The following is a 115,343-nucleotide window of genomic DNA, read 5'->3' as shown; positions in this document are numbered from 1 at the left end:
CAGCCTTTTTTAATGCGTTGTTCAGAAGGTTGACCTAGTTCTATCCACAGCTCTATTTCGTCGCTAAAGTTTTTCTGCCAAAGGTCAGGCACATCATCGTCAGATAAACCTTTAGTAAACTGCAAACGCTCATGGGCGTTTACAATAAAAGCAATAATGCGCAGCATCATGCGCGCATCGTTTTCAGACGGGTGGCGCGCAATCGTCAGGTTGTGGTCGCTGTAATAGTTGCGGTCCATATCGGTTATCGATATGTCTGCTTTGAAAATGGTTGCTTTGAGAGCCATGATGTTCCTGCTTCGTTTTGATAAGGCCTGTTGTTAGCCTTGAGTTGCTATGGCAACAGTGGCATAGCAATACTTTGCGGTATAGTACCAGTAAAAAACGATTTTCGCTGTAGGTGAGTGCGGTGCTTTTTGACAGGTATGTTGATTGCGCATACGGCAATCTTCTATTTTATGTGCTTTTCCCTGTGCTTCGGTTTAACTTGTTCGTCGCCTTTACAAACTTTCACAATGCTAAATAACGGTGATAAAAACTCAAAGCCCTTTTTTGTTGGAACAGAAAAATACAAGGGGCTTTTAACTGGGAAAGACATTAAGCTTTTTCGCACAGCAGGTGCAAATAAATGTCACTAAGAAAACCACCGATGCCGTCAACACAATTTCAGTGTATCCATCTAGTTTGAAAACAGACGAAAGCGTATTTTGAATACATACAATGGCTACGATAATAGTAAGCATATAAGCAAGATACTTCGCTATCTGTATAAATGCATTTTGCATTGTATAATTCCTTTTATTGGGTTACCCGACATTGGGTAATATAAAGGTATACAAATCAAGAATGATGGGTAACTGAATATAGGTATAGTTTTATACTAGTTACAAATAGCACACTCGTTCTAAGCCTTTAAAACCTATGAGTTGATAGCGTCAATGTTTTACGTCATCGGGGGTATGGTCGGCTACGAAGGCATTTCTTTCACCCATAGGTTTGTCTTCACCTTTAGTACTGTCTGCCGTAGTTTGAAGCTCTATTGCCGAGTTAACCTCGGCACCAATAAGAATAATGTAGGCACTGAGGTAAAGCCACATTAGCAAAATAATAATTCCACCTACAGAACCATAGGTTTTGTTATAGCTTCCAAACTCGTTTAGGTATATCGAAAAACCATAGGATGCGACCACCCATAGTACAGTGGCAAAAATGGAACCGGGCGTTACCCATCGCCATTGCGCTTCGCGGCGATGTGGCGCATATCGATAAAGTGCCGACAAGGCTATGTTAAATAAGCCTAGCATAACAGGCCAAGTAACCCACATAGCCTCTTTCGCGCTAACGGTATTTCCCGACAGCCACTGAATAGACTCGGGTAAAATTGTAATGCAAGCTAGGGCGACGATAACGGTCAAAATCATGAAAACAGTGCAGGTAACGCGAGCCAGTATGTCTTTAAAAAAGCCCCTGCCTTCCGATTCACTATAGGTAATGTTACACGCTTTAATAAGCGCATTGGCCCCTTTACTGCTACTCCATAGAGATAGCACAAGGGTGAATAAAAAGCCCCAGCCCAAGGTGGAGTTAGACTTCTCGATCAAGTTGGTCAATTGCTCTTCAATAATATATCGGCTGTCAGTGGGCACTACATTTACAAGGAACGTCATATGACTTTGCAATTCTTGTGGCGATACCATCAGCCCATAAAGGGCTATCGTGGCACCTAACAAGGGAAAGATAGCTAATAGGCAATAAAACGCGACACCAGCAGCAATAAGGGGAATGTTGTCCTTTTGAACGCTACTAAAAATGCGCTTTAAAATGCTCCACCAACTTTTCAGCGAAATCTCAAATGCTGATTTTGCGTGGTTAAATCTTTCCTTGCTCATAAATCCTCTAATCGTTCTTTTACGCTTCGTAGCCTTTGTAGTTCTTCATACATAAAATCGTAGTAGTCGGCTTACTTCGCCCTGTAAATCATTCATGTTTATCTGCAAATGTGAGTGCTTAATAGGGTTAGATGATAACGCGGATTCTTGAAATAATTAATTTAATCATGGGGTTATGTTGTTTATTGCGCGCTGGTTTGTAATTTGCAACTTAGTTTTGCAACTTAGTTGTGACGCAGGATTAGTAGCTACGTAGGATTAGTTAACACGTAGAAACGACGAGGTACAAAGTGGTATACCACTATAAAGCCTTTGGTTAAATAGCGTGGTTTACCTGTGTAATTCAATGCTTTAAAAAAGGAGTGATATAGATGAGCAATACGCAAAATCTACAGGGTAAGAAGATAGCCATTTTAGCAACAAACGGTTTTGAGCAAAGTGAGCTTGTTGAACCTAAAACCTTGTTCACCGAGCAAGGCGCTAAGGTAGACATTCTTTCCATTGAGGACCAAACGACGATTAAAGCCTGGGATGAAGACAATTGGGGTAAAGAGGTAGATGTCGATTTACAAGTATCGTCAGCTAACCTTGAAGACTACGATGCCCTTGTACTACCAGGCGGGCAGATTAACCCTGATGTGCTTCGAACTAACGACGATGCGGTAGCCTTTATCAGCAAAGCCAATGGCACCGACAGTATTAAAGCTATTGGCGCAATTTGTCACGGCCCATGGCTATTGGTTGAGTCGGGACTAGCCGACGGCGCCACGCTTACATCGTTTCCAAGTATTAAAGCCGATTTACAGAATGCCGGGGCGACCTGGGTAGATGAAGAAGTGGTAAATCACGAGAAACTGGTGACAAGCCGTAACCCCAACGATATCCCCGCATTTGTTGCCAAAATTAGCGAGTTAGTTGCCTAACAGGGTAAACGCTAGCCCGTTTCAATTTTAATGGGCTGGTAGAAACGTATCTGTCTTAGGTAGGTATAAACGAATTTATTGCCTCTTGTTTTGACGTTACACGTCATCAAGGGGCAATCAACTAAATAGCAACGACTTACGAGTAAAGGAGAAGGTATGACGAGTTCAACGTCAGGTCAGAAAGTTATCGTGATCACAGGGGCATCTAGCGGAATAGGCAAGGCAACGGCAAAACAGCTCGTTGATGAAGGTTTCAAGGTTGCGCTAATGGCTAGAAGTGAAGATAAATTAGCGACGCTTGTGGACGAGTTAGGCAAAGACAATGCCTATGCCGTTAAAACAGACGTAAGCGTTTTTAGTGAATTAGAAGACGCCTTTAAAAAGGTAAACAGTCACTACGGCCAAGTTGACGGTATCTTCGCCAACGCAGGGCGCGGCGCCAAAGCAGCCGGTATTGAAAAAGGCGAGGTAGATGATTGGGATGGAATGTTAGGCGCGAATGTTAATGGCTTACTCTACACCGCCAAGGCAGGTTTACCCTATCTTCGCAACAGCAAAGGCCATTTCATCATTACCAGTTCAGTAGCTGGCCGTATCGCGCTTAAAGGCTCGGTTTACGGCGCTAGCAAGTGGTTCGCTTACGGATTTGGTCAAAACTTGGCAGAAGAAATGCGGGAGTGGGGCGGTAGGTGTACGACAATTTGCCCGGGCATGGTAAATACCCCATTCTTCGACGAGCCTAAGGAAGACAAGCTGCAGCCTGAAGATATTGCCAATACTGTGCTATTTGCTTTAAACGCTAATAGCTCGGCGTGTGTACGAGAAATGTATGTTATGCCAGCGAACTAACATGCCGGTTCGCCCGTTGTTTTAACTTTTACTGTAACCAACAAAGACAGTTTTTACATACGTTAGATTATTAAAGGGGCTTACACTTGCCCCTTGCCCCTTGCCCCTTGCCCCTTGCAGCCCCCCTCACTATGCCCGCCATCAATTTCGTGAAGTCATAGAAATTAGCTAAATAAAGTATATTCCCCGTTTGAACCCTCCTAATCTGTTTATTACAAATAGTCCGCTTTTTTCACTGTGCGGGATGCGACGAATAGTCGTGTGTCGCGCAAGGTATGCCTTTAGAACACAGAACGGTGAACACTGCGGCACAACAATAACAGGAGAATAACATGTCGAACGAGTTCAATGGTAAAACGGCAATTATATCGGGCGCGGCTGGCGGCATCGGTTTGGCTTTGGCAGAGGCGTTAGCCGAACAGGGCATGAATATAGTGATGGGGGATATCGACAACGCTGCGCTAACGCAGTCGGGAAGTGCCCTGCGTGAAAAAGGCTATAATATTCTTACCTGCGCGTTGGACGTGACAGACTACTCCCAGTGGGAAGACATTGTTGCTAATGCGAAAGATAAGTTCGGCAAAGTTCACATGGTCATCAATAATGCAGGTGTGGGCGGCACCCCGGGGAAAGTCGAAGACTCAGAGCACGAAACGTGGCGCTGGGTAATGGATGTTAACGTAATGGGGGTGCTTTACGGTGCGCAGGCTAGCGTTCCAGCCATTAAAGAGCATGGTGAAGGCGGTTGGGTGTTAAATGTGGCTTCAATGGCTGGAATGATGGGAATGCCCTACGCAGGGGCGTATTGCGCGTCTAAAGCCGCTGTGGTTTCAATGACAGAAAGCTGGATTGCTGAGCTTAAACCTTTCAATATTCACACCTCTGTACTGTGCCCAGCCTTTGTGAAAACGCGAATCCATGAGTCTTATCGAAATCGTCAACAAAAGTACGCCGTCGCTCAAGAAAATCGCATTGATAAAGAAAAGCTTAAAGCGGGGGCGCAAGCGGCTACCATGGCGGTTGAGTCTGGGATCCCGGCAGCTATGCTAGCCGAACGCGTAATCGAAGCCCTTAAATCAAAGCAAACCTATATTTTTACGCACCCAAATTACCGCAAAGTAACAACAGAGCGCTTCAACGCTATTGATAACGGGTTTATCGATGCTGAAAATAGCGCTGTTGTCGGGCACCTTATTGATGACGACATGGTAACGTTTTAAAGCCGCCAGGTTATTTAAAAATAGCCAACTCTTTTAGTGTCCAGAATAAACGGCGCGCTCAAGCACAGTGATTTGATTGCGCCCTTTGGATTTTACGCATCAATAATACGCTAATACCATCTGGAAGATTTTTTAACCTTCATAATCGTAGTTTGGTCGTGGAGTGCATTGAATTATCCAGTGTTTATAAGTAATGCTATAAAGTTGTTAACAACAAACTTGTAAGGGCGTGATGCCCTTTAAACACACTGGATAATAATAATGAAAAAGCTTCTTAAAGCGGCAGTTGCTGTATCAATAGCACTGTCGTGCTCGCCCACCTACGCAGATAAAAACGACAAAGACGAAATATTTAGCAGCTCAACGTTTAAAGCAATGGAGCTCAGAAACATTGGGCCTGCGTATATGTCGGGGCGTATTGCTGATATTGCAATCGATCAGAATAACCCATCCACATGGTATACCGCCGTTGGTTCGGGCGGCGTATGGAAAACGACTAACGCAGGTACAACCTGGACGCCTATTTTTGACGACCAGCCGGTCTATTCCATTGGTGACGTTACTATTGCGCCAAGCAATTCAAATATCATTTGGGTTGGTACCGGCGAAAATAACGGTGGCCGGCATATCAGCTTCGGTGACGGCGTTTACAAGTCAGTAGACGGCGGTCAAACCTGGAAAAATATGGGGCTGTCTAAATCCGAGCACGTTTCAGACATTATTATTCATCCTACCAATCCCGATATCGTTTGGGTATCAGCCCAAGGCCCTCTATGGAGTGGTGGTGGCGAGCGCGGCCTATACAAAACTACCGACGGTGGCGAAACATGGAAGCAGGTCCTTACCCCTGCTGATAAGTGGACAGGCGTAACCTCACTGCTTATCGACCCTCGCAACCCTGATAAGCTTTACGCAGCAACCTGGGCGCGTCAGCGCTCTATTGGTGCTTATGTGGGGACAAACGAAGGGGCAGGTATTCATACATCAAACGATGGTGGCGAAACCTGGACCGAACTTAAAACCGGCTTGCCAGAAGGCAATATGGGAAAAATCGGAATGGCAATATCGCCTATGAACCCCGATGTTATCTATGCCACTATTGAAACCGACAACCGCGGTGGAGGTTTTTATCGCTCTGCCGACCAAGGTGCCAGCTGGACCAAGATGTCGGATGAAGTAGGTGGGGGAACCGGTCCGCACTACTACCAAGAGATTTTCGCAGACCAACACCAGTTTGATCGGGTGTATATAGCGAGTAACTACAGCAAAGTGTCAGACGACGGCGGTAAAACTTGGACACCCATTAACACCAAGCGCAAGCACGTTGACGATCATGCCATGGCATTTCACCCCACCGACCCAGACTTCGTGTTAATGGGTTCTGATGGGGGAATTTATATGTCGCACGACAGAATGGCGAACTGGCGCTTTATGGCTAACTTACCGTTAACGCAGTTCTATAAAGTGGCGCCCGATGATTCTACGCCTTTTTATAAAATTTATGCCGGTGCGCAAGATAACTCTACCCAAGGTGGCCCTTCGCGAACAATGCGAGAAGAGGGGATTAAGAACAAAGATTGGTTCCTTACGCTTGGTGGTGACGGTCACGGACCGGCAACAGAACCAGGCAACCCGGATATTGTGTACTCGCAGTGGCAACAAGGTAACTTGACCCGTGTAGACATGAAAACCCGCGAAGGGGTTTACATTAAACCGCAGCCGCTACCTGGCGATCCCGCAGAGCGTTATAACTGGGACGCGCCTATTAATGTTTCGGCCCACGACCCTGCGCGTATTTACTTTGCGTCTCAGCGAGTATGGCGAAGCGATGATCGCGGAGACAGCTGGACGGCGGTATCAGGCGATTTAACGAAAAACGGCAATCGCATGCATTCGCCATTAATGGGACGTACGTGGTCAGTGGAAGCTGGCTGGGACCTGTACGCAATGACGGAATTTCATACCATCGCTAACTTCGCAGAAAGCCCGGTAGATGAAAATATATTGTGGGCAGGGACTGACGACGGCATTATTCAAGTGACCACTAACGGCGGTAAATCTTGGAAAAAGATTGAGTTAGACGATATTCGAGGGATTCCTGCGAACTCGTACGTCAATGATATCCGCGCCGATTTATACGACCCTAATACGGTTTACGTCGCATTAGATAATCATAAATATGGTGACTACAAGCCGTACCTGATTAAGTCGACAAACCTTGGTAAAAGTTGGACATCGCTTGCTGAAGACTTGCCTGAAAAGCATTTGGTTTGGCGCATTGTGCAAGACCACGTAAACAAAGATCTGTTATTTATTGGCACCGAATTTGGCGTGTTCTTCTCGGTGAATGGCGGCAAGAAATGGGTTGAGCTTGATGGCGGTATGCCAACAATTTCAACACGAGACGTAAAAATTCAGCGTCGTGAAAATGACCTGGTTGCTGGTACCTTCGGTCGCGGGATCTACATTCTTGATGACTACGCACCGCTTCGTTCATTAACCGAAAAGTCGATGCAGCAAGACGCGATTTTGTTCGGGCCAAGCCGCCCAGTAAAATGGTTCCAGCTAGATGATAATCACACCGACTCTGACGGCGACGATCGCTTTGTAGCGAAGAACCCAGAGCATGGTGCAACCTTCACCTATTACCTTAAAGACAGTTTGCTAACAGCCAAAGAAAAGCGCCAAGAAGCAGATAAAAAAGCAGTAGAAGATAAAAAGTACCCTAAATACCCGAGTTGGGAAGCGGTTGAAGCGGAAAATCAAGAAGCGGAACCTGCGGTTTATATTGAAGTGCGTGATAGCGAAGGCGACATTATTAAACGCGTTGATGGCAAGACCAAAAAAGGGCTACATCGCCTAACGTGGGATATGAAGTATGCATCTACTAACCCGTTAACGGAAAAAGACAGTAAAAATAATGGTCTGATGGCACTGCCAGGCAGCTATACCGCTACCTTGTTTAAACGCGTGGGTACTGAGGTAACGCCGCTTTCTGAGCCGGTTTCATTCGAATTGGCTGCTATTGTTGAAGGTGCACTTGAAGGTGCAACACCACAAGAAATGGAAGTCTATGGAAGTGCGGTTAGTGATGCACAAAAACGTGCGATTTCAGCCACAACAGTGCTAAAACATCTGAAAGATACAATGGCGTTGCTGCGCACAGCCATTGATCGTACCCCAAGCGATATTGCAAAGCTTGAGGCGCAGTTTGCTGCAATTCAAGAAGAGATACATGCCGTAAACAGACAATTCTACGGCCTTAAGTCTCGCGATAGAATGGGTATAAAGCCCGCTAATATCATGAGCCGTTTACGATATGCTCGTTCGGCACTAGGCTCTTCCTACGGTCCTACAGCGCAGCATAAAGATCAGCTGGGTTACGCAAACGATAGCTTAGACAGTGCGGTTGCGCGTATTGGCACATTGCAAAGCACTGCCGTGCCTGCACTCCAACAAGCCGTAGTTGAAGCTGGCGGTCCGTGGACTTCTGGTCTACCTGTTATTAATAAATAGCGAAACGGGCAAAGCGCATGGGGTTACCTCATGCGCAATGTCATCTTACCTTTTTATAAGCCAGCGAAAGGCGCGGCGGTAATGAAATTGTCGTGCCCTGGCTTTTACATTTTAATTTTAAGTCTTAGTTTTATCCCTAACTTGTCAGTTTAATGAGTGTGCTTTTGTCTTCTTATTCCTCGCCTTTTTTTCTTTTTCTGTGTTTCTACTTTATCTCTACACGAGGTAAAAACGCTAAAAACACCGTGACGTTTTCAGGGCTATGTGCGGGTTTATTCTTTTCTTTTGTTTCGCCTTTAAGCTTCGCGCAACATGCAGATATCAGTCAGTTAGAGCGTTACACCGTAACCGCAACGCGGCCTTATTACGATGAATCCCTATCCCGTATATTTCCTCAGTATCAATTTGATAAAAAGTCACCTGGTGACGCCGCTACACACCAACGAACTTTTGTTGCAAGCGCCTTCCGTATCCCTCAACGGGCAGGGCGGTCAGATACAAAGTATTAGTATTAGGGGGTACTCTCGTTGGCGTATTCAAACGCTGCTTGATGGTGTGCCTATTGTCAGCGATAGGCGAGCAGGTTCTAGCATTGGCTTTGTTCCACCTGAATTTATAACGTCGGTTTCTGTATTGCCTGGCGCAGCTTCTACGTATTTGGGGTCAGGTGCACTAGGAGGCGCGGTTAATTTGCAGCTAGATGCCACCGAGAACCCTTATCTTAATGTGGGGTACAGTAGCAACCAGCAAATGAAAACCCTTAGCTACAAAGACAGTGTCGGCAATACAGATTGGAATATAGCCTATCGCAGTGCTAATAAGGGAGAAGATGCTAACGGCGCTCTGTTATTTGATCAATTTGAACAGGCCGGGCTTTTCTTGCGACATCGCCCTGAAAGCGGGTTTATAAAAGAAGCGTGGACCCTCTATTCTGACAACAATAATATTGGTAAATCGAGCAGCGATTACCCTTTAAATCGAATTTCTACTTATCCAGATAACACGCACTGGCTAGGCAAGTTGACGGTTGGAGCGGATAACTACACAGGAAGCATTTGGTGGCATCAGTCTTATTTAGAGACGTCGGTGTTGCGCCCGCAAAGCCGTATTAACGATAGCGAAAACAAGGCGCTTGATTATGGCTTTGATATTAAGACCAAGGGCAATTGGCAAGATTGGTGGTTTAACTGGCAGTTACAGGTGTCAGGGCGCGAAGGCGTAGAAGCAGACGAAAAAGAATTTAGCTTAACCGCTATCTCGGTTGAACAGGGCCATGGGCCTGATTCTATTGCCCTTTTAGAGGAAAGGGCGCCTGCACTTGCTTATGAAGTAAGTACACTGAATGCAAATGAAATAAATGCTGCCGGTATTGTAGATGCCTCACGTCAATGGAATAGCACCTCATTGGCGCTAGGTGCGCGGGTGGATTGGCAGCGACAATCTGATAATACCGGTACCAATGAAAACGTCACCGCCACAAATTTAAGCGGTTATATCGGAGTAAACTATCAATTAGCAAAGCGTTGGGCAACAAGTTTGTATGTATCTAGCGCATTTAGAAACCCGTCATTAACCGAGCGCTTTTTCGCGGGGGAAACGCCCCGTGGCACAGTAATAGGCAGTACAAAGCTGCAAACCGAGAGCGCCCTAAACTCACAAGCTACTTTTGCTTACAACAGCGAACAGCTGCAGGGCGCTATCGACGTATTTTATCAGCAAATTGATAATTACATAGAAAGGCAAGCGATAGCTGACGACGTTTTACAATATGCGAATTTGGATAGTGCCACCATTAAAGGGCTAAGCTATCAGCTTAGTTGGCAGTCGAAAGTTAACAACATTGATGCGACATTAAGTGGCGCATGGGTAAATGGGCGCGATGAGTTAGGTAATGCTATTGCTGATATACCTGCCGATAATCATCGGTTTAATGTTGGTATGACATTGGGCAGTGCGCGCTTTTTTACCACGGTGGTTTATCGCGCTAGTAAATCAGATGTCGCAGAGGGAGAGCGACCCCTTGATGACGTTATTACGTTGAATGTGGGCGGTAGCTGGCGTATGAACGAGCGTATTGTGTTACAGGCCAGTTGGGAAAATTTAACCGATCAGCTGTACTATACCAGTACCGATGATAAAGCCCCTTTTGCCCAAGGTAAAAGCATACAGCTTGCATTAACCTATTTGCTTTAACGACTAACGTCGTTGGCGATTTTTTTGCTGATATTTTTGCTTTCGGTATTTGCTTTTCAACGTTGTTATCAGCATAACCAACCCGGTTACCCAGAGTACAAACAGTAAAATGGCCGCGGGTAGAAAAACCCAAAGCTTAGCGCCTTCTTCAAAAAACCAGCTGCCGTCGTGAATAGCTTCTATGGTATCTGTCCGGCGATAGGCCACTTGAAGCACTTCCCCCGTTTGCGCGTTTAACTGCACTTCCCAGTGGTTCTTTCCTCTTACCTTGATAATGCCTTTGCCGGGGCGTACGTCTAAACGGTCAATATCCTCCCATGTCTTCAAGTTTGTTTGGGGGACTTGTTTAACTGTTGCTAATACGTCATCGAATGCTAGGGTTGGCGCGCTATTTTGAGCCTTTTGTGTGGGTGGTTGGAGCCAGTCGAACTCTTTTTTTACTTGCAGCAATAGGCCGCTGGCGATAACGATGATCACCGGAATAAAAATAACAAGCGACAGCCATAAATGAATACTTCGACTGTATTTACGAAGGGTAACCGACATTAAACAACACTTAAAACGAATAGGTAAAAACACTCGATACTATACGGTATTCGGCGGGTGCAGTAAAAACACCCTAACGCGCCGTTTACGAGATTGGTCGGTTTGGTAATGATGAGCGAAGAGACGGCCTTTAGAAAGCCGCCTCTATTTATCATTACTGTTGAGGGTCGCTGATGCCCAGCATCACCTTATCCATGGTTATAGGGAAGTCCCTAACTCGCACTTTGCAGGCATCATAGATTGCATTGGCAATGGCGGCGCCTGCACCGGTTATGCCAAGCTCTCCGATACCTTTAGCCCCAACGGGGGACGCGGCATAGTCAGGCTCTTCAAGAAAGTCTAAGTTGACTTCTGCAATGTCGCGGTTCACGGCAATATGGTATTCGCCAAAGTCTGGATTAACGAAACTTGCCGAATCGGTGTGGTGGTGAATACCTTCAGTCAGTGCATAGCCTGCGCCCCACACCATTCCTCCTTTAATTTGAGAAGACGCGGTTTTAAGATTCAAGATTTGTCCCGCGCTGAACATGCCGTACTGTCTAAGCAAGCGCACTTCACCGGTAAGTGTGTCTACTTCTATCTCTGCGAAATGTGCGCCGCATGAGTACTGCTCTTGGTCGCTTGTGTCGTCTTGCGAAACGCTTCCTGTTGCAGAGAGAGGGAAGGCGCTTTTATCAACAACATCCAACAGCAAGGCCGATTTAGCTGAAGAAGCTGTACTATTATCTGGCGCATTAGTAACAATAAATTCGCCTTGTTCCATGCGCAGCCGCGCGTTTTTATATTCGCCCGGTAAAGTCGCCATAATTTTTTGCGTTAGCGCTTCGCAGGCTTTTTTCACCGCAGAGCCTGTGCTGGCCGCGCCAAATGAACCGCCCGAGCCACAAGATGCAGGAAAGCGGCTGTCTCCTAACTTTACAATAACGTTTTCCACCGGTGTAGAGAGCATTTCTGCAGCGATTTGAGCCAAAATGGTGTAGGTGCCGGTACCAATGTCAGTCATGTCTGAGCGAACGATCACTTGCCCTTCGGCGTTAATTTCAACGTCGGCAGAGCTTTCTACTAGCACGTTCATTCGCATAGCACTTGCTACGCCGTGCCCAATGACTTTGCCTTCAGACGGTGAGGGTTTATGCTGCCAACCAAATTTTTCCGCGCCTTGGCGTAGGCATTCCCCTAAATTATGTGTAGTAAAGGGGCTGCCTTTCATTGGGTGCACAACGGGTAAGTTCTTTATACGAAGAGTGAGGGGGTCAATATTTGCTTTATGGGCTAACTCATCGATAGCGGATTCAAACGCAAGCGAGCCTATGGCATCGCCAGGAGAGCGGGTTGAATCGATAAGCGGTAAATCAACATCCTTCACTCTATGTGTGCTTTCGATGTATTGTGATTTGTAAGTCACCCGCGCGCCTGCACCTGTTGCTTCAGCGAATTCATACCCTTTCGCTTTCGGCATAGCGCTTTTGTGAGTGATATTGGTAAGCTCGCGGTTTGCGTTTGAAGACAGCGAAATATGCTGGATGCTATGGCCTCGATGAGGGGTATTGTAAAATACCTGGCGTCTACTCAACGCAACTTTAACAGGCTGTTTCACGTGTCGAGCACCAATACACGCCAGTATGGCATCGTAATGTAAACCTAGTTTTGAGCCAAAGCCGCCCCCCACATAAGGGCTTTGCACCACGATATCCTCCGGCGCCATTTCTAGAGTAATGGCTAACGCTTCTACGGCTGACGCGATAATTTGCACACTGCAATAAACTTCTAATTTCCCATCTTTAAAATCGGCGACCGTGGCATGAGGCTCCATGGCTGCGGAGATTTGCGAGGGCGTGGTGTAAACACTCTCTATCTCACTGCGAATATCATCATCGTGGGGCTTGTCACCGCTGGTAACATCGGGCTCAAAACCGCCATCAAGAGACGCTGGCTTTTGTTGTGCATCATCAAATGATGTCAGTAAATCGGGGGCATTCCCTTTAACGGTAAATTTCACTAAGCTTGCTGCATAGCGCGCTTGTTCAAGCGTATTGGCAATAACCAGTGCCACAGGAGCACCAAAATGTCGGATGTGTGGCTCGTGTAGCACCGCTCGACTTTGCGTAAACCGGCTTTCGTCGGCGGGCTTACTGAAAGGCTTAAGCGGCCCAGCATTTTTATAGGTAATTACCGCACTCACACCGTCTGCACGTTCGGCTTCAGTGGTATCGATATTCGTTATTTCCCCTACCGCGGTATCACTTGACACAGGCCAGCCTATCAACGGATTACGCTCACTCATGTGCTCAGCCGCATAACGAGCTCTGCCGGTGACTTTCAAAGGGCCATCTACGCGATTAACAGCTTTACCGATAACAGATTGATTATGCGTGGTCATATAACGCTCCTTCGTGTTCTGGGTGTTTCTCCTGATGAGCTGCTATTGAAGTCAGTACGCGTACTAAGGTATTGCGTAGTAACGTGGTTTTAAAGTTATTGCTGCCGTAAACTTTCGCATGAGACAGCTCTGCTTCTGCGGCTTGCGCAATAACTTCTTGAGAAAGCTCTGCGCCTTCGAGTACCCGAATGGCGCTTTGTGGGTACCATGGCTTAGTACCTACGCCGCCAAAGGCAAGAGAAAGTGTGTCAACACGCCCTTCTTTCAAGGTTAAGCCCGCAGCCACTGACACCAGCGCAAATGCATAGGAAGAGCGGTCGCGCACCTTATGATAATACTGGGTGCCGTGGCGAGACTTTGGAATAGAGATATGAGTAATTAACTCATCGTTCGCTAACACGGTTTCTATCTGCGGGGTGTCGCCAGGCTCTCGGTAAAACTCACGTAACGCTATTTGACGGGTATCATTATTTGCATTTTTTACGTTCACTTTGGCATCAAGGGCTATCATCGCAACCGCCATATCTGAAGGGTGTGTTGCGATGCAGTGCTCGCTTGTACCAAAAATAGCGTGAATACGGTTCATACTATTAAGTGCGCTGCACCCAGACCCCGGCTCTCTTTTGTTACACGCTTTAGTGGTGTCGTAGAAGTAATAACAGCGCGTACGTTGCAGCAAGTTGCCTGCGGTGGTGGCACGGTTTCGAAGTTGAACGGTTGCGCCACTTAAAAGCGCTTGGGCTAGCAAAGACAATGAAGGCTCGTCGTGGGAAAATTTTGCCAGTGCAGAATTACTTACCATAGCACCAATATGATAGTGCGCTTCATCTTGCGTAATGGCGTTTGCTTCTTTCCATTTCGCTAGGCTAATTAGCGTGTTGGGTGTCTCAACCTGAAGCTTCATTAAGTCGATGAGATTGGTCCCACCGGCTAAAAAACGCGTCGTGTCAGTAAGTGGAAGCGAGTTAAGTGGCGTAGAGTGGTCATAATGGTGTAGGTCAAAAGGCTGCATTATTGACGCTCCAAAGCAATCACATCAGTGATTGCATCTACGATATTTGGGTAGGCGCCACAGCGGCATAAGTTACCGCTCATGCGCTCACTAATGTCTTCTTTGAGTGAGGCGCGGTTGCTGTAGGTGACCGCGCTAGGGTCACCACTTTTTAGCTCATTAAGTAATGATACGCCCGAACAAAGCTGCCCAGATGTACAGTAGCCGCATTGAAAAGCGTCGCGTTCAATAAATGCTTGTTGAAGAGGATGAAGCGCGTCGTCATTTGCAATGCCTTCAATGGTGGTTACCTCGCAATCTTCAAGCTGGAAAGCGAAGACTAAGCAGGCGTTTACCCGCTCGCCGTCAACGATAACTGTGCAGGCTCCACACTGGCCGTGATCGCAGCCTTTCTTGGTGCCAAAAAGTGATAGGTGTTGATGAAGAAAATCAAGAAGCGTAGTTCTGGGGTCTTCGGGAAGAGAAACGTCTTTCCCGTTAAGTCTGAGTGTAGCCATGGATATGTCCTTCTACCATTGTGCTCAATTTCGGTACTCCTTTGAAATGAGCTTAACAAGAGATTTATCATCACTACGGGGGGAAAGTGGTTTCGGTTTAGGCTGTGAAAATTAAGTCTTCTGAAACCCGCTTGCGCGCTAATAGATGCCAGCGTGTAAGTGGTGTAAAATAGTGAAATTGAGTATTTTGCTCTACGCTTTTAAGCGCCACTTCATATTTCAGGCCTACTTACATGATTCACAACGATGTTTTACGTCGCCTTCGTTATGCACTTGCCATCAACGATACCGCCGCTATCAGTATTTTCAAATTAGCTAACTACGACATGGAAATAGATTATTTGCATGCCGTTATGAAGCGAGAAGGTGAAGAAGGCTACTTGCCGTGTCGCGACAAAATTATTGGGCTGTTTTTAGACGGATTAATTATTAAGAATCGCGGTCGCCAAGAAGGGCAGGAGCCGAAAGTCTTGGGGCCAAAAGAACGGTTAAGCAACAACGAAGTCATGCGTAAAATTCGTATTGCGATGAGCTACAAAGACGAAGATATGATTCACGCACTACAACTCGCTGACTTTAGAATAAGCAAAAGTGAGTTGTCTGCATTTTTTAGAAAGCCTGACCATCGTAACTTTAAACCTGCTGGCGATCAGGTTGTAAGAAACCTCCTTCAAGGCATGGTGAAGAAACATCGCCCAGATTCAACCGTCTCGCACCGAAACGCAAAGCCAGATGATAGAAAGCCATCTAGCGGTAAACCGAATGAGATAAAACCTGCTAAGAAGAAGGGAACAACCCATTCGCTAAAAACTGAGAAAGGCGAGTTGAATAGCCGTCATACCAACGCAGTACGAGAAAGCAGCAAACAAGCAAATACCTCTGTATGGGGAACGCTGCCCTCTAAAAAGCGGTGAACGAAGTGCTGTGTTAGGCGGTCTTCATTTAGTAAAGGGGAAACGGCATAGTAAACCCATTTTTGACACCGATGAGTACGTGACAAAAGTGGTGGACTTTGTGAAAAACATCAAGCGTAAAAGTGAGTAAATTGAAATTAAGTAAAGGAGAGAATATGAGTCGCCATTTTGAACAAGCGGATGGTTTGTGTGAAGAGATAGACACCGCTACCCAAGGGTTCGTGTTTAATCAAACTATGCTGCGTATAGCTGACCCTAAACGCTCGCTAGACTTTTACACACGAGTTATGGGCATGACGCTTATCAAGCGCCTAGATTTTGAGGAAATGAAGTTCAGCTTGTATTTTCTTGCGGCAGGTGATGACTTTTCTGATATTTCTGATGACGTTGAAAAGCGCACGCAACAAACATTTGGCCGCCCGGCAATGCTGGAATTAACCCATAACTGGGGCGATACGCCAGAAACGGTCAGCTACCATAACGGCAATTCTGAGCCAAAAGGCTTTGGGCATATTGGTTTTCACGTACCTGATGCCGACGCAGCGTGCGCCCGCTTCGAAGCGCTCGACGTGCCTTTTCAAAAAGGGCTCAACGAGGGGTCTATGAAAGGTATTGCCTTTATTAAAGATCCCGACGGCTACTGGATTGAAATATTTGATGCATCAAAAGTGGCACAAACGTGTGCGCCGCATTTGAAGAAATAAAAGCCGGACAGATAAATACAGAAACGTTTAGCGCGCATTCAGGGCTGGCTAAACTTCTGTTAAAAAACTATCAAACACAACGAAAACAGGCAGCATAGTAATATGCTGCCTGTTTTGTTTTATCGATGGTAATGGTTTACACCTTACACGAAGGTGGTAATGACGCGATGGCTACTTTGCCTCTAAGGATAACTCCACACCGCTAAATTCAGTATGTAAGTCGTGCTGAGTATTAAGCAAGAACAAGCGATTCGCTTCAATTTCAGCGTCGTTGGCCAAGTAACTTTTTACCGCTTTACTGCGCGCATCGGCCAGCAGAATAAGTTCACTTTCTGGGATATCGATGCTATTGCGTAGTTTGTTGTAACGCGCGATGCTTAACGCGCGTTTTACGTCATCTCCTTTGATTACACTTTGATTATCTTTAGTGCTTACCTGACTTGGCTCTTGGCTTTCGCTTGCCAATTCTGGGTATAGTTGTACCACCATGTTGGTGTACTCTTGGTTAAGGTCTGGCGTAAAAACGTCGACATAATAAGCTAATAGCGCGTCGGCTAATGGGCCATCCAGCGGAATGCTGCTGCCGGTTATGGGGCCAGCCTGCGAACTATTAACAGCACCGTTCGCGGGCATATCTGCAGTGCTCGAAGTGCTGGATGGATCAACGAGCCCGCTTCTTATCAACAGTGTATTGTTTAACTGGCGTTGTGCCAGCGCGCTTGCATCAGATACGGCATTGACCGTACCTTCAATGTTTACGCGCAGGCCAGGGCGCTTGTTAAGCGCTTTAGCAAGGGTATCAAGTTTTTCTTTCACTGCTGGAGAAAGGGTTGAGGCGCCAAACGCAAACTCCGCACTGTCTAATTCATCATCGCTACCCACAAGGTTAGCAAGTAGTGAGAAGGGGGCGGTTACCGCTTTAGTAATAATATTGCCAATTGCGTTTAGTATGATAGAACCAAAGCTAAAGTCTGGGCTGTCTACATCCCCTGAAACATCCAAACCTAAATCGATAACGCCGTTTCTGTCTTCTAACAGCGCGATAGCAAGGCCTAATGGCAGACTTAATGCTTGATCTGAATTAGACTTTTTCCCCAATGTAAGCTGGTCGATAATCACATGATTTTGGCCATCTAGCTGGTCACCGTTGAGCTTGTATTGCACTGCTAACGATAATAGCCCCTTGTCAATGTAGTAGCCCATGTAGGTACCAGAGTAGGGGTTAACCGATGTGAGTTCAGCCCCTTTTACTGAAAAATTCAGGTCAAGGTCCAAATCCTGCTTCAACGGGTGAATTGTGCCAGCAAGTTTCACTGGCGCATAGTTGTCTATTTTACCGGTAATATCAACGCTGGCGGGGTCGTTCGAGCGAGAATCTATGCCCGATATTTTACCGTTTAGGCTTTCTATTGCCGACGCAAATTTAGGGGTTAATGAGTGATCGGCAAAATACGCCCTACCGTTTTCGATAGAAACACCGCCAACTGCAATAGCTAATTCAGAGGAAGCGGCTTCGCTTGTCGACGATGTCGCACTTTTACTTTTTGCTTCACCATTACCGTTGCCATCACCATTACTATTTGCAGCGTCTTGAGCCGCTAAATTATCGTTTCCTTCCCTATTAGTGCTTTCATTCTTAACAACGTCCTGTTCACTTGCAGCAAAAAGTTTGCTTATGTTGGCCTGCTTCGCTTCATCAATGATTAATCTAGCAAAAGGGGCTGTAAGATGAACCGTCTCTACGCGCAATTGATTGGCGTTACGGTCAAACTTTATATCTTCTACGCTCAGTGCTTCCCATTGCAATAAGGGCGTTTGAGCGGTGTCGAGTATGCTTAAACCTTCCACCCGTGTGCTCGCATTTACATTAAGGTCGCCAGCGGCAGAGCCTTCAAACGTTACGTCGAGATTAACAGCGCCACTTTCTAGCGTGACTTTGGCGTACGGCGAGACGTATTGCTGAAACTGACTAAGTACTAGCGCGTCAAGGGCTGCGCTGCCCTTTATAGCTTGCTTGGCGATCGTTACACTGCCAGCGCTTGAAAACGCGCCCTGTGGGACTGAGCTGAAACGCTCGGGATCAGCAGAAACCTGAAAATTCGTGCTATAGGAAATGGGCGCCGTAAAGTCTGTCGTAATGCTTCCGGTTTCAATATTGATATTACTGACTCTAAGAAACGTACCGGCACTTACACCGCGTTCTTCAATATCCAGGGTGCCACCGTTAAATACAAACTGCTGTAGTACTACCTGCCACTCATTTCGCTCGCTTGTATTTTGAGCCGTGCTTTCAGCATCTACTTCAGCGCTGGGTGCGCTTTTTGCCGCTTGCGCTAATGGCTCATCGGCTGTTTGAACACCACTGTCTTCCTTTGCCGATAGGCTTGCGGGCTGGCTAGCGGTAAGCGATGAATTATCTGCTGCGGTATTCGTGTTGGCGTTTACACCTGGTACGTTTTCCGGTGTAAATAACCGTTGTAAATCAATGCCTGACTTATCGTATACCGCTGAAATATGCGGTGCATCAAGCGACACGCGTTCAATATTTACCTGTTGCTGCAGCGCATCTACATTGATGTTATGAACGGCAAAAGAAGGTATGGAAAGAATGTCTTTGCCACCTTTGCTGTTACTAATAGGGGAGCGCTTAAACAGCAGGTTATTAATTTCGAATTCGCCATGTTGCAGTAGAAACTGGAAAGCGTCTTTTTCTTCAAAAATTTCAGCATGTAGGCTAACGCTCACCGTTCCATCGGCTAAATTAGCAGCTATTAGGTGTTTACCGAGGGACCAGAGCGGTACAAGGGCAATATCATCGATATCCACTGAGGTGGTCAATTTTAAGGGAGATAACTGAAATTCGCCATCAATGGATATTTTACCTTTTTCGGCCGTTACCAATGTAAATTGATACTGATTAAAAGCAGATGTCGACCCTTTCGAGGCTGCATCATTCGCGCTTTGCAAAGACGTAGATTGAGCTGTGTCTTTAAGTACCGCATGGGTGTCTAAATCTTGCAATGCAACTTCAAGTTCTGGGTAATTAAGTAGGGTGTCCGTTACCCTATCTTCGATAATCACGTGGCCATGAGTCAGTGAAAATTCACCTAATGTGATATGCGGAATTTGGCCATTTTCGCTTTCGGATGGCGCGCCGTCGGTTTCAGGTGTCTGTTGTGCTACGTGCTCGAGGATATCGGAAAAGTTGAATGTTTGGGTATTATTGGTGTTATTGAGGCGAGCAACAGTAACAAATGGCGCATCAATGGAGAGCTTCTCAACTGCTGGCGTTAGCGTAAATACTGAATGCCAAAAACCTACGTCTAATGACATATGCCCCACGCTGAAAAAACCGGTTATCGGGCAGTGTATTGGTAGTTTCTTTCTCAATCTGGCTTTCAGAGAGAGCCCCACTGTGAGCTGAGGCGTAAATAGTGAAGTTGCGAACGTCTACTTTTAGTAAAAACGGGTTAATAGCAATATCTGCTACGCTGGCTTTTCTCCCTGTTTGTTCCTCAACTATTTGGGGAAGTTTGGTTTTCAATATAGCAGGGGCTAGAACGCCTAACAGCAGCGCGTAAGTGAAGTAAACAAGCACAAGGTAAGTAGACACTCGAAACCATTTAGGCTTAGCAGCAAACCAAGATATTGCATTTTGCATAGGCGTTTATATTGCTTTATTGGGTTAATAAGAGAGGCAAAGGCTAGTCTCAACAACGGAGAAAAGCCTCATCTGCAAAACAAGAATGGTTAGATTACAGAGCCGTTAGCAAATTATCTAGGCCAGACTTAAATAAGGCTTGGGTTTCACTATCGGCGTTTACATTTAGGTAAGTACTTATTTGTGAAACAAAGCTCGCAATCATATCAGTTGATAAACCAAGGGCTTCAAACTGCTGTTTTAAGTCATTGACTGACTTAACGGTAGAGCTATACTCCGAGGCTTTGTTTAGTAACCCAGACAGCGAAGAGCTTGAGTTTGGCGCCGAACTGTCAGACAGCGCGGGTACGTCATCAAGCAAGCCGTCTAAGCCAGGGATGTTTTTCGCTAGCTGCGAGTATTCACCGTTAGATAAGTTGCTTTGTACGTAGTTCATTACCGACGCAATGCCGCCCTGCGATTGCTCGTTAGATACATTCAGATTACCAGAAACAGCGCTGACTAAGCTGGCTAAGTCGATGTTAGATGCCGCACTTGTTGCCATTTGTGTAAGGCTGCTGGTGGTAAAAGTTGTATCAGCTTTTTTATCGCCTAGAAGGCCCTTTAGCTCACTGATATTGGCGTGGGCTGAATGAGTAAAGCAAGTCAATGTAATAAGCAGAGCAGGGGCTAAAATAAAGCGTTTCATATTGAATATCCTTTTTGAGGCTGCGGGAATAGCGAAATGTAAATTCACCTCGAAAAAATTTGAATCAAGGCTATTCAGGCATTCCATTAATTAATAGCTAGAGCGTATGTAAATACTTACATTCTAACGCAGTAGTACCGCAAATACTGTAGAGAAAATGTAAAGGTGCTTTACATTTTCGCGAAAAGAAATGATGCGGGCCGAGTGGATAAGTCAATTAGACAAAACACTAAAAGGAGCGATTGCTCCTTTTAGTATTCTACTTTGTAACACGGCATAAAAGTGGCTGTTTTAGCTAACGTTACCTATTGCTACTCACCTCTTTTGTACCTTTTATATCCTAGGGCGTATCGCTAAGTTTGTAGTCTAGCTGAACAAGCAGCCCGGTTTGTCTTACGCCTTTGCCGCCCTGAATGCGGGGTTTGTATACCCATTGGTCAAGGGCGACTTGAGCACTCTTATCAAATACACCTGTGGGGGCTGATTTCACCACTTTGATATTATCTGTGGCGCCCGTCTCGGTAATATCGAAAGATAAAACCACAAAGCCTTCAACGTTATTCTTTGCCGCTTTGGTCGGGTAGGTTGGTGAGACGTGCTTAACCGGAGCAGCTTCGTTAATTTTCGTCTCAGCCTTTGCGGGCGGAGGCGGCACCTTGGCAAGGGCTGTGTTAATTGTGACTAAAGCAGCAATCGACAGTATTCCTGCTGCAAATACTTTACTGTTGCGCGTAGGTTGTTTTATGGCATTTAATCGTTTGATCATGGTCCTTTTTTCTCCAAAGGTTGGATAAAGCGTGATTGCGTTAGAACAATGCTCAGCACACTGCACAAGTGCTTTTGCATAAGTGAGTTTTTCGTTTTCGGTTTTGTTTTTCAGCACCGCGTTATCGCAGGCTAGTTCCTGATTTATTCTGAACGACTTAAGGGCAAACCAGACAAGCGGGTTAAACCAAAATAAAATTGCGACTGTTAGCGCTATCGTGTTCCACAGGTGGTCGTAGTGTTTGCGATGCACATTTTCGTGCTCTAACACGAGTGCTTGCTGCGCACTTGAAAATGTACTTTTAAATGAAAAGGGAAGGAGTATTTTGGGCGCGATAAAGCCGAAAAGCATAGGCGTGGTGGCTTTACTAGAATAATACGCGTTAGTGTGTACAGCACGACGCTTGCCAATAGACGCCCATGTCGTTAGGTGGTGCACCAAAATATAAGCCGTAATAACGCATACCCCTATCCCCCAGGTTATGAACAAAGGCGCGGCGTCGCGAGTGGTCAATGTAGGAGTGATCCCTACCACATATCGGCTGAAGTCATTCGATGGAATTGCTATTATCGACATAGGGATGTTGTTAAGCAGCAAGCAAACGGGGATCAATATCCATAATTTATACGTAAGTGATGCGCCGAGCTTCTGTGTTAAAAAATGCTCTGTAAATATAAGCAGTGCAAGTGTTACCGAAAGCATGCCCTGTTGAGCAATAATCCAATCAATCATTGTTCTGTTCCCACTTTTTTATTAGGGCCTTGAGCTCGTCCACATCTTGCTGTGAAAGTGAGTTTTGGTTGGCGAAGCCCGCTACCATTGGGGCTATTTTTCCTTTGAAAAGTCGACTAACGAAGCTTGTGGTTTCTTTCTTCGTGTAATCTTCTCGCGCTATTAAGGGGTGGTATAGATATTGGCGGTGTTGCTTTTCAAACCCCAGTACTTCTTTTTTAACCAGCCTTCCTAACAGTGTTTTTACGGTTTTTTCATGCCAGTTTTTTTTATTGTTAAGGCGTGCGATAACTTCATTCGATGTGGCAGGATGGTCTTCCCATAACACGTCGAGTACTTCAAATTCCGCATTAGAAATTTCAGGTTTGTCCGTCGATTTATTCATAATAATAATGTCTAATTAATGGATTACATTTGTAGTCTATGACTTTAGATTACACTTGTAATTCTAAAGTGCAAGTTTTATTGCGTATTTTTTAGACGGGATATACAGAAAGTGGGAGAGGGCTAGTATAAAACGGTGAAGTTAAGTTCATGGGCCTCTAAAAATTCACCTAAAATACGAGCCTGTTGATTACCTCTTGGCACCATAACGTAGCAAGGTGGGGCTGGCGAGACTTCTTGCAAGTCGTACCATAGTGTATCAAGTACTTCACTGCCGCTTTTTAGAAATGTTTCGCCCCAAGACGTGCTGTAGATAACAGATACGTCCTCTACTGTGGCTTTTTGCCGTAGTGTAGGAAAGTTTACAATTGCAAAGCAGGCGGTGATCCGTTCTGGAGCAAGCAGGTTATTTCGCGGAAGTGCTGAAACCTTTACCGGTGGAAAATACTTGCATAAGTGCTTAAGTAAGTCGTTTAAATCAAGTTCGCTGACTTCGCCGTAGTTGTAGTCGAGGTAAACTTTACTGTGTGTATCGATGATTTTGCTTGATACACACCACACCATGAGTGCAATAGCGCTTGATGCCTGCGTAATTTTTTGCGACTCGTCGATGATACCCGACTTACTCAATAAATCTCCTGCATAGGCCGACCATACTTCCTCACCGTTTTTGAGCTGGCGCATGGCAATAGTGACCTTTTCACAATAAAGGCTTTCGTCAAACGCACGGCGAAGGAATTCAATTTTATCGGCTTTTTTCGCATAGTACGTGCTTAAACGTCTGCCCAATACCGTCATGTCTTTTTCATCCATGACTTGCTGGTGGTGACTAAGCTCTTTGGAAATACGACGGTAGCATTTCAATAAGAAACGATGAATGCGACGACTTAATTGCACTCGCTCGCTGAAATTCCATTCTTGCTGATTATCAAAATGACTAAGCTGCTTTCGATTCCATCCCCATTGTCTGGCATAAGACGCCATAATTCTGCGTTTGAAGTTGGGTTTCTCATCTTCCATCAGCGGTTGACTAAGGGCACAGCCGCATTTCAAATACAAACACTCTCTTAGTACGGCAATGTCTTCGGCTTGCCCATGCTCACTGTAGTGGGTAATTAGCTCATCAAACATAAGCGAGTAGGGGTCGATGTCTGCCACATGCCCCGGTGCTTCAGCGCCTCGGTGTACATGCTTTTTAAGCAGGTTGCACAGTGGTTGTCCCTCGGCGATATTAGCAAGGTAAACCTCTAACTTTGCCATTTTTAGCACCGACTTAAACGGCGAGTCCATCGCTTTTCCTAACTGCCAGATAGCTGCCCCAAAAAGCTCGCTGGCATCTAACTTTTCTAAATGGCCTAAATCCATAAACCAATCTAGATCTGGTGAACCACCTTTTTCAAGGCTGTTGTATATGGCTTGATACTGTTTTTCTGATGTTTTTTCTGGGGTTAGCCACCAAAAGGGGGCTTTACCTGCCACCACGATATTGGTGTTATAAAACTCGGCTTTGAGAAATAACGCTTGGGCGGAACCCGCACTTTCTCCTTCGGCAACGCCAAAGTCGTTTTGTTTTACTTTGTCTATTTCAGACAAAAAGAAATGCACTTCTATACCAAAGGTTTGGTCGGCCCACTTTTCTATAGCGGTAAGCTTTTGTTGCAATAGCGAAAGTGCGGTGGAAGTGAATTGTTTTCCGTCTATGCATACCCAGAAATCAAAATCGGAATCATCGGTTTGAGCGATAGTGCCTACACTGCCCATAAGCACCAAAGCATCGACGGCGCGTTGTCGCGGCCATACCTGTTTTATGTCTGCAAACAAATGGCTTTCTGAAGGGAAGCATCGTAACAGGGCTTTTTCTATATCAGTCCTAAAGGAATAATTACTGATCCCAAAAGGTACACTTTCGCCCGTTGAGAGGGGCGCGACAAAGCCGGGAAGCGACTCGTGATTGACGTGCACCAGAAAAGGAAGCACGTGAAAAAGAGGTCTGTGCTTTTCAGGCATGAGTGTAAGGGCACGCTCAATACGCGCTTTGTTGTATCTCAGTACCCGCAACAAGCGAATAGTGAGGTTTTGCTGAACGGAAAGCGGCTGTTGCGCTGCCATTATTTAAATCTGCACTTCATCATTACGTCAAGCATAGCGTTATTTTACGTCGACTTCCTTACATTTCGTCTTCACAGAGTGAAAGTTTATCGGCTTTTAGCCGTTTTTTTACCATGCCTAGGTAGCGACACCTCTACGCACAAACCGCCTTCACTAGGGCTTTGCATAGTTAGGCTACCGCCATGTTTTTTAATCGCTTTTAACGCAATGCTAAGTCCCAAACCAAAGCCTTCAGTATGCATTTGGTTTCCTGCCCGGTAAAAAGGTTGCATCAACTTCTCGATTTCCTTTTCATCAACGCCGGGGCCTTTATCCGTAACCTTAATGAGCATAGCTGCGCTAGTCGACTCAATAGCCACACTCACAGGCTGCCTTTTATCTGAGTACTTACAGGCGTTGCCAATAATATTATCCAGCGCTTGATGGATAGCTTCGGGGTAACAGCGAATCAATCGTTGTTTTTGCGTGCCTTTCGGCGGTGTCAAAACCGTTGGAATGCCAGGATAGTTTATTGCCATGTCATCCAAAATCCGCTCACACAAGGCTGCTATATCGCAAACTTGTTCCTCGGGTTGGGCGTTTTCCAATGTTGAAAAATTTAATATCTGTTGGATGAGCTGGTCTATACGATGGCAGTCATTATGAATTTGCTTTACATGGCGATTGTCAGGTTGATTTTGTTCTATCAGTGCTGCAGAAGCCTGTAAACGAGCCAGCGGGGCGCGCAATTCGTGAGAGACATCGTGAAGAAGCCTTTGCTGGGCGCTCGCCGCTTCATGGGTTTTACCCACCATAAAGTTTATATCTGTCGCTAAGTCACCAAGCTCGTCACCGCGAGCAAGCAAAGGGGTAGGTAACGGCGCGATGGTTTGGTCATTGGCGTAGCGGCGACTAAATGCCCCTAAATACGTTATTGGTTTAACGATAGTCCAACTGAGTAGGGCACTGACAAGGGCACATGCCACAAAAATTAAAACAAATTGTATGGATTGAAAACGGTACAGCACTTGTTTATACATACGAGGTGCCTGCGGTTGGCGAACCAATACCGTATAGCGAGTATTTGAAGGCCCATAAACATGCTGTTCAATACGCTGCTCAAAGGGCACCTTATTCATTCTATAATGATAAATAGATTCACCTTTAGCATTGTAAACTAGCATGGGAATAAGCTGGCCACCGCGGTTTTCTCGCTGCCGTATCCACTCTTTTATCTTTCTTTTGGCCTTGCCGTCAACAAGCACTTCATGCTCGTAACGCCACACAATTCTTTCAGCTTGGGCGGTAACGTCGTTAAAAAAGCGTTGATTGTATTCGGTGGAGGTATATTCGTTTATTAATACGTAGCCTGTAGTGGCCATTACCGCGAGGCTAGCAATCCAGAAGGTAAGGAAAATACGCCAAAATAAGCGCTTGAATCCGAGCCCTTTTTTTATGTTTTTCCACGTAGTGCCTGCAGCCATATCACGTACCTTATTATTTTTGTGACTGAGGTGAGGTCAACATCTGATAGCCTACTTTGCGAATAGACTTAATCACACTATTCACACCCACAGCAGATAGCTTTTGTCGAATTCTACTGATGTGTACATCCATGGCTCTGTCATAGGCTTCCAGCGGACGGCTTAGCACCTCTTGCGTCATTTCCTGTTTCGAAATGGTTTGCCCTGCACGCTCCATCAACAAGCAAAGTGCGTTAAATTCTGCGCCAGTCAAAGTAATAGGCCTTCCCTTTACCGAGGCTGTTCGCGCGCCAATATCTAGTGAGATGCCATGTAGTTCGGTTATCACAGTCGCGGGCGCTTTAAGCTGTTGTGTTCTGCGTATTATTGCGCGAATGCGCGCGCCAAGTTCTCTTGGGTTACACGGCTTAGGTAAGTAATCGTCTGCACCCATTTCTAAGCCGACAATGCGATCAATATCATCACCCCGCCCGGTTAACATAAGAATGGGCGTTTGCTTTTCAGCTCTAACGGCTCTAAGCACATCAAGCCCCGACATACCTGGCATCATAATGTCTAGCACTACGGTGTCGTACTGATTACTGTTTAGCAGCGTGTTGACGGCCTCTTCGCCGCTGTGAATAGCATGCACACTAAAACCATCGCCTTCTAAGAATTCGCTTAGCAGCGCACAAAGGTCGACATCGTCGTCGACAAGTAATACGTTAATTTTTTCATTTTCCATGATTTAAGCTTACCCTTTTACGCTGGGTGTTTTTTTCAACTTTACCGAACTTTACACTAGCTTAACCCTACTTATCGATTGATTCACGCATACTTCATTTCGTTGATGAGACAACATTATTTTTAACGTCATGCATTATCATGACAAAACAAGTAGGAAGATTAAGATGAAAAAATTAATTACCGGTGTTTTATTAAGTGCATGTATCGCAACGACTGCCTATGCAGGCGGTAAGCATTCTGATGAGCGCAGAGGCGGGAGCGTTTTTCCGCTGCATAAAATGGAAAAAGTACTTGCCCTTACCGACGAGCAAATAGCACAATTTCAAACGTTAAAGGAAGAGCTTAAAGCGGAACGCCGAGCTAAAAAATCGGAAATGCGTGAAGAGGGCATGCGTAAAAATAGAAACCTTTTGGCTGGCCTAAATCCAGATGATGCAGACTATCAGGATAAAGTGAATGCCATTGCCGAGGAAAAAGCGCAGCAAGTAAAAGCGCGCTTTCTAAAACGCGCGGAGATTCGTGCAAAAGTTGCTGATATCCTTACCGATGAACAGCTAGAAAAATTTGATGAAATGAAAGGGAAGCGTGGAAAAAAGCAGCGTAAGCACAGCTAATTAGCCGCCGCTTCTCGATAACATTGTAGGTAAAATGCTTAAAATAAATGCCCCCTTCATTGACAAAACTCAACGAAGGGGGTGTTTTAATTCCCACGCATTTTTGATTTTAAAAGTCTTAAAAAAAGGCTCAAAATAGCGAAAGGGCCGGCTCAACCTATTGGGTATTTAGCGTTGTATTTGGGTAAGGGTTGAGTAACTCACTAACAAGTTCGTTCAGACTATTTTGTATACTGATACTGTCTTTCCCATCTAGTTCAGTGCTTCCAGCCGCGCTATAAATAAACTTTCCGTCTTTTACCATATCAATTTGCAGCCCTTGCTGAAGCGACGTTTGCTCTCCCACGGGAATGCTGAAAATGCTGCCTAGTGAAATACCGCCAGAGCGGCCATAGCTACCAGTACCTAACCCTAAATTTAGCGTAGTGCCGTCTTCTTTCGTGCTTGTGGAAGGCACGTATCCCACAGCGATATCGGCGTCTTCTTCAGACGCCGGTTTAAGACCCTTTGCGATGAGGTTCTCAGTGATAGCCGTTGATAGATGGTTGGCAAGCGTTGCGTTAATGGGGTTCAGCGGAGGCTGAATGTAAAACGTTTTGATGTCAGCAAAGTTTTGGTTTTCATCAACATTTATCTGAGGCTTATTACTACTGCAGGCGCTTACGATAGCGACGCACATTAACGCTAATAGGGTTGTTTTAATTTTGCTCAGTTGATGCGTTATTCTGCTCATCACATTTTTCGAAGTGCTGCTATACATAATATACCCACTGTAAAATACTGCTTTATTGAAGACATGCTTAACAAAGCAAAGTTCGACTCGTTGTATCTTTAACGTGTTTTTCCCAGGTTTTGGATCGCATAGGCCTTACTATCGAAATAAGATTTGGAAATGTTGATAGCATTTCTGCAACGAAATACTGCTAAGTGCTTTGATGGAGCAAGGCGTTGAAGTGATAGTGTGTGGGCAGTCTGCCGCAGCCCATGGCGTTGAAAAAAGTGCATTGATTGATGGGGTGAAAATGGATTTATCTGCCATGACAGCACATGCGCGTTTGGCGCAAAAAGGGTATTCGGTTAACCCGTTTTAAAAGGCCGTTTTCTTTTGTGATAAACATTTGTGCATTGCAGATATCCAATGCACTTCATCAGCGCACTAATCCACGAATGCGGAGCTGCTTATTACTCTCATTGCTTGTTACATTCTTTATAAAGTACGTGGCGTGATTAGTAACATCAAGCGACCTTAATTTCATTCGCGGGCGAGAGCATTTTAGTTTTAGGGTTGAAGTTCATATCGTAGTGACGCGATTGCTTCATGTCTTCAATGAACTTTGGCGAGAATAGTGCAATACACTCTGCATTGGCACTTCGTACCGATCGATATCTTACACCGACCGTATCTTTTTTTGTCAGTCCTTTAATCACCTTGTCGCGTGTAGCCGCCCACATTATTGCGCCATACGCCTGCGGAGCGCTGTAGTCATCAGGCAGGTGATATTCTTGCACACCCGTCACATCCTCTAACGGGGCAGCGTAATTAAACACATATTCCCTTAGCTGAATGTTTTCAAAAGCAAAGCCATTCACTTGAGACAGGTGCTTCACAATATGGTGGCGCACTTCATCTAACCCAGCATGGACAGTACTTGCACCGTAAAGCACACCGAATCCGCCTGTACTAAATCGAGAAGGCGTTACAGGTATATGCACGAACGGCGCAATGGCTGAGTGCACTTGCTGAGCGCCTATGGGTATCTCGCTGGTACTGATCGCACCTTCCCCTGTATTGAGTAGCCGTAAGCGTGGGTTCACCTTCGCTTGCATGGCGTAAATCGCGTCAAAGGCTTCTGGCGAAGCAATATCGTCGAAAATATCAATCGTAGGGTATTTGCTGTTAATCAATCGGTGCCAACGCACTACCACATTCCTCCACGCATGCCATCGAGGGTGTCATGTACACGAACTAAGCCCATAAAATCGCGACAGGCAATTTCAATTGGTTTTTGACCGTTAAAAGGGGGATTGTTATTGACCATCGACAGATATCCATACACGTTGTCAGGGTTGCTAAACAGCGTCCTCAAGGCTTGATGAATATTTAGTAGCAAACCTATCCGCGTTTCCAAATCAGGGCGCACAGATACCTTTTCTGGCTCGTTCTCAAATCTGTGCAGCATGGATGTTGATGTAAAGCCAAGTAGCTGCATACGCTGCTTTTGGTTTAACTGCCACTTTTCGAACAAGTTGTGAATTGCATTAGCAACATGGGCAAACTGCCCTTTGTCTGTTGTTGAAGATTGCGCTTGCATAGAACACCTAACGCGTGACCGACCATATCCTCATTGTAGTTAATTCTATATAGAGCGCAAATTGAAAAATAATTCTATATGAAATGGCTGGGCAGGTGACGTTATCAATGACGGTTAAATATGTCTAAAAGCTTCAGTTCAAACCCGTTAAATTTAGCGCGCTGATAATCGAGCTGAACGAAATAATTCAATCATTACACATATAATCTCAAAGCTATTTCAAGATAGGGTTTAGCTAGAAGAAACCTGCCCCAGCGCGATAAGTTTTTTCAAACGGTGTCGTATCGGGGAGTGTACCTAAAGCGAAACCGCACGCATTGCCGAGCCGTGATTCACAGAATGTGTGAGCAATGTCGTTATGGACGTTTTCTTTAGCAAGAAAGGTGCATGTAGCAAGTAACGTGCATGCTTGGAGCGCTAGCGCCATTTGCTCTGTTAAATAACGGCTGCGCGTTTCCATATTCTGCGTATTTGATAACTCGTCTAATAGTTTACTAAGGTGAATATCGTAATGTTTATTTTTGCCGGTTTGCGTTTTAAGTTCGTTAAACAACGCTTCTTTTACATTGGGCTCTTTAGCGAGTGCGCGAAGTACGTCTAAGCATTGCACGTTTCCACTGCCTTCCCAAATTGAGTTAAGCGGTGCCTGACGGTAGTATCGGGGCATGGGGTTTTCTTCAACGTAACCAATACCGCCTAAACACTCCTGAGCTTCGTTCACAAACATAGGCGTGCGTTTACAAATCCAGTATTTTCCAATCGCCGTGGCCAGCCTTGCTAATGCTGCTTCATAGCTATTACGTGATGCGTTGTCGACTGCTTTTGCAACGCGCATAGTGAGCGCAGTAGCGGCAGCGCACTCGATGGTAAGGTCTGTTAGAACGTTTTGCATTAAGGGCTGGTTGACTAAGGTTTTGCCGAACGCGTCGCGATGACTTACGTGGTGTAATGCGTGTACCAGTGATTGCCGCATTAGCGCTGATGAACCAATCATGCAGTCTAAACGGGTTAACGACACCATATCGATGATCACCGTTACGCCACGGCCTTCTTCACCAATTAAGTATGCCGTGGCTTCTTGAAACTCTACTTCAGAGGATGCATTGCTCCAGTCGCCTAGCTTGTCTTTCAAACGCTGAATTCGCACGTTATTCAGTTCACCATTTTCGAGTATTCTGGGCAGCAGGAAGCAGCTAAGCCCGCCTTCGGCTTGGGCAAGAATGAGGTGGGCATCACACATGGGGGCAGAGAAGAAGAACTTATGACCTACGATACTATAGCTGCCATCGCGCTGCTTTGTCGCAGTAGTGGTGTTGCGCCTTACGTCTGAACCGCCTTGTTTTTCGGTCATTCCCATACCGATAGTAACCCCGTTTTTTTGACTTGCGGGCAGGGAGCGAGGGTCATAAACACCGTTAATGAGTTTATCTAACCAGTAAGAGGGAAGCGACTTACCATAGCGCATTGCCGGCACAGCAGCATGTGTCATGGTAAGGGGGCAAGACGTACCAGATTCGGCTTGATAGTGCATGTACATTAACACCGCGCGAAGGGTATGTGCGCCATCTTGTTGTTCATTTTGCCATGAATAGTTGTGTACGTTGTGTTTCATCGCACTTTGCATTAGCGCGTGATAGCTTGGATGAAAGTCAACGTGATCAATACGCCTGCCGTAGCGATCAAAGGTACGAAGCTCGGGTTTATTTTTATTAGCGAGCTCGCCATGCTCCATGAGTTCATTGCCTGCAAGCGCGCCAAAGCATCCTAAGAGTTCTGCATTCCAATGCTGCTTCTCGGGTAATTGCTGAGTAACGTATGTCTTTAGTAGTTTGTCATCGCGCCACAAGTTGTATGAATTTAGAATAGACGGCTGGTTGTCTACAGTATGTGTATCAAAGCGGTTAAGTGAGGTCATAATGTGGTGCCAAAAATAACAATATTAAGATCATTACACTGAATGTTTTAATTAGTCAAATTATGTAATGTTTGTGCTCGACAACCCTTTGTATAATGATGGTTTTTAACGTTGACAGAAACACAGACACGTAATTAAGCCACATGAAGAAGTAGTTATACGGTGCAACAAGCAATAGTGAAAAAGCCAGTGGCGAGAAAGCTACTGTTGAAACTTCTCGGTTCGCGAGAAAATATACAAATGAATGCTGCTTCTGCAGTGAGGGTAGGCGCGTTATTTGGCATTTCTGAAAATAACATTCGCGTTACGCTAACGCGTTTACAGTCTATGCAGCTGATCACCTTAGTTGAGCGTGGTTATTACGCGCTTGGGGAAAATGGTAAGCAGTTTGCTAAAGAAATTAGTCAATGGCGCAGCGCCGAAGACAGCCTTATGTCGTGGGGTAACGATTGGGTGGTAGCGCAGACCAATACGCTACCAAAAAGTGATAAGAAGCAGCAAAGAACTAACGAACGTGCGCTAAAGCTAGTGGGAATGAGAAAGCTAGTAAGCGACATGTATATTAGACCGAATAACATTCTTGATGGTGCAAAAGGGGTAAGAGGAAAACTTCAGACACTGGGGTTGTCCAAGAAAGTCATGGTTTTTAGTGCCACTGACTTTGAAGACAAAATGCATAACAAGGCAATGGAGTTGTGGCGTCAGGATGATCTTGAAGAGCTTTATCGCAACGGATGCGAGGAAATTGAACAGTCGCTGAAGCATCTGCATCGCTTACCTCTTGAAGAAGCCACCAAAGAGTCATATGTCGTAGGTGATAGCGCGTTATATCGACTGGTATTCGACCCTTTATTACCATCGCCACTGGTGGATGTCGCTTTGCGTAAGCGCTATCGAGATTTGGTAAAACACTATGACGATGTAGGCGCAGAAATATGGCATCGCTTTTTATCAAAGAATTAGGTCAATAGACCCCTGAATTAAAATAGAAGTAGCCGAACTGGAAGTAAATATGACCGCATCAAGACCGTTATTTAAACATATTCGCAATCACACCGCGCTTTTTAGTGAACTATCGCAATATAGAAATGCAGCGGTAAAAACAATGGGGTTTAACGGTTATGAGTTTCACAAAACGCCAAAGTTTATTACTGAAGATGGCAGCAGGTTAACCATAGAGCCAGAGCGCAGTATCGTTCTACCAAAAGTGAATACATTGTCGGGTTTGAAAAGAAAACTGACGCAAGCTATTCCCACTTTACATATGGTTGAGCACAGCGAAATTGGTTATCGGTATCCGACAGCCGCACTTGCGGGTTTAGATGCCCCATTTATTAAGCGTATGCGCTCTGAATATTTTCACAAAGTAGATGAAGATCGCAGTATCTGTAGACCCGTAAATTTATCTTATGGCATAAAAAGCCGAGGAAAGGCCGATAACCGTCAAGAATACGAAGTATGGATGCCAGATGAAGCACCGGATCAAAACCCGTTGCCTTTACTCATCGATCTTTACGGTGAAGACCTGCCAGATGACGTACGTCACTTTGTAGAGCAGCCCTCTAAAGTTCACGGTTGGATGGGCGTTAAGCGGGCTGCGTTTGAAGCCCTGTATACCAACCCTCAATATTGCGGTGATCTCATTGTTTGTGTTGCTATGAGTGTTGATGCATACAATATTGGGGCTAAGCCGGATTTAGCCTATTCGCCCGAAGCAGAAAGCTCTATTGCAGTAAGTAACGCGGAATTTGAGTGGGAAATAGAAGGTTACTACGCACCGCGTGGATGGGCGTTTGATCACGACGATGTGTGGTCTGCAATCAATCATACGTTAGAAGCGGTTAATGCGCCATTAGACGAGCTGTACGGTAACCAGATTATTCCCATCGCAGAGAGTAAGACTGAGCGTATCCTCTCTACCCTGAAGTCCCTTGGCGTAGAACAGCAAGAGGTTGATGATTTAAATTTACAGCCTTGGGAATTTATGCGTACTGAAAGTGCACACAGAATGAAAGCGCACGATCCAAGTCGATCGGTAAATTTACTGGGTAGGTTAAATAGACTGTTTTACCAACCTGAGCAGCAACTACCTTCCATCAATTGGATGCATGATTTAATTTCATAGTTCTGTGAACAAGACTCTGCATTATTGCTCAAAGAGTCTTCCAATAGATTTTTAGTTTCAGACGCGCTGAGCTCTGTTGCCAGCGCGTTTTTGTATCTACCGCTCAACCGCATCTGCCAGCATTATACCCAACTTATAAATAGCCAAAGCTGTAACGAAAAAGACTTATATGTAAATGTTTATACAAAACTTGCTATTTTTTGTAAATAACTTTCAGTTTCGGCGTGATCTGTCTGTTTATTTTGTGTTTTCTGTAATTTAATTACGAAAATAGCTTTATTTTTTGAAAGTATTGTTCATAATGTACACATCACTTAGGTGATGTCTAATTTAGTTACAAAATAGGAATTCAAAAAATGAAACTGTCTACTTTCGCTATTGCTTTAACGCTATCTGTTGCTGCAACTCAGTCTTTCGCAAAAGACATCGCACTTAAGCCAATTAACGATAATATTGAAACACAAGCGTGTTTGACTGCAGCTAAAGATGGTTTTGGTCCTGCATTGCGCCTTATTCGCTCAAAAGGTTTTAATGCGGAAGAGTTTAGTGCATCAGTTCGCTGTAACGGCGAGTCACTTCGCACGTTCGCTTACATGTACAAAAACAACAAAGCCTCTGACAACGCTAAAACTGTTGCTCTTGTTGCTAAAAACAAAGATGTAGCTTCGCAAGCATGTTTAGAAGCGCTGTCTGTAGGTAAAGAAGCGGCACTAGCAAAGTTTGATTTAGAAGGTGAAAACATTATCTGCAACCACAAAGCAATTTCTGACTTTGTTCGTGAATACAAAACGGAAAACGTGGTTGTTCGCACTGCTGCTGAATAAGCCTGCGAAAAGGGTAGCAACCTACTGCTAATTCTATGTACAGTTTCATGGCCTTTCGCTTAAAAGACGAAAGGCCTGACACTTTACAAATTTTATCTCTCAGTCTCTTTTCCCTTACTGGCTATTCTTGCCACACGTTAGCGCTTATATTTCAAAATAAACTCAACGCCTCACGTATAGTTATTGCGCTTCTCCCGAATGAATTAAGTGAAACTCAGTCTGTCTATTATCTAAATACGTCACTGACTTACCGTCAAAAAACGCATCTTCTTCCAGCATAATTCTTATCTCTTTGTTCCACTTCTCAATAAAACTCGCTGCATTAAGTTCTATAGAGTACGCCGTTTGTGCAAACATTGGGTAATCACCTTTAATAGGCACTCCTTCTTGTGCATCCCACATTCCTATAGTTGGGCCAGCTGCATGCCCATGAAAACCAAGCGGGTGAGTGTAAATAGCAGGCGTGATACCCTGCTCTATAGCCTGTTGTCGCGACATATTTAAAATAGTGTTACCTGTTCTTCCTACTTTAAAATTACTGGTTAGTATGTCTTGCAACTGGTTACCGGCTTTGAGCGCATTTTTGAGTGACGCTGGTGCGTCTTTTTCTCCGGGCTTTAGCACGTAAGCATGCTGTTGTTGATCAGTGTTAAGCCGAAGGTAAGTAATGCCAAAATCAACGTGAATTAAATCACCAGGTCGAATAATATTTTCGCCAGGGCGCTTACTAAACGCACTGATTTGATCAAAAACTTCGCTGTCTTTACGTTGGATAGAAACAGTAGGGTGGAACCAGTTGGTTAAGCCTAGTGCGCGAGTTTGATCGCGAAGCCACCAAACCACGTCATCGGTTGTAGTGACATTAGGGGTAATGACTTCATTAGAAAATGCCGTGGCGATAAGCGAATGGCCAATTTGCGCAAGAGCAGGGTAGTGCTTCATCTCTAACTCACTACGCGTCTCTAGCCAACCAATAGCAAGCATTTCACCGCTTACCACTCGACGTTTGAATTCATCAGATAGTGTGGCCATAAACCTATTGTATTCGGTTGATGTCATACCGTCTGCAAGGGCAAAAGCATCGGAAGTATTGATGGCAATTTTCGTTGGGTTTCGCGACTCTATAATATGTTTCAACGCTTGCCATTGATCGGGTTGGGCTTCTTTGTCCCACGCCTTTTTAAATAGTGAACCTACTGCGTATCGCGCTACTGCTAACTTTTCAAGGGGGCGACCATCCCCAGGATTATAAATGACTAACATGGTATGGCGCCTAGCAGCTAGCCATGTAGAGGGCAGCATGGTCTTTAAAACAGGATCTTCATTGTACTCTCGTGACATCAGCACCCACATGTCGATGCCTTCACGCTCCATAATTCCAGGGAGTACATCACTGAAACGTTGCTCAAGAATAGTGTCAATTAATGCGCTACGTTCTTTCATTGAGAGAACTGAGTTAGCTAGTGCACTGAAACTGAAGAGGGTGAGTAGAATAAATATAACTTTGTTCATATGCATTCCGTTGATTTTTTTCATAACTTTTCTATTTTCTGTCTATTATTTATATCGTTAACACGTAAATTATGCTTTGTATATATAAATCAATTGAGTGGCTATCTTGATGAAACTACCTTAATCTCTTGAAGCAAAAATAGCGGCGCTGACTAGTTTGAAAACGTCGTTAGAGGGGTGTATTGGCTGTGGGTGTTTGTCATTAGAACGCTGCAGGCTATACAATAACGACGATAAAGTGGCAGCCCGGGGCTGTGGCGCCCAGTTGCTCGATGATAACGTGCAGTCTCAATTTCTAATTTCCAATAAAAAGTAGCGCTTCATGCACCCAAGAAATCTTCACAAGAACGGCTATCCCATGGATGCGCTGTGCCAGTCGTATCCCGCACTTAAACCTTTCTTAGTGCGCGCAAAAAGTGGCAAAACGAGTATCGATTTTACCAATCCCAACGCGGTAAAAGCGCTCAACGCTGCGCTGCTTTTCCACTACTATAAGCTTGAATATTGGGACATGCCGGAAGGATATTTGTGTCCGCCTGTTCCAGGTAGAGCCGACTATATTCACGGCATTGCCGATTTATTATATCAATCTGATGAAAAGCGAGACGCTGTTCGCGGTCTAGACGTGGGCGTGGGTGCCAATGCAATTTACCCCATTATTGGAGTGGCCTCGTATGACTGGGAATTTGTGGGCAGTGATGTAGACGGCCAAGCGGTTAAAAGTGCTACGCGAATAGCGAGCAAAAATAAAAGGCTAACCAATAAATTTAGCGTGCGAAAACAAGCCGATAGTGCACATATTTTTGAGGGTATTATTAAGGATAACGAGCATTTCACTTTTACTATGTGTAACCCACCTTTTCATAAGTCTGCAGAAGATGCGTTACTCGGCACTCATCGAAAAACATCAAATTTAGCCCGTAATAAGCACAAGCGTGGTGGCAAACTACCGGCAAAATCACCAAAGGGGTTCGCTCATAGCGCGAAATCAAAAGGGCATAACAAGGTTACAGAAAATGTCGCGAAACAGGCCAACCTAAACTTTGCGGGTCAAGCGAACGAACTGTGGTGTGAAGGCGGCGAGCTTGCGTTTATTCAACGCATGATTAAAGAAAGTGTTAACGTAAAAGACAATGTTGAATGGTTTACCTGCTTGGTATCGAAAAGCGCGCATTTAAAGCCACTTAAAACGAGCATTAATTACTACGGCGCACGTGAATGTGAAGTCATTGATATGGGGCAGGGGAGTAAGGTAAGTCGCTTTATCGCGTGGTCGTTTTAACGACTATTTAGCGGCAAAATTCAACAAGAAAAGCCATAAAAAGCGTGCGCATTAATAACGGCATGCGCACGCGTTAACTTTATGCTTAGCCCTTGTTTTCTATATTAGAAAATAGTGCTTAAAAGCAGGCTTTAAAAGCTAAACGTTTTAGATACACCAAATACAATACGCTCATCAGCAGTATCGTAATCTAAGTTAGTATTTTCAGCCGCGATTTCGAAATCAAACCCTTCGTAACTCGTTTGATAAGCTAAGCGGTAATGATAAAACGAGGTTTCATCGTCTTGCCAAATCCACTTGTCGCTGTCTAGCGAGTTCGACACGTCGAAACTTGCGCGTAAATAGTGGTTCGGGGCGAGTTCGAAGGTATGGGCAACCATTGCGATAGCGTGTTTAGCGCCAGTGCCAAAGTAGTCCCATGTGTACCAAAAGTTAAGCTCTGAACTTCCGTAATCGTTAGCGTAACCAAATTTAGTATAAACTTCCGGGTAGTTACCGTCGCTTGAATTGTCACCACCGTGATATGAGTAGTAGGCAATACCGTAGTCGATGCTAACGGTGTCGGTAACCATTTGATAGCTACCTACGTAAAAGTCCCATTCAAGGTTGGTGTCGCCATCAAAATCTACGTTAGATGCCCACGTGCCAGCGTAGCTTCCGTTTTCGAATGCTTTATCAACGCCGCCCTGTAGCGCTGGATCATTTTGGGTCTGGCTGACTCCGTTAAAGGTATAGTCAGAAACCGCTGAGATGTTCGCGCTCCAATCTGCGAAAGATGCTGATGAATAAAGTGTTGCCGCAATAGCAGCAGTGAATACACAAGAAGATGTTAAAGACGCATACGATTTTTTCATTGTTAAACACCTGTTTTTATCATTGTTTGTATTCGCTTCTCAATTAACACCCTTTAGATGTCTTGCGATAGTCAAGACTTGCCCCGTTGGCTCATTACTGAGCCAATGGGAACAAAAAGTGGGAAGCGATAAATTGCGTTAATTAGTTAAGATTTTCTATTTTCGTAAAGTCGATTTTGTTTTCTTTCGGCGAGGTTTTAATCGCCGTTACCGATTTAAACTTCTGACTTAGAATGAAAGCAAAGCAGCTAAAGAATATGGCAATAACTAGCGCGCCAACCCACTGGATTTGCAAGAAATCTAATTTGAATAATAACGTTAGCAGCGACAGTGCAACGATATTCAAGGCGATGTAATTGGTCTTGCCTATACGTTCAACCGATATGTTGAGGTTATCTGTGTAAAGCCTTATTAATGAATCAAGAGAGTTGATTACAAACACAACGCCGACAAAAACCATCGCTAAATTAGTGATACCTTCCGTTGGGATCCCTGCGCTGTGATAATGGTAAAGCACAGAGAACCAAGCTGCGATAGGAATAGACGGAATGACCATCATTGCCAGTAACACTTGATAGGTTCTAAGGCCGCCTACAAATCGAGATGTAAATTGGCCGATCATGATGCTCCAACTAAACCACCAGAACAGATAAAATTCATGATATTCATTGATAGGCAATACAAAGTTATCAATGTTAGCAAAGTAGCCACCAATAAGACCTAGATTGGTGAAATACGCCATCATTTTGCTTTCGCCAAATATGAATGCGCCGGCCCACATGCCAACAATTAAGGCAATAAACACCCACGTTGTGGTTAGGCTTAAAATACGTACATACTTAATGCTTGTACTTGAGTAAACCGCAAACGCAATGGCCGCGAAAACAATCAGGTAAAAGGCGGGTACGATAGATTCACCGTCACCGACAGAGGGCAGATACCAAGGTAGGTTCGAGAGCAATAAAAATGCCGTGAAAGCACAGGTGCCAATGATCACAACGTTGTTAACTAGCTTAACAACAGGGTTTTCAAAGAATTTAACCTTGGGTTCGATTACGCAGAAATAAAAGCAAGTAAGAAAGTAGAACCCCCAAATTAAGAAACCCCAAAAGCCGAACTCGATAGCGAGTGGGTTGGTGAATGCATATTCAGGACTTGCGCTTATGTCAGCATAACCTGCAAATTCGGTTAGCGGGAACATGATAAGGCCCACGTCTAAACCTGAGGTGAAAAGAATAGCAATAAAGGTAAAGGTTCTAACTGGCGTTACGCCAACCACTTTCATGTTGCCCCATTTAAACAAAATGTACGCGACAGAAAGTAGGGTAAAAATAATGCCTGCACTAAGCCATACTGTCATTATCACCCTCCCAGTATTGATAAAAATGTAACATGTTTTTTCCTTTTTTAGTTATTAAACAGCCCACCCAGCTATGCGTCAGCCATATAAAGGCGACATATAGGCACTGTGGATGATGCGCTTGAAGTAACTACAAGCGCATTGGTGCAAAATAGAATGAAATAATTAGCGCTGTTCGGTTTGCCAATTTGGGTGAATAGACACAGGTACGTCCTGTGATGGCAGCGCCGGCTTACCCAAAATCATATCCGCAGCTTTTTCTGCCACCATAATGGTTGGCGCATTCAAGTTACCGTTTGGAATAGTTGGGAAGATAGATGAATCGACCACCCGCAGGCCTTTAATGCCGTGAACTTTTGTTTGTGAGTTCACGACCGCCATGTCGTCTTCGCCCATTTTGCAAGAACACGATGGGTGGTAGGCGCTTTCAACAGCTTCACGTACAAAGGCGTCTATTTCTTCATCCGTCTGAATGTGTTCGCCAGGCTGTATTTCGCCGTCTCTGAAGTCGTCGAATGCTGACTGAGCGATAATTTCTCTTGTAAGTCTTACGCATGCTCTAAACCCTTCAATATCATCTTGGTGCTGTAGGTAGTTGAACAAAATCTTAGGCGGCACCGTTGGGTCGGCTGACTGAATAGTGACGCTGCCTCGACTTTTAGGCTTGTTATGCCCTACGTGAACTTGGAAGCCATCGCCGTCAAACGCTGACTTTCCGTCATAGCGAATGGCCGCAGGCAAGAAGTGGTATTGAATGTCAGGCCATTCCACATCGGCCTTAGAGCGGATAAAAGCGCACGATTCGAAATGATTTGTTGCTCCTAAACCAGAGCGGTTTAGCAACCAACGGGCACCAATAAGGCCCTTTGAAATAAGACCTAGTTTGCGGTTTAGCGTAATCGGTTGTTTGCATTTATATTGGAAGTAAAACTCCAAGTGATCTTGCAAATTCTGACCCACGCCCGGCAGGTGATGCTTTACGTCAATTCCCGCTTTGGCTAAGGCTTCGCTATCACCAATACCTGACAGTTGAAGGATATGTGGTGAGCCAATTGAGCCCGCGCTTAAAATAACTTCGTTAGACGTACGTGCCGTTTCGGTTTTACCGTTAACCACATACTCAACGCCTTTGGCCACTTTGTCTTCTAGCACAACTTTAGTTACCAGTGCGCCAGTTATGATGGTTAAATTCTTACGGTGTTTAACAGGGTCTAGGTATTCGCGACTCGCAGAACTGCGCACGCCATCTTTTACGGTCATGTGCATAGGGCCAAAGCCCTCTTGTTGCTTGGCGTTGTAGTCGCTTGTAATGTCATAGCCCGCTTGTTCGCCGGCTTTAATGAAGGCCGTGTAAAGCGGGTTCTTCATTTCATTACCGTTATTGACGCCAAGTTCGCCATTGCCGCCACGGTAAGCATCATTGCCTTTGTACCAGGTTTCAGCTTTTTGAAAATACGGGAGACAGGCTTGGTAATTCCAGCCTTCTGCGCCGTGGGCTTCCCATTCATCAAAGTCTTTTGCATGTCCGCGCACATACACCATGCCATTGATAGAAGAAGAGCCACCTAACACCTTTCCGCGAGGACAATGCATTTCGCGATTGTTTAGATAAGGTTCTTTCTCGGTATTAAACTGCCACGCGTACTTGTCGGTATTCATAGGAATAGACAGCGCTGTTGGCATTTTGATAAAAATGCTTTTATCAGAGCCACCGGTTTCAAGCAGCAGCACCTTGTGTTTAGGGTTTTCCGACAGGCGGTTCGCTAACACACAGCCGGCAGAACCTGCACCTACAATAATGTAATCAAACGTTTGCATATTCACTCCTTAGGACGCGCCTTAAAACGGGCTCTCTATTTCGCTCATGCCAACGTAAACCGACTTGGTTTGCGTGTAGCTATTAAGCGTTTCAACCCCGTTCTCGCGGCCAATACCTGACTGCTTATAACCGCCTACAGGCATTTCCGCGGGTGAGTTTCCATAAGCATTAATCCAGCAGATACCAGCTTCAAGCTGGTGAATAACGCGGTGCGCGCGCTGAATGTCTTTACTGAATACACCAGCCGCTAGTCCTAACTCAGTGTCGTTAGCTCGGGCAATAACTTCATCTTCGTCATCAAAAACTAGCACGCTCATTACCGGGCCAAAGATTTCTTCTTTCACGATAGTCATATCGTCGGTGCAGTCTGTGAAAATAGTGGGTTCAACAAAGAAACCGTTCGGAGCTGACGCAGGAGAGGCTGCGTTGCCACCCGTTAGAAGGGTAGCGCCTTCTTCCTTACCTTTAGCAATGTAGCCAAGTACAAGCTCTTGGTGCTTTTTAGAAATAAGAGCGCCAAGGTTTACGTTAGGGTCGAGCGGATCGCCCATTACAATGTTATTTTCCGTGCGGGTTTTCAGCTCGTCGGTAAAGGCTTGATAGACAGAACGCTGTACAAAAACGCGTGTACAGTTGGTGCAGATTTCACCTTGGGTATAGAAATTACCAAGCATTGCCGCGCTTACTGCTTGGCTAATATCCGCATCTTCAAATACGACGAGCGGTGATTTACCGCCAAGTTCCATAGTGACATCTTTAAGGTTAGACGCAGCTGCGCTTTGCATTACCTTTTTGCCCGTACCCACTTCACCGGTAAATGACACCTTCTCAATGTCAGGGCTACTTGTAAGCCATCGGCCCACTTCAGCGGCACCTTGAACCACATTAAATACACCAGCAGGTACGCCGGCTTCGATAAAGATTTCGGCAAGTTTAAGTGCGCCCATCGGCGTTTCTTCAGAAGGTTTGAAGATAAACGCGTTACCGGCTGCAAGTGCAGGGCCTGATTTCCAGCATGCGATCTGAATAGGGTAATTCCACGCGCCAATACCTGCACAAACGCCAAGTGCCTCTTTACGGGTATAGAAAAAGTCACCGCCAACAGGCTGTTGCGTACCCAGTTGAGTAGGGGCAAGACCTGCGTAATATTCAATAACATCAGCACCGGTTTCAATATCTACGCAGTCAGCTTCTTGAATCGGCTTGCCCGTATCAAGCACTTCAAATTTTGCTAGTTCGTCATTACGTTCTCGAAGCAGCGCCACCGCTTTATTTAAAATGCGGGTTCTTTCAATTGGCATCATTGCAGACCAAACCGCAAAGCCTTCTTTTGCGCTTTTTATTGCTTTTTGTTGAATGAACTCATCAGCCACTTCTACGTGGTAAATTACTTCACCGGTTGCGGGGTTGGTTACTGCAAAGGTTTCTTTGCTTTTGTTTGCCATCGGCTTGCCGTGAATAAAATTCTGATAAGTCGGTAATGACATGCATAAACTCCTACGTTAAAAAGGTGCTGAAGATTCTCGCCAAATAGTTGAAGCTAAAAATGTGCAAATAAATACATAACTATAGTTTCAATACGATGAATAGTGTTGAAACTATTTTTCTCGTCCTTAAGAGATAGCGTTTGTATCAAGTGCTTCACGCTTCATTAAAATCACCGTTACTTTCCAAGCCTGCTGTGCCTCGAACCGTCTATTTTAAGCGCTGAAACGCTTCGTTCTTAACAGTGATTTTATTTTAATTGGTCGTTCAATAAAAATAAATTGTATAGTGCTCTAATTATTATTTCAACTTTGTCTTAGTGAAGGAGAGGGAAAACACATTCATTTTAAGTGAGTGTTAATCAACTAAATAACTGCTACATAAGTAAAAAATCGAAAACATTAAAAAGTGTCTAGTGTCGGCATTTTTTATCACTGAGCGGGTATTTAGGCTCATGACCTAAAGGAAAATGTTTAGCTGAAACTAATTATGTTAGGCGAGCGCTGTGATAGTTAGGGTATATGCTTGAAGGAACACGGAATAAAACAGCTTCAAGTCATAACGCAAAAAAAAAGCGTTGTTCAAGTTCGCAGGGAGGGAGAAGGCGAGTAAGAATGGGTACGCTCACTCGCCTTAGGGCAAATTGCCGATTACGTAGCGTGTACGTCTACTTAATTAGGCTGCAGTAATAGTTACCTGAATTGACCGAGAGTGTCGCTTCATCGCCTTTATTCCAAAAAACGACGTTTTTGTTATTCGTATATTTCGCGCCAGATGCCGCGCGCGAAAGCTGCACAATATGATGTGTATTGTTAAGTGTTAATGCCAAAGTGTCTGGACCTAAGCTGTTAACTTTCAGTGAGGTAGTATTCGCGCTGGGGGTTTCGCAGTCATAAACCTTTGCACTGGGCTGTGGCGTGTTAACTCGATCCTGTTTTTCACTTACGGGGCGTTGCTGGAGGTTGGTCGCTTGCGGTCCATTAGGTGTCGGCTGCATAGAGGACAGTGACCCCGAGGTGTTAATGGCTTTGACCGTTTCTACTTTATTGCTGTCAAATAGGGTAAGTAATGTATTTTTATCGATAGCGTAAAAAGCGGTCTCTGTAAGTGCATCAATAAATTGCTGCTCTTGTTTCATTAATGCTGGGGCGCACATCTTTCTGCTTAGTGCGATATTGTCAGTGGTTAAAGTAAATCGCTCGTCGCTTTCACTTTCTACATTGATGGTACCCGTGTATCGGTTACATCCTGTGCTACCGCTTATACGGTTGTTACTGATGTTCATAGTAATATTGCTGTAATCAATAATACCGCCTTGTTTAATACTTTCCACTTGCCAGTGACTATCGGTAAAGGTCGTTAGCTCACTCGGGGTTGATTGCGCACCTAAATCTGATGAAGGTGAACCATCAATATCGGGTGACGTGCTGCAGGCTGCTAAAGAGAAAAGTGCGGCGCCAGTTAACGCCCCAAGATACGTCCTGTAGGTCATAAATACTCCCAATCATCTTTTGTTAATAGCACTATGAGTGAAATAGTATGACTAAGTTCACCTTTGCGTTACTACTGTCGTGAAGACGACAGTTCGTTCGTTAACGTACAGAGTAAACTGGTATTTCGAGATAACTTGTCGTAGATACAGTATGAAAAATTTAGAACAACATTTAAGTGAATACGCAAAGTACCACAGAGACCAACGAAATATATATACCCATTATATTGGTATACCGCTTATTGTTTATTCAGTGTTTTGCTTACTGAGCAAGCCAGCCTTTGCGGTACACCTTCCGCTAATTGGTACGATTAACGCGAGCCCGGCACTGTTTGTTTGGCTTATCAGTAGTGCGTTTTACATTAAATTAGATGTAAAGCTTGGCCTTATAATGGCGCTTATCACTGGCGCCATGGTTTATTTTGCTCAGCCTATTGCACAGTATGGCGTAGGTACATGGCTGGCTATCTCATTGGGCATATTTGTAGGGGGCTGGATCTTGCAGTTTATCGGTCATCATTTCGAAGGCAAAAAGCCTGCTTTTGTCGATGACATAATGGGGTTAGCCATTGGGCCATTGTTTGTATTAGCGGAGCTGAGCTTTGAACTAGGCTTCAGGAATGCACTAAAAGAAGAAATTGAGCGCCGTTCAGGCCCTATTAGATAGCACGAGATAAGATAGTCAGATGCGCGTTAACGTTATCAACATTAACGCGCATTTCGAATGCTGGGCCCTTTGCTCACCTTGCTATTTAAAGGTTTTTTGTTCAACCGGTGGTATCTTCTTACGTTAGCCTTTCATTTTTTCTAAGGTTTCTTTTCGCAGCTGAAGTTTAGATGCTGCGAATGCTTGGGAAGGCAGCATTTTAAGTTGTTCCGCGTATCCCATAGCCGTTGCTAACACTTTTTCTTGTGGCACAGCTACATCTAAAAAGCCCGCTTTCACCGCTTCGTTACCTTGATAAATACGAGAGAAAAGTAGCGCTTCGGTTTGGCTCGTGTTAGCAAGCCTTGCTTTGGCGAGTTCCATACCAAAAGGCGGTAGTACCATACCGATAGCCGTCTCGTTAAGGCCGTATTTCGTATCCGCATCTTTACCTATGCGTAAGTCTGACGCCATAAGCATAATAGCGCCCATTGCGATACTGTGGCCTTCTGCAGCAACAATAACCGGTATTGGAAAGCTATAGAGGCGTACAATTAAATCAGCCCCTTTCGATACAAGCTCGTGTTGTTTTTCTTTGTCCCCAGACTTCATAACTGATAAGTCGAACCCGCCGCAGAACTTGCCTTCACCGCCATGCAGTACAACGGCTTTCGCGTTTTTTTCTGCTTCATCAAGGGCATTGTTGAATTGCTCAATAAGGGTAAAGCCAACTGCATTAACTTTTCCGTCATCAAACGTAATGACTGCAATATCGTTATTAATCGCTAAATTAAACGCCATGGTATGTCCTGTTACTTTCTAAGTAGGGGAAGTCAAAACTTCAATGTACGTCACACTGCATTCGGTGCAACTTTCTAGCAGTGATTGTAGGTAATTGATATTTATTATGATAGTGCTTTGTTGCTCATTATGGGGATAACTAATTTTAACCAGAGCAAGCGAAGTAATTATTTTTTTCCTATGACTAGCCAAAAGCCTGTCCCTTTTTACGCTATTAAAACGACTTGCTGCTTTGCGTTTTTCGCTGCATACCTTACACTTGCGCCGAAAGTTAAGAAAAGGGTTGTGATAATGAAACTAAGTGATGTGAAGAAGCTTCATCAGAAGAAATATAGAAACCAGTTTGGCTTCTATTTGGTGGAGGGGGAGCACTTAGTTTTGGAGTTGCTTAAAGTGAGTGATGACGACCACGGCTTTTTTAACGACATTACGCTTTACGCGACGACTGAATATGAGTCTTGGATAAGCCAAAATAGCGATATTTCCCGTGCTAATATTAAGGTACAGATCGTATCTTCTCAGCAAATGCAGCAACTCAGCGACACAACATCGCCTCAAGGAATCATTGCTCGGGTACCGTTGCCTAAAACCACAACAAGCACTTCAGATTTTAAAACTGCTATCAGCGAACAAGCGAAGTCTTCACAGAGCAAGTATATTTATCTTTATGAAGTGCAAGACCCAGGTAACTTAGGCACTATTTTAAGAACCCTAGCTTGGTTTGATAACTTCACGTTATTGCTTAGTCCCAATAGCGTAGATCCCTTTAATTCTAAAGTGGTGCGGTCCAGCATGGGCGCTATCTTTCATGTAAATATGGAGCTTAACGTTCCGTTAGATACGCTAAGCGAACGCTTTGAGCGCTTTGCTTTTTTAGACATGAATGGGGCTAATATCAAAACCAAAGGTTTTAAAGACTTTCAGTGCTACCTGTTTGGCAATGAAGCGCGAGGTGTACCTAGTGAATCATTAAGGCAATTAAACGCAACAGCCTTTACCATTTCTGGAAGTGGTAACATTGACTCATTAAACTTAGCCAGCGCCGTTAATATTTGCGCTTACGAGCTAAGGCGCTAAGTTCAGCGCCTACTACACGTTTACGATAGGAATTAACCATGGCATTACAATGGTTCCCTGGGCACATGCACAAAGCCCTTAAAGAAATAAAAGAGTCACTTAATCAAGTTGATATTCTTATTGAAGTATTGGATGCGCGAATTCCTTATTCGAGCGAAAACCCCGAGATTGCCAAAATTCGGGGCGACAAGCCGTGTATCAAAATTCTTAATAAATACGACTTGGCAGACCCAGAATTAACCGCCCTATGGCAAGAAAGCCTCGAAAAAGAACGGGGGGTTAAAACCATAACCACATCGAGTGACAACCCGGGTAATAGCAAGCAACTCATGCAGTTGATTCGCAGTATTTGTTCCTATAAAGAAGGCCAGCCAAAAGCGATAAAAGCAATGATCACGGGTATTCCAAACGTAGGAAAGTCCACACTGATTAATATCCTTGCAGATCGAATAATTGCGAAAACAGGTAATGAACCCGCCGTAACGAAAAGTCAGCAACGCATCAATTTAGGCAGCGGCATTATTTTATTCGATACCCCAGGGGTACTGTGGCCTAAACTAGAAAACCCGAACTCTATATATCGATTAGCTTCATCTGGCGCGGTAAAAAATACTGCTATGGAATATGACGATGTTGGCTTTTTTGCTGCCGACTATCTAATTAAAGCCTACCCAGAAGTAATGAAAGAGCGTTTCAAGCTAGACGAGCTTCCTTCAACTGAAATTGAGTTTTTAGAAGCAGCGGCAAAAACGCGTGGTGCTATCGCTTCGGGGGGACGGGTTAATTTACATAAAATCTGTGAGATCCTTCTTAAGGAGTTGCAGTCTGGTAAGCTTGGTCGGGTCACCTTAGAAACGCCAGAAATGCTAATTTGTGAAAAAGAAGAAATGGCTAAGGCTGCCGCTAAAAAAGCCGAGGCAAAAGCAAAAAGAAAAGAGAAGTTCAAAACTGGCTCTCTAACGCCTGACAAAAAAGATAGAAAAGAAAAGCGCGAGGAAAAGCGCCAAGAACAAAGCCGCAGAATGCGTAAAAAATAAGAAATTAAAAAAACTTTTAATTTTTGCATCTAAGCATCTTTCTTATACGTTTGGTTAACGTGCTGTTAACATTTTTTAGGGCGCCGCCCTTAAGTTAGCAGTGCGTACACTCAACAAGAATAGGATGCCATCATGCAAAAACGTCCGTTATTTTTACCTACACTCACCTTACTCTCTTTAAGTATCGCCTCACAATTTGCCATTGCCGATCGCAACAAGGGCAAAGTACCCATTGTGACGCCCGAATGCTCAAACATTGAAGTCTGCAAACAAAAAGGGGTTTTTACGGACCCGTTTGAAGAGCCACTCGTATCGGGCGAATTTCCCGACCAAAACAACACCAATATAACCAACCCGATAAACAATTACCCTGACAATGGGAAATGTGAGGAGAACGAGGATGGTGTACTGAAGTGTAAACCTGCCGCAGGGAGTCTTGCGCTTTTAAACGATGGTCGTGTGCTCTATTTCAATGCGTTAGAAGGTACCGAAAATGTTGAATACAACGCACTGCTAGAAATTGGTTCAGCAATAATCAACGACCAAACTCGCGTTCTTACCATGAAAAATGACAATGCGAGTTGGATTGCTCCCTCGCCGGTAGATGCAGGCGCAAACCCAGATGGTAATGATTCAGAAACCATTATTGGGGATATTACCGGCCTGTTAGGTACGAGTTTGCCAGTAGACTTGAATACCGACGATGACCGAACTAATAACGATGGTGCGTTATTTTGCGCAGACCTAGTAGGCTTACCTAACGGTGAACTTATGGCAGTGGGCGGTACAGATTACTACCATGAACCTGGGGTTAATACCAGCTTACTAGGAGAGCCAATTAATTTTGGTTTATCTGAATTAGAAGGCCTTAAAAACAGCCGCATTTTTAATCCAGAAGATAACAGCTGGCGCAAAACTGGGGACATGAACTTTGGACGTTGGTATCCCAGCGCCTTGTCTCTGGCTAACGGCAATGTATTGGTAGCCAGTGGTGTAACTAAACTCGTGAAGCCCGTTTATTTAACGCGGCCTGAGACTTCAGGTAGAAACGTAACGGTGACTGAAACCTACGATACCTCGTGCGGAGAATGGACTGACAACGGGCCGCTAGCAGAGCGTTCACTACCGCTATACCCAAGGCTTCATCTATTGCCAAACGGGCACGTGTTTTACAATGGTGGCGGGCAAGCGTTTAATCCTTTTGGGCAAAGTTATGACCAAGCCTTATGGAATATTGTTGCGGCATATGATCCCTCTTCAAAGACGTGGGCAGATTTAGGCTTCGCTGGACTACCTCTCCACCTTAATGAAGCGGGTATAAGCGACTTGGCAAGTTTCCTAAACGTTACCAATACGCAATCAGACACCTCACTTAATGGCTTACTTACGGGGCTCACTGAAGAGTTTATTGCTAACCCGTTTGATGCATTGGCACCTGTTATCGACGACCCCTATCGATTGGCCGATGTACAATCGCTATTGGGCGCTGGCTTTAGAGGTTCTACGTTCTCAATGATGCTGCCGCTAACGCCAGACAGCGAAGGAAAGTACAGTAAAGCCGAGTTTCTTACCGCGGGGGGAGTGTTGACCGGTGTGGCTGCTACTAGCCCAGGGTTATATGTAGGCACTAACTTGGCGCGTATAGACTCGGTCACGATTGACGGCGAAAAAATGCTTTATGATTCACGTTCTACAGGCAGCCTTACGCAAGGACGTTGGTACGGTACGGGCGTATTGTTGCCGACTGGAGAGGTGCTCGTTGTATCCGGTGCTGATAGAGATGAGGTTGTGTTACCTGGTTCAGGTAAGCCCATACTAAAAGCTGAGATATTTGACCCAGAAACGGAAACCTTTAAGCAGGTCGCAGAACAAAATAGGCCGCGTACGTACCACAACTCTGCAGCGCTTCTTCCCGACGGAAGCGTGTTAATTGGGGGGCATGCTCCGATTAACACCGCGTATGCGTATAGTGTTACCTTGCCAGGCTTCTCACCGAACGACGGCAGAGATCCTTCCTTTGAAATTTACAAACCTGCTTATATGTTTGGCGAGCGCCCTGCAATTGGTAAAAAGAACAAAACAGTTTCGGTGGGCGAACACTTCCGTATTGGGTTAAAAAACGTTGACGAAGTATCGGCGGCAATGAACGCCAAGATAGAGTCGGCGGTGTTAATAAGAAGAACTAACATTACCCACCTTATCGACGGTGACCAGCGCAGCGTTATATTGCCTATCGTGCGCCACAACACCAACAGCATAGTGCTTGAAATGCCTTCACAACAAGCGGTAGTGCCGCCGGGTGATTATATGTTGTTTGTTAATGCACGCGACGAGGAGGGGAACTTGGTACCGTCAGCTTCTAAAGCCATCACAGTAATGGGTGAACTTTCGGCAATGTGCCAATAGGGGAGGTTAATATGTATACACGTATTATTGCTTTTATCGCGTTAACAAGCGTTGCTAGCGTTTTATCGGCTAATGCTTTTGCCCATGGCGCTTCTGCTGTTGCCGGAGAGTGGCTTCCGGTAATTGATAAGGAAATAACAAACGACACATCCATTTTATCCCAAGTTCAAAGCTCGCCTTTAGGCAACGAAATACTCGTGCAGTTTACGGGTGAAGGAAAGGTAGAAGTGCTCGGGGATGATAATGAACCCTTTATTCGTATCACCAAGGCTGGCGTATATGCTAATTGGGATCACCCCATGTGGTTTAAGGTGCAAACCGCAGGTCCGAGACCTTTGCCTGAATGGGTAACAGACGGAAAGCTAGAGTCTAAGTGGACATTAGTGAGCGATAAAAACTATTACGGCTGGTATGACAAACGCTTAGAAAAGACTGACGAACACTCGGATCATTGGAAGATTGCGTTAGCGGTAAACGGTGAACGTAGTGATATTGTTGGATACTTCAAATCGTTGGCGCCACCTAATGAACGGGTTTTGGTTACGGTTGACCGCGACTCTGCACCGATAGCAGACCTATCAGCTATGGTTATTCCAGGCGCTGAAAGCGCTATTAGAGTGAGTTACAGTGGCGATCATCATATGGTGGTACTTGATGAGTACGACGTGCCAATGATTCGTTTCAGCCCGAACGGAGTAGAAGTGAATACACAGAGTAAAGGTTGGCAACAGCTTGGCCGAGCGCCTTTAAATGGCAGTTCTAAGTGGGTGAAACTGTCTTCGCAAGCCGCCTATACGTGGCCAGACAGCCGTCTTAACAAAAGTGAGCAAGCGGGCTGGAAAATTCCTGTCTTTTGCCACCAAGATAAGAAGGTGAAGTTCATTCAAGGAGGATGGGTCGAAATAGCTAGCCTCTAAGCTTGTAACTTTGCTATTGCAACAGTAACTTAAGCGATAGGTTTTTATAGAAGGCTGGGAAGCTAAGCTCGCAGCCCGCCTATCGCTTATTACAAGTTTTCGGGAGGAAATGTTGGCCAATAATGAAGACGTTACTTCAAAGCAAAGCGCTGTTGAACGAATGGGGATAAAGCGGTTTGATAAAACGCTGTTTGAAAACCTAAAAGCCCAGGCTGACAGAAGTTCCCGTCGTCGCGCTCATTTAAATGTACACAATAACTATCAAGATCCCGTTCAGCGACTCTTTATCGCGATGATGCCCGATTCATATGTAAGGCCACACCGACATACTCAGCCGCATAAGTGGGAATTTTTTATGGTACTCGATGGTGAACTCGACCTTATTTTTTTCGACGAACAGGGGCGTTGCGAGCAAAGAATTAGCTTATGTGCGAATGGTGAAACCAGCGGCGTGGAAATTCCGCCAAACGTGTGGCATGCAACCACCTGCCATAGCCCTGTTGTCTTTATGGAAGTTAAGCAGGGACCCTATGAGGTTACCGATGATAAGGGCTTCGCCCCATGGTCACCCGAGGAGGGGAGTGCATTAGTCCCAGATTTTCTCGCGCGAGTAAAACAGGTAAGGGAAGACGAGTATCTTGATGATAAGTAAAGGATTTAGCTCTTATGCTAAAGGTTCAATAACACAAGCATATAGGCACTTTCCTTTTTGGAAAGTCATTGCTATTGCTTATGGACATGCTATGGTTAAGGATAAATGTACGCGGTAAATAGGCAAGTTCAGCGCCGATATATCGTATAGACATCCTAAAACGCTTAGTCACGGCATAGGGCCGGACCGACAAGCGCATCGTGAAAAGAGAATTATTATGCAAAACGTTACAACGGTTTATTTTTATAATTTTAATTACTGATTGCACCTGACCATCGGTGTTCAGGGGCAGTATTGGCTTCTGGGCACAGCAGGTAGAACGTTTTGCAAAAGCCCAGAAGGTATCACCATCTGGGCTTTTTTAATGCCCGTAATTCTCGGTAAGAAACAATGAAAGAAATCACATTAGGTGACATTAGAAAGCAGCATAGAGTTAAACAAGAAGTCGTAGCGATGGCGTTGTCGGTAACCGCATCGGGCGTAAGCAAGTTAGAATCAAAGCGTATTCAAGACGTCTCTCTTCAGCGCGCGGCCGCCTATTTGGCTGCTGTGGGCGGTAATATGAAGATTGAGGTAACCATGCCTGATGGCGCTACCCTACAAGTAGGGTAGCGGTAGTGAGCGTGAGGTATTTCATTGAATAAACATATTTTCACGACTAATCGCTTTAACTAAAATATACCTTGGGTAAAATATAGCTAAATCGATTAAAAGGAGTCTCACATGGCCGTTCACGAAATAACTCACCCGCTCATTGCGCATAAACTCGGGCTTATGCGACATGGTAATATTAGTAGTAAGGACTTTCGCGAACTCGCATCTGAAGTAGGAAACCTTCTTACCTATGAAGCAACGCGAACACTACCTACCGAACGGGCAACCATTAAAAGCTGGTCTGGCGACGATGTGGAAGTGCGGCAGATCAAAGGTAAAAAAATTACGGTTGTGCCCATTCTTCGTGCCGGCCTAGGTATGCTTGAAGGTGTACTTGAGCTTATCCCCAATGCAAAAATCAGCGTTGTTGGGCTTTATCGCGATGAAGAAACGCTTCAGCCGGTGGCTTACTTCGACAAGGTGGTGAAAAACATTGATGAACGTACGGCGCTTATTGTTGACCCTATGCTTGCTACAGGTGGCACCTTAATTGCGACCATAGACTTACTTAAGAAAAAAGGGTGTACCAAAATAATGGGGCTTTTTCTTGTAGCCGCTCCCGAAGGAATTAAAGCGGTTGTTGATGCTCACCCTGATGTTGATATTTTCACGGCAGCCGTAGACGAACGCTTGAACGAAAAAGGCTACATTTTGCCGGGGTTAGGTGATGCTGGTGATAAGATTTTTGGAACGCGCTAATGGCGATTTTTTCTAAATATTAAGCTGTACAGTATTTCTTAACACAACCTACTAATAGGACGTTAAAAATTATAAGTTAAACGTTTAAGATAGTGTTATAGTGAAGGGTAGTCGCAGCGTATGCTTTCTACCCTTTTTTTATAAGTAAGGGTATTAAGTTCGTTAAGAGAGCTAATAATAATGAATAAAACAAAACTGACCCTTAAAGATGTTGCCGAGCAGCTGGGCGTCTCGACAGCAACAATCTCAAATGCTTTTAATCGCCCCGATCAATTATCGAAAGCGAAGCGCGAAGAAATATTAGCGCGGTGTCAAAAAATAGGATACAGCGGGCCGAATAAAGCGGCGCAAATCCTTAGAAAAGGCACGTCAAACATAGTGGCTTTGGTGCTCGCTGACAGTATTTCTTATATGGTAAGTGACCCCGTAGCGAGTACGTTTATCAAAGGCGTATCTTCTGCGCTACAAGAGAACAATAAACACTTACTCTTATATGCCGGAGACTCAGACAGCATCCTTGATGTTGTAGACTTTGTTGATGGCTTTATCTGCTATGGTCAGCCACGCAATTCCAATTTGGTAAAAGAGTTAGCCGCGTTAACAAAGCCTGTCGTCACAGTGGATTTTGATTTAGAGAAAAAGCCATCAATTAATATCGACAATGAAGAGGCTGCATATCGCGTCGCGCACCACGCGCTAAACGAAGGCGATAGTATTGCCATTCTTGGTCTGCGCCTCATTGATTCACCTTCGACTTGCCGTATTTACGATAACCCGCTTATTGATGTTGAAAGCTCAATTGCACACCGCCGTCTAGATGGTTACTTAAAGGCCGCAGAAGAAAAGAACGTCAACGTGAGCAATGATCGTATCTGGCATCTGCCGGAAAGTGATCGTCACTTTGCTAGACAAGCAGCCAAAGAGGTGTTGATGAGTTCACCACGTCCTAATGTAGTGCTGTGCATGAGTGACATCATTGCCTTAGAGCTCCTGCATATGGCGCTTGAAATGGGCATAAAAGTGCCACAAGAACTTAAGATTACTGGCTTCGATGGTATAGAGGAAGCTGAGCGCGCTCGACCAAGCCTTACTACTGTGTGCCAATCAAGCTCTGAAAAAGGCGTTCAAGCAACAAAAGCGCTGCTTGAAAACCTTGAGGCCAAAACTACATTGCCGTTTGAACTAAGAACTGGTGAAACGGTATAAGTCTCTAGCGTCGTTTATGTTGCAGCCTGCTTTTTAGTTCACAGCGATTAAAGAAGGTAGCGAGGTTGTCTCTTCAAAGCGCTCCTCTCGTGCTTTTAATGGGGTAGGTTGATTAGGTGCTGGTGGCGTCAGTATAGACGCTTCAAAATAGAAAAATTGAGAATCACTGTCTCAATAGTTGTGGGCCGCTACTAAGTCTTGGCATAGTAACGGCACCACGTATTTCTGTAACTCCTAATAAAATGCGTAGTTTAAATTGAGCATATAAGAAGGGCCAAACTCTCGGCGCAACGTAACGATTCCATTACCATCAATGGTTTCTTCTTTTTCGTCGGTAAGATTCACCCCTTGTAGTGAGACTCTTAAGCCTGCTAAGTATTCCATGCCGCTGTCAGCAAAGTCATAACTGATTTGCGCATCTACCTGCGTTACGGCGTCACGGGTAGCCGCTTCAATTTTATTAGAGCCGCCACGCTGATACGTTAAAAATTCAGAACGATCGGTTGCTGCAACCCTGAATTCAAAACCATTCATTTCGTAATACGCGGTAATACTGTAAGTATTGTCAGATTGACCTGGAATAGCGGTGCCGTCTTCAAGTTCTGCGTCTAAAATCGTGGCAGATGCTGCAATGCCAAATCCATCTAATGCGTCGGCGAGCATTCGCAAAGGAATATTGGCAGTTAGCTCAATCCCTTTCATTTCACCTTCAAGGCCATCTTCGAAGAAAGAGTAAAAGCCTTGATCAGGAGGCGTAACTAAGTCTCCTACCTCGTATGGCGTATCCTCAGGGCCGTAGTTGCCCGCTACGTCAATAATCCTATCGTGAAAGCCTGGAATGAAATAGTTTGCGCCATCATTCGTTGCATCATTAGTAAAATCAATAAGTTGGTTGCCGTCGCGGGTCCAATTAACTAAATCTTTATAGAAGAGCGCAACGGACACATAGCCTTCGCCGTCAAAATAGTTTTCAAACGATATATCGAAATTATTTGCCTCTAATGGGCGAAGGGTTGGGTTTCCTGAGAATTTAGACCAAGGCGATCCATACGCTTCTACCGCAGCTTCAGTATTAGGTGTGGCAATAAGTTCTATATTTTGGTCGAATTTCACAAAGCCCGACGCTTTCATCTGGTCGATACGGGCGCGGCTAATGGTTTTTGAAGCACCGAATCGCAAGTAGCGATTTTCGTTAAGCTCGACGCTAACGTTAAGGCTTGGTAAAAAGTGAGAGTAGTCGTCTCCGTCAGTAATGATGCAGCCTGCATCAACAACTTGGTTACCATCGTCGTCACACACCGCAAAGTTGTCACCAACGATACCGATGAAGCCGGTTGAACTTTGGTCTGTTTGAACATATTGAGCACCCACATTACCTTTGACATTGAAGCCCTGGACCTCTGTTTCGAAATCGAGCTGGGCGTAAAGCGTGGTCACTTCTTCGTCAATGGTGTAGCTATCACCTAATCGGTCTGGCTCTAGAAGGCCCGCATCATTTAAGGTGTATTCGCCGTCGTTATAAGGGGCAAAGCCGTCGTAAGCGACAACGTACCCCATACCTGCCCATGTAAGGTCGGTTAAACCGTTGTATAGATATTGAGATGGAATAGCCTCGGAGAATGGGTAAGACGACGCGGTTGCAAAAAAGCCTTTATTATCTTTTGCTTTGCTTCGGTCGCTGTAGTTAACGCCCGCGGTAAGTGTATTGAAGATACCCCAGTCAACATAGCCTACAGCTTCAAAGCGTGCCGTAGTTAACTCTTCTTCAAAGTCAGCAAAATTTAAGAAGCCATCTTGTGCGTTGAAGTAACTGTAAGGCTGACCGTTTGCCTGTAAAACATCAGAGGCAAACTGGTCGGCAATATTTGCCATTCCGCCACCCCATACTTGCGGCCCCGCTAACTGCAATAGTGCGGGATCTGAAAATGCATCAAGGCCACTGCTATCAGTAAAATAAATGCCATCGGCACTCATTTGAAATTGGCGCGAACCCAGTTCGTCGTTGGTAAGCGCGCCAGAGCGTGCTAAACCTGCATAAGATTCCCCGCGCAAATCTCGTTTGCTTGATTCACTATCGGCTACATCAAGCGAAACTGACCAGTCGTCGTTAACATCATATCTAATATTCAAGCCAAAAGTTTGAAGTTCACCGTCTTTTTGCGCAGGGTCAGTACGCAAAACCGGGTTGGCGTTAATTTGTGTGCCTGTGCTATTAACGCCACTACCACTTACGTTCGCCGCTGCAAAGGGTTCGATAAACCCGCGGATAACACCTGAGTCTGAATAATCGATATCGAGTGCATCAAACACGATATCTAATCTATCTGTCGGTCGCCATTGGAGTATGGCTGAAATGGTATCTCGTTCAAGCACGCGGCTTATGGCCTGGGTGTCGAGCCCAAAGGGAAGTATTTGACCGTCATCGTTTTCACCGTAACCCCATACGCCGTATTTTCTTTCATTTCTGGGTGACTCTGTCGACGCTATGGCGAGGGCTAGGCCAACGGTGTCATCGGCAAATTTTTCAACAAAAGACAGAGCGAAGCGGTTGCCACTGTTATCAAATTCAGGGTTATCTGAATCATTACCACCAAGTTCGTATACGCCGGTAACGGTAAGGGTTTCTTGTGCAGCTAACGGACGCACGGTTTGCAAATCTACAGTACCACCAATACCTTGGACGATAAGCGATGCATCTGACGTTTTATAGATGGTTGCGCCGGTCATGATTTCGGCAGGATAAAGGTCATATTCAACGCCGCGATTATCACCTATACCGATTAGCTCTCGCCCATTAAGAGAGGTACCCGTAAAATCTTCTTTGAATCCGCGAACCGAAATACCTGACGTTCTGCCGCCCACACGTTCACCGGATAAGCCTGGCAAGCGAGCAAGTGATTCTGCAATCGATGAGTCGGGTAATTTACCGATATCTTCCGCTGATATGGCCTCTACTATCGAGTCATTATCCATTTTTACAGCCTGCGCTCGCATCAACGAGCCTCGAATACCGGAAACTTGAATAACTTCCACCTCTGCATCTTCGGATGTCTCTTGTGCGCTTACGGCGCCGCTATGCAAAGCTGCTGTGATGGAAAGCGCAATTAACGCTGGTTTAAATGTATCAGAGTGCGTCATGTGTGTGTCCTTGCTGAGCATGTTAACCAAAAGTTTATTATTTACAGCAGTTTAACAGTAGTCGGTGTTTGCACTTGGCGCAAGTATTTCTTAATGCTTTAAGTCAGGTCTGTGTCGCGCGCTTTTATAAGAAAACTAGATGGGGTGTTGTGAAAGGCTTGTTAAAGCGTTAGCTCTATTACGTCGCTTTTGGGACTATCAACAATTGGTCTAAGTTGAAAAAAATTTAGATGACGTAGGCTAAAAGGTTATTAGCCTACGAAAGAAGATTTAAAATAAGTATACTTACTTAAAAGTATGTTTACTCATCCCAAACTAGCGCTTTAAAATGTTTTCTGCACATAGACTCGTACGTGTCATTACCGCCAATTTGAACTTGGTCGCCATTTTTAACTGCATTACCATTTTCATCTAACCTGACTACAAAGTTAGCTTTTCGGCCGCAATGACAAACGGTTTTCAATTCGAACAGTTTATCAGCCCAAGCAAGCAGGTAATGGCTGCCTTCAAAGGTTTCCCCTAAAAAGTCAGTTCTCAGGCCGTAAGCAAGTACTGGAACGTCCAATTCATCGACTGCTTCTACAAGCTGCCTGACTTGCGCCTTTGTTAAAAACTGTGCTTCATCTATAAACACACAATCCGGTTTACGCTTTTCACAGTCTAGTCGAATTGACGTGAACAGGTCGTCGTCTTTCGAATACAGCTTGGCGTCGGCCTGTAGCCCAATTCGAGAGGTGACTTTCCCCACACCGTAACGGTCGTCTAGCGCTGCAGTGTATATGATAGAGTGCATACCGCGTTCGCGATAGTTGTATGCTGATTGAAGAAGTGATGTCGATTTCCCCGCGTTCATCGCAGAGTAGTAAAAATAAAGTTGCGCCATGGTGGTTAGTAGTTTTCGTTATACCAAGAAATAAAATCGTGAGCATTCATAGGTTTGGCGAAGTAAAAACCTTGCAAATAGTCGGTACCGAGGCGGGCGAGGTGCTGCCTTTGCTCGTCGGTCTCTATACCCTCTGCTATGGTTTTACAGCCAAACTCTTTTGCCATTAAAAGTGTAGCCCGTATTATGGTATCACTCTCTTCAGAGCTATTCTGTACAAAAGAGCGATCTATTTTTATAAAGTCAAATGGTATCGACTGAAGTCGGCTTAACGAAGAATACCCAGTACCAAAATCGTCAATAGATATCTTTACATTGCGCTTAACAAGGTCGCTTACTCTTCTGCTCACGACATTCTTATCGATGGCAAATACACTTTCAGTTACCTCTAAATGCAGTCGCTCTGGTGATACTTTCGTAGATAAGAGGGCATTGTCTAGTGATTTGAAAAAACTGTCGTCGAGCAGCTGTGCGACCGATACATTAACCGATATTGCTAACTCTTGATTAAGCTGCCAGTGAGATAAGTCGATAAGTGCTCTGTTCAATACCCACGCACCAATCTCTGGCATCAAGCCGCTTCGTTCAGCAAGTGGTATAAAAACGGTGGGAGGAATCTTCTCGTTGTCACATGTCCACCGTAACAGTGCCTCAACCGACGATAGCGCGTTAGTGCTAACGTCAATAATAGGCTGATAATGAACCGCAAGCTCTCCTTTATCTATCGCAGAGCGAAGGCGCTCGCATAAACGCTGCTCTATTTTTATCTCTTTGTGCAAGGCTTCACTAAACACGCCTATTGACCCACGGTGCTTTCGCTTTTGGTCATACATAGTGAGATCGGCTTGCTGTATTAAAGCTAAGGCGGTATCTCCATGGTCGGGGAACATGGCAATACCAATGGTCGCATCTAGCGTTATTTGATTGTCGTTTGCAACAATAGGAACGGTAACGCCGCTTCGCATGGCATGTGCAACGGCTTTTGCCGTGTCTACGTTGGCGTAGGGAATGACAGCAACAAATTCGTCACCGCCCCAACGTCCTAAGTGATTGTCTTCGGTATAGTTACGCAGCCGTTTGGCAATCTCTGCTAGCACGATATCACCTATTTTGTGACCTAGGCTGTCATTTACCTGTTTAAAACCGTCTAAATCAATAAAAAGAACGGCTAGCGAGTTTTCCAGTGCGCGAGTGGTATCGATAAGTTTATTTAAGTGCTTTAAAAAACCATTTCTGTTAAGTAAGTCAGTGAGGGGATCTCTGTTTGAAAGTCGGTAAAGCTCCGCCGTTCTGCGCTCCACCTCTGCTTCAAGGTTTATATTTGAGGCATCGAGTTTTTGATTAGAGGCAATAAGTAACTGATTAACTTTTTCGGTTTCACTACGTTCAACTTTCATTTGCTCCACTAAACTATTGTTTTTAGCTTTGAGGTGCAACGTGTTAATAAAAAACTTGTGGTAGCGAAATGCGCTGGTAAAGATGCCAAACCAAAAGACCAGCCCAAGAACCCCTAAAATAAAAAACTTCTCGCTTTCATCGAGAAGAGCGCATAAAGACATAGGCACGAGTAGGGCGGTAGAATAAAAGCCTACCAAGTTTTTATTAGGTGAAAGAACGGTCCCGGCGCCACCCGCCATAGCAGCCAGTACCACCATGGTTGCCGCCAGTTCAATGGTAGACATGGCGTCGTAAACGCTAACAGAGTAAATCGCCCACAAGCTGCCGGTGACATATAAGCCAGCAGCAAATCGTATTAACGCTGGACGTGGGCGGTAAGCTCTGCCTGCTAGGTTTATTCGCCAATAAATCGAATCTATTAACCGCGCAAGGCAAACGCCTACCATAATTACCCATAGCTGGAACTTTTGGTGAAACGCAGCGGGGGATTCACTTTCAAAGAAAAAGACAAGGCCAGAAAAGGCAAATATAGTCATCAAAAAAACCGACGAAACTGTTGCCTATTAACATGTCTGTGGTGTCGCGTTCTATTTCAACCTTAGGGATTGATTCGTGATTAGTGTTCAATCAGTGTAACCTTCGGACATTTTGATGCCGTTCCATTTTATTTACTTCAGAACTCTCGCTAGGGCAAACACGTGACCTTTGAGTGCCTACCTGTTACTTAGCATAGGCTAAATATAGTACGTTTTCTGTGTTTGAATGTGTATGGGACCATAGTTCAAATTGGTTTATCGAAATTAGCATGCGTTTATTTGCCATCATTAATTCTTCTTAATCGATAATGAAGAAGCCGCTAGCATCGTATTACTCTTTACTAAACAAGCATTTTACTTTTATTTTTGTTACCGCAGAGTTGCGCTAAATCAATTAATACAATAAAAGTTTTTCACAGGATGTTTACAATGTTGTTTTTTTGTTATAGATTCTTAATCGATTAAGTATGTTTGTGTTGCCACCAACCCTAGTAGTTAGGAGAAGCGGCTACTTAGGATTTAACAACTCCAACACATTGCCGGAGAAAATATGAAAAAACATCACACACTCAACGCACTGACACTTGCCGTTTGTACTGCGCTTTCTGGGTCAGTTATCGCTCAAGACGCTGCGACAGCAGATTCTGAAGCCAAATCTAAAGAAAAATTTGAGCAAATCGTGGTAACTGCAGCGCCAGGCGGTGCGACTATGCAGGAAGCTAGTGTATCGGTTAGCGCATTTGACGAAGAAGATATTTTAAAGCTTGCTCCTCGCTCTACTGCTGAAGTATTTCGTGCGCTTCCTGGTATCCGCGCAGAGTCATCTGGTGGTGGCGGTAATGCAAACATCACCATCCGTGGTATTCCGCTAGCTACAGGTGGTTCTAAATTCTTGCAAATTCACGAAGATGGCTTGCCTGTTTTAGAGTACGGTGACATCAACTTCGGTAATGCTGACAACTTTTTACGTTACGACTGGTCGGTAGCTAACGTAGAAGCAGTGCGCGGTGGTTCTGCATCTACGTTTGCGAGTAACTCACCAGGTGGTGTTATCAACTTAATCAGTAATACTGGTGAAGTTGGCGGCGGTGCTATCGGTACTTCGTTCGGTGTTGATTACGAAGAGTTCCGCTTAGACTTCCGCTACGGCGGTGAAATCAACGACGATCTTTACTACCACATCGCTGGTTTTGCCCGCGGCGGCGAAGGCCCTCGTGAGACGGGATATAACGGTGATCAAGGTGGCCAAGTTAAATTCAACATCACTAAGATGTTAGATAACGGTCATATCCGTTTCTTCTATAAAAATCTTGATGACAAAGTTTCAACATACTTACCTTCACCTGTACTAGTAAAAGGTGACGGCGAGTACGGCCCTGTGCCAGGGTATGATGCAAGCTCACAAGCACTAAACTCTGCATACAACACAAATATTTCTACTTTTGACAGCTATGGCAACCCTGAGAACCGTGATGTTCGTGACGGCATCGAGTCAAAAGTAAACGCATTTGGCGTAGAGGTTGATTTAGAAGTTGCTGAAAACCTGTTCTTGTTAAACAAGTTCCGTATTTCAGATATCTCGGGTGGCTTTATCGCGCCATTCACCGACGGTTTCCCAGCAGGCCCAGGTGACGTATCAAACTTCGCTTCAGCGCTTTGTAGTGGTGCAACAGATGGCGATGGAAACGCGCTTAACTGTGATAGCACCAGCGTTGTACTTGCTAACGGCCCAGGCGCAGGTGAGACTTACACCGGTCAGGCGTTCACAAACTTGCAGTTTGATACGCGCATTAATGACTTAGGTAACATGATTAACGACTTTAGCTTGCGTAAAGAGTTTGATAACGGTATCGACCTAACTGTGGGTTACTACTACTCAAACCAAGATATCGCGACAAGCTGGTCTAGCTGGCAGACATTTATCCAAACCCTTGATGGTAACAATTCACAGTTGCTAACTATCACTGACGCAGATGGCGTTGAGCTTGTGTCAGATGGTTTACTGTCTGCAAGTTTCCTTTCTTGGGAATGGGATTTAAATTACGTAACGAAAGCCCCTTACATGAACGTTGGTTTCGAGCTGTCTGATAACATCTTGATTGATGCGTCGGTACGTCACGATACAACAGAAGCCTCGGGTGAGCTAATTAGTTCATGCTGTGGTGGTAATGCGGACTTTGACTTAAACGGTAACGGGGTTATTGAGCAAATTGAAGATGCATCGGCAACGAACAGTGGCTTTATCAGTGGCGGCGTGATTAACCTTAACCGCGCTGGCGCAGCATCACAAATCGTAGATTACAGTGCTAACAATACGTCTTACTCTATTGGTGGCTCTTACTTGCTAAGCGATAGCCAAACCTTCTTTGCTCGTTACTCAAAAGGTGGCCGTGCTATTGCTGACCGTCTACTGCAAATTGGCGGTACGTTGAATGCTGACGGTAGCCTAACCAGTACAACGTCGGGTTACGATACAACCAAACAGTTTGAAATTGGCTACAAGTACGGTACGTCAGACCTAATGATTAACGCAACGTTATTCGATACGGTTACAGAAGATACCCAAGCAGAAGTAACCAGCGGCCTTACGTTCATGCGCGAGTACGAAGCGACTGGTCTTGAATTTGAAGGTCGTTGGAATGCAACGGATAACTTCGTAATGTCAGGTAACCTTACGTGGACCGATGCTGAAATTAGCGACGATGTGAATAATCCAGCGCTAGTAGGGAACACGCCTCGCCGTCAAGCCGACTGGATTTGGACAATCACACCTGAGTACGTAACTGACACATGGTCTGTTGGTGCATCACTACAAGGCTCTACAGAGTACTATGTACAGGATAACAACGACCTTAAACAAGAAGGCTATACCCTTGTTAACCTGTTTGCTACTTATTGGGTTAATGATCAGTTCTCGGTTTCACTTAACATGAACAATGCAACTGATGAATTTATCATCACTGAGTCAGAAGAAGGTTCAGCGGAAGTAGGTAGTTATGTTCGTGCTCGCCCTCTAAACGGCCGTACAACAGTACTATCACTTAAGTACATGTTCGACTAATATCGAGTGATTCAGCGTAAAGACGCGCTGATACGCAGAGATTAAAAATGCCCACATTCTATGTGGGCAATTTTTTTTATTTTATTCAGTTTCTTCAGTGTCTAATAATGCAAGCTGCTTGGCTATAGACGCCGACAAATCATCGACCAAATGGGCGTGCTTTTTGTTGATTACGTGTACTAATTCGTGCTTAACAAGCGGAATATACTCAATGCCTGACTGTTCAAAAATCGCTTTTTCAGAGAAGTCACTGGGCATAATGGCATAATCAAAGCGACCACTGAGTAATAAACCAATAACATGATTAAAGTCATCAAACTCAAAGATATTCGCATTCAACTCGCCCGGTTTGGCGCGCATATTAATAAAAAAGCGGGTGGTTGCAGCAATGGCCTTATCAGGGTTTTGAATGATGTCTTTATTACATTCTGCCCCGCGAATACATAAAAGAAACGATGCTCCGTGAGAGAGTGCCGGCGGTACAATCACAATATTGTTATCCGCTTGACTCACAACATCATAGCGAATGACATCCGCATCTGTCATGCCTTCGTTTAGTAGACGGAGACCTCTTTCACCCCCTACAGTTTCAAACACTATTTCAATACCAATATCGCGATAAGCTCTTTCGATAAGCGGCTTATAAAAACTATTAACCCGGGGATGATTGAGATGTCCTACAACGTATTTTTCCTTATGACTTACTTCATGGCTTAGCGTGCCGGGCTCAGCAATGACTTCTGCATGTGATAGGGGAGAGAGTGGTAAAAGAAAAATTAAGTGTAGAACACCTTTTTTGAGAGTTGTGAGTGTTGTCTCCACTACCTAAACCTTTGAATAAGAATATTTCGATAGCCTAATGGTAGAGCAGAAACTATACAATATAAAGAGGGGGGACTTCTTGTAAATAAAAAAGCCCCATCGAAGGATGGGGCTTTACAGGTATATAACGCTAGGTCTTAACTCGGCGTTTATGCCGCGCTTTGACCGCCGTCAATCGCTTTAAGCGTTTGTGATGCAGGAACAAGTTCCATATCAAACGTGTATTCGTCAACGCGAACCGCTAACTTACGCTTTTCATTATAGTCGTGAAGCTTAGCCGCCTCATCAGCGGTAACCACGCCTTTTTCTTGAAGCTTATTAAGCGCATGTTCAAATGAGATGAACGGCACAACAGGCTCTTTGCGCAGTGCTTTTTGCACTTTACCAAGAAGGTGCGCAACCGCGTGCTTCGCTTTAAACGCTTGCTCATTAATATCGTTACCGTCTCCAGGGCATACGCGAACAAGGTGCGTAAGCTGGTCTTTCACGCTGTTATCTTGCATAGATGCAATTGAAAGCTCACGTACTAGGTCGTCGCTAATACCTGCAACACTATTGGTGTAAGTGTTGGTAAGTAGGCGCATTAGACCACGTGTTGCTGTGTTCGGGAAATTGTTGATGAAGTTAACAATTGCCTGATCAGCTTGTTGTAAAGACCATTGCATAGCGTACTCGAAGTACGGTAGTGCAAGTTTTCTATCTTCAATACGCTGCTCGTAGAAACGAATCGCAGCCATTGCACCGTATAGGTAGCTCATTACGTCACCTAGACGTGCAGATAAAAGCTCGGCTTTCTTAAGGTCACCGCCTAGTACCGCTAGCGACAAGTCAGCCAGTGGTGCTAGCTTCGCTGAGATGCTGTTTACACGCTTTTCGTACTTGCGTACTTCAGGTAGTGCAGACTCACTCTCGCGTAGGAAAGGAAGATAGCCTTTACCTAGGCTGCGGAACGCATTTTTAACACTAAAGCCAACTGTTTTACGAAGTACCTTGTTGAACTCAGCATCCGCAGAACTCTCGTTGCTGTGGATTAGGTCAACCATATCTTTCAGGTAAGGGTGACAACGCATTGCACCTTGACCGAAGATCATAAGGTTACGGGTTAGAATGTTTGCACCTTCTACCGTAATCGCAATTGGAAGTGCAGAGTAACCGCCGGCCAACGTATTTTGAGGTCCGCGCTGAATCGCTTTACCTGCTTGGATATCCATTGCCGAGTTCATCACGTCACGACCAAGTTCAGTCATGTGGTATTTGGCAATAGCCGTAACAACAGATGGCTTGACGCCTAGGCCTAAGCCTTCAGTTGTTAGTACACGCATTGCTTCGAGTAAGAATGTCTTACCTGCAATGTCAGCCATTTTCTCTTGAATACCTTCGAAGCGACCAATGGGAAGGCCAAACTGCTCACGTACGAATGAATACTCAACCGTGCCTTTAAACGCAGCCTGTGCGGTAGCTACACCCATTGCTGGAAGTGAAATACCACGACCTGCACCTAGGCAGCTAACCAGCATCTGCCAGCCACGACCGATGTTCTTCTGACCACCAATGATAAAGTCCATTGGAATGAACACGTCTTGACCACGAGTAGTACCGTTGTAGAAACGCACACCCATTGGGTCGTGGCGGTTACCTAGCTCAACACCTGGGTGAGACTTAGGTAGAAGGGCACAAGTAATGCCTAGCTCTAGCTTGTCGCCAAGAAGTTGGTCTGGATCGAATACTTTAAATGCAAGGCCAAGTACGGTTGCAATCGGAGCAAGCGTGATATAGCGCTTGTCCCAGCTTACGCGAAGACCAAGTACTTCTTCACCGTTAAACTCGCCTTTAGTCACGATTGCCGCGTCAGGGATAGCACCTGCGTCTGAACCTGCCTCTGGGCTTGTTAGTGCAAAGCACGGAATATCGCGGCCATCAGCAAGACGTGGTAACCAGTAGTCTTGTTGCTCTGACGTACCGTAATGCATTAGAAGCTCGCCCGGACCTAATGAATTAGGCACCATAACCGTTACAGCGATTGCGCCGCTTTTCGCTGCGATTGTTGCAACGATTGTCGAATTTGCATACGGGCTGAACTCAAGACCACCAAATTTCTTTGGAATGATCATAGAGAAGAAACGGTTCTTACCTAGAAAATCTAACACTTCCTGAGGAATGTGCTTGCCGTTACCTAGTTCGAAGTCATCGATCATGTTCAGTAGCTCAGCTACTGGACCATCCATGAATGCTTGTTCATCTGCGCTCAGTTTTGCCTGAGGGATATCGCGTAACGCCTGCATGTCAGGCTTACCCTGATAAATAGAAGATTCAATCCACACGTCACCCGCGTCTAGGGCTTCTTGTTCTGTGACTGAAATTGGGGGTAATACTTTTTTTAAGCTAGTTCTGATACTCATAATAACTCATCCGCTCATCTGACCAGTTGTGTTAGTAGATACTACAACAATTTCACAAAAGATCAAAAGTAATTGATTCAATTAAGATTAATAACTGTTAATGTTCTTTTATATCAATAGGATATATTTTTTTTAAAAGCTAAGAGCCTTAGAGCGTGCAGGTCTTACTAAATTATCTTGGTAATTAAATGAATGAGTCAGTTATGTTAATTCCTTTTTTAAATGTAGAATTTACTTATACAAAACGAAGGACATTGTGATGACTCACAACTCTAATCGCCCGCCATTTGCTATTAAATCTCCTGTTTTTACAGTTATTTTGGTTCTGTTGCTAACTGTTACTTCTCTCATCGGCGCAAAGAATCTATATTTCCGGGGGGATTACAAGGTTTTTTTTGAACCAGATGACCCGCAAAGAATGGCATTCGAAGAAATGCAAAATATTTTCAATAAAAGCGAAAATGTTGCTTTTATGGTTGTTCCTGATGACGGTGAGGTATTAAAGTCTTCTACACTTAATTTGGTGGTAGAACTTACTGAAGAAGCATGGCAGCTTCCGCTATCGACAAGAGTTGAATCGATATCAAATTATCAGTACACCTATGATGACGGTGGCGACCTCATCGTCGAGGATTTAATTTCTATCGAGAGCCTTGCCGATGTAGATCTTTCGAATATTGGCCAAGTTCTTTCTGATAGCCCAGAAGTTTATGGCCGATTAATTTCCAAGGACAGAGATGTTACGGTAATTGATACTACAATTCAGTTACCTGACGGAGACCAAACCAAAGAAGTTATCGAAATTGCTGCTGTAGCGAAAGAGATGAAACGGCAATTTGAAGAAAAATACCCTCAGCACAAAATTTATCTCAATGGCATGGTAGTAATGAACGACGCGTTTGCTGTCGCTGCTCAAGAAGATGCAGAGACATTGATACCATTGATGTTTCTTCTTATTTTCATTGCGATTATGTTAATTGTTAAATCGCTTTGGGCTGCAGTATTTACACTCATAATTGTTATGGTCTCAGTCGCAATTACCATTGGGGTAACTGGCTGGTTCAGCGTTTATTTAAGCACGGCAACGGTAAATGTGCCGACAATGATTACAACGCTTGCGGTTGCAGATTGCATCCATATTATCGTTGGAGTTAAGTATTTTCTTGGGCAAGGATTTGCTAATAAAGAGGCGATTCAAAAAAGTATTGAAGTAAACAAAAAGCCGATATTTATTACGAGCATAACAACAGCAATCGGTTTCATAATGCTTAACTTTTCAGCTGTGCCTGTTCTCTCTCACCTGGGAAATATGACAGCCTTTGGTGTAATGCTGGCCTGTGTCTTTTCGCTAACTCTACTACCGTCATTGCTGACGTTTCGCCCGCTGAAATCTGCGACTGCGGTAAACAACTCATTATTTACCCGTTGGGCGGCTGTAATCAATCGCCAATATCGTTTGTTACTGCCTTTGTCGCTTTTTGTTATTGTCGCTATAAGCTTATTTGCAATGAATAATGTGTTAAACGATGTAGCGGTGAAATACTTTGATGAGCGCAGTACCTTTAGGCAAGCGGTTGAAGTAAACGAAGAAAAACTTGGCGGTATGTCGAATATAGATTTCGTAATATACACGGATAAGTCATACGGTATTACTGAGCCCCAGTTTCTAAATGAAATTGAAGCATTTACGGACTGGCTGCGGGCAAGAGATGAGGTTAACCATGTGCTAACATTTACCGATACGCTGAAAAGGCTTAATCGGAACATGAATGGAGATAACGCAGAGTTCGCAGTAATTCCTTCTGACGGTGATCTCGCGTCTCAGTATTTGTTGTTGTATGAAATGTCTTTGCCGTTTGGATTGGACTTAGGTAACCAAATTGACATTGATAAGTCGGCGCTTCGCGTCATTGCTGTCACAGATAATTTGGGAAGTCGCGATATCACGGCACTAGAAAGAGATGCTAAAACCTTTTTTCACAGTCGCTCTACTGATTATCGTATCGAGGCAGCGAGCCCGCCATTGATGTTCGCTCATATTGGTGAACGCAATATGAAGAATATGGTATGGGGAAGTGTATTTGCGCTGGTACTCATTTCAATACTCATATTATTCGCATTGAAGTCGATAAAGTTAGGCGGGATAAGCCTAGTAACAAATTTATTGCCTGCGGCCATTGGGTTCGGTGTTTGGGGCATGATTTCAGGTGAAATAAATATGGCTCTGTCAGTGGTTATAAGTATGACAATGGGTATTATTGTAGATGACACTGTCCACTTCTTAACCAAGTATCAGGTGGCTAAGTCAAATAGCCTATCGGCAAAAGAAAGTGTCGTTTATGCTTTCGAGACTGTGGGGATGGCGCTTACGACAACAACAGTGGTGCTTATCATCGGATTTGCTGTGTTAGCATCTTCGAGCTTTGTTCTCAATGCCCATATGGGGCTTTTAACAATCATTATTATCTTGGCTGCGCTGCTCGTCGATTTTATTTTTTTACCTGCGTTACTGGCGTGGGTTGGAGACTCGAAGACAGTCCAAAAGGAATCTTAATATGAAGAACTTTTCGCATATTCTTTTACTCATTGTGGTTTGCTTATTTGCAAATCAAGCGTTAGCAGCAGAAATAAAAGGTGATGAAAAAGCGATTGCTATAGCTAAAGAGCGCAAAACTAGGGATATTGGCTGGGGGACAAATGAAGCTAAAGTCCTAATGGTGCTTAAAAACTCGCAAGGACGAGAGGCAAAAAGAAAGCTCAAAGTGAAGTCTTTAGAAGTTGTGGATGATGGAGATAAGGCGCTGACTATTTTTGAATCGCCTCGCGATGTGAAAGGTACCGCCTTTCTTAGCTTCTCGCACGCGTTGGAGGCTGATGAACAATGGATATTCCTCCCCGCATTGAAACGGGTAAAGCGCATTTCATCAAAAAGTAAAAGTGGCCCTTTTGTCGGGAGTGAATTTGCATTTGAAGACATGACATCCTATGAGGTGGAAAAGTTTTCTTATTCTTTTTTGGGTGAAGAAACGATAAATGGGGAAGATTGCTTTGTCCTTAAGCAAGTTCCTCAGTACGACTATTCTGGTTATTCTTATCAAAAGGTGTGGATAGATAAATCCCATTATCGAGTACAGAAAGTTGAGTATTACGATAGAAAAGAGGCGTTGCTAAAAGCACTTTTATTATCTGATTATCAGCTATATAAAAATAAATACTGGCGTCCTATGAAGAGTTTAATGCGAAATGTTCAAACTAAAAAGTCCACATCTCTCTTCACTGAAGAAATGTCATTCGACACTGCTCTAAAAGAAAGTGACTTTGATAAAAATAGTTTGAAGAGAGTTAGATGAATAAGAAAGTAGCTACGTTTACGCTTTCTCTAGGGTTATTACATTCGGTAAGTGCCATAGAGGTAACTGGTTCTGCTGGTATAGATTTGCGCTATTACCTTCAAGACGCATTGTACGTGCAGCAGGAACGCACCTACGGCTCGCTTTTTATTTCTCCCGAAATATATGGTGAGTTTAACGATGGGCAAGACGCTCTGCTTTTTAAGCCCTTCTATCGAGTTGACGAACATGATGACGAACGTTCTCATGGCGATATTAGAGAGCTGCAGTGGGCACATTACCAAGAAAATTGGGAAACAAAAGTAGGTATAGGTAAAGTGTTTTGGGGACAAACTGAATCTCTTCACCTTGTCGACATCATTAACCAAACTGACTGGGTCGAGTCAGTAGACGGAGAAGCTAAGTTGGGTCAGCCAATGGCAAATTTTTCCTATTTTTCCGGCTATGGTAATTTTTCGGTATTCGTTATGCCTTATTTCCGTGAACGCACCTTCCAAAGTTCAGAAGGACGGCTTCGCCCACCTGTAGCAATAACTGATGCTAATTACGAATCCGCAAACGAACAAAATAACGTGGACTATGCATTGCGATGGCAGTCATCAATTGGCGATTGGGAAGTTGGACTGTCGTATTTTTCAGGTACAACAAGAGAGCCTGAGTTAGTAACAAATTTCTCAGATAAGGGTGATTTATCAATTAATCCTTTTTACGCTCAAATAGACCAAGTTGGACTAGATTTACTCAAAGTAAGTGGTGCATGGCTACTTAAATTAGAAAGTATCTATCGTAAAGGGCAGTCTGAAGACTTTGCGGCAGTTGTCGCAGGCTTTGAGTACAATCAAGAGCGGGTGTTTGGGAGCAGGTATGGTCTGGGCTATCTAGCCGAGTATCAGTACGATGAGCGAGAAGATAATTTCTTTGCCACGGGGCAAAACGACATTATGCTTGGCTTACGGGTTACAGCTAATGATATTGCTGGCACTGAAATATTAATGGGGTTTGTACAAGACTTAGATGACACGTCTACTTACTCAGCGTACCTTGAGGCGAGTAGCAGGCTATCGGCGAATTGGCGATGGAAGCTTGATGGGTATTTCTTTTCGTCTAACAACCAAGATGATCCTTTTTTCTTTTTGAGGAGAGACGATCATATTGAATTTTCATTAGAGTATTATTTTTGAGGTAAAGAAATAAATGAAGCAGTTTTTATGGATTTTAGGTGTATTAATTTGTGGGCTGCCTCAGGCATATGCTGCACCTAAAACTTATGGATTAGGTACGTTAGGCTATAACAACTTCGATGTTTCGAGTGCAAGCGACAAAAAGGTTACATACAGTTTAGCTTTCGGTAAACAGGTGCATAGGCAGTGGAACGTAGAGCTTGGCTATTTGAGTTTATTTGATTATTCAAGCAATGAAATTGAAGCCAAGGGGGATGCACTTTATCTAGCGATGTTAGGGAAGGCAAGTGGTGGTACCGGTGAGTTATTTTATAAACTCGGTATCGCTAGAGTCGATTTGGATGTCTCAACTCAATGCGTAAGTGAAGATGCTACTACTCAATGTAGCCAAGCAGATAGCATTGCCGCAGGGATAATTGGGCTTGGTTATGACTATTACGTTGGTCTCAAATCAATGGTTCGCATTGAATATGTCCATATGGCAGGTGAGGATAGTTTCTCGACTAATATGGTCAACATCGGTTTTAGGTATAACTTTAATTGATTCTCTCTATCTGTGAATCCAAAACCTACTATTCCATGTAAAAAGGTAAATTCATAACAACGGATTTACAATGAAAAACGAATTAGACAGCAAGTTCCTACTTCAGGTTTTCGACAAGATTCGCCAGCATGGCGCGAAAGAAAACGAGCAGTATAAACTTAATGGAATTACCGCGTTTACTGACCATGACGGCTATACGCTATTTATTGAAGACGTAAATGTGAAACTGCAGTTTGGCTTTCATAATCAATATCACTTTGATTATGACTCGAAAGATAAATATGAGGCTTTCGAGAAAAAGTTAAAAGAGATAGATAAAGAATATTAAACGCCACAATGACAGTGTTTGACTGACGAGAGTGGGGAGCGTCAATGCCACTTGCGTTAATACACCGCTTTTAGTTTGCGCCTGAGTTTATCGCAAGCGTATTGGCGCTTGTCTGGCGTTATTAGCCCCCGAAAAAAGCTTCTGCTACAATGCCGCCCAATTCAGTTCAAAGGATATAGACATTGGCAGCGGCAATCAAAGCTCCTAAGTTTAAACTGTCATTTCTGGGCCCTAAGTTTTGGCCCGTATGGCTAGGTGTATTCATACTTTATATGATTACATGGTTACCTCTACCTGTGATCCGCGCTATTGGTGGAGGCACAGGAAAGCTTATTGCGCTTATTGTGCCTAAACGAGCAAAAGTCGCGAAGCGAAATCTTGCCCTTTGGAATCCGTCGCTTAACGAAAGCGATATAGACGCTTTGTATAAAGAAAACATACGCCGTACCGGTATGGCATTATTTGAAACTGCCATGGGCTGGTGGTGGCCTAGCTGGCGAGTAAAGCGTGCCATTGAGATTGAAGGCACCGAGCACGTGGAAGCGGCATTGGCTGGTGGGAAGGGGGTTTTCGGTATGGCGCTGCATAATATGAATTTGGAGTTCGCCTGCAGAGGCATTGGTTTTTATCATCCAAGTATCGCTTTTTACAGGAAGCACAATAACCCGTTGGTTGATTACCTTCAGTATCACGGTCGTAACCGTTCTAACAAATACATGATAGATAAGCGCAACGCCAAGGCGCTGCTTGCTGCGTTAGATGATAAAGAGCTGTGTTTGTATTTACCCGACCAGGATTACGGCCCTAAACAAAGCATATTTGTACCTTTTGGCGGTGTAAAAGACACCGCCACAACAACGGCAACGTTAATGTTCATTAGGCGTAGCCATTCAGAGCCAATGATTATTACCTCACAGTACACAAAACGCGGGTACAAAATAAAAATCTATCCACCGCTCTCTGAGCTAGGTGAAATGGGAGATACTGAAGCATTAACGCTGCTCAATAAGCATGTTGATGCCGCAGTGAAAGAGCAACCTGAGAGCTACTTATGGATGCACAAGCGTTTTAAAACTAGGCCAGCAGATAATCCTGAGTCCCTTTATAAATAATGGTTGTACGTACAAAGGCTGAAAGACAGCACTATGCAATTGCCGCAAAATTAGATAAATAGAATAATGGGCTTATCGGGTATAGGTAGACTAGAATAACAAGAACAACATAAAGACGTGGTTATCACTTTTTTTTACTGTGTTTCTGTTTTTGATGCGGCATTTTGGTAGGTTATGGGACAGACAAGTTATTCAAGTTCGTCATTTTGGGCGAAACAAATTGGTATTGCGGTTGTGCTTGTCATTGCTGCTGGTGTGCTTATTTACATGATACAAAACCAAGAGCAAGCCCCTGCTCCTGAATCGCAAAAAGAGGAAAAGTCGGTATCTAAAGGGCTCAGCGAGTTCTATCGCGACTTTAGAATGTCGGCCACCGATCCTCAAGAAGACGAGCAAGGTGATTTTGTCATTGATGTTGCAGGCGTCGACCCAAATTTAGATAGCAAATTGGCGAACATGTCGAGCCAAACACGCCCTGTTGAAAAAAACTGGACGGGTGAACATAAATACCGCACGTTCAAAGAGGGCAATACACTTCGCGAGGCAATCTCACAGTATGCCCAGGCAGAAGGGATGCAGGTGATATGGAATTTAGAGCAAGACTTTGTTATCAAGCATCAGTTTCAACTAGATAATACGGTGTCAGGGTCGCTAGCGAAAATTGCCAGCGCCATTGATAGCAGCTTTGAAGGCGAAGTAAAAGCTTACTTATGTGCGGGGCAACGCTCACTTGTTGTCACCGCAGAAGAAACCGAGTTCCTCTCTACTAAGTGTCGTTTGGTTACTGGCTAAGGCTTTATTACACTAGCCGGTTTGATTTTGGTACTGAATTCACACCGCTATCGCTTAAGGCGATAGCGGCTTGTTTTCCTTCATTATTGTTCCCTTACACTCTTGCTTCCTTCCTCGCCCCAAAACCGGCTTTCATACGACTAATAGCTTTATTCGCTGCATGTGCCAAAGAGAGTGTCCCAATGCTGTCTAACCTGCTCACGTATAGCGTCTAACTCTTCGCTTTGGTCGGCGTATTTAGTGTCTGCAAGGGTTAAATGATGATATTGCTCTCGCAGTTTTAAATACGCGTTTTGCAGCTTACTCGCCGTAGATGGGTCGATAATACGGGCTTTAACCGCAGTATCAAAAATGCGAAGGTTGTCCGGGTAGGTCGTCATGCTATCTGCCGACTGCGCGTTGGCCAACACTAAATACTGCGCCATAAATTCAATGTCGGTAATACCGCCTACACATTGCTTTAAGTCGACTTTGTCATTGTTTTTAGAAAGCAGGTGTTCGCGCATTTTTAAGCGCATTTTGCATACGTCTGTCGCCAGTGATTTTGAGTCTCTTACTTGGCTCAATATTGTATGTCGAACTCGAGTAAAATCTTTTAGCAACCCGACGTCGCCGCATATTGCTCTTGCTCTAACTAGTGCCTGGTGCTCCCACGTCCACGCTTCTTCGGTTTGGTACTTCTCAAAGCCCTCTATATGGCAACAAAGCAAACCGGCGTTGCCGGAGGGGCGCAGGCGCAAATCGGTTTCATAAAGTTGGCCAAACAGGGTTTTCGTGTTGAGTAAATGCATGATGCGCTGCGCTAATTTGATATAAAACTGCTGCGCTTCAAGTGACTTATTACCGTCGGTGCTAATACCCCGAGGGGCGTTGTGTAAAAAGACCAGATCTAAGTCCGAGCCATACCCGAGTTCATAACCACCAAGCTTGCCATACCCTATGACCGCAAATCCTTTGTCGTTACCTTCAAGGTGTGACGGCACACCGTAGCGTTGGCGCATTTGCATCCACGCCGCATTTACTACGTGTTCAAGTATCACTTCAGCCAGAACGGTAAGCTTATCGCTAACATTATTTACCGGGAGCGACTCGCTTATATCACTGGCTGCAATACGCAGTTGCTGGCAGAGCTTGAACTGGCGCAGCCCGTCCATAAGCATTTCAACGTCATCTTGCTCTATGCGCAGCATGGTTTCGCGCAGTTCAAGCTGGTATTCCTTTTTGCTGGTATGAATATCGGTATTTTGTTGACCTAAATACAAAGGCGTCAACAATTCATCAAGCAGCAATGGGAAGCGTTTGATTTCTTGCGCAATCCAGTCACTTCGCTCGCAAAGCTTAACCAGCTGCTTAAGTACATCTGGGTTTTCGAGTAAAAGGTCGAGGTAAGTGGTACGCCCAGTGATGGCTTCAATCACGCCCAGTAAACGCTTTAAGACCTGCGAGATGTGATTGGGATGCTGATTTACCAGCACGTACAAAATCTCGGGAAGCAGTTTGTTTAACGTATCTTCTCCTTTTTGACCGATTCGATAGTTACGCTGTTTGTCTTTAAACGCGACAAGAATTGGATAAACGCCTGTAATGTCCTTGCTAGATAAATGCTCGCTAAAGGTCTCTGCAAATTCTTCCTCTTGCAAAGAAAGCCGCCAAGCATCTTGGCATGCAATAAAAAGCTGATCTTCGTCGGAATGGCTGTCTTGTGATTCCTCCACAAGTTCATTGAAGTGATCGTGAATGCGCGCCATGGTTGCATCTAGCTGGTTTAAAAAAGTGCTATAGGAATCAAAACCCATTACCTCAATCAAGGCGGCCTGCTGCCATGCGCTATCTGGCAAGGTTTGAGTTTGCCGGTCTTGGCACTGCTGAAGGGTGTGCTCTACTTTTCTAAGGAAAAGGTAGTCGTGTTTCAGCTGTTCTGTTACATCCTTTTCCACAATATCTAGCTCAGTCAGCGCGTCTAACGTGCGCAGTAAAGACTTACTTTGTAGAGCTGGCTCTCTACCGCCATGAATCAGTTGGAAACTTTGGGCAAAAAACTCCACTTCACGAATACCGCCAGCACCCAGCTTGATATTATTGTTAAGACGGCGTCGGCGAATCTCGGTCGCTATCAACTTTTTCATATTGCGAAGGGCATCAAGGGTGGTGAAGTCGAGGTAACGCCTGAAGGTGAAGGGGTGTAAAATACTATTTAGCCATTTTACATCTTCAGAGTTGTCGTCGTTGATCACCCGGGCCTTTACCATAGCAAAGCGTTCCCAGTGGCGCCCTTGGTCCTGGTAGTAGTCTTCAAGTGCAGCGAAATGCATTACCAGTGGGCCTGAATCTCCAAACGGGCGAAGGCGCATATCAACCCGGTAAACCTGTCCATCGTTAGTAATTTTGTTCAGCGCTTGAATAAGCTTTTGCGCTAGTTTAGTGAAAAACTGTTGGTGCTCTATGCTCTTTCGACCGCCTTGGGTTTCACCGTTTTTCAGGGTAGCTAAAAATTAAGTCGATGTCTGACGAGAAATTCAGTTCCTTTCCGCCTAGTTTGCCCATGCCTAAAATATACATGTGCATATCTTCGCCGTTGTTTTGTGGCGTGCCATAGCGAATGGCCAAATGTTGATAAATCCAGTAGTATGCGCCCGTAAGTAACACATCTGCCAACGCTGAAACCCGTTCTAATGATGTGCCGATATCCTGTTTGTTTAACACATCAAGAAAGGTAACGCGGGCCATTTCTTGATTTCTGTATTCACGTAATGCTTTTAAAAGGTCATCTTCAGTTTTTACGGTTTCAAGCGTTATATCGAGCGCAGAGCGATACATCGCCACCCAGGGAGAGGGCGCTTCGCTGTCGACATTTTTTTGCAACTGAGCATCGCTATTTTGATCGGTTGTTTGCTCAACTGTTTGCTCAACAGTACGGGAAACAAACGAAGGCTTTTGTATAATTGTTTCAGCTAGGAAAGAAGAACGGGCAAACGCGGTTAACAGCTCGTCATGATGTTGCTTTGCTATGGCTTTGTCGTCGTCGGTAAGTGCAGGTGCTGTTAAGAACTGCTGCCAGTACTTTTCTGCTTGTTCTACGTTTGTCATGCTATTTTCGTTGTCTGTTGGCATAATACTCGCGTCTTTTGATGATACTCTCGTTTTTAAGATAAACCCGCGTTGAATTGGTTTATATACCCATTTTAAAACGCAAGAGTTCAAGGTTTGATAGCGTTGAGGTTTTTCAACCACAAGCGCAATGTTATCAGGCCCTTATTAAAATAAATCTGAACAAGTTCGTTGTCATCTTTGTACAAGTTTGTAATAGATGGAAGCTGTTTATTTGAATGCCGCTGTTTTTGCAGCATTAACGCAATACAAATAATCAGCATGGAGCTTTGTGTGTTCAAGGAGCAAAGATAACGTGGAAGCCTTAGTAAAACTAGTACCGCTAACCCGAGAGCTATTGATCTACCTTGCCATGGATGTGGCAATAGCGCTACTGCTGCTAATGATTATGAAGTGGCTTACTGGTGCATTTAGGCAGTTTTCAGTAACAGAAGAGTTGGGTGTTAAGGACAACTTTGCCTTTGGTATTAGTGTTGCAGGAGGCATGCTTTCACTGTGCATTGTACTAAGTTCGGTAGTGGGGCGGCATATTGGGCAAGGCTATAAAGAAGCCGCTATCGGCATGGTGACATTCGGGGTCGTGGGAATTTTGCTGGTGAAATTTGGCCGTTTCGCCCACGATAAACTTGTATTAAACAAAGTTGATACTCACGCAATGATAGCTGAACGCAGCGTAAGCGTTGCGCTTGTCGATGCTGCCAGTTTAGTCGCCAGTGCCATTGTTTTACGTAACATCATGGTATGGGTAGACGGTAGCGATATGAATGCACTTATTGCGATTGTTACCGGTTTTACCGTGGTGCTTACCATGCTGCTTGTGATGACCCGTATTTTAGAATTCAGATATGCAAGAGATAACCAAAATGACTCTTTCCAAGGGGCGCTTGAAAAAGGGCAGTTAGCGCTTGCTATCGAACATACGGGCAACTTGCTTGGTACCGCAATGATCGTGTCGGCGGCTAAAAATCTACTCGTTTATAACCCATCTGGGTATGTGAGCAATGTAACTGGTTGGCTGATTGTTAGCGTTGGACTCGCAATCGCACTTCATATACTGGTGTTAGCCAGCAAAAAAATTATTTTGTTTGGTATGAACTTCCGCCAAGAAGTTGATCAGCAGCACAATGTAGGGGTGGCAGCTCTAGGGTTTACGCTTAGCATTGGTAATGCCATGATCATAAATGGCGTATTGGGCGGGTAGAGGCTCACACGTCAAATTGCGATTTTATACACGGCAATTCATTGAGCTGGCCTTTATTGATAATGTTGTCTTTTTGAAGGCGGCTCATTTTCTTCACAGCGTATTCAAGTTTTGACGCTTCAGACTTGTTTGCGACCTCAAATACCGCCCTAAACACCAAGGGCGATTTACCTTTAAGCGCTTTCGCACCGCCTTTTAATTCACCTCTGTGCTGCGCTATACGGCGTTTTGGTTCTGTAGTTATTCCTGTATAAAGTTGCCCAAGTTTGTTCTCTATTAAATAGAGGTACCATTGGGTATTTATGCTTCCTTGGTGTGTACTGCCTGCGTTGGCTGTTATACTCTGTGCCAATGTTTTCAATATCTAAAAAGTTATTCTCAGCATGATATTACCAGATTTTACTAAAGCGAAGGTGCTTATTGTTGGCGACCTGATGTTAGACCGTTATTGGAGCGGTGGCGCTGGGCGAATCTCACCAGAAGCGCCAGTACCTGTGGTAAACGTTAGTGGTTCTGAAGATAGGGCTGGAGGAGCGGCGAACGTTGCGGTGAATGCAGCAACATTGGGCGCAAACGTAACCTTGCTGGGGATGTGTGGCGATGACGAGAATGCAAAAATTCTCAAAGAGCGTTTGCAAACTCACGATATTGATTGTCAGTTTTTTACAGTAGATGGCTTCGATACCATCACCAAACTTCGTGTCATGAGCAGGAATCAGCAGCTACTGCGTTTAGATTTTGAAAAAAGCTTTGCTCACACTGATAAATCAGAACTGGAGCACGCATACGAGTTAGCTTTAGATGATGCGGATGTCGTTATTCTAAGTGACTATGCAAAAGGTTGTTTGAGCAACCCTGAAGTACTCATTGAAAAAGCGCGAAGCAAAAATAAGCGCGTGGTGGTAGACCCCAAAGGCAGCGACTTTGGTAAGTACGCAGGCGCCACATTAGTTACTCCTAATTTGGATGAACTTCGCGGTATTGTGGGTGAAATCGACAGCGAGCAGGTATTAGTAGAAAAAGCACTGTCGTTAAAAGAAACGTTAGATTTAAGCGCGCTGTTGGTTACTCGTTCAGAAGATGGCATGACCTTATTTGACGGCGATAACACCGAGTTTCACCTGCCAGCAAAGGCGAAAGAGGTTTACGATGTTACAGGCGCTGGCGATACAGTGGTATCGACATTGGCAGTGGCAATTGCATGTAACTTGCCCCTTCAGGCGGCTTGCGTGCTTGCTAACTTAGCGGCAAGTGTAGTGGTTGGAAAGCTGGGCACATCTGCCGTCACTAATACTGAACTGGCTTTGGCGTTAGGTGAGCGGTCTGTGCATCTTGATGGCGGTGTAATGACAGAAGACCAGCTAGAAATTGCCCTTAAGGCAGCGAAAGCGCGAGGTGAGCGTGTGGTGATGACCAACGGGTGTTTTGATATTTTGCACTCTGGACACGTTGCCTATCTAGAAGAAGCGGCGCAACTTGGTGACCGACTAATTGTTGCGGTAAATACCGATGAGTCGGTAACGAAGTTAAAAGGTCCGGGGCGACCGGTAAATAATGTAAACCGCCGCATGGCAGTGCTTGCAGGTTTAAGCGCCGTAGACTGGGTGGTTCCGTTTGAGGAAGATACCCCCCAGCGTGTTATAGCTCGTTTACTGCCAGACGTGTTAGTGAAAGGCGGCGATTATACAATTGAAGAGATAGCGGGAGGCACTGAAGTCATGGAAAATGGTGGCCAAGTCAAAGTACTCACGTTTGAAGACGGCGTGTCTACAACAGGTATTATTGAGCGAATTACTCAAAATAAACTGCGCTAGCGCTTCGTTTAATCATTAGCGGAGATAATACTTCGAGAACGGCGCGTTGTTGGTTACCATGTGTGTATTCAACACAGGTCGAAAACAGCGCGCTGTTACAAACCAATATTACGTTTGTTTTTTTGAACGCACATTCTTTAATGGAATAACGGTAAATTGCATGTACGAAAGTTATTATGGACTAAACTCGAAACCGTTTCAGTTAACCCCAGACCCTGAATTTTTCTTTGCCAGTAAATGGCACAAGCGCGCCATGTCCTACTTGCAGTATGGCCTTTCTCAGGCAGAGGGATTTATTGTTATTACTGGTGGAATTGGCACGGGAAAAACCACCGTAGCCAACAGTTTACTTGAAGAAATTGAAGACGACATTGCTGCTGCGCAAATCGTAACGCCAAAGCTCTCGCCCGATGAGCTGGTGAAAATGGTGGCGTCTAAATTTGATATTCCTACGGAAGGGCGTTCTAAAGCCGATATTTTAAAAGCGCTTGAGCTATTTTTATACGACCTCAACAAAGCAGGACGCCGCGCTTTACTGCTTGTCGATGAGGCACAAAACCTTCCCCTAGAAACAATTGAAGAGCTTAGAATGTTGAGCAACTTTCAGCTTAACGGTAAGCCGCTTATTCAAAGTTTCTTGCTAGGGCAGGAAGAGCTTCAGCCTATATTACGTGCGCCAAATATGGAACAGTTTAGGCAGCGTATCGTGGCGTCTTGTCATTTGGCACCGCTTTCATTAGAAGAGTGTAAAGAATATATCGAGTACCGCTTACATCATGCAGGGTGGAATGGAACTGCCCTATTTAGCGATGAAGCGTTGGAGCGCATTCATATGTTTTCTCGTGGCATACCTCGTAAAATTAATACCCTTATGGATAGGGTGATGCTTTATGGTTTTCTTGAAGAGCTTGAGAGCTTCGATGCCGATGCGGTAAACGAAGTTATCGAAGAAGTGAAAGCCGAAATGTTCGAGCCTGATAAAACCGGCGCAGAAGTTACCGAGCATATGGGCTTTGCCGATCATCCTGAAAGCCAAACTATCATGACGCCGAAAGGGAATGTTATTCGCGATACCAAATACTACTTGGATATGCTAGCTGAGCTCGTAGACGCGCTAGACGACGCTATTTCACAGAAAGTGAAAATGACGCAGTACGTTGATAAACTTATGAAGAAAAAGTTTAAAACGTATGTACGGCTTAAGGGTGATGATAAGAAAGATCAGTAACTTTTTAGCAAGTTGGCCAAGTTTAGTTGCTAAAAGTGTTTTGTTGAATGTTTGGGTTTCTATCATTAGGCGAGTAGTAAAGCATTATCAAAAAACGTCTTTCTTGATAATCCTCAAACTGACTCAATGAATCTAAGTTGCGGTACTGGCTTTGAATGCCTATCGTTATATCTCTTTTTATTCTGAAGCTCATTCCGACTGTTCCAACATAACTTTCGGAGTCGCTCCTCGATAGACTATCAAATTCTGTTTTTATATAAGAAACATTGGCGTTGAGTGAAGTTTTCACCCCAAGGCGAGCAATCAGTGACGTTGAAAAAGAGTGTTGTAATGAGTCTGGGGTGTCGTCAAAATACAATGATTGGAGACGTCGACCCTGTAGGGAAACAGTCAAACGATTAAACTGATAGCCAGTGTTTACGACCCAACTTTTTCTTACCCGTTCACTGTCATTAATATTGTCTTGAAATGTCGATAGGTCAGTATATTGCTCGCCAGGCTGTAACTCATAGCTCAGCGTATCTGGAACAAAACAATCATCTAAAGTTAAATAAGTTTCTGGACATACAAATACACCATCAACGGCGGAGTCAAAAATTGATGAGTTTGCAGTTACTTCTTCAGAATATGTAGCTGTCGCTCTTAGCTTTCTATTAGCATAATTGAAAGAAAATGATTCAGTGTCTCCATAAAACGCTTGATTTTTACTTCCTGAGAGACTTGTCCTTGGGCTGAGTTGGACTCTGAAGTCAATCGCGTAAAAACTACTATCATCACTATTTGACAACGTACTTTGTTCTCCTACGCTGTTGTATGCGATCCTTAGTAAGTTGTTTTGATTTTGATACATAATGCCCGCGTTGTAGGTTCTGTACGTATCTATACCATCTACTCCATTTAATTCCTGTTTAGACTCGTTAATTCCCGCAACTAAAAAAAAGCGATCAGTAATGGCAAAATTGGTATCTGCATATGAGTTGCGCCTCTTTGTATCAAAACTACTATTTCGCTGAGTTTCTCTGTAATTTGCTCCTAAGTTCCATCGAAGGAATGAAAACCTACTGCCACTAGCTAAGTTGAAATTCGAACGGTAGCTTTTAGTGTCAAAAGCAGTTTCACGTGTACTGCTTCTCTCACTTTCAAATAATGACGCGGATAAATTTGATGATAACGTAACCCAAGAGTTACCAAAGTTAGTGATTCGGAGGCCCCCAGTGTTATTTCTAGTTTTCGCTAAGTTACTTGGATTGGTGACCAAGTCGTCTATTAGCAAATTGCTAGAATTTATAGAGTTATATTGCTGAGAACCATTAGCGTATAAAAAAACTGCTCTGGTTATGTAGTTCGTATTGAACGTTGTAGCTACTAGTTAAATAACTTTCAAATGAATCACCAGAAGCATCTCTATAGATATTCCTGTTGTTCACTGTCGCAGAAGCAGAAAGGTTACTGCTTTGATAAGTTAACAATGCTTTCGGAGCTAGTTCACCTGCAAAAAAGCTTTCTCGGCTTTCAGCTACCCTTTCGACGTAATTTAATGTAGCTGATACCGACGGAGTGAATTCAAAATCGGCAGCATTTATATTCATTGAAGCTACCAAAGTTATTACGCTAAGCTGAACTAAAGAAGTGCCAAATCCTTTTCTTTCCATTTTATTAGCTTCCATTACTTCCATAGTAGTAGCCGTAGTATCCAGGACCGTTGTCTTGCCTTAAAGACTTATTAACAACAAAACCAATTGCCATCTCGGGGTTTAAATGAGCTACAGAGCTTTTTATATCATGGATTTTACTGCGACCTTCCTCACAAACAACAATAGCCTGACCTGCTAGGTTTGCGAGAACAGAAGTTTCGTTTATTCCTAACAGTGGCGGTGTATCTATAATGACGATACGGTCTTTGTAACGTGTCGAAAACTCATCAACAGTTGTCCGCATAACTTCGCTAGCGAGAAGTTCATTTGATAAATGGTGAGATTTACCAGCGGCGATAAGCTTTAGTTTAGGAATGTTTGTAGAGAGCATTACATCTGAAATGCTTCGCTTTTCCCCTAAAAGGTACTCAATCAGCCCCTCTCTGTTACGAGAGCCTAAAGTTTTCATAACGTTAGGCCTTAACACGTCAGCATCAACAAGTAATACTGTTTTATCTTGTTCCGATGCTATACTTAGGGCCAAATTTACAGCAGTAAATGTTTTGCCTTCACCTGGCTTAGAGCTGGTCACCATTACAACATTACTACGATCAAGTGTTTTTGATAGTGGCCCGAACGCATTTGAGAGGATTTTGCGTTTTATAGCGCGGTATTCTTCATTAATAATTCTTCGCTCAGCACTATTATCCACCATTCCCTTCGCACTCAGTGATTTTAGGTCTAGTTGGATTTCATCATTTACATTGACGGTGTTCACATCAGAGGAGTCTTTTTTATTTTCTGATTCCTCATCTAAAACTTTAGGTTGAGCGAGAGTCTCGGCCGGCTGAGCCTTTTGGCCTATGACTTCGTCTACAGGATCGTCTGAATTATTCTCAATAGCGTTTGCTTTTTTATTTTTCGCCAATGCTTTTTCAATAGTACTCATCACATAAAACGCTCATATAGGTTTATATTCATCATTGACAATAGAACTAGGGCGCCATATATCGCAAGTAATATTGAAGATAAAGCGAGAAATATCAACAAGTGTTTTCTTTGTTTTTTGCGAACACTCGCAATTTCGAGGTCGGCAACAGTTCCATAGATTGGAAGTGATACAAGTGCAGACAACTGTTCGGCTCTCATCAAAACCGGAGAAAACTGCGAAACAATAAATGCGAGGCCTAACCCACCTGCAAAACCAACAACTAGAGTAGCGGTATAAAGCAAAATCCTATTTGGACCCGAAGGTTGTCTTGGTAGAACTGGCGGAGAAATAACGCGAAATTTTAGATCATCATCTGATATGTCAGCCTTTTTCCCTAACTCGGCAGAATCTTGACGTTGTAATAACTGCTCATACTTGCTTTTAATTATGCCATAGTCTCTATTTAATGCCTTTTGCTCTAGTTCTAACTGGGGTACAAAGTCAATTTTTGCCTGTAGTTCGGCGATTTGAGATTCATAATCGTTTTCGCGTACCTTTAGCAGTGCGAGCTGACTCTCTAATTGCCCAATATCTATTGATAATGGGTTGTCGGCACTCATTGAAGATGCATTTTCGATACTGGCAATATAACTATCTACTTCTTTTTTTCTCAGCGCTATTAATCTGTCTAGTAAATTATGAGTCTCGATAACATCAGGATGCTCGTCAGTAAAACGAAGTTTTAATTCATCTAGCTTGTTTTCTAATGCGCCTATTCTTGAGTCGTAACGAGTTGGAATCAGCGCACCGTCATTAGATCCTGCGCTTTGCATTAGTTTTACATTTTTTCTTAAAGAAGTGATTTGTTCTTTGATCTCAACCATTGTGCGTCTAGTGGTTGCTAGATTACTTTCGGCAGTTTTGAGTCTAGAGTAATAAGAACCTGTTTCAGGTAATATGTCAGAGTACTTTCGTTTAAAATCTGCTACACGCATCTCTGCCTCAGTAAGCCTTTGCTCGTACTCATCGATTTGCTGTTGTAGGAATTGATATGCAGAATCTGACTGCACTCGATTTTTACCTAGACTACCTTCAATCAACAGGTTAAGCGTTTCTTGTACAACATTGCGCGCAATATTGGGGTCTTGATTTTTATAAGAAATATTATAAATATTGCTCCTACCGCCAGAACTAATTCTGATATCGCTTTCTAGCTGTTTAATCAATTGGTCAAAAGCACCAGGACCGATTGCTTTTAAATCCAGATCTGTCTCTCTTGCGATACGCTCGAGGTTTTCTCTACTTTTGAGTGTTTTCGCTATTAAACTTACTTCCTGAGCTTGGTTAGGATTTATTACCAAACCCCTTAGCAATGGGGCCAACATTGAACGGGTATCAACATGTACACGTGCAGAGCTAGAGTACGTATCGGGTAATGAAAGTGCGTACAAGAAGCCTAAAGGGCAAACAAGCCAACTAACGAAAAGTATATACCTTTTTTTGATCCATATGCCTTTAAGATAGTCGAGTATCTGGGCAAATAACTGCTGTAAGTCGAACATCTACTTCCCTTTGTTCTAGAACCAAGCTTCAGGTACTATTAGTATATCTCCAGGGAGCATATCAACGTTTTTACTAATATCTCCATCGCGGATTAAATCATCTATAAACACTCGGTACACTTTTTGTTCCCCGTTTTCTATCCGTATTAGTTGGGTGTTGTTTCCGTCTGCGAACTCTGTTATTCCACCTACAGATATCATCAAGTCTAAAAGTGTCATATTTTCTTTATAATTTACTGCTCTTGGGTTGGTAGCTTCGCCTATCACTCGTACTTGCTCACTAAAAGGCCCGACATAACCTCCGATTGTCACCGATACACGAGGATTATTGATGTACACACTAAGTTGCTCTTCTAATTCTCTGGCAAGCTGAGTTGGCGTTCTGCCTGTGACTTCAATATCTTCAATCAATCGAGTAGTAATCATACCGTCAGGCCTGACACTGAACGAGCCTGATAATTCAGGATTACGCCAAACAAAGATGTTTACAGAGTCGCCAGGACCTATAAGATACTTGTAATCGTTTATATCAGTTGTGTAGGATGGGTGTAACGTTGCCTCAGGAAGAGCGTTATTTGATGAGCAGCTCCACAAACAAAGTAATATGGAAATTACGCAAGTGAATTTAAAACTTAACATCTGTACCTTCATTTCGAGCGATCCTTGTTAAATCCTTTTTGGAAGCGAAAGTTTACTCATATTTAGTAGAATCATTGTTAACTGAATTAAAAAATTAGGCAAGCCTTAAAGGCTCTAAGTTTGGGAATATTCTTTGAAAAAGATACAAAAGTAGATCCGAGACCTATTCATTGTTTTCGTATATTGATTTAATATATCGATTATTAAGCCGCGTATGTATAAGTAACGCCAGGGACTGAACTTAATGGCAGCAAACAATAAAAAGCAAAATAAGCGTTCTAATTTGCTTGTAATTTGTGATTTTACACTAGTAAGTTACATCACCTATTTAATGTATGTGATGCTTGATAATTATTACTTCAATGGTTCAGTTGATACTCTCAAGGTCTTAACAACTACATTTTTATTCACCTTCTTCATTGTTATATCTTCTCTTTCCGTAGGGCTTTATGAAAGTAAATTAAGAGAGACCTTTAGAGGAATAATTAGACGAATTTTCGTTAGTGTCGGTATTTCTTACTTCTGTATTGAGATAGTGAGTTCAACCATTGGAACTTCGTTAAAAATTCATCCTTACTTTCTTCCAGCGTCAGCAGCTGTTTCGATAATAACTTTGGTAGTTTTTCGTTACTTCACAACACGTTTGGGATTACTCGGGCTGGGTAAAACTCGAACGTTGATAATTGGTGCGGGCGAAAGGGCATCGATTATCGAGAAACGAATGAGAAGGGATGTTGATAGAATAGGCTTTGATTTAGTAGGGTTTGTTCCGGTGCCGGGTGATAATCGTGAAGATGGTATCAAATCGGAAAAAATTATCCATGTTCGTCTAGAGCGGAATCTACGCCAATTTATTTATGATAATGATATAGAAGAAGTGGTCATTGCTTGTGACCAAAGACGAGGTACATTGCCTTTAGAAGAGTTGTTTGAATGTAAGTTGCGAGGCATTGAAGTAACGGAGTTACTGGACTTTATGGAACGAGAAACTGGCCAAATTGTAGTTAATCTTATGTATCCATCCTGGGTCATTTATTCAAATGGCTTTTCAACGCAAAATTACTTAAGAGATTCCCTCGATTATGGAATCAATGCCTTTCTTGCTCTTATCGTATTGCTAATCACTTGGCCATTTATGCTACTTACTGCCGTTTTTATCTATATTGATGACGGTTTCAGAACAGGCACATCGGTCTTGTACAAACAAGAGCGAGTCGGACTTAATGGCAAGTTGTTCCGAATTATGAAGTTTAGAAGTATGCGCCCTGATGCTGAAAAAGACGGAGCAAAATGGGCTTCAAAAGACGATGACAGAGTAACACGCATCGGACACTTTATTAGAAAATACCGGATAGATGAGTTACCTCAATTATTCAATGTTTTTAAAGGTGAAATGGCCTTCATTGGCCCAAGACCCGAGCGACCTGAGTTTGTTGAGCAACTAGTGCGTGAAATACCTTATTATAATCAACGCCATAACGTAAAGCCTGGGTTGGCAGGTTGGGCGCAACTTAACTATCCATACGGGGCTTCTGTTACAGACTCTATGGAAAAGCTTAAATTTGATTTGTATTATGTTAAGCACCAAAGTCTTTTACTCGACTTATTAATCTTAATCAGGACAACTGAAGTTGTTCTATTTGGGCGTGGAAGATAGTTCTTTACTGGCGGGAATAACTTTTGAAAAATGCAATGACAGTAGATGTTGAAGACTATTTTCAAGTTTCGGCATTCGAAAAATCAATTTCGCCAAATGATTGGTCGAAACTTCCACTGAGAGTGGGGGATAATACAAACAGATTGATAGATCTTTTTGCTGAGTACGATATAAAAGCAACGTTTTTTTGCTTAGGGTGGGTTGCTGAAAAGTGCCCCAGCGTTATTCAAAGACTTGTTTCTGAAGGCCATGAAGTAGCGAGCCATGGATATGATCATACTCGGCTTGGCTTTTTAGATAAAGAGGGTTTTGTTGAAGACATTGGCAAAAGTAAAAAAATTCTTGAAGACACAACCGGTGTTGAAGTTTTAGGTTACCGGGCTCCAAGCTTTTCAATCAATGAGAACACCCAGTGGGTTTATGAAGTCCTATCTGAATTAGGTTTTTCATATTCTTCAAGTACCTACCCGATAGAACATGACCTCTATGGCGTCCCGGATTGGCCCCGCTTCATGCATACCCGCCCAGAGGGTATTGTAGAAATACCAATACCAACCTTAAGAAACAAAGATACAAATAAAGGTATCGGAGGAGGCGGATATTTTAGGCTTTTTCCTTATTGGTTATCAAAGCGTAGGATTGAACAATTTTTGAGGTCTGAATCTGAGCCATATAACTTTTATTTCCACCCGTGGGAGATTGACTTCGAGCAACCTCGCATAAAGAAAATACCTATGAAGTCTCGTTTTCGTCACTACGTGAACCTTAGTCATATGGAAAGGAAGCTCCGCTTTTTATTGAACGATTTTCAATGGGGAACAATGGCAGATGTTTATAAACTGAAGGAACAGACGCGATGTCAGAGAGAGTTTGTAAGCTAGCGACAGAAAAAAGCGAGTTTGAACTGTGGGATGCGTACGTTGATAGTCACGACGAAGGTAGTTTTTTTCATCTTAGTGGCTGGCGAGAAGTAATTTCTAAGATTTATAAACACACACCTCATTATTTATTTTTAGAAAAAAATGACACTATCTGTGGCGTGTTACCTCTATTTGAACAGAAAAGCAGACTGTTTGGTCATGTTTTAATATCGACGCCATTTTGTGTTTATGGTGGAGCTATAGCTGATGATGACATCGGGTTGTTGCAATTGGAGAATGCAGCTGCTGAGCTAGGACATAAACTCAATGTTGATTACGTCGAGTTCAGGTATACCAAGCCTCGTGATAATAACCCGAATATAACTCTTAACTGTAACCACTCTACTTATCTGATGCCAATTTCGGGTGACGACCAAGCGATATTACAATCAATAAAGAAAAAGCAGCGTGCAAACATACGACAATCATTAAAAAATGGCTTAACCGCGGAAGAAACGACTGACATTAGCGATGTACATCGAATTTATTCTGAAAGTGTTAGAAATCTCGGTACACCAGTTTTTCCAAAGCGTTATTTTTCAAAACTTAAAGAAGTATTCGGCGATAAAGTAGAGCTTTTGAGTATAAAAAATGGAAACCAGCCTGTATCAGCAGTCTTATCCTTTTACTATAAAAACTCAGTATTGCCATATTACGGAGGCGGTACCCCAGAAGCTAGGCATTGCAGAGGTAATGACTTCATGTATTACACCTTAATGTGCCGGGCTAAGGCTAATCATGACTGTGAAATATTTGATTTTGGGCGAAGTAAAAACAATTCGGGGTCGGGAAATTACAAGAAAACTTGGGGGATAGAGCCAAAGTCACTCTATTACTATTGTCATTTAGTTAAAGCCGATAGTTTGCCAAACTTAAGTCCAGATAACCCTAAGTATAAGTATTTCATCAAAATCTGGAAAAAGCTTCCTTTGTTTATTTCTGAGCGCTTAGGGCCTTACCTAAGCCGCTTTTTAGGTTAGAGCGCGGTTTGCTGATGTTTTGCAGGAATATAAGCCAATGAGACAAATTTCGGTGAATTCTTATTTGGCTTTCGGGGCACTTGTGTTTTTAGTTTGGGGGTACATTTATTTCCAAACGCTTCAACACATGGTGACAGTGTGGTCTCAGTCCGAAACTTACAAACATTGTTTTTTTATTTTACCTATAACTCTCTATCTTTTATACGAAAAAAGAGCGCTTCTCCATAGCTTAGATTATCACCCTACTTGGTTGGTAATTGTACCGCTGCTAATCACTCAAGTTTTGTTTGTTTTAGCGCAGCAATTGTCTGTTCAGCTTGTTTCACACTTTTGTGCTGTTACTTCTCTTATTTTGATCATCTGGACGCTAGTAGGAAATAGTGTTTTCAAAATTATTGCGTTTCCTATTTTTTACCTATACTTCGCTGTCCCATTCGGGGAAGAACTTGTCCCACATTTGCAAGTGATTACAGCTGATATTAGCTGCCAACTTCTTATAGCGGTAGGTATTCCGGTGTATCGTGAGGGATTGTATCTCTATTTGCCAAACGGTACCTTCCACGTAGCAGAAGCGTGCGCTGGAATTCGATTTCTAATAGGGACTTTTGCTCTAGGCGTGCTTTTAGCTTATCTAAATTATCAACGTTTATGGAAGCGACTGCTGTTCTCTATGTTTTGCGCATTCGTCCCTATAATTGCGAATGGCATCAGAGCTTTTGGAATTATGGTCATAGGGTATACTACTGATATGCAACATGCTGTCGGAGCTGATCACTTAGTTTATGGATGGTTTTTCTTTCTATTTGTTCTCATCATTCTGTTTTTTTTAGGAGGTTTCGGTAACGACCCCCAAACTAATTACACAGATAATGGGAAAAGTGGAAGCCTTCAAGGTCGTATCTCGGTAGTTTTTACATCTATATTAGTTCTACTCTTTCCATTACTGTCCAACTTTGAAGTAAGTAATGAGAACCCTCCTATGGATATTGATGTAAATTACCTACTACATTCTAACTATCAATCAGTAGAGCGAGGGACATTTAGTTGGATGGAGGTCCATGATGATTCTATCCAACCTACGTGGAGTGGCTTCTTAAAAAATGTTCCGTTGAGGTTAACCTATCGAAATGACAGTGACGCGCAGGAATTAGTTAGTTCTTTACATCGACCATTCAATGATGACGAGTTCAGCCTACTTAAAGCTAAAGAACTAATTCGTAGGAATAACAATTCTTACGAAGTAATTAAAATTCAAAATGTACAGGGGCATAGTAAGAGCCTATTGATTTGGTACCAGCTAGAAAACCGCTCTGTAGCTTCAGCTTTAAGTGCAAAATGGCAGCAGTTTCTTAATCGTATGTCTGGCAAAAGAGCAGATGGTTATTATGTTGTTGCAGAAATACCCGAAAATCTTTCAGTTGATATTGTATTAAATAGGCTGGGAAGTTTACCTCTACCTCCAGTTGAAACAAAGGCTGCACCATGACTAAGACTATTTTTCATGTGGTATACGGACTACATGTCGGTGGTCTTGAGAGGGTATTAGTTAACACTGTCTCCCGTATGCCGAAGAATTATGCACACACAGTGATCTGTCTAACGTCGTATTCTGACTCTTTTGTTTCACTCCTTCCAAGTAATACGAACGTTATAGCGTTGGGCAAAAAAGAAGGTCAAGACTTCGGACTTTTTTTTAAATGGTGGAAACTTTTGAGAGCTTACCAGCCTGATGTGGTTCATAGTTATAACCTTGCGACGTTAGAGCTTCAAGTAATTTCAGCCTTAGCAGGCGTAAGAGTTCGGCTCCATGCAGAGCATGGAAGAGACGTATATGATCCCTTCGGCGATAATAAGAAATATCAGTTACTAAGACGGTTAGTATCGCCGTTTATCCACACTTGGGTTTCAGTTTCAACAGAGCTACACATGTGGTTGAAAAATACAGTCGGTCTTTCTACTAGTAAGACACAACTAATTAGAAATGGTATTGATACAAATCTCTTCACACCTCAGCACAAGTCGAGTGATGAGTTTATTGTAGGCCATGTGGGCCGCTTGAACCCCATCAAGAACCAGACCCTCTTAATAGATGCGTTCTGCTTAGCGAGTTGTCGAAACACTGAGTTTGCTAAAAAAGCGAGTCTTAGAATTGTGGGCGAGGGAGAAAGCGAATTGCCCTTACGAGACCATATTGTCTCAAAAAACATGTCTAAAAAAATAAGCTTGATAGGGTTGCGCGAGGACATGCCGGGCGTGTACGGAAGCTTTTCGGTATTCGTTATGTCATCTATCGGTGAAGGTATACCAATGACATTGTTAGAGGCTATGGCAAGTGGTGTCCCCGCAATCGTTACTGACGTTGGGGGAATGCCTGAGGTCGTTACGCGAAAGGAAGGTATAGTTGTCCCTTCGCAGGACGCAGATGCGTTGGCCGATGCACTGATATTGCTTTTCGATTCGCCGGATTTACTACACAGTTTCGCGAATGCATCACGTGAAAGAATTTGTAAAGATTTTGATGAAGATAAAATGGTCTCTGATTATTTATCGTTATACAACCAATGAGAAGCCGGTATGTGTGGAGTTAGCGGAATATTTAGTTTTGACAAAGAGCAACTTGTATCTAAGCAAGTGTTAGAAGATATGAACAACGCTCAAATACACAGAGGGCCCGATGCTGGAGGTTTTTACTTTGGAAATGGGGTTGGATTAGGGCATCGTCGTTTATCAATAATAGATATCTCTGGCGGTGGTCAACCTATCTATAGCGAAGATAAAAATGTAGTTATAGTTTTTAATGGCGAAATATTCAATCATCATGACATTGCTAAAGAACTTAAGTCAAAAGGCTACCGTTACCAAACACATAGTGATACAGAGACTATATTGCACTCTTGGAGGGAATGGGGGGTTGAGTGCCTAAATAAACTGCGAGGAATGTTCGTTTTTCTCATATGGGACGAAGTTAAACAGCAGCTATTTGTAGCAAGAGATAGGTTAGGAATCAAACCGCTTCATTATTCTCAACTTGCTGACGGTAGTGTGATTTTTGGCTCAGAATTGAAAGTTTTAAAAGCGCACCCTGAGTTTGATCGAACGCTAAATTATTCGGCAATAGAAGATTATCTTACTTTTGGTTATATACCTGACCCAAAGTGTATTTATTCTTCAGTGCAAAAATTAGAAGCAGGCCACTACTTGTTATTCCAGCGGGGGGGAACAGATACTTTACCTCAGCCCGTGCAATATTGGGATCTACCGTGGGATCAACCGCAATACAACGAACTTGACAAAGAAGTCCTAACTGAGCGTTTACGTGAAGCCGTGGATATTCGCTTAGAGTCAGAAGTTCCCCTGGGAGCGTTCTTATCCGGGGGAGTTGATTCAAGTGCGGTCGTAGCAATGATGGCTAGCCTGCGGGAGGAGCCTGTTACTACATGCTCAATAGGTTTCGATGTTCCTGACTATAATGAGTCCGAATTTGCATCATTAGTTGCTAAGCAATATAAAACTTCACACCACTTAGAGGTAGTAAATCACGAAGATTTTACGTTGATTGACAAAATGGTTGAGTTATATGATGAGCCATATTCTGATTCATCGGCTCTCCCTACCTACAAGGTTTGTGAGCTAGCGAGAAAACATGTGACGGTTGCGCTTTCAGGAGATGGCGGTGACGAACTTTTCGCTGGCTATCGAAGGTATCGCCTCCATATAAATGAACAAAGAGTGCGAGATATTATTCCTGACTCGATTAGGCGGTGTGTATTCGGCTTTTTAGGAAGTATTTATCCAAAGCTCGATTGGGCTCCTCAATTTTTACGAGCAAAGACGACATTACAATCTTTATCTTTGAGTTCTTCGGAAGCCTACCTAAATAGTGTAAGCAAGCTGCGTTTCGATGAGCGAAGAGCTCTTTATCATAAAGGCTTTACGCGTCACATCGGTGAATACAGTTCGAATCAGGTATTTGCGAACGTACTTAAAGGCAAGCAATTTGAAGATAAGCTTAAGGAAGCTCAGTATCTCGATTATAAAACTTGGGTAACAGGTGATATTCATACAAAAGTAGATCGAGCAAGTATGGCACATGGACTAGAGGTAAGAGTTCCTATATTCGACCATAAACTAGTAGAGTGGGGCTTCAGGCTGCCCTCAAAACTAAATTTGAATAATGGTGAAGGAAAGTTCAGTTTCAAAAAGGCACTTGAGCCTTTCCTATCAAACGACACTTTATATCGAGAGAAAATGGGTTTTAGCGTACCGATGGCAAGTTGGTTACGCGGACCACTGAAACAAAAAATGATAGATTTGTTATCTTCCGAATGTGTTTCTAGACACGAAATTTTCGATAAAAATAAATTGTTGGAGAAAGCTCAACAGCACATTAGCGGGAAATATGACCATGCCGCTGCGTTATGGACAATAATGATGTTGTGCCAGTTTTTAGTAAAAGAAGAAAAAGAGAGACATTAATGAAGCCTCCCTTGTTATTTTTGTGCCACAGGATGCCCTTTCCTCCAAATAAAGGAGATAAGATTACCACCTTTAATCTTATGAATTACCTAAGCAAGCGCTTTGATCTTTATTTGGGTAGTTTTATTGATGATGATTTTGATAAAAAATACATAGACGATGTAAAAGCCTACTGTAAAGAAGTGAAATTCATCGACATTACGCACAAACGATACCTAACAAGTGGTTTAAAGTCCCTGGTGTTAGGCGAATCTGTTTCTACCGCACATTACCGAAACGATGAATTACAAAGTTGGGTTCACGAGATTATCAATGAACATGGTATAGAGTATCTATTTGTATATTCTTCAGGGATGGCTCAGTTTATTGACTTTCCAGAATACAAAAACAAAAAACGTGTTTTAGATATGGCTGATGTAGACTCTGATAAATGGCGTCAGTACTGTGAAAGCAAGCCTTTCTATTCACAATTTATTTATGCAAGAGAATACAAACTACTAAAAAAGTTAGAGCAAAAGGTTCTTTCAGAGTTTGACGCAATAACGCTTATAACAGATGAAGAGCGAGACTTGTTTAAATCACTCTCTCCTGAAGCTTATAGTGACAAGATAGTTACACTCAGTAATGGCGTTGACACCGATTATTTTGACCCTTCTGCTAAATTTGATCACACCGATAGCCCTTTTGAGGAGAGCCCCTCAATTTGCTTTACTGGTGCAATGGATTATTGGGCGAACGAAGATGCGGTGGTATGGTTTTGTGAAAACGTGTGGCCGCTAATAATAGAGAAGCACCCAGCACTGATTTTCTACATAGTTGGTGGGAAACCCACTGAGCGAGTTAAAAAGCTGGCCTCAATCCAAGGTGTTATTGTTACAGGGAGAGTCGTTGATGTGCGTCCTTATATCGACAAAGCCCTAGTCGCAGTGGCGACTTTGCGTATCGCCCGAGGAGTCCAAAATAAAGTGCTTGAAGCAATGTCAATGGCCAAGCCAGTGGTTATGACCTCTATGGCACAGGAAGGAATAGCGTTACCAGCGGAGCAAGAGAGTTTAGTTATTGATGATGAAAATATTATGGCTAAGACTATTTTAGACCTGATCTCTGACAGTGCGCGCTCTTCAGCAATCGGTGAAAAAAATCGGAACTGGATACTTGAGCGATATAGTTGGGAAGGTGCACTCAAGCCTCTCGATAAACTTTACCCAAGGAAAAACAGCAATGATAGTACGAGCTAAGGCACCACTTCGCATAGGGTTAGCGGGAGGTGGTACGGATGTATCCCCATATAGTGATAAATATGGCGGTTTTATACTAAATGTCACACTCGACATGTTTGCTTACGCGACAATTCAGACCAGGGATGACGATAAAATCTGTTTTGAAGCTCAAGATATAGAGCAGACCTATACACAGAACATACATGATGAACTTTTAGTTGAAGATGAATTAATTCTTCACAAAGCTATTTACAAACGGGTCATACAAGACTTTAACAATGGTGAGCCTATAGGCCTTGACATTATAACCTTTTCCGACGCCCCACCAGGGAGCGGGTTAGGCTCCTCTTCAACTATGGTTGTGGCTATTCTTGCGGCCTTTAGGGAGCTGCTTAAATTACCTCTTGGTGAATATGATTTAGCACATCTTGCTTACGAGATTGAGCGAGAAGATTGCAAATTGTCAGGGGGAAAACAAGATCAATACGCAGCCACATTTGGTGGCTTCAATTTTATGGAGTTTTATCAAGACAGGGTTTTAGTGAATCCGCTGCGTATCCGAAATGACATACAAAACGAGCTCGAAAGTCAGATCATACTTTATTTCACGGGATTGTCTCGGGACTCTGGTAAGATCATAGATGACCAGATAAAAGCATCAACAAAGACAGATAGTGATAAGTCATTAGAGGCACTTCATATGGTTAAGCAAAGTGCTTTTGAAATGAAAGAGTGCCTATTGAGAAATGATATAAAAGGTATGTCGAGAGTATTAGAGGCGTCATGGTTGGCGAAAAAATCAACGTCATCTTCGATCTCAAACTCCTATATTGAAGAGGTAGCTTCTATGGCTATCGAAAATGGCGCAAAGTCTCTAAAACTATCAGGGGCCGGCGGAGGTGGCTTCATGATGCTTTTTGTTGACCCAGTTGACAAGCAACCGCTCATCAAAAAGCTAAAGCAGACTTCGGGGCAAGTACATAATTTTCAATTTACAAATTTTGGGGTAAAAGCGTGGACGGTACACAATACATAAAAAGCCACTTTGAAAAGAGTATTAAGGTAAAACAGAAAATACTTAATGATAGTGCATTGATAGAGCGAATTGTTGAAGCCAGTAAATTGTGCATAGAAGCGCTGCAACGAGGAAACAAGGTAATGTTTGCAGGAAATGGTGGCAGCGCTGCTGATTCTCAACATCTTGCAGCAGAGTTTGTAAGCAGGTTTAACTTCGACCGTCCAGGTTTGCCTTCAATTGCTTTGACCACGGACACTTCAATGTTAACAGCTATTGGTAATGATTATGGGTTCGAAAATCTGTTTTCTCGTCAAGTACAGGCGAATGGCAGAGAAGGTGACATATTTATTGGAATAAGTACATCTGGAAACTCGTCAAATGTTGTAAAGGCAGTAGAGCAAGCAAAGGACATGGGCATACATACCATAGCTTTATGTGGTGATGCAGGAAAATTACCCGAAATATGTGACGTAACGCTCAACGTACCGTCAAAATGTACGCCTTATATCCAAGAGTCACACATTAGCATTGGCCACATTATATGCGCTATTGTCGAAGAAACACTGTTTGCTAAATACAAACCTTAGGAGTAAGTGTGGAAGCCATTCTTCTTGCCGGTGGTCTAGGGACTCGGTTGCATAGTGTAACTGGGGACAATTACCCTAAGTGTTTAGCGGAGGTAAATGAGGTACCTTTTTTACACTACGTACTCTGGAATTTTCGAAATCAGGGTGTAAGACGATTCATATTAGCGGTTTCACACCTTTCTGAAATGGTGGAAGAAGAAGTTAGACACCATTTTGCAGGTTGGGATATTAAATTTTCTGTTGAGCGTGAACCTCTCGGAACCGGTGGGGCAATTAGGGAAGCGCTGGCGCTTTGTTATGACGAACATGTGATAGTTGCAAATGCAGATTCATTTATTGAATTTTCTTTACCTAAATTTGTTCGGGACATGCGTGAAAACCAAAGCGACCTTGGGCTTGTATGCACAGAAGTAGATGACCTGTCTCGTTTTGGCGCGGCCAATATTGAACAAGGAAAGCTCATTGGTTTCTCTGAAAAAGGGAAGAGTGGCAAAGGGTTTATTAATGCAGGAATATATTGGTTGAACACTTCTCATTATGCTTTTTTAGGCCAACCTGAGCGTTTTAGCTTTGAAAAAAATGTATTAGCTAATAAAGAGTTAAATATAAATGTGTTCAAAACAAAAGGATTATTCTTCGATATTGGAACCCCCGGTGACTTTGCTGGTGCTCAACGCCTTGTGGAATTAAATCAGGGGCTCTTTTCCACATCTCCTAAAATAGTAAAAGGGTAAAGTTGATGGAAATTGTTACCATTAGCACACTTTATCCAAACAAAAACGATCCAAAGCATGGTGTTTTTGTTCACACGCGATTAAAGCATCTTCTGCGTGTTTACCCCGAAATATCAGCCACCGTAATTGCCCCCGTTCCGTGGTTTCCTTTCTCGTGGAAAAAGTTTGGAGAATACGCTAAATATGCCGGTGTACCATACAGCGAAACCATAGACGGCATTACAATATTCCATCCGAAATATATAGTCCTGCCTAAAGTTGGGATGTATATAACTCCATTTTTCTTGTCAAAAGCTATTAAAAAGACATTACACAAGCTTCTAAAACGTAAAAACGTCGATTTGATTGATGGACACTATTTTTACCCTGATGGCGTTGCTATTGAAAGAGTAGCAAGCAGACTTAACGTTCCATTTACCTGCACAGCTAGGGGGACTGATATCAATTTAGTACCCACGTACCCAAAAGCTCGAAAAATGCTGCAGCCGGTTTTCGAGAACTCATCCCACATGATGAGTGTTTGCCAAGCACTTAAGGATGAAATGATAGCGCTTGGAGTCGATGATAGAAGGGTAACTGTTGTAAGAAATGGAGTAGACCTATCACTTTTCAGTGCCAGTGATGATGATGCTCAGCAAACTTTGAAAAGCTCCTTGAGTTTAAATACTCAGTATCTAATGATCTCAGTAGGTTGGCTGATAGAGCGAAAAGGTCATCACTTAATCATTGAGTCACTAAAAAAGCTAGTTGATGTAACCCTTGCAATTGCGGGAGATGGTCCCGATCTTAAGAAACTGCAACTACTTGCCAAAGAGTGCGGAGTGAGTGAGCGAGTTAAGTTTTTAGGTGCGCTAAGCCAACCGGATTTAAATAAATGGTTTCGTTGTGCGGATCTTTCAGTTCTTGCATCGAGTCGTGAAGGTTGGGCAAATGTGCTGCTGGAGTCAATGGCATCAGGAACACCTGTTGTTGCAACGAAGGTGTGGGGAACGCCTGAAGTAGTTAGGACAAGAAGTGCAGGTATTTTAGTTGAGCGTTCAAGTGATGCTATAGCAGTTGGAGTTCGTCAATTACTAGAAGAGAAGCCTTCACGTGTTCGAACACGTAAGTACGCTGAGCAATTTTCATGGGGTGAAAGCTGTGATGCCCTCTATAAAATATTCCTCTCAATTGTTGAAGACAAGGAAGACCCATCATGAGCATCAAAGAAAATACGCTCATCATGTTTAAAAGATACTTTTTTATTACGGGCTTATTAGGTCATATTGTGCTGATTGTATTTCTAGTATTGCGTCCAGACCTAGTCGATAAAGTCTCAAGTAAAATTTTGAGCAAGTACTATGCTTCGGCGAAGGCCAGTGAGCGTAACGAAATGCTTAAGTTTTCAAGCCTTCAACAAGAAATAGAAGCAGTTTTTTCGATATGGCAGCCAAGCGATGAATACAGTGCTTCTAATCTTCATTTTGTGAATGGGAAACCTTTCGAATCTCTTCAAAATGCTCTCAAAAGCCTCAAAGATGGTGATACGCTAGAAATTGCACAAGGCGTATATTCTGAACCTTTTGAAGTACATCATAATCGTCTTACCATCATTGGTAGGGGGCATGTGGTTTTTGAAAAAGCAGCAATAAGAGGAAAAGGATATATCGTTAATTATGCTGATGATTTAACTGTTAAAAATATTGAATGCAGAGGTATTACTGTAGGCGACCGTAACGGAGCGTGTATCCGCCAAGAGGGGGCAAACCTAACGTTGGAGCATGTGTATTTTCACAGTAGCGAAAATGGCGTACTAGAAGCCACTAGCAAAACCAGCAAAATTCTTATTTATGATAGTCGTTTTGAGCAGTTGGGGCGCCTAGGTCGAGCTCATGGTATCTATACTAATACAGCCGAGCTTTATATCTACGATAGTATGTTTGTTGCTTCAAAGAGTGAAGGACATGAAATCAAAAGTCGAGGAGCTGTTACCGAAATTCACGGCAGTATTATTGCCTCACTATCAGGTGTAGATAGCCGACTACTTGACGTCCCAAACGGCGGTAAGCTTGTTTTGAGTAAATCACTGCTTCAGCAAGGAGCTATGTCATCGAACGGACAAGCGATTGGTTATGCGCAAGAAGGAAGAAAACATACCGAAAATAGTATAATACTTAGAGAGAACGTTTTTATATTCGACCGGATTGGCTATGACAGTATGTTAGCTACAGACAACCAATACGTAGAAACCGCAATATCGCAAAATATAATAGTGGGTGAGGTTGACACGCCAGATCTAGACACCTCGAACCTAATATATGAAAGTAGGGAAAAAATTGGTTTTCCAGAATATCCCTTTCTTCCTAATGCTTGGTGTGCTGAGCAAGGTAGCTGTCTAATAAGAACTAAAAGTCAATGAAGATACTCTATCATCACAGAGTTGCCAGCAAAGACGGGCAATATGTTCATATTGAGGAAATCGTAGATGCACTTCGAAAGCTGGGGCACGACGTTCACATCGTAGCACCAAAAATGACTGAACAGTCTAGTTTCGGTAGTGATGGCGGTTTAGTCAGTAAACTCAAAGCTCATTTACCCAAAATGCTATACGAGTTCATAGAGTACTCCTATAGCTTCTGGGCGTTTTTTAAAATGCTTTGGTCTATCTGGAAATTCAAGCCTGATGTAATTTATGAACGCTATAACTTGTTCTTTACCGGCGGAATTTGGGCAGCCAAGCTTTGTAAAGTGCCTTTATTGTTAGAGGTCAACTCACCTTTGTATGAAGAACGGATTGACTATGGTGGGCTTGCTCTGAGGCGGCTCGCTAGGTGGTCTGAGTATTATGCTTGGCGTAATGCCGATGTCGTATTGCCAGTCACGCAAGTGCTTGCGGAATTCATATATATTGCAGGGGTGCCTAGAGATCGCATTGAAGTAATCCCTAATGGGGTCGATGAGGCTCGTTTTGACCCGTCTCAGTATTGCCAACGACTACCTAAATTAAAGGATAAGTGTGTTGTAGGCTTTGTAGGATTTTGCAGGGAGTGGCATCATCTTGACAAGGTCATGAGATCGTTAGCTTCCCTTGATAGACAAGATATTGTTTTCTTGCTTGTGGGAGATGGCCCCGTTTTGCCTAGCCTATATAAACTTGCTGATGAATTGGGTTTTGCGGAGCAATTTGTATCTACAGGTTTAGTCGCTAGAGATAAAATGCCATATTGGTTGAGTCAAATTGACATTGCTTTGCAGCCAGCGGTTACGCCATGGGCGTCGCCTCTAAAACTGCTTGAATATTTAGCGATGGGGAAAGCGATATTGGCAGATGATAGTCCGAATATAAAAGAGTTGTTAACAGATGAGCACAATGCGTTACTTTTTCAAAGTGGAAACCTCGAAGATATGGTTGATAAGTTAATTATAATGATTTCATCGCCTGAACTTGTCGAGAACCTTTCCAAATCTGCTACACAGACGATTGAGCGAAGATCTTTACAGTGGATAGGAAATGCCAAGGTTATCGAAAATTTAGCAGCGGATAGGGTTATGAAGAGAGGCCAATTTGATGCCTCTTGATAACCTACTAACTAAAATAAACAAAGTCCGGTTCCAGAGGGTTGCGCTTAACGCACGTTCTACAGGAATATATCCATCGATTAAAGATGCTAATGTTGTCTTATTGTCGCAAGTTTATCACGGTGCGGTAGATATGGCTCTGTTGGCGCTTAAAAGCTTCGCTTACCAGTTGGGAAGTTGCGCAATAGAAATTGTCGATGATGGCTCACTGACTGATGAAGATAAAAATCTGTTTAAAGCACACTTTTCCGACTTAACAATTACTAACATTAACGACATCGATATCGGTCACTGCCCTCGAGGCGGGACATGGGAGAGGTTAATCAGAATACTAGAACTCTCTAGAGAGCGCTATGTAATCCAAGTAGATACTGATACGTTGACCATGTCAGCTATTCCCGAAATTTTCAAAGCGGTTAACGAGAATAGAGCGTTCACGATTGGAAACCCTATTTTCAGTTTCCCTGTGTCCCCTGAGTACATGGCAGCGATCTCTGAGAGGTGGCAGGGTAATCATGTGCAAGTAGAAACGGAAAGAACTCTCACAAGCCTACAATCTGAAAAGTTTCAGCAATACTGCCGTGGATGTTCCGCTCTTACTGGTTTTCCTGTAATGGGGCCTAGCTTTGAACGGCTAGAAGCGCTATCTCAAGAGCTTGAGGGGAAGCTGGGGCCTAAAAAATGGAACGAGTGGGGCTCAGAGCAAGTTGCGAGTAATTTAATGATTTCATTATCAGATGATCCCTTTATTCTGCCGTGGCCTAAGTACGCAAATTACGGCTTTCCATCAACTGGGAAAGGGAACAAAGACCCTGATAATTTCATAGGCAAAGTATCCACCCTACACTTTATAGGAAGTCATCGCTTTAGTTCGCGGGTATACGAAAAGTTATCACAATACGTAATCAATGAGTTTTTGAGGCATTTGTAGTGATAGACAATACGGTTTTCTTACTCGAAATTGTGCTTCTGGTTTGGCTATCACTAAAGGCTATAAAAATAGACAATCAGGACGACGATAAGTAATGCGTGATTATCTTTTAGTGTTAATTCTACCGCTTTTACTTTACGCAGCGTTGAGAAAACCATTTTTATCAATATCATTCTGGATTTGGTCGGCCCTTGTGCCTCCCTTTTTATGGGCCCACGGCGGCCTGGCGACATCTGTGCGTTGGAACTTTCTTTTCGCCGTAGTGACAATGGCAAGCTTCGCGATAAACAAAGGAAATAAAAAACCTCCTGGTGGTGCTATCTTCGTTCTTTGTGTGATCTTTTTTGCACATTGTGTAGTCAGCACAATGTTTAACAATGGTTACGGTCCTTATGTTTGGTTTAGATTTGATTTATTTTGGCGAACATTACTACTGTTCTTTTTTATTGCTGTAGTCGTTAGAAAGCAGGTGCACTTTGAGGCAATTGCCTGGGGTATTACTTTATCCTTCGGAGCACTAGCGATGATAGAAGGAGCAAAATTCGTTATATCACTAGGTGGTCATAACATATTTGGTTTAACACCCGCATTCAACGATAATAACCTTTCAGCATTAGCTTCTCTGATGTGTATTCCGGTAGCAATCTTTCTCGCCCGCCAATACAACGACAATTTCTATTTTAGAAACGGACTATATGGCGTAGCCTTTTTCAACGTTATGTTTGTGCTGGGAACTGATTCTCGTGGTGCCTTTTTGGGGCTTGCCGTCTTTAGCATTGCTTACTGGTTAAAATCGAAAAACAAGTTTCGTGATGGGTTTGTAATGTCTTTGGGTGGTTTGATTGCTCTTGCTATTTTATCTGATGAGTGGTTCAACAGGATGGAAACCATCGGTGATGCAGGTGAGGATGGATCTTTCCAAGGCAGATTAAAGTCTTGGAAGCTTGCTATGTTGATGGCTATTAGGCATCCTTTTTTTGGAGGTGGATTCGATTCTACATTCACGAATAGAGGAACGATTAACAGCCTAATTGCAGATTGGGAAACGTTGTCTTGGATACCTAGTGCGACCCTGAATGTTGGTGATACAGTTTTTGTCGCCCACAGTATCTACTTTCAAGTGTTGGCAGACCACGGTTTTCTTGGTGCTATCTGGTATGGTTTCATTGTATTAACCACGTTGAAAACTCTTGGCGGTATTGCAAAGACAAGTAAAGTATTCTGGCATGTTAATTTAGCAGAAATGCTGAGGCTCTCGCTTATTGCCTTTTTAACTGCTGGTGCAGCTCTTAGTTCAGCCTACAACGATTTGTTTTTTGCGCTCGTAGGAATGACTGCAGCACTTTCCGCTGTCGTTAAAAGTGAAGAAAAAAGGCTCGCGGAAGCGCGGCTGAAAACGATGCAACAAGCAAGGTTTGGTAATGAGACTGGCCATATTAATACATGACTATACTGCTATGGGGGGGACCGAGAGAGTTACCCTACAGCTTTGTAATCAATTAGCAGAACAATACACCGTTACTTTGATTTCGGTACAGCAAACAGGTAAGAAGCCTGCTTTCATCTTATCAGACAACGTCCAGGTTAAATTTCTCGGCGATGACACTGCCAGTATGTTCAAAACGCTGCCAAAGAAAATTTATGCATTAAGAAAAATTTTAGGCGAAATTCAACCGAATGCAGTTATAGCTTCAGATTCTCAGATGGCACTATTAAGCCTTCCGGCAACAATTGGCAAAAGTTATCAGAGGATTGTATGGGAGCACTTTAATTCACGTATTGAAACTCGGTTTGGTAGTCGTTGGTTTGCTAGGAGACTGGCTGCCAGGTTTGCTCAAACTATAGTTGTATTAACTCAGCAGGATAAACGCGAGTGGGAAAAGAAATATAAGTGCAAGGCTTCTGTTGTCGTACATCCCAACCCCTGTGCATTACCATTGCCAACACTTAATCCATATAAAAATGTTCACGTCGTATTGTCTGCAGGACGTTACACTGAGCAAAAGGGTTTCGATCTTTTAGTGAAAGCATGGAAATGCTTATCGAGTGAAATGCGACAAGACTGGGTTCTTCGAATAGTAGGTCCTAATGGCAGTGCTAAAACAGAACTCTTGTCAGCTGCGAAAGAGGATGAAAGTATTCATATTGAAGGTCCAACTTCAAACATGAAAGAGTGTTACTTAGATGCTGGAATTTTTGTTTGCAGTTCTCGCTATGAAGGCTTCGGCTTAACCATCGTAGAAGCTATGACGCATGGAGTGCCGGTTATTGCTTTCGATTGTCCAATGGGGCCAGCCGAAATAGTCAAAGGAGAATATGGAAAAGTCGTTGAATTAGCAGATGTAAGCGCCTTGTCTAAAGAATTAGCGTTAATGATTGCAAGTAAATCAAATCGGCAATATTACTCAGAGCGTTCATTTGAACGTGCATCCCATTTTACTCCTGAGATAACAATAGGGCGCTGGGAAAGTTTGTTAGAAGCATGTGCTGATAAGGAAATAAACATACAATGATACGTCACATTGAAGTGTGTGTGGTTGCACATAATGAAGAAGACTTTATTGTTTCATGCTTAGAGAGCATAGAAGTGGCTTTAGCTAACATTCCAGAGCCCATAGCTTTTAAAGTCCATATCGTTAATAACGGAAGTTCAGATAGCTCAGATTCTATTATTGATCGTTTCTGTTCCCCCCGAGATAACTTCGACGCCAAGCATATTAGGCTAGGCGATAAATCCAACGCTTGGAATGTTGCTATATATGAGTTAGTGCAAAACAGTGAAAGCTTGATAGTAATGGTCGATGGCGACTGCACAATAAGCGAAAAAAGTTTAGTCTCATTTTTGGAGGGCGCGAGATTAAATATTGATGCATACCTTCTAGCCGCTATACCAAAGCCTATAGGTCGTTACAGTGAAACTATCACCAGAAATACTCTTAATGGTAAAGCACTAAGCGGTAACTTTTATGCTATTACACCATTGTTTCACAAGAAGATAAAACAAACAGGTTTTAAGCTACCTGTTGGTTTAATTGGTGATGACAGCCTTTTAGCTTGGGTTGCTCAATGTGATTTTAAATTGAGCAATGGAGTTAAAAATGGATTGATGGTTGGCGTAGATGGTGCTCTATTCGGTTACCACCGGCTGGTGCCTAATTCATTTAATAATATAAAGATGTACTGGCGTAGATTACAACGCTATAGCTTGAGGCACCTCCAACAAAACTGCATCAAAGCGTATCTTACTCTTGAAAATGATGACTTTGCTTCATTGCCTCGCGATGTAGTTAATCTGTATCCTTACCACAAACCTGAGCACATTAGGACTGATAGCAAACTGAATACTTTGCTGGACACGCACACCTCAAAGCACATAAAAACTATTAGTGTCGTTAAATGAGTATACAAAAAAAGTTAACAGTGGCTTACCTTTGGAACTTGCTCGGTAAGTGGGGGGTTCGTTTTATTGGAATAGGTAGTACGCTTATTCTAGTGAGGTTGTTAGATCCCTCTGCATTCGGGTTAGTCGCGCTTGCGACCATTTGTATAGGTTTTTTTGAAACGCTAACGGATATTGGAATAAACAGGTATTTAATTTCTCAAACACAACTTAACAAACAAGCTATGGACTCAAGCTGGACAATAGCTCTATTATTGAAGATTGCTTTGATTGGTTTGATTATAGCTTTGTCTGGCTTTCTTGCGGACTTTATGAATGCTCCCGAAATTCAGTTAATCATTGTAGTTGTAGCTTGTTCAGGCATTTTTTCTGCGCTCAATAATATTGGGTTAGTTCAATTTGAAAAAGAGCTAGATTTTAAGCGTATTTCTGCTTTGTTACTTAGCGCAAAGCTGATCTCAACAGCAGTGATGCTTGTGTTTGCCTTTTGGTTACAAAATTATTGGGCTCTCGTGGCGGGTGGTGTGTGTAATGCGATGGTATATTGCATCGGATCTTATCTAATATCATCTTATCGGCCTAAGGTTAACTTCAATATTGCGAAAGGTCAGTTAAGGTTTTCTAGTAAAATAATGGCTCGCGCTGTGCTGGGATACACTCGAAATAAACTCGATACATTCCTTGTTGGGCGGTTATTCGACAATGGTGCTGTGGGCAAATATAGTATTGGCCTTGAATTCGCAGTGCTCCCTCTTGCCGAAGTAATTACCCCAGCGTCTACAGCAATGTTTCCTGCCTTAGCAGGCTATAAGAACAATAAGCAGGAACTATTCGATAAAACCTATAAATACTTTGGTTTAGTTTATGGTTTTGTAATGCCTTGCGTCGTTGGAATTTGGTTTGTAGCTCCACAATTTTGCGATGTAGTATTAGGACCAATGTGGGCAGACACTGCGCCTGTCATGGCGGCTTTGAGCGTCATGATGCTACCTTATCCCCTAACGGCAATCACTAATAACTTATTTGACTATCTCGATAAGACACAGTACAGCCTATTCAGTGATGCAATGGGTATTACCCTACTAGTTGGTGCTTTCTGGTTGTTAACATTTAGCGAATTATCTGAGTTCGCTTGGGTTAGAGGTGTCGTTGCGTTTGTTGCTTTTCTATGCATTCTGATCTTCGCAAGAATTACTATAGGCTTATCTATCAAGAAGATGTCGAGCGTCTTATTGTTGCCAGTATCAGCCGCCTGTGTTATGTGGAGTTGTTTAGAATATGGCTATCATTTTACTGAATTGTCACTTTTAGCGCTTGTAGGAAATATAATAATTGGAGCAGTGGTTTACTCGGTGGCGCTATCAATACTCATAAAAATATTTGCGAAGTTCGACCCTACATGGGAGTTTTGGTGGAGAAAACTTAAAAGTTTACCAATTATGTCTAACAAAAAGTTGAGCAAAAATCGTGCTTAAGAAAGTCATTAAGCATTTAGGTATATTTTTGTTTGGGGCAATCATTACCGCCGTAGCGCTCCTTTCTATTGATAAAGCAAGACGAGCCGTTATGAATTATTTATCTCTTAACACTACCAGCCCGGTAGTGTTAATTCTTGGAGACTCTCACTTTGCTAGGGTTGACGGTTGGTCAGATATCTGGCCTTTGAAGCCTTGGCAAAGTCGCAATTTAGCTGTTGATGGTTATCAAGCTCGTCAAGTTTATTCATTATACAAAGATCAGGTCTCAAGTGACGGCCATTGTATAGTAGTAGTCATGGCTGGTATTAACCGGACAAAAAAAGATAGGACAGGCGACGCTGCACATGCTATCGAGAAACTAGTCCGCCTTGCTCAAAAACGAAAAAAAAGGCCAATCATTTTAGAGGTAATGTACACAGAAAACTCACATGATATTACGTATGTCAAAAATTTAAATGAGCAGTTGCAAAGTATCGCAGAAGCAAACAATACTAAGTTTATAACTGTAAATCACAAGCTAAGCGACGAGGGTAAGCTTCTATCTCAATTCAGTAGTGACGGGTTGCATTTAAATAGCGCAGGCTATTCTGCACTTTTGAAAGAGATACGGACGCAAACACTGCAACTTATATCAACTGAACTTTCAAAATGTAGAGGCTAAGTTAGTGTTTGGCACATACCGATTAATATTAGCGTTCATGGTAGTTTTTTTGCATCTGGCCGGTTGGCCAGGTTTTGGAGAATATGCAGTTTTTACTTTTTTTTTGTTTAAGCGGCTATTTGATGACTTTTATTATGCAGCAAAACTATGGTTATGATAGGCAGGGGGTGAAAAAGTACGCTATTGCTCGAGTACTTCGTATCTATCCGTTGTATATTGCTGCTTGCTTACTGAGCGTGGTAACTTTGATTGCGATAGGAGAAGAGGCTACTAGTGCGGTTATCTTTAATTTGCGTTGGCCTGAGGGAATAAGTAATACGCTCTCAAATATTACACTCATGAACTTCGATCATAGGTCGCCCGCGCTTGTACCACCCTCTTGGGCATTAACTGTAGAAATTATTTATTACGCTTTAATCGGGCTTGGGCTCTCAAAGACGAAGACTAGAACTTGGCTATGGTTCGGTGCAGGAACGATATACACAGCCGCTATATTCGCAACAAATTTGCCATGGTGGGATTATGGCTATTTTCATCCAGCTGCTGCTTCTCTTCCCTTCGCTACAGGAGCGTTAATGTATCATTACAAAGGTGAGATAGGGCGAACCATCGGAAGTTTTGCGCGACTTGATGTAGCTATTCTTTTATATGGCGTTGTACTATTAAACTGGTATTGGCAGTACAAAAACGGGTCAGGTTTATCCATAGGCTTTTACTTGAACTTTTTAATCAACTGTCTTCTCCTCGCTGTCTTAACTCATGTCAAAGTAGAAAACAAAAGATTATTAAATTTTGATAAAAAAATGGGGGACCTTAGTTATCCTATTTACCTAATACATTGGACTGTTGGTGTTCTAGTATTCTACGGTGCCGCACAGTTAGGGGTTGAGCTTACTAAGCGCACTGAAATGTTTGCAATAGTTTCGATACCTTTCATGCTGCTATTTGGTCAACTGACTGTAATGAGCATTCATAAGCCTGTTGAGACGTTAAGAGACTGGATAAAAAGTACTTAAATGTCGCATATTGACTTTATTCGCTTTGCGATTTCTTGTTCTCCGCGAGCCTTGCGAATTTTGATAGTGTTTCTTTTCCAATCTTCATAAGAGGCAAGAGCCAGTTCCGGCTTCGCTGCTAAATCCTGAAAAAATTTAAACAAGCCTGACTGTTCAGGTCTCAGTATACCAAACTCGCCATACTTTCTCTGAATAGCAATATGTGATTGATTTGAAGTAGTTATCAACGGTTTTGCTGCGGCGAATGCGTCAATGATACTTCCACTCGAAACATATGATACTGAATTTGGAAGTGGGAGACACACGAGATCCATAGTTCCGAGCAGTTCAACGAACTTTTCTCTTGCTAGGTGGGTTTTGTGAGGGGGCAGTGCTAATCCAGTGGTGTCAAATTCTGAGGCTTGAGCAGTATTTTCTTTTCCTATTGCATAAAATTTTAAGTTATCGCTATTAAACTGTTTAGCAATTTTGCAAAAGACATCAAATCCTTTCCCTTTTCCGCAATGACCCAAGAAAGCAATTTTAATAGGTTCTCCTGCAGTTAAATTTCTTGGGGGTAACCATTCAGATTCAAGTACAGGGTGTTCAACAACTTCTACTGAGCCCCTCATAGCAGGGGCTATGTCTAAAATAACGTCATCCAGCCCCAGTTCTAGTACCAACAATTTTTGATTTTTTGGCAACCCACGCCTTAAGACCGAGATATAATCGAAATAGCGCTCTATAGGGTTTCGAGAACGCCAGCTTCTGCTTATTCCTAATTGATTATGCTGCAAGAAATGGCATTCACCTGGCATGTCTTTCCAAAACTTTTTCATAATACTGATTACTGGGGCTCTTGAACCAAGAACAGTGATTAAATCAATATTTTCTAAGTTGAAATTGTCAGACAGCCATTTTGTGTAATATCGAGCGGCTCTTCTTCCATAAATAGGGTGGTGGTAAGAATGATTTGAAAGTAACTCATCAAATTGAGGGATGACTCTGTATTTAACGTTAGAAAGTGCTCCAACTTGCGCCCTTATATTTTTCACATGGCCATCACAAGCTGCAAATGTAATGGCTTTGTCAGGATACGCCAGTGACATTGCTTTAACGTAGCCTTCGTTAAAAGGTAAATGCATTTCACTATGGCTAACCATATCTATTAAAACAATTTCTTTTGTCATTATTTTGTTATCGTCTTCTTCAAATTTTACGAGTTTTAACTACAGTTTATGTTACAAGAGTACGCTTTGTTGAGCTTTGGAATCTAATAATATTCTTACTCTGTTGTAAGCACTTTGGCAGCGTCTAAAATATTGACTCTCTGAGTAAGGAACCTGAGCAGGTATTAGCTCAGACTGAATTATTTCCCCTGCTAAAAGTGAGCTTGATGAATCACCAGCTTTTTCTTTACCGGTGTTATGCATTTTCTCATACTTCGTAGATAGCGGGGTTTCAAGCTCAAGAAATTGAGAAATTTTTTGTAGTGTTAAAGCTGGTTTCGATTTGATTGCGTCCGCATCAAAATATAAGTAGTTGAATTTTTTTACTGATGCGATATCAGCAAGAAGGTTAAGCCTTTCACAGTAATAAGCAGCAGCGAATTCAGGGTTTGTAAATTCATGGCCGGGATTTATTTTTTGGTACAAGGATACAACACTTGGGATGGTAAATTCTGGCGCTCTAATACTTATCAGAAAGTGGCTTTTAGGGTGCTTTTGTATACGCTCGCTGATGTAGTGTTCGTTGTGAAGTACTTTATCAAACATATATATACTGTTTTTCTTTATGCTATGTTCTTGGGAATAAAGTATCTTTTGACGCATTAAGCTTTTTAAACTGTAATAGCCTATGTGCATTTCGTAATAGCCATTAATTTGCTTATGACTACCGAGCAAATGTCCCATTAAACTCGTATTAGCTCTCATATGGCTAAGTAAAAAAAGGTGCTTCTTGCTAGAAAGTAAAGAGGGAGTAGTTATTATCGAGCGTAAAGCTTGGGAATACGACATTAGCTTTGTTTATCCTATAACTCTATAGATACCCCAAGCATCTAGTTGTGCTAAAGGTTTCAACGAAAGAGAGTCTATAATTTCTTGGGGTAAAGTCTTGGCCACGATTACTGTTATACCGGCTAAATTAATAGATGATTTGTACAATTCCAACTGCTCCACAGTTAACGTATCAAGGCTGTCTGTTAGGTCTTGAAGGCGTTTCCTTAACTCTCTGTCTTCAGTTGTAAAATATGGTTGGCCCCAATATAGAGGTCGTGAAGCAATGAGTCTCGCGTCTCTAGGTAGCATGGGGAGCATTTGTGCGACAATATCTTGCGCAACAATAGTATCGGATTCTGATGTAACGCGAACCGTTTCTTTCGCAGCATGCATGGCTTCGAAAGGAACCTTGTGAAAAATGAAGGATGATGAATATCTTTGTAAAGCATAGCCCCCATTAAGTACTGTGAAGACCGCAAAGATTGAAAACAAAATCGGATATGACAATGTTTTCGCGTGCCTAGCTAACAAAGGGCTATTCGGAACGAAAAGCTGCAATATCGCGATTGAATGTTGAATTATTAATGCACTGCTTAACGCAATAACCAGTGATAGCGGAACTGCCCAGTGATAGCGCCAGATAAGGTTGCCTGGACCTATGGTATTGCCGAGGAAGCTTGCCAATGGGTGACTAAAGCAAAGTATTAATATTAGGCCGAGCCAGCGAAGTGAAAGCAGTCGCTCCTTAGTTTGCGAAACGTAAGTCGCTATAAGCGCAACAAAAACGATACTCAATATGATAAAAAGGGAATAATTGTCGCCAAATAACCAATACATTGACGATATTGGACGTTCAGCAGGTTGCATTGGTAACACTGTAGATAACGTAGAAGTTAACGCTAAATTTTCATCAATGTTGGCTAATGTGGCAACAGGAGAGTATGAATCTACCTTGGCGATTGCCGTTTTAACGACCACTAACATCACTAAATTAGGTAAACTAACTAAAGCTAAGAGTACAAGGTTCTTCAATAAAACTTTTATACTCCATTGGGAAAATGCCAGGAGAGAGATGCCGGCTACCAGCCCTGCAATATAGAAGCCAGTGCTCGAAACGCCGCCGCAAGCAACCATCGCTAAACCTGTTGCTATCAAGTAACGACGCGAGTTGGTTTTACACCATAATAAAATCATTAGACAAGTCAATGGCGCGTAGAGCATAAGAAGTAGCGCTTTACCTTGAAAAAATCGAGGTATAAAGAAAAAGCCGTGCATGTGATTATGGGTAGACCAAAGAAGCAAAAAAGTTAGGGAGAAAAGGGTACCCATTAATGCTTGTTGCGGAACAAAATGTCTGACAAAAGTATAAGTTATCCAAGGTACAAAAATAACCATAATACAGGGCGCAATTGTATAGTACCAAGTGAGGTGGTTAATGCCGCTAAAATACGATAATGAAGCAATAATAAACTCCCAACTTTGGCCGAGGTTTAGTGCAAAAATGTGGTTCGGTAAGTTTTCATTGTAAATGGTATCAATAGAAAAAAGGGGGGCTTCGGGATGTTGTAAAAGCCCTACTATATAAGAAATGAAATGTGTATCGTCGGCATTATTTACATTGCTCAGTAGATATAGAAAGACTAACAATATAGAACACAAACTTAACCATACTATGTGACTTTTCGGTGCTTCTTCTGAAGAAATGATAGCTTCGTGATTGCTTGTGGTTACCTCAGACAACAATAGTGTTGCACTACCAGTTGCAGCAATAAACCATGTATAGCTAAATTCATTATCAATGCCGAAAGCCGTAATAAGTAGCGCGATTACAAAAGTAATGGCACTGAAAATTAATTGGCTCTTTGAGCGTAAATTAATTTTATCAGTAGAAGCGTTTACCGTTGGAGCAATGACTGCGCTGAAAGTATTCAGCTTGACTAACACCGCTAACAGGGCAGAAAAAAAGACAATAAACGGAAAGGTAGTATTTAGGTCTGCAAATGCCATTCCCAAGCTTTGCGCCGGCCACAAAATAAAACAGCTAGTTGTAATCAAAAACAACAAAAAACTAAAGATAGTTTCTAAAGCACGCACAAGAAACAAAGTGACACTCATTATTTTGAAAGTCCGTTTATTTTATTCAGTGCATTAGCATACAAACAAAAAGGCTCACTTTAAATTGGTAATTGCAGATATAGCAAAAGTTATTCAGATAGGGGCGTTATTGAGAGCCTTTAACAGATTCTTTGTAAGCACTTATGGAAGTATTGCTAATTAGTACCGTTGTCATCTTATCTTTAGATATATATTAGAGTGTATGCTTACTGTCTGCAAAACTTCTGGTAAATCAGGGGCATTGAATTCTTGTCTCTAATGAAATGCATCGCACAGTAGTCCCAACGGACGAAACGGTTGAGCTTGGAAAGCCTTGTGTACTCGCTAGGAAACAACATCAAGTGTGTATAATAAAGTTCATTTTTGCTGCCTAGTAAATGACTTATCACTCGATCTTCTCCTTGGTTATTATTGAGCTCATTAGCGACGAGATGATTTATGTGTTCGAGCGTAATTTTAGCTAAAACTCGCAGCAGTAGTTGAGTGTCAATAATATATAACCCCCCTTGGTAAAATTCATAATTGTCCCAGTGCCCATCGCCGCAAGAAAGTAAATTCGAACGGGCAATTCGGCTCAATTTAGAGCTTTCAAAAAATAGTATGTCGGAGTCTACTTTGGCGATGAAGTCTCCTTCAGGGCATTCTTCACAAATGTCCAGAAAAGCGCCAAATTCTGCCATTGTCGACTCAGAAGATGCCCATGAAAAGTTATATATTTTTTTGAATGTCAGTCTTTCATCCAATGCTTTCAAAGATTTTTCTTCAGTTTCTGAAAAAGGCGCTTTTTGGTCTACAAATACGTATATTTTTCTTATTTCTTTGCAATAACGTACCAGGGTTTTTATTGACAAATATAGAAAGGGGTAGTCGGGTCGATAAGAAAAGTATACAAAGTTAAATTGCCTCACATTCTTTGAGAAATTTAGCATTTTAAGGTCGTTAAGCCAGCCTGTAATCGCTTTGTCAACAACGTTTCTACCAATTGGAGTGTTGGCTAATATCATCGAAAAACCTTCTGCATCTGCTAAGTTGAGCCTGACAAATATGTCTTTATTGTTAGTACACGACGTTTTAAAAGGAGACTGAGGGGGGGGCGTTTGCGACACGCACGCTTATCAAATACGATGGTAAGCTTTCTAATCCTTCAGAACTTCTCACTTCCTTTGTTTTAATATTAACCTAAGTGGTTAAATTTTCAACTGTCTTGGCAAGTCTTTAAAAGTAGATTTGAGTAAAGCGAGTATCTCAGTAACTTTGCTATCCACACTTAAATAGACCCACAGTTTTAACCACATAAGCGCAGACGTCGAGGCCACTAAATGTAGTAGTTTTTGATTTATTTATCGTGTAGGGCGCTGAGGGTTAATAGTTCTTGAACTTCAAAAATGCGTTAAAGTGGAGTACTTTCGTGGCCGTCCGGTAATCTCCACGTTCAATTTATCAGATAGCTAGCTACTGCAAGTTATTCTTTTTTTATTAAGTTTAACACCTCCGTGGCTAAGTAAACGAAAAGAAGTGCAAGGTCGGCTCAACTTAGGGGAAGCACTGGCACAAGGCCAAAACCTTAATTAACAACGCTAAGGACACCCGCAAAGCAAATTACAGCACTGATGCTATTAATTCTTAATTACTTTCTGTAAAACCACGTTCGAAACAAGGTTTGAAATAGTCTCACGAAACTTCGAGTTTATTTCGACATATCTTTCGCGCGACTGTTCGCCCCTGGTTTTCAGTTGCTCAATATCTGTTTGCAATATTTCTTCTATCTTTTTTTCTAAATCTGTTACACAAATTTCGTAAAGATCGCTGAAATATCGTTGCTCCTTAGCGTTAGCCTCAATAAGGCAGCCTTCATCTGTTACCAGTTCGGCCATAACACCGTTGTTAGTTGTTAAAACAATCGCACTTGTAGACAGCCCTTCTACAATTGTATGCCCAAAACCTTCAGCTTCAGATGGACACAAATGAACACCGTGAGTGTTAGCTATATGTTCTAGCTCTTTATCTGTTATAAAATTAGTTATTAGCCTTATATTGTCATGCTCAGAAAACTCTGCGGCTTCAGGTAAAGAAGATATTACGGTTATTTGT

Annotated in this window: 94 protein-coding genes and 3 pseudogenes (2 of these 97 running past the window's edge); 54 read left to right on the top strand and 43 right to left on the bottom strand. The window is 43.3% G+C overall.

What is annotated here, in order from left to right; genetic code table 11:
- From ACX5J7_RS18060 to ACX5J7_RS18050, 3 genes are all read right to left on the bottom strand, one after another.
- Positions 1-287, bottom strand: the 5' portion of a protein-coding gene (locus ACX5J7_RS18060) for a YaeQ family protein (protein WP_024016721.1). The gene continues 262 nt to the left of window position 1, outside the view; only the first 287 of its 549 coding nucleotides appear in the window; the start codon lies at positions 285-287; the stop codon falls past the left edge of the window.
- Positions 288-581: 294 nt separating this feature from the next.
- Positions 582-785: a hypothetical protein gene (locus ACX5J7_RS18055; RefSeq protein ID WP_012519259.1), complete on the bottom strand. Its 204-nt coding sequence runs from the start codon at positions 783-785 to the stop codon at positions 582-584.
- Positions 786-935: 150 nt separating this feature from the next.
- Positions 936-1,889 carry a YihY/virulence factor BrkB family protein gene (locus ACX5J7_RS18050; protein ID WP_462835445.1) on the bottom strand — a complete coding sequence of 318 codons (954 nt, stop codon included), beginning with the start codon at positions 1,887-1,889 and terminating at the stop codon, positions 936-938.
- Positions 1,890-2,260: 371 nt separating this feature from the next.
- On the opposite strand from ACX5J7_RS18050, the gene ACX5J7_RS18045 reads away from it, so the two are divergent.
- The 5 genes from ACX5J7_RS18045 (at position 2,261) to ACX5J7_RS18025 (ending at position 10,590) form a co-directional block, all read left to right on the top strand.
- Positions 2,261-2,812, top strand: a complete 552-nt coding sequence (locus ACX5J7_RS18045) for a type 1 glutamine amidotransferase domain-containing protein (protein WP_024016718.1) — start codon at positions 2,261-2,263, stop codon at positions 2,810-2,812.
- A gap of 156 nt (positions 2,813-2,968) precedes the next feature.
- Complete coding sequence (locus ACX5J7_RS18040; protein ID WP_024016717.1) at positions 2,969-3,661, top strand: SDR family oxidoreductase; 693 nt, start codon at positions 2,969-2,971, stop codon at positions 3,659-3,661.
- A 332-nt stretch (positions 3,662-3,993) separates the two neighbouring features.
- Positions 3,994-4,881, top strand: a complete 888-nt coding sequence (locus ACX5J7_RS18035) for an SDR family NAD(P)-dependent oxidoreductase (RefSeq protein ID WP_020744049.1) — start codon at positions 3,994-3,996, stop codon at positions 4,879-4,881.
- 261 nt (positions 4,882-5,142) lie between these two features.
- Positions 5,143-8,397, top strand: coding sequence for a WD40/YVTN/BNR-like repeat-containing protein (locus ACX5J7_RS18030; RefSeq protein WP_498707761.1), 3,255 nt, complete (start codon positions 5,143-5,145; stop codon positions 8,395-8,397).
- 453 nt (positions 8,398-8,850) lie between these two features.
- A complete protein-coding gene (locus tag ACX5J7_RS18025) occupies positions 8,851-10,590 on the top strand; it encodes a TonB-dependent receptor (protein ID WP_498707760.1) in 1,740 nt (579 codons plus the stop codon).
- A gap of 3 nt (positions 10,591-10,593) precedes the next feature.
- Here ACX5J7_RS18025 and ACX5J7_RS18020 read toward each other — a convergent pair whose 3' ends face one another.
- The 4 genes from ACX5J7_RS18020 to ACX5J7_RS18005 form a co-directional block, all read right to left on the bottom strand.
- On the bottom strand, positions 10,594-11,136 hold the full coding sequence (locus ACX5J7_RS18020; protein ID WP_498707759.1) for a PepSY domain-containing protein: 543 nt from the start codon (positions 11,134-11,136) through the stop codon (positions 10,594-10,596).
- A 154-nt stretch (positions 11,137-11,290) separates the two neighbouring features.
- On the bottom strand, positions 11,291-13,516 hold the full coding sequence (locus tag ACX5J7_RS18015; RefSeq protein WP_278383228.1) for a xanthine dehydrogenase family protein molybdopterin-binding subunit: 2,226 nt from the start codon (positions 13,514-13,516) through the stop codon (positions 11,291-11,293).
- Positions 13,503-14,528, bottom strand: a complete 1,026-nt coding sequence (locus ACX5J7_RS18010) for an FAD binding domain-containing protein (protein ID WP_015067725.1) — start codon at positions 14,526-14,528, stop codon at positions 13,503-13,505. The genes ACX5J7_RS18015 and ACX5J7_RS18010 overlap by 14 nt, the downstream gene beginning before the upstream one ends.
- Complete coding sequence (locus ACX5J7_RS18005) at positions 14,528-15,025, bottom strand: (2Fe-2S)-binding protein (RefSeq protein WP_012519249.1); 498 nt, start codon at positions 15,023-15,025, stop codon at positions 14,528-14,530. Before ACX5J7_RS18005 ends, ACX5J7_RS18010 begins: the two co-directional genes overlap by 1 nt.
- A gap of 233 nt (positions 15,026-15,258) precedes the next feature.
- Between ACX5J7_RS18005 and ACX5J7_RS18000 the strand changes: the two genes are divergently transcribed.
- On the top strand, positions 15,259-15,939 hold the full coding sequence (locus tag ACX5J7_RS18000; protein WP_015067723.1) for a YehS family protein: 681 nt from the start codon (positions 15,259-15,261) through the stop codon (positions 15,937-15,939).
- Between the two features lie 155 nt (positions 15,940-16,094).
- Positions 16,095-16,643, top strand: coding sequence for a lactoylglutathione lyase (gene gloA, locus ACX5J7_RS17995; RefSeq protein ID WP_012519246.1), 549 nt, complete (start codon positions 16,095-16,097; stop codon positions 16,641-16,643).
- 171 nt (positions 16,644-16,814) lie between these two features.
- Here the strand turns inward: gloA and ACX5J7_RS17990 are convergent, their stop codons facing one another.
- The 8 genes from ACX5J7_RS17990 to ACX5J7_RS17955 all read right to left on the bottom strand — a co-directional run bounded on the left by ACX5J7_RS17990 (position 16,815) and on the right by ACX5J7_RS17955 (position 27,170).
- The gene (locus ACX5J7_RS17990; RefSeq protein ID WP_498707756.1) at positions 16,815-19,976 is read right to left on the bottom strand and encodes a DUF748 domain-containing protein; all 3,162 of its coding nucleotides are present in this window, start codon (positions 19,974-19,976) and stop codon (positions 16,815-16,817) included.
- On the bottom strand, positions 19,921-20,304 hold the full coding sequence (locus tag ACX5J7_RS17985) for a DUF748 domain-containing protein (RefSeq protein WP_498707755.1): 384 nt from the start codon (positions 20,302-20,304) through the stop codon (positions 19,921-19,923). The genes ACX5J7_RS17990 and ACX5J7_RS17985 overlap by 56 nt, the downstream gene beginning before the upstream one ends.
- A 94-nt stretch (positions 20,305-20,398) precedes the next feature.
- Positions 20,399-20,992 (bottom strand): DUF2780 domain-containing protein, encoded by a 594-nt coding sequence (locus tag ACX5J7_RS17980; RefSeq protein WP_278383225.1) that lies wholly within the window; start codon positions 20,990-20,992, stop codon positions 20,399-20,401.
- Between the two features lie 340 nt (positions 20,993-21,332).
- Positions 21,333-22,490, bottom strand: coding sequence for a M56 family metallopeptidase (locus tag ACX5J7_RS17975; RefSeq protein ID WP_278384054.1), 1,158 nt, complete (start codon positions 22,488-22,490; stop codon positions 21,333-21,335).
- Positions 22,483-22,875, bottom strand: a complete 393-nt coding sequence (locus ACX5J7_RS17970) for a BlaI/MecI/CopY family transcriptional regulator (protein ID WP_015067718.1) — start codon at positions 22,873-22,875, stop codon at positions 22,483-22,485. The genes ACX5J7_RS17975 and ACX5J7_RS17970 overlap by 8 nt, the downstream gene beginning before the upstream one ends.
- 122 nt (positions 22,876-22,997) lie before the next feature.
- On the bottom strand, positions 22,998-24,983 hold the full coding sequence (locus ACX5J7_RS17965; protein WP_498707754.1) for a class I adenylate cyclase: 1,986 nt from the start codon (positions 24,981-24,983) through the stop codon (positions 22,998-23,000).
- An 86-nt stretch (positions 24,984-25,069) separates the two neighbouring features.
- Positions 25,070-26,446: a sensor histidine kinase gene (locus tag ACX5J7_RS17960; RefSeq protein WP_474370541.1), complete on the bottom strand. Its 1,377-nt coding sequence runs from the start codon at positions 26,444-26,446 to the stop codon at positions 25,070-25,072.
- A gap of 13 nt (positions 26,447-26,459) precedes the next feature.
- Positions 26,460-27,170, bottom strand: a complete 711-nt coding sequence (locus ACX5J7_RS17955) for a response regulator transcription factor (RefSeq protein ID WP_012519238.1) — start codon at positions 27,168-27,170, stop codon at positions 26,460-26,462.
- Between the two features lie 166 nt (positions 27,171-27,336).
- Here ACX5J7_RS17955 and ACX5J7_RS17950 point away from each other — a divergent pair, with 166 nt between their 5' ends.
- Positions 27,337-27,786 (top strand): Spy/CpxP family protein refolding chaperone, encoded by a 450-nt coding sequence (locus ACX5J7_RS17950; protein ID WP_012519237.1) that lies wholly within the window; start codon positions 27,337-27,339, stop codon positions 27,784-27,786.
- Between the two features lie 157 nt (positions 27,787-27,943).
- Here ACX5J7_RS17950 and ACX5J7_RS17945 read toward each other — a convergent pair whose 3' ends face one another.
- Complete coding sequence (locus ACX5J7_RS17945; protein WP_012519236.1) at positions 27,944-28,546, bottom strand: DUF4136 domain-containing protein; 603 nt, start codon at positions 28,544-28,546, stop codon at positions 27,944-27,946.
- A 172-nt stretch (positions 28,547-28,718) separates the two neighbouring features.
- Here ACX5J7_RS17945 and ACX5J7_RS17940 point away from each other — a divergent pair, with 172 nt between their 5' ends.
- A complete protein-coding gene (locus tag ACX5J7_RS17940; protein ID WP_287149825.1) occupies positions 28,719-28,877 on the top strand; it encodes a DsrE family protein in 159 nt (52 codons plus the stop codon).
- Between the two features lie 145 nt (positions 28,878-29,022).
- Here ACX5J7_RS17940 and ACX5J7_RS17935 read toward each other — a convergent pair whose 3' ends face one another.
- From ACX5J7_RS17935 to ACX5J7_RS17925, 3 genes and pseudogenes are all read right to left on the bottom strand, one after another.
- Positions 29,023-29,706: an RES family NAD+ phosphorylase gene (locus ACX5J7_RS17935; protein ID WP_024016704.1), complete on the bottom strand. Its 684-nt coding sequence runs from the start codon at positions 29,704-29,706 to the stop codon at positions 29,023-29,025.
- Positions 29,706-30,098: an MbcA/ParS/Xre antitoxin family protein gene (locus tag ACX5J7_RS17930; RefSeq protein WP_023559818.1), complete on the bottom strand. Its 393-nt coding sequence runs from the start codon at positions 30,096-30,098 to the stop codon at positions 29,706-29,708. The genes ACX5J7_RS17935 and ACX5J7_RS17930 overlap by 1 nt, the downstream gene beginning before the upstream one ends.
- A gap of 231 nt (positions 30,099-30,329) precedes the next feature.
- A pseudogene (locus ACX5J7_RS17925) lies at positions 30,330-32,013 on the bottom strand (isovaleryl-CoA dehydrogenase).
- Between the two features lie 162 nt (positions 32,014-32,175).
- Here ACX5J7_RS17925 and ACX5J7_RS17920 point away from each other — a divergent pair.
- The 3 genes from ACX5J7_RS17920 to ACX5J7_RS17910 all read left to right on the top strand — a co-directional run bounded on the left by ACX5J7_RS17920 (position 32,176) and on the right by ACX5J7_RS17910 (position 34,962).
- Complete coding sequence (locus tag ACX5J7_RS17920) at positions 32,176-32,976, top strand: PaaX-like protein (RefSeq protein WP_015067708.1); 801 nt, start codon at positions 32,176-32,178, stop codon at positions 32,974-32,976.
- A gap of 49 nt (positions 32,977-33,025) precedes the next feature.
- A complete protein-coding gene (locus tag ACX5J7_RS17915; protein ID WP_041703442.1) occupies positions 33,026-34,138 on the top strand; it encodes a hypothetical protein in 1,113 nt (370 codons plus the stop codon).
- A 356-nt stretch (positions 34,139-34,494) separates the two neighbouring features.
- Positions 34,495-34,962, top strand: coding sequence for a hypothetical protein (locus tag ACX5J7_RS17910; protein WP_020744028.1), 468 nt, complete (start codon positions 34,495-34,497; stop codon positions 34,960-34,962).
- 180 nt (positions 34,963-35,142) lie between these two features.
- Here the strand turns inward: ACX5J7_RS17910 and ACX5J7_RS17905 are convergent, their stop codons facing one another.
- Positions 35,143-36,480 carry a M24 family metallopeptidase gene (locus tag ACX5J7_RS17905; protein WP_498707770.1) on the bottom strand — a complete coding sequence of 446 codons (1,338 nt, stop codon included), beginning with the start codon at positions 36,478-36,480 and terminating at the stop codon, positions 35,143-35,145.
- 121 nt (positions 36,481-36,601) lie between these two features.
- On the opposite strand from ACX5J7_RS17905, the pseudogene ACX5J7_RS17900 reads away from it, so the two are divergent.
- Positions 36,602-36,790: pseudogene (locus ACX5J7_RS17900) on the top strand (redox-sensitive transcriptional activator SoxR); the annotation flags it as partial.
- Positions 36,791-36,796: 6 nt separating this feature from the next.
- The gene (rlmF, locus tag ACX5J7_RS17895) at positions 36,797-37,756 is read left to right on the top strand and encodes a 23S rRNA (adenine(1618)-N(6))-methyltransferase RlmF (protein ID WP_023559815.1); all 960 of its coding nucleotides are present in this window, start codon (positions 36,797-36,799) and stop codon (positions 37,754-37,756) included.
- Positions 37,757-37,887: 131 nt separating this feature from the next.
- Here the strand turns inward: rlmF and ACX5J7_RS17890 are convergent, their stop codons facing one another.
- The 5 genes from ACX5J7_RS17890 to ACX5J7_RS17870 form a co-directional block, all read right to left on the bottom strand.
- Positions 37,888-38,610, bottom strand: coding sequence for a TorF family putative porin (locus ACX5J7_RS17890; protein ID WP_498707751.1), 723 nt, complete (start codon positions 38,608-38,610; stop codon positions 37,888-37,890).
- 142 nt (positions 38,611-38,752) lie between these two features.
- Positions 38,753-39,970: a choline transporter gene (locus tag ACX5J7_RS17885; protein WP_071952275.1), complete on the bottom strand. Its 1,218-nt coding sequence runs from the start codon at positions 39,968-39,970 to the stop codon at positions 38,753-38,755.
- A 165-nt stretch (positions 39,971-40,135) separates the two neighbouring features.
- Entirely contained in the window at positions 40,136-41,788 is a 1,653-nt protein-coding gene (gene betA, locus ACX5J7_RS17880; RefSeq protein ID WP_498707750.1) for a choline dehydrogenase, read from the bottom strand.
- Between the two features lie 21 nt (positions 41,789-41,809).
- A complete protein-coding gene (gene betB / locus ACX5J7_RS17875; protein ID WP_498707748.1) occupies positions 41,810-43,276 on the bottom strand; it encodes a betaine-aldehyde dehydrogenase in 1,467 nt (488 codons plus the stop codon).
- A gap of 665 nt (positions 43,277-43,941) precedes the next feature.
- The gene (locus ACX5J7_RS17870) at positions 43,942-44,766 is read right to left on the bottom strand and encodes an META domain-containing protein (protein WP_474376078.1); all 825 of its coding nucleotides are present in this window, start codon (positions 44,764-44,766) and stop codon (positions 43,942-43,944) included.
- 151 nt (positions 44,767-44,917) lie between these two features.
- On the opposite strand from ACX5J7_RS17870, the gene ACX5J7_RS17865 reads away from it, so the two are divergent.
- Positions 44,918-45,433: an Mpo1 family 2-hydroxy fatty acid dioxygenase gene (locus tag ACX5J7_RS17865; RefSeq protein WP_141152510.1), complete on the top strand. Its 516-nt coding sequence runs from the start codon at positions 44,918-44,920 to the stop codon at positions 45,431-45,433.
- 123 nt (positions 45,434-45,556) lie between these two features.
- Here the strand turns inward: ACX5J7_RS17865 and ACX5J7_RS17860 are convergent, their stop codons facing one another.
- Complete coding sequence (locus tag ACX5J7_RS17860; RefSeq protein ID WP_474116188.1) at positions 45,557-46,213, bottom strand: crotonase/enoyl-CoA hydratase family protein; 657 nt, start codon at positions 46,211-46,213, stop codon at positions 45,557-45,559.
- Positions 46,214-46,504: 291 nt separating this feature from the next.
- Here ACX5J7_RS17860 and ACX5J7_RS17855 point away from each other — a divergent pair, with 291 nt between their 5' ends.
- The 8 genes from ACX5J7_RS17855 to ACX5J7_RS17820 all read left to right on the top strand — a co-directional run bounded on the left by ACX5J7_RS17855 (position 46,505) and on the right by ACX5J7_RS17820 (position 54,861).
- Positions 46,505-47,290, top strand: coding sequence for a TrmH family RNA methyltransferase (locus ACX5J7_RS17855; protein ID WP_462835430.1), 786 nt, complete (start codon positions 46,505-46,507; stop codon positions 47,288-47,290).
- Between the two features lie 38 nt (positions 47,291-47,328).
- Entirely contained in the window at positions 47,329-48,327 is a 999-nt protein-coding gene (gene ylqF / locus ACX5J7_RS17850) for a ribosome biogenesis GTPase YlqF (RefSeq protein WP_015067695.1), read from the top strand.
- A gap of 132 nt (positions 48,328-48,459) precedes the next feature.
- A complete protein-coding gene (locus ACX5J7_RS17845) occupies positions 48,460-50,733 on the top strand; it encodes a galactose oxidase early set domain-containing protein (protein WP_498707747.1) in 2,274 nt (757 codons plus the stop codon).
- Between the two features lie 11 nt (positions 50,734-50,744).
- Positions 50,745-51,650, top strand: a complete 906-nt coding sequence (locus ACX5J7_RS17840; protein ID WP_023559812.1) for a hypothetical protein — start codon at positions 50,745-50,747, stop codon at positions 51,648-51,650.
- Positions 51,651-51,759: 109 nt separating this feature from the next.
- Positions 51,760-52,302: a WbuC family cupin fold metalloprotein gene (locus ACX5J7_RS17835; RefSeq protein ID WP_023559811.1), complete on the top strand. Its 543-nt coding sequence runs from the start codon at positions 51,760-51,762 to the stop codon at positions 52,300-52,302.
- A gap of 390 nt (positions 52,303-52,692) precedes the next feature.
- Positions 52,693-52,914 carry a helix-turn-helix domain-containing protein gene (locus ACX5J7_RS17830; RefSeq protein WP_014950268.1) on the top strand — a complete coding sequence of 74 codons (222 nt, stop codon included), beginning with the start codon at positions 52,693-52,695 and terminating at the stop codon, positions 52,912-52,914.
- A 111-nt stretch (positions 52,915-53,025) separates the two neighbouring features.
- Positions 53,026-53,655 (top strand): uracil phosphoribosyltransferase, encoded by a 630-nt coding sequence (upp, locus tag ACX5J7_RS17825; RefSeq protein WP_015067689.1) that lies wholly within the window; start codon positions 53,026-53,028, stop codon positions 53,653-53,655.
- 180 nt (positions 53,656-53,835) lie between these two features.
- The gene (locus ACX5J7_RS17820) at positions 53,836-54,861 is read left to right on the top strand and encodes a LacI family DNA-binding transcriptional regulator (protein ID WP_474376076.1); all 1,026 of its coding nucleotides are present in this window, start codon (positions 53,836-53,838) and stop codon (positions 54,859-54,861) included.
- 234 nt (positions 54,862-55,095) lie between these two features.
- On the opposite strand, the gene ACX5J7_RS17815 is transcribed toward ACX5J7_RS17820, so the two are convergent.
- The 3 genes from ACX5J7_RS17815 to ACX5J7_RS17805 all read right to left on the bottom strand — a co-directional run bounded on the left by ACX5J7_RS17815 (position 55,096) and on the right by ACX5J7_RS17805 (position 60,816).
- On the bottom strand, positions 55,096-57,999 hold the full coding sequence (locus tag ACX5J7_RS17815) for a TonB-dependent receptor (RefSeq protein WP_498707745.1): 2,904 nt from the start codon (positions 57,997-57,999) through the stop codon (positions 55,096-55,098).
- 301 nt (positions 58,000-58,300) lie between these two features.
- On the bottom strand, positions 58,301-58,882 hold the full coding sequence (locus ACX5J7_RS17810) for a thymidine kinase (protein ID WP_015067686.1): 582 nt from the start codon (positions 58,880-58,882) through the stop codon (positions 58,301-58,303).
- A gap of 5 nt (positions 58,883-58,887) precedes the next feature.
- Positions 58,888-60,816, bottom strand: coding sequence for a putative bifunctional diguanylate cyclase/phosphodiesterase (locus ACX5J7_RS17805; protein WP_498707744.1), 1,929 nt, complete (start codon positions 60,814-60,816; stop codon positions 58,888-58,890).
- Between the two features lie 550 nt (positions 60,817-61,366).
- On the opposite strand from ACX5J7_RS17805, the gene ACX5J7_RS17800 reads away from it, so the two are divergent.
- The gene (locus ACX5J7_RS17800) at positions 61,367-63,877 is read left to right on the top strand and encodes a TonB-dependent receptor (protein WP_498707743.1); all 2,511 of its coding nucleotides are present in this window, start codon (positions 61,367-61,369) and stop codon (positions 63,875-63,877) included.
- A gap of 81 nt (positions 63,878-63,958) precedes the next feature.
- On the opposite strand, the gene ACX5J7_RS17795 is transcribed toward ACX5J7_RS17800, so the two are convergent.
- Positions 63,959-64,699, bottom strand: a complete 741-nt coding sequence (locus tag ACX5J7_RS17795; protein ID WP_498707742.1) for a transporter substrate-binding domain-containing protein — start codon at positions 64,697-64,699, stop codon at positions 63,959-63,961.
- Positions 64,700-64,848: 149 nt separating this feature from the next.
- Positions 64,849-67,098, bottom strand: coding sequence for an acyl-CoA dehydrogenase (locus ACX5J7_RS17790; RefSeq protein ID WP_474369630.1), 2,250 nt, complete (start codon positions 67,096-67,098; stop codon positions 64,849-64,851).
- A gap of 259 nt (positions 67,099-67,357) precedes the next feature.
- Here ACX5J7_RS17790 and ACX5J7_RS17785 point away from each other — a divergent pair, with 259 nt between their 5' ends.
- From ACX5J7_RS17785 to ACX5J7_RS17755, 7 genes are all read left to right on the top strand, one after another.
- Positions 67,358-69,652: an efflux RND transporter permease subunit gene (locus ACX5J7_RS17785; protein ID WP_474376071.1), complete on the top strand. Its 2,295-nt coding sequence runs from the start codon at positions 67,358-67,360 to the stop codon at positions 69,650-69,652.
- 1 nt (position 69,653) lies between these two features.
- Complete coding sequence (locus ACX5J7_RS17780; RefSeq protein ID WP_474376070.1) at positions 69,654-70,448, top strand: outer membrane lipoprotein-sorting protein; 795 nt, start codon at positions 69,654-69,656, stop codon at positions 70,446-70,448.
- Positions 70,445-71,629, top strand: coding sequence for a hypothetical protein (locus ACX5J7_RS17775; protein WP_474376069.1), 1,185 nt, complete (start codon positions 70,445-70,447; stop codon positions 71,627-71,629). Before ACX5J7_RS17780 ends, ACX5J7_RS17775 begins: the two co-directional genes overlap by 4 nt.
- A gap of 13 nt (positions 71,630-71,642) precedes the next feature.
- On the top strand, positions 71,643-72,173 hold the full coding sequence (locus ACX5J7_RS17770; protein ID WP_024016685.1) for a putative outer membrane beta-barrel protein: 531 nt from the start codon (positions 71,643-71,645) through the stop codon (positions 72,171-72,173).
- A 70-nt stretch (positions 72,174-72,243) separates the two neighbouring features.
- Positions 72,244-72,501, top strand: coding sequence for a DUF3081 family protein (locus ACX5J7_RS17765; RefSeq protein ID WP_020744006.1), 258 nt, complete (start codon positions 72,244-72,246; stop codon positions 72,499-72,501).
- Positions 72,502-72,683: 182 nt separating this feature from the next.
- Positions 72,684-73,613 (top strand): LpxL/LpxP family Kdo(2)-lipid IV(A) lauroyl/palmitoleoyl acyltransferase, encoded by a 930-nt coding sequence (gene lpxL / locus ACX5J7_RS17760; protein ID WP_498707739.1) that lies wholly within the window; start codon positions 72,684-72,686, stop codon positions 73,611-73,613.
- 174 nt (positions 73,614-73,787) lie between these two features.
- On the top strand, positions 73,788-74,405 hold the full coding sequence (locus tag ACX5J7_RS17755; protein WP_012517963.1) for a TcpQ domain-containing protein: 618 nt from the start codon (positions 73,788-73,790) through the stop codon (positions 74,403-74,405).
- A 149-nt stretch (positions 74,406-74,554) separates the two neighbouring features.
- Here the strand turns inward: ACX5J7_RS17755 and glnE are convergent.
- Positions 74,555-77,516 (bottom strand): annotated as a pseudogene (gene glnE / locus ACX5J7_RS17750) (bifunctional [glutamate--ammonia ligase]-adenylyl-L-tyrosine phosphorylase/[glutamate--ammonia-ligase] adenylyltransferase).
- A gap of 292 nt (positions 77,517-77,808) precedes the next feature.
- Between glnE and ACX5J7_RS17745 the strand changes: the two are divergent.
- Positions 77,809-78,714 carry a DUF350 domain-containing protein gene (locus tag ACX5J7_RS17745; RefSeq protein WP_012517966.1) on the top strand — a complete coding sequence of 302 codons (906 nt, stop codon included), beginning with the start codon at positions 77,809-77,811 and terminating at the stop codon, positions 78,712-78,714.
- Between the two features lie 4 nt (positions 78,715-78,718).
- Here ACX5J7_RS17745 and ACX5J7_RS17740 read toward each other — a convergent pair whose 3' ends face one another.
- Complete coding sequence (locus tag ACX5J7_RS17740) at positions 78,719-79,066, bottom strand: GIY-YIG nuclease family protein (RefSeq protein ID WP_071953263.1); 348 nt, start codon at positions 79,064-79,066, stop codon at positions 78,719-78,721.
- Positions 79,067-79,097: 31 nt separating this feature from the next.
- Between ACX5J7_RS17740 and hldE the strand changes: the two genes are divergently transcribed.
- Positions 79,098-80,528: a bifunctional D-glycero-beta-D-manno-heptose-7-phosphate kinase/D-glycero-beta-D-manno-heptose 1-phosphate adenylyltransferase HldE gene (gene hldE, locus ACX5J7_RS17735; protein ID WP_498707737.1), complete on the top strand. Its 1,431-nt coding sequence runs from the start codon at positions 79,098-79,100 to the stop codon at positions 80,526-80,528.
- A gap of 160 nt (positions 80,529-80,688) precedes the next feature.
- Complete coding sequence (locus tag ACX5J7_RS17730) at positions 80,689-81,756, top strand: XrtA/PEP-CTERM system-associated ATPase (protein WP_483379577.1); 1,068 nt, start codon at positions 80,689-80,691, stop codon at positions 81,754-81,756.
- 22 nt (positions 81,757-81,778) lie between these two features.
- Here ACX5J7_RS17730 and ACX5J7_RS17725 read toward each other — a convergent pair whose 3' ends face one another.
- Genes ACX5J7_RS17725 through ACX5J7_RS17705 form a run of 5 tightly spaced genes read right to left on the bottom strand, consistent with a single transcriptional unit; the run spans position 81,779 to position 86,534 of the window.
- The gene (locus tag ACX5J7_RS17725; RefSeq protein ID WP_498707736.1) at positions 81,779-83,014 is read right to left on the bottom strand and encodes a hypothetical protein; all 1,236 of its coding nucleotides are present in this window, start codon (positions 83,012-83,014) and stop codon (positions 81,779-81,781) included.
- Positions 83,015-83,066: 52 nt separating this feature from the next.
- Positions 83,067-83,432 (bottom strand): hypothetical protein, encoded by a 366-nt coding sequence (locus ACX5J7_RS17720; RefSeq protein WP_498707735.1) that lies wholly within the window; start codon positions 83,430-83,432, stop codon positions 83,067-83,069.
- Positions 83,413-84,339: an XrtA-associated tyrosine autokinase gene (locus ACX5J7_RS17715; protein WP_498707734.1), complete on the bottom strand. Its 927-nt coding sequence runs from the start codon at positions 84,337-84,339 to the stop codon at positions 83,413-83,415. The genes ACX5J7_RS17720 and ACX5J7_RS17715 overlap by 20 nt, the downstream gene beginning before the upstream one ends.
- Complete coding sequence (locus ACX5J7_RS17710) at positions 84,339-85,883, bottom strand: XrtA system polysaccharide chain length determinant (protein ID WP_024016678.1); 1,545 nt, start codon at positions 85,881-85,883, stop codon at positions 84,339-84,341. The genes ACX5J7_RS17715 and ACX5J7_RS17710 overlap by 1 nt, the downstream gene beginning before the upstream one ends.
- Before the next feature lie 15 nt (positions 85,884-85,898).
- The gene (locus tag ACX5J7_RS17705) at positions 85,899-86,534 is read right to left on the bottom strand and encodes an XrtA/PEP-CTERM system exopolysaccharide export protein (protein WP_024016677.1); all 636 of its coding nucleotides are present in this window, start codon (positions 86,532-86,534) and stop codon (positions 85,899-85,901) included.
- A gap of 232 nt (positions 86,535-86,766) precedes the next feature.
- Here ACX5J7_RS17705 and ACX5J7_RS17700 point away from each other — a divergent pair, with 232 nt between their 5' ends.
- The 20 genes from ACX5J7_RS17700 (at position 86,767) to ACX5J7_RS17605 (ending at position 109,158) form a co-directional block, all read left to right on the top strand.
- Complete coding sequence (locus ACX5J7_RS17700) at positions 86,767-88,179, top strand: TIGR03013 family XrtA/PEP-CTERM system glycosyltransferase (protein WP_024016676.1); 1,413 nt, start codon at positions 86,767-86,769, stop codon at positions 88,177-88,179.
- Between the two features lie 35 nt (positions 88,180-88,214).
- Positions 88,215-89,060, top strand: coding sequence for an XrtA system polysaccharide deacetylase (locus ACX5J7_RS17695; RefSeq protein WP_498707768.1), 846 nt, complete (start codon positions 88,215-88,217; stop codon positions 89,058-89,060).
- On the top strand, positions 89,036-90,079 hold the full coding sequence (locus tag ACX5J7_RS17690) for a FemAB family XrtA/PEP-CTERM system-associated protein (protein WP_024016674.1): 1,044 nt from the start codon (positions 89,036-89,038) through the stop codon (positions 90,077-90,079). The genes ACX5J7_RS17695 and ACX5J7_RS17690 overlap by 25 nt, the downstream gene beginning before the upstream one ends.
- 37 nt (positions 90,080-90,116) lie before the next feature.
- Positions 90,117-91,565: an exosortase A gene (gene xrtA / locus ACX5J7_RS17685; RefSeq protein ID WP_498707733.1), complete on the top strand. Its 1,449-nt coding sequence runs from the start codon at positions 90,117-90,119 to the stop codon at positions 91,563-91,565.
- A complete protein-coding gene (locus tag ACX5J7_RS17680; RefSeq protein ID WP_498707732.1) occupies positions 91,562-92,644 on the top strand; it encodes a glycosyltransferase in 1,083 nt (360 codons plus the stop codon). Before xrtA ends, ACX5J7_RS17680 begins: the two co-directional genes overlap by 4 nt.
- Positions 92,645-92,653: 9 nt before the next feature.
- Positions 92,654-94,555: an XrtA/PEP-CTERM system amidotransferase gene (locus ACX5J7_RS17675; RefSeq protein ID WP_498707731.1), complete on the top strand. Its 1,902-nt coding sequence runs from the start codon at positions 92,654-92,656 to the stop codon at positions 94,553-94,555.
- A complete protein-coding gene (locus tag ACX5J7_RS17670; protein ID WP_498707730.1) occupies positions 94,498-95,793 on the top strand; it encodes a TIGR03087 family PEP-CTERM/XrtA system glycosyltransferase in 1,296 nt (431 codons plus the stop codon). Before ACX5J7_RS17675 ends, ACX5J7_RS17670 begins: the two co-directional genes overlap by 58 nt.
- On the top strand, positions 95,777-96,811 hold the full coding sequence (locus ACX5J7_RS17665) for a GHMP family kinase ATP-binding protein (RefSeq protein WP_498707729.1): 1,035 nt from the start codon (positions 95,777-95,779) through the stop codon (positions 96,809-96,811). Before ACX5J7_RS17670 ends, ACX5J7_RS17665 begins: the two co-directional genes overlap by 17 nt.
- On the top strand, positions 96,790-97,380 hold the full coding sequence (locus tag ACX5J7_RS17660; protein ID WP_498707727.1) for a D-sedoheptulose-7-phosphate isomerase: 591 nt from the start codon (positions 96,790-96,792) through the stop codon (positions 97,378-97,380). Before ACX5J7_RS17665 ends, ACX5J7_RS17660 begins: the two co-directional genes overlap by 22 nt.
- A gap of 8 nt (positions 97,381-97,388) precedes the next feature.
- Positions 97,389-98,114, top strand: coding sequence for a sugar phosphate nucleotidyltransferase (locus ACX5J7_RS17655; protein WP_498707726.1), 726 nt, complete (start codon positions 97,389-97,391; stop codon positions 98,112-98,114).
- 5 nt (positions 98,115-98,119) lie between these two features.
- Positions 98,120-99,313 carry a glycosyltransferase family 4 protein gene (locus ACX5J7_RS17650; protein WP_498707725.1) on the top strand — a complete coding sequence of 398 codons (1,194 nt, stop codon included), beginning with the start codon at positions 98,120-98,122 and terminating at the stop codon, positions 99,311-99,313.
- Positions 99,310-100,512: a right-handed parallel beta-helix repeat-containing protein gene (locus ACX5J7_RS17645; RefSeq protein WP_498707724.1), complete on the top strand. Its 1,203-nt coding sequence runs from the start codon at positions 99,310-99,312 to the stop codon at positions 100,510-100,512. The genes ACX5J7_RS17650 and ACX5J7_RS17645 overlap by 4 nt, the downstream gene beginning before the upstream one ends.
- On the top strand, positions 100,509-101,672 hold the full coding sequence (locus ACX5J7_RS17640) for a glycosyltransferase family 4 protein (protein ID WP_498707722.1): 1,164 nt from the start codon (positions 100,509-100,511) through the stop codon (positions 101,670-101,672). The genes ACX5J7_RS17645 and ACX5J7_RS17640 overlap by 4 nt, the downstream gene beginning before the upstream one ends.
- Positions 101,662-102,603, top strand: coding sequence for a glycosyltransferase family A protein (locus tag ACX5J7_RS17635; RefSeq protein WP_498707721.1), 942 nt, complete (start codon positions 101,662-101,664; stop codon positions 102,601-102,603). The genes ACX5J7_RS17640 and ACX5J7_RS17635 overlap by 11 nt, the downstream gene beginning before the upstream one ends.
- Before the next feature lie 94 nt (positions 102,604-102,697).
- A complete protein-coding gene (locus ACX5J7_RS17630; RefSeq protein ID WP_498707719.1) occupies positions 102,698-104,050 on the top strand; it encodes a putative O-glycosylation ligase, exosortase A system-associated in 1,353 nt (450 codons plus the stop codon).
- Entirely contained in the window at positions 104,025-105,116 is a 1,092-nt protein-coding gene (locus ACX5J7_RS17625; protein WP_498707717.1) for a glycosyltransferase family 4 protein, read from the top strand. The genes ACX5J7_RS17630 and ACX5J7_RS17625 overlap by 26 nt, the downstream gene beginning before the upstream one ends.
- Before the next feature lie 20 nt (positions 105,117-105,136).
- Positions 105,137-106,003 (top strand): glycosyltransferase, encoded by an 867-nt coding sequence (locus ACX5J7_RS17620; protein ID WP_498707715.1) that lies wholly within the window; start codon positions 105,137-105,139, stop codon positions 106,001-106,003.
- Positions 106,000-107,478, top strand: a complete 1,479-nt coding sequence (locus tag ACX5J7_RS17615) for an oligosaccharide flippase family protein (protein ID WP_498707714.1) — start codon at positions 106,000-106,002, stop codon at positions 107,476-107,478. Before ACX5J7_RS17620 ends, ACX5J7_RS17615 begins: the two co-directional genes overlap by 4 nt.
- Positions 107,471-108,142, top strand: a complete 672-nt coding sequence (locus ACX5J7_RS17610) for an SGNH/GDSL hydrolase family protein (protein WP_498707712.1) — start codon at positions 107,471-107,473, stop codon at positions 108,140-108,142. Before ACX5J7_RS17615 ends, ACX5J7_RS17610 begins: the two co-directional genes overlap by 8 nt.
- An 83-nt stretch (positions 108,143-108,225) precedes the next feature.
- Positions 108,226-109,158 (top strand): acyltransferase family protein, encoded by a 933-nt coding sequence (locus tag ACX5J7_RS17605; RefSeq protein WP_498707711.1) that lies wholly within the window; start codon positions 108,226-108,228, stop codon positions 109,156-109,158.
- Here ACX5J7_RS17605 and ACX5J7_RS17600 read toward each other — a convergent pair.
- From ACX5J7_RS17600 to ACX5J7_RS17580, 5 genes are all read right to left on the bottom strand, one after another.
- Entirely contained in the window at positions 109,155-110,327 is a 1,173-nt protein-coding gene (locus ACX5J7_RS17600) for a glycosyltransferase family protein (RefSeq protein WP_498707710.1), read from the bottom strand. The genes ACX5J7_RS17605 and ACX5J7_RS17600 overlap by 4 nt on opposite strands.
- Before the next feature lie 51 nt (positions 110,328-110,378).
- Positions 110,379-111,155 carry a sulfotransferase family protein gene (locus ACX5J7_RS17595; RefSeq protein ID WP_498707709.1) on the bottom strand — a complete coding sequence of 259 codons (777 nt, stop codon included), beginning with the start codon at positions 111,153-111,155 and terminating at the stop codon, positions 110,379-110,381.
- A 9-nt stretch (positions 111,156-111,164) separates the two neighbouring features.
- Entirely contained in the window at positions 111,165-113,252 is a 2,088-nt protein-coding gene (locus tag ACX5J7_RS17590; RefSeq protein ID WP_498707708.1) for a DUF6077 domain-containing protein, read from the bottom strand.
- 206 nt (positions 113,253-113,458) lie between these two features.
- A complete protein-coding gene (locus ACX5J7_RS17585; protein ID WP_498707706.1) occupies positions 113,459-114,256 on the bottom strand; it encodes a hypothetical protein in 798 nt (265 codons plus the stop codon).
- 612 nt (positions 114,257-114,868) lie between these two features.
- Positions 114,869-115,343: the end of a glycosyltransferase gene (locus tag ACX5J7_RS17580; protein ID WP_498707705.1), read on the bottom strand. 530 nt of this gene lie beyond the right edge of the window; only the last 475 of its 1,005 coding nucleotides appear in the window; its start codon lies off the right edge, out of view — the gene reads right to left on this strand; the stop codon is at positions 114,869-114,871.

The sequence above is a fragment of the Alteromonas infernus genome (assembly GCF_902705815.1).
Note: the sequence above shows the minus strand (reverse complement) of the source record. Positions and strands in the feature narration are given on the sequence as shown.

What these genes read in the sequence shown, in the direction of transcription:
- ACX5J7_RS17680 (WP_498707732.1), top strand. Translation starts at nt 91,562, where the DNA reads ATGACTAAGACTATTTTTCATGTGGTATACGGACTACATGTCGGTGGT.
- ACX5J7_RS18040 (WP_024016717.1), top strand. Translation starts at nt 2,969, where the DNA reads ATGACGAGTTCAACGTCAGGTCAGAAAGTTATCGTGATCACAGGGGCA.
- ACX5J7_RS17755 (WP_012517963.1), top strand. Translation starts at nt 73,788, where the DNA reads ATGGGACAGACAAGTTATTCAAGTTCGTCATTTTGGGCGAAACAAATT.
- ACX5J7_RS17810 (WP_015067686.1), bottom strand. Translation starts at nt 58,882, where the DNA reads ATGGCGCAACTTTATTTTTACTACTCTGCGATGAACGCGGGGAAATCG.
- ylqF (WP_015067695.1), top strand. Translation starts at nt 47,329, where the DNA reads ATGGCATTACAATGGTTCCCTGGGCACATGCACAAAGCCCTTAAAGAA.
- ACX5J7_RS17840 (WP_023559812.1), top strand. Translation starts at nt 50,745, where the DNA reads ATGTATACACGTATTATTGCTTTTATCGCGTTAACAAGCGTTGCTAGC.
- rlmF (WP_023559815.1), top strand. Translation starts at nt 36,797, where the DNA reads ATGCACCCAAGAAATCTTCACAAGAACGGCTATCCCATGGATGCGCTG.
- ACX5J7_RS17985 (WP_498707755.1), bottom strand. Translation starts at nt 20,304, where the DNA reads ATGCAAAATGCAATATCTTGGTTTGCTGCTAAGCCTAAATGGTTTCGA.
- ACX5J7_RS17820 (WP_474376076.1), top strand. Translation starts at nt 53,836, where the DNA reads ATGAATAAAACAAAACTGACCCTTAAAGATGTTGCCGAGCAGCTGGGC.
- ACX5J7_RS17910 (WP_020744028.1), top strand. Translation starts at nt 34,495, where the DNA reads ATGAAACTGTCTACTTTCGCTATTGCTTTAACGCTATCTGTTGCTGCA.
- ACX5J7_RS17860 (WP_474116188.1), bottom strand. Translation starts at nt 46,213, where the DNA reads ATGGCGTTTAATTTAGCGATTAATAACGATATTGCAGTCATTACGTTT.
- xrtA (WP_498707733.1), top strand. Translation starts at nt 90,117, where the DNA reads ATGAGACAAATTTCGGTGAATTCTTATTTGGCTTTCGGGGCACTTGTG.
- ACX5J7_RS17650 (WP_498707725.1), top strand. Translation starts at nt 98,120, where the DNA reads ATGGAAATTGTTACCATTAGCACACTTTATCCAAACAAAAACGATCCA.
- ACX5J7_RS17960 (WP_474370541.1), bottom strand. Translation starts at nt 26,446, where the DNA reads ATGGCTGCAGGCACTACGTGGAAAAACATAAAAAAAGGGCTCGGATTC.
- ACX5J7_RS17695 (WP_498707768.1), top strand. Translation starts at nt 88,215, where the DNA reads ATGACAGTAGATGTTGAAGACTATTTTCAAGTTTCGGCATTCGAAAAA.
- gloA (WP_012519246.1), top strand. Translation starts at nt 16,095, where the DNA reads ATGAGTCGCCATTTTGAACAAGCGGATGGTTTGTGTGAAGAGATAGAC.
- ACX5J7_RS17950 (WP_012519237.1), top strand. Translation starts at nt 27,337, where the DNA reads ATGAAAAAATTAATTACCGGTGTTTTATTAAGTGCATGTATCGCAACG.
- ACX5J7_RS17990 (WP_498707756.1), bottom strand. Translation starts at nt 19,976, where the DNA reads ATGTCATTAGACGTAGGTTTTTGGCATTCAGTATTTACGCTAACGCCA.
- ACX5J7_RS18055 (WP_012519259.1), bottom strand. Translation starts at nt 785, where the DNA reads ATGCAAAATGCATTTATACAGATAGCGAAGTATCTTGCTTATATGCTT.
- ACX5J7_RS17790 (WP_474369630.1), bottom strand. Translation starts at nt 67,098, where the DNA reads ATGAGTATCAGAACTAGCTTAAAAAAAGTATTACCCCCAATTTCAGTC.
- ACX5J7_RS17715 (WP_498707734.1), bottom strand. Translation starts at nt 84,339, where the DNA reads ATGAGTACTATTGAAAAAGCATTGGCGAAAAATAAAAAAGCAAACGCT.
- ACX5J7_RS18050 (WP_462835445.1), bottom strand. Translation starts at nt 1,889, where the DNA reads ATGAGCAAGGAAAGATTTAACCACGCAAAATCAGCATTTGAGATTTCG.
- ACX5J7_RS17605 (WP_498707711.1), top strand. Translation starts at nt 108,226, where the DNA reads ATGCAGTTTTTACTTTTTTTTTGTTTAAGCGGCTATTTGATGACTTTT.
- ACX5J7_RS17785 (WP_474376071.1), top strand. Translation starts at nt 67,358, where the DNA reads ATGACTCACAACTCTAATCGCCCGCCATTTGCTATTAAATCTCCTGTT.
- ACX5J7_RS18000 (WP_015067723.1), top strand. Translation starts at nt 15,259, where the DNA reads ATGATTCACAACGATGTTTTACGTCGCCTTCGTTATGCACTTGCCATC.
- ACX5J7_RS17885 (WP_071952275.1), bottom strand. Translation starts at nt 39,970, where the DNA reads ATGACAGTATGGCTTAGTGCAGGCATTATTTTTACCCTACTTTCTGTC.
- ACX5J7_RS18010 (WP_015067725.1), bottom strand. Translation starts at nt 14,528, where the DNA reads ATGCAGCCTTTTGACCTACACCATTATGACCACTCTACGCCACTTAAC.
- hldE (WP_498707737.1), top strand. Translation starts at nt 79,098, where the DNA reads ATGATATTACCAGATTTTACTAAAGCGAAGGTGCTTATTGTTGGCGAC.
- ACX5J7_RS17645 (WP_498707724.1), top strand. Translation starts at nt 99,310, where the DNA reads ATGAGCATCAAAGAAAATACGCTCATCATGTTTAAAAGATACTTTTTT.
- ACX5J7_RS17585 (WP_498707706.1), bottom strand. Translation starts at nt 114,256, where the DNA reads ATGATATTAGCCAACACTCCAATTGGTAGAAACGTTGTTGACAAAGCG.
- ACX5J7_RS17665 (WP_498707729.1), top strand. Translation starts at nt 95,777, where the DNA reads ATGATAGTACGAGCTAAGGCACCACTTCGCATAGGGTTAGCGGGAGGT.
- ACX5J7_RS17770 (WP_024016685.1), top strand. Translation starts at nt 71,643, where the DNA reads ATGAAGCAGTTTTTATGGATTTTAGGTGTATTAATTTGTGGGCTGCCT.
- ACX5J7_RS17775 (WP_474376069.1), top strand. Translation starts at nt 70,445, where the DNA reads ATGAATAAGAAAGTAGCTACGTTTACGCTTTCTCTAGGGTTATTACAT.
- ACX5J7_RS17710 (WP_024016678.1), bottom strand. Translation starts at nt 85,883, where the DNA reads ATGTTCGACTTACAGCAGTTATTTGCCCAGATACTCGACTATCTTAAA.
- ACX5J7_RS17675 (WP_498707731.1), top strand. Translation starts at nt 92,654, where the DNA reads ATGTGTGGAGTTAGCGGAATATTTAGTTTTGACAAAGAGCAACTTGTA.
- ACX5J7_RS17970 (WP_015067718.1), bottom strand. Translation starts at nt 22,875, where the DNA reads ATGAATAAATCGACGGACAAACCTGAAATTTCTAATGCGGAATTTGAA.
- ACX5J7_RS17720 (WP_498707735.1), bottom strand. Translation starts at nt 83,432, where the DNA reads ATGGAAGTAATGGAAGCTAATAAAATGGAAAGAAAAGGATTTGGCACT.
- ACX5J7_RS17945 (WP_012519236.1), bottom strand. Translation starts at nt 28,546, where the DNA reads ATGTATAGCAGCACTTCGAAAAATGTGATGAGCAGAATAACGCATCAA.
- ACX5J7_RS17765 (WP_020744006.1), top strand. Translation starts at nt 72,244, where the DNA reads ATGAAAAACGAATTAGACAGCAAGTTCCTACTTCAGGTTTTCGACAAG.
- ACX5J7_RS17800 (WP_498707743.1), top strand. Translation starts at nt 61,367, where the DNA reads ATGAAAAAACATCACACACTCAACGCACTGACACTTGCCGTTTGTACT.
- ACX5J7_RS17845 (WP_498707747.1), top strand. Translation starts at nt 48,460, where the DNA reads ATGCAAAAACGTCCGTTATTTTTACCTACACTCACCTTACTCTCTTTA.
- ACX5J7_RS17640 (WP_498707722.1), top strand. Translation starts at nt 100,509, where the DNA reads ATGAAGATACTCTATCATCACAGAGTTGCCAGCAAAGACGGGCAATAT.
- ACX5J7_RS17625 (WP_498707717.1), top strand. Translation starts at nt 104,025, where the DNA reads ATGAGACTGGCCATATTAATACATGACTATACTGCTATGGGGGGGACC.
- ACX5J7_RS17600 (WP_498707710.1), bottom strand. Translation starts at nt 110,327, where the DNA reads ATGACAAAAGAAATTGTTTTAATAGATATGGTTAGCCATAGTGAAATG.
- ACX5J7_RS17700 (WP_024016676.1), top strand. Translation starts at nt 86,767, where the DNA reads ATGGCAGCAAACAATAAAAAGCAAAATAAGCGTTCTAATTTGCTTGTA.
- ACX5J7_RS17780 (WP_474376070.1), top strand. Translation starts at nt 69,654, where the DNA reads ATGAAGAACTTTTCGCATATTCTTTTACTCATTGTGGTTTGCTTATTT.
- ACX5J7_RS18045 (WP_024016718.1), top strand. Translation starts at nt 2,261, where the DNA reads ATGAGCAATACGCAAAATCTACAGGGTAAGAAGATAGCCATTTTAGCA.
- betB (WP_498707748.1), bottom strand. Translation starts at nt 43,276, where the DNA reads ATGTCATTACCGACTTATCAGAATTTTATTCACGGCAAGCCGATGGCA.
- ACX5J7_RS17955 (WP_012519238.1), bottom strand. Translation starts at nt 27,170, where the DNA reads ATGGAAAATGAAAAAATTAACGTATTACTTGTCGACGACGATGTCGAC.
- ACX5J7_RS17965 (WP_498707754.1), bottom strand. Translation starts at nt 24,983, where the DNA reads ATGGCAGCGCAACAGCCGCTTTCCGTTCAGCAAAACCTCACTATTCGC.
- ACX5J7_RS17635 (WP_498707721.1), top strand. Translation starts at nt 101,662, where the DNA reads ATGCCTCTTGATAACCTACTAACTAAAATAAACAAAGTCCGGTTCCAG.
- ACX5J7_RS18005 (WP_012519249.1), bottom strand. Translation starts at nt 15,025, where the DNA reads ATGGCTACACTCAGACTTAACGGGAAAGACGTTTCTCTTCCCGAAGAC.
- ACX5J7_RS18015 (WP_278383228.1), bottom strand. Translation starts at nt 13,516, where the DNA reads ATGACCACGCATAATCAATCTGTTATCGGTAAAGCTGTTAATCGCGTA.
- ACX5J7_RS17590 (WP_498707708.1), bottom strand. Translation starts at nt 113,252, where the DNA reads ATGAGTGTCACTTTGTTTCTTGTGCGTGCTTTAGAAACTATCTTTAGT.
- ACX5J7_RS17930 (WP_023559818.1), bottom strand. Translation starts at nt 30,098, where the DNA reads ATGCAAGCGCAATCTTCAACAACAGACAAAGGGCAGTTTGCCCATGTT.
- ACX5J7_RS17975 (WP_278384054.1), bottom strand. Translation starts at nt 22,490, where the DNA reads ATGATTGATTGGATTATTGCTCAACAGGGCATGCTTTCGGTAACACTT.
- ACX5J7_RS17870 (WP_474376078.1), bottom strand. Translation starts at nt 44,766, where the DNA reads ATGACCTACAGGACGTATCTTGGGGCGTTAACTGGCGCCGCACTTTTC.
- ACX5J7_RS17980 (WP_278383225.1), bottom strand. Translation starts at nt 20,992, where the DNA reads ATGAAACGCTTTATTTTAGCCCCTGCTCTGCTTATTACATTGACTTGC.
- ACX5J7_RS17830 (WP_014950268.1), top strand. Translation starts at nt 52,693, where the DNA reads ATGAAAGAAATCACATTAGGTGACATTAGAAAGCAGCATAGAGTTAAA.
- ACX5J7_RS17730 (WP_483379577.1), top strand. Translation starts at nt 80,689, where the DNA reads ATGTACGAAAGTTATTATGGACTAAACTCGAAACCGTTTCAGTTAACC.
- ACX5J7_RS17690 (WP_024016674.1), top strand. Translation starts at nt 89,036, where the DNA reads ATGTCAGAGAGAGTTTGTAAGCTAGCGACAGAAAAAAGCGAGTTTGAA.
- betA (WP_498707750.1), bottom strand. Translation starts at nt 41,788, where the DNA reads ATGCAAACGTTTGATTACATTATTGTAGGTGCAGGTTCTGCCGGCTGT.
- ACX5J7_RS17915 (WP_041703442.1), top strand. Translation starts at nt 33,026, where the DNA reads ATGACCGCATCAAGACCGTTATTTAAACATATTCGCAATCACACCGCG.
- ACX5J7_RS17805 (WP_498707744.1), bottom strand. Translation starts at nt 60,816, where the DNA reads ATGACTATATTTGCCTTTTCTGGCCTTGTCTTTTTCTTTGAAAGTGAA.
- ACX5J7_RS17630 (WP_498707719.1), top strand. Translation starts at nt 102,698, where the DNA reads ATGCGTGATTATCTTTTAGTGTTAATTCTACCGCTTTTACTTTACGCA.
- ACX5J7_RS17905 (WP_498707770.1), bottom strand. Translation starts at nt 36,480, where the DNA reads ATGCATATGAACAAAGTTATATTTATTCTACTCACCCTCTTCAGTTTC.
- ACX5J7_RS17835 (WP_023559811.1), top strand. Translation starts at nt 51,760, where the DNA reads ATGTTGGCCAATAATGAAGACGTTACTTCAAAGCAAAGCGCTGTTGAA.
- ACX5J7_RS17595 (WP_498707709.1), bottom strand. Translation starts at nt 111,155, where the DNA reads ATGTCGTATTCCCAAGCTTTACGCTCGATAATAACTACTCCCTCTTTA.
- ACX5J7_RS17670 (WP_498707730.1), top strand. Translation starts at nt 94,498, where the DNA reads ATGGACAATAATGATGTTGTGCCAGTTTTTAGTAAAAGAAGAAAAAGA.
- ACX5J7_RS17865 (WP_141152510.1), top strand. Translation starts at nt 44,918, where the DNA reads ATGAAAAATTTAGAACAACATTTAAGTGAATACGCAAAGTACCACAGA.
- upp (WP_015067689.1), top strand. Translation starts at nt 53,026, where the DNA reads ATGGCCGTTCACGAAATAACTCACCCGCTCATTGCGCATAAACTCGGG.
- ACX5J7_RS18030 (WP_498707761.1), top strand. Translation starts at nt 5,143, where the DNA reads ATGAAAAAGCTTCTTAAAGCGGCAGTTGCTGTATCAATAGCACTGTCG.
- ACX5J7_RS17615 (WP_498707714.1), top strand. Translation starts at nt 106,000, where the DNA reads ATGAGTATACAAAAAAAGTTAACAGTGGCTTACCTTTGGAACTTGCTC.
- ACX5J7_RS17705 (WP_024016677.1), bottom strand. Translation starts at nt 86,534, where the DNA reads ATGAAGGTACAGATGTTAAGTTTTAAATTCACTTGCGTAATTTCCATA.
- ACX5J7_RS17890 (WP_498707751.1), bottom strand. Translation starts at nt 38,610, where the DNA reads ATGAAAAAATCGTATGCGTCTTTAACATCTTCTTGTGTATTCACTGCT.
- ACX5J7_RS17815 (WP_498707745.1), bottom strand. Translation starts at nt 57,999, where the DNA reads ATGACGCACTCTGATACATTTAAACCAGCGTTAATTGCGCTTTCCATC.
- ACX5J7_RS17855 (WP_462835430.1), top strand. Translation starts at nt 46,505, where the DNA reads ATGAAACTAAGTGATGTGAAGAAGCTTCATCAGAAGAAATATAGAAAC.
- ACX5J7_RS18035 (WP_020744049.1), top strand. Translation starts at nt 3,994, where the DNA reads ATGTCGAACGAGTTCAATGGTAAAACGGCAATTATATCGGGCGCGGCT.
- ACX5J7_RS18020 (WP_498707759.1), bottom strand. Translation starts at nt 11,136, where the DNA reads ATGTCGGTTACCCTTCGTAAATACAGTCGAAGTATTCATTTATGGCTG.